Origin of the sequence: Celeribacter arenosi, from assembly GCF_039539485.1 — a bacterium.
Taxonomy (GTDB): domain Bacteria; phylum Pseudomonadota; class Alphaproteobacteria; order Rhodobacterales; family Rhodobacteraceae; genus Celeribacter; species Celeribacter arenosi.
Genome location: NZ_BAABDF010000006.1, coordinates 1 through 113,233, shown reverse-complemented (window position 1 = coordinate 113,233; position 113,233 = coordinate 1). Strand labels below are relative to the sequence as shown.

General features: G+C 60.1%; 108 protein-coding genes and 1 tRNA gene (1 of these 109 cut by a window edge). 60 read left to right on the top strand and 49 right to left on the bottom strand.

Features of this window, described 5'->3' with window-relative positions; all coding sequences use genetic code 11:
* Positions 1 to 950: the 5' portion of a histidine--tRNA ligase gene (gene hisS, locus ABD815_RS06420; RefSeq protein WP_344845201.1), read on the bottom strand. It extends 535 nt beyond the left edge of the window; 950 of the gene's 1,485 nt are visible here — the first part of the coding sequence; the start codon lies at positions 948 to 950; the stop codon falls past the left edge of the window.
* Between the two features lie 160 nt (positions 951 to 1,110).
* Here hisS and ABD815_RS06415 point away from each other — a divergent pair, with 160 nt between their 5' ends.
* Positions 1,111 to 1,323, top strand: coding sequence for a SlyX family protein (locus ABD815_RS06415; protein ID WP_344845198.1), 213 nt, complete (start codon positions 1,111 to 1,113; stop codon positions 1,321 to 1,323).
* 2 nt (positions 1,324 to 1,325) lie between these two features.
* On the opposite strand, the gene ABD815_RS06410 is transcribed toward ABD815_RS06415, so the two are convergent.
* Together ABD815_RS06410 and dnaE are read right to left on the bottom strand one after the other, a co-directional pair.
* Entirely contained in the window at positions 1,326 to 2,270 is a 945-nt protein-coding gene (locus ABD815_RS06410) for a hypothetical protein (RefSeq protein ID WP_344845194.1), read from the bottom strand.
* The gene (dnaE, locus tag ABD815_RS06405) at positions 2,270 to 5,794 is read right to left on the bottom strand and encodes a DNA polymerase III subunit alpha (RefSeq protein ID WP_344845191.1); all 3,525 of its coding nucleotides are present in this window, start codon (positions 5,792 to 5,794) and stop codon (positions 2,270 to 2,272) included. Before dnaE ends, ABD815_RS06410 begins: the two co-directional genes overlap by 1 nt.
* Positions 5,795 to 5,999: 205 nt before the next feature.
* Here dnaE and ABD815_RS06400 point away from each other — a divergent pair, with 205 nt between their 5' ends.
* The 8 genes from ABD815_RS06400 (at position 6,000) to ABD815_RS06365 (ending at position 17,421) form a co-directional block, all read left to right on the top strand.
* Positions 6,000 to 7,352 carry a xanthine dehydrogenase small subunit gene (locus tag ABD815_RS06400; protein ID WP_344845187.1) on the top strand — a complete coding sequence of 451 codons (1,353 nt, stop codon included), beginning with the start codon at positions 6,000 to 6,002 and terminating at the stop codon, positions 7,350 to 7,352.
* On the top strand, positions 7,349 to 9,736 hold the full coding sequence (gene xdhB, locus ABD815_RS06395) for a xanthine dehydrogenase molybdopterin binding subunit (protein ID WP_344845184.1): 2,388 nt from the start codon (positions 7,349 to 7,351) through the stop codon (positions 9,734 to 9,736). The genes ABD815_RS06400 and xdhB overlap by 4 nt, the downstream gene beginning before the upstream one ends.
* On the top strand, positions 9,733 to 10,644 hold the full coding sequence (gene xdhC / locus ABD815_RS06390; protein WP_344845181.1) for a xanthine dehydrogenase accessory protein XdhC: 912 nt from the start codon (positions 9,733 to 9,735) through the stop codon (positions 10,642 to 10,644). Before xdhB ends, xdhC begins: the two co-directional genes overlap by 4 nt.
* Positions 10,632 to 12,161, top strand: coding sequence for an ABC transporter ATP-binding protein (locus ABD815_RS06385; RefSeq protein ID WP_344845178.1), 1,530 nt, complete (start codon positions 10,632 to 10,634; stop codon positions 12,159 to 12,161). The genes xdhC and ABD815_RS06385 overlap by 13 nt, the downstream gene beginning before the upstream one ends.
* 114 nt (positions 12,162 to 12,275) lie before the next feature.
* The gene (locus tag ABD815_RS06380; protein ID WP_344845175.1) at positions 12,276 to 13,361 is read left to right on the top strand and encodes an ABC transporter permease; all 1,086 of its coding nucleotides are present in this window, start codon (positions 12,276 to 12,278) and stop codon (positions 13,359 to 13,361) included.
* Positions 13,361 to 14,290 (top strand): ABC transporter permease, encoded by a 930-nt coding sequence (locus ABD815_RS06375; protein ID WP_344845171.1) that lies wholly within the window; start codon positions 13,361 to 13,363, stop codon positions 14,288 to 14,290. The genes ABD815_RS06380 and ABD815_RS06375 overlap by 1 nt, the downstream gene beginning before the upstream one ends.
* 46 nt (positions 14,291 to 14,336) lie before the next feature.
* A complete protein-coding gene (locus ABD815_RS06370; protein WP_344845168.1) occupies positions 14,337 to 15,416 on the top strand; it encodes a BMP family ABC transporter substrate-binding protein in 1,080 nt (359 codons plus the stop codon).
* A 520-nt stretch (positions 15,417 to 15,936) separates the two neighbouring features.
* The gene (locus ABD815_RS06365) at positions 15,937 to 17,421 is read left to right on the top strand and encodes a reverse transcriptase domain-containing protein (RefSeq protein WP_344845165.1); all 1,485 of its coding nucleotides are present in this window, start codon (positions 15,937 to 15,939) and stop codon (positions 17,419 to 17,421) included.
* 226 nt (positions 17,422 to 17,647) lie between these two features.
* On the opposite strand, the gene ABD815_RS06360 is transcribed toward ABD815_RS06365, so the two are convergent.
* Positions 17,648 to 18,541: a LysR family transcriptional regulator gene (locus ABD815_RS06360; RefSeq protein ID WP_344845163.1), complete on the bottom strand. Its 894-nt coding sequence runs from the start codon at positions 18,539 to 18,541 to the stop codon at positions 17,648 to 17,650.
* 94 nt (positions 18,542 to 18,635) lie between these two features.
* On the opposite strand from ABD815_RS06360, the gene ABD815_RS06355 reads away from it, so the two are divergent.
* From ABD815_RS06355 to ABD815_RS06340, 4 genes are all read left to right on the top strand, one after another.
* Complete coding sequence (locus ABD815_RS06355; RefSeq protein ID WP_344845159.1) at positions 18,636 to 18,929, top strand: DUF2218 domain-containing protein; 294 nt, start codon at positions 18,636 to 18,638, stop codon at positions 18,927 to 18,929.
* 39 nt (positions 18,930 to 18,968) lie between these two features.
* The gene (locus ABD815_RS06350) at positions 18,969 to 19,439 is read left to right on the top strand and encodes an ester cyclase (protein ID WP_344845155.1); all 471 of its coding nucleotides are present in this window, start codon (positions 18,969 to 18,971) and stop codon (positions 19,437 to 19,439) included.
* Positions 19,440 to 19,540: 101 nt separating this feature from the next.
* On the top strand, positions 19,541 to 20,386 hold the full coding sequence (locus ABD815_RS06345; protein ID WP_344845151.1) for an SDR family oxidoreductase: 846 nt from the start codon (positions 19,541 to 19,543) through the stop codon (positions 20,384 to 20,386).
* Between the two features lie 89 nt (positions 20,387 to 20,475).
* Positions 20,476 to 21,081 carry a protein-methionine-sulfoxide reductase heme-binding subunit MsrQ gene (locus ABD815_RS06340; protein ID WP_344845148.1) on the top strand — a complete coding sequence of 202 codons (606 nt, stop codon included), beginning with the start codon at positions 20,476 to 20,478 and terminating at the stop codon, positions 21,079 to 21,081.
* 178 nt (positions 21,082 to 21,259) lie between these two features.
* On the opposite strand, the gene ABD815_RS06335 is transcribed toward ABD815_RS06340, so the two are convergent.
* Positions 21,260 to 22,954, bottom strand: coding sequence for a hypothetical protein (locus tag ABD815_RS06335; RefSeq protein ID WP_344845144.1), 1,695 nt, complete (start codon positions 22,952 to 22,954; stop codon positions 21,260 to 21,262).
* A gap of 339 nt (positions 22,955 to 23,293) precedes the next feature.
* Positions 23,294 to 23,689: an ACT domain-containing protein gene (locus tag ABD815_RS06330; protein ID WP_344845140.1), complete on the bottom strand. Its 396-nt coding sequence runs from the start codon at positions 23,687 to 23,689 to the stop codon at positions 23,294 to 23,296.
* A gap of 209 nt (positions 23,690 to 23,898) precedes the next feature.
* On the opposite strand from ABD815_RS06330, the gene ABD815_RS06325 reads away from it, so the two are divergent.
* Both ABD815_RS06325 and ABD815_RS06320 read left to right on the top strand, forming a co-directional pair.
* Positions 23,899 to 24,027 carry a hypothetical protein gene (locus ABD815_RS06325; RefSeq protein ID WP_344845137.1) on the top strand — a complete coding sequence of 43 codons (129 nt, stop codon included), beginning with the start codon at positions 23,899 to 23,901 and terminating at the stop codon, positions 24,025 to 24,027.
* Between the two features lie 106 nt (positions 24,028 to 24,133).
* On the top strand, positions 24,134 to 24,469 hold the full coding sequence (locus ABD815_RS06320) for a carboxymuconolactone decarboxylase family protein (RefSeq protein ID WP_344845135.1): 336 nt from the start codon (positions 24,134 to 24,136) through the stop codon (positions 24,467 to 24,469).
* A 60-nt stretch (positions 24,470 to 24,529) separates the two neighbouring features.
* On the opposite strand, the gene ABD815_RS06315 is transcribed toward ABD815_RS06320, so the two are convergent.
* A complete protein-coding gene (locus ABD815_RS06315; protein WP_344845134.1) occupies positions 24,530 to 25,024 on the bottom strand; it encodes a hypothetical protein in 495 nt (164 codons plus the stop codon).
* Positions 25,025 to 25,208: 184 nt separating this feature from the next.
* Here ABD815_RS06315 and panC point away from each other — a divergent pair, with 184 nt between their 5' ends.
* The 4 genes from panC (at position 25,209) to ABD815_RS06295 (ending at position 28,637) form a co-directional block, all read left to right on the top strand.
* Complete coding sequence (panC, locus tag ABD815_RS06310; protein ID WP_344845131.1) at positions 25,209 to 26,057, top strand: pantoate--beta-alanine ligase; 849 nt, start codon at positions 25,209 to 25,211, stop codon at positions 26,055 to 26,057.
* Between the two features lie 11 nt (positions 26,058 to 26,068).
* Positions 26,069 to 26,890 carry a 3-methyl-2-oxobutanoate hydroxymethyltransferase gene (gene panB / locus ABD815_RS06305; protein WP_344845127.1) on the top strand — a complete coding sequence of 274 codons (822 nt, stop codon included), beginning with the start codon at positions 26,069 to 26,071 and terminating at the stop codon, positions 26,888 to 26,890.
* A gap of 218 nt (positions 26,891 to 27,108) precedes the next feature.
* Positions 27,109 to 27,621, top strand: coding sequence for a hypothetical protein (locus tag ABD815_RS06300; RefSeq protein WP_344845125.1), 513 nt, complete (start codon positions 27,109 to 27,111; stop codon positions 27,619 to 27,621).
* Positions 27,622 to 27,722: 101 nt separating this feature from the next.
* The gene (locus ABD815_RS06295) at positions 27,723 to 28,637 is read left to right on the top strand and encodes a pirin family protein (protein WP_344845123.1); all 915 of its coding nucleotides are present in this window, start codon (positions 27,723 to 27,725) and stop codon (positions 28,635 to 28,637) included.
* A 93-nt stretch (positions 28,638 to 28,730) separates the two neighbouring features.
* Here ABD815_RS06295 and ABD815_RS06290 read toward each other — a convergent pair whose 3' ends face one another.
* Entirely contained in the window at positions 28,731 to 28,928 is a 198-nt protein-coding gene (locus ABD815_RS06290) for a CsbD family protein (RefSeq protein ID WP_344845120.1), read from the bottom strand.
* Positions 28,929 to 29,101: 173 nt separating this feature from the next.
* Here ABD815_RS06290 and ABD815_RS06285 point away from each other — a divergent pair, with 173 nt between their 5' ends.
* Positions 29,102 to 29,683, top strand: a complete 582-nt coding sequence (locus ABD815_RS06285) for a hypothetical protein (protein WP_344845117.1) — start codon at positions 29,102 to 29,104, stop codon at positions 29,681 to 29,683.
* 56 nt (positions 29,684 to 29,739) lie between these two features.
* Here ABD815_RS06285 and ABD815_RS06280 read toward each other — a convergent pair whose 3' ends face one another.
* The gene (locus ABD815_RS06280) at positions 29,740 to 30,726 is read right to left on the bottom strand and encodes a 2-hydroxyacid dehydrogenase (protein WP_344845115.1); all 987 of its coding nucleotides are present in this window, start codon (positions 30,724 to 30,726) and stop codon (positions 29,740 to 29,742) included.
* 171 nt (positions 30,727 to 30,897) lie between these two features.
* On the opposite strand from ABD815_RS06280, the gene ABD815_RS06275 reads away from it, so the two are divergent.
* Positions 30,898 to 31,518 (top strand): SH3 domain-containing protein, encoded by a 621-nt coding sequence (locus tag ABD815_RS06275; RefSeq protein ID WP_344845111.1) that lies wholly within the window; start codon positions 30,898 to 30,900, stop codon positions 31,516 to 31,518.
* Between the two features lie 26 nt (positions 31,519 to 31,544).
* Complete coding sequence (locus ABD815_RS06270; RefSeq protein ID WP_344845108.1) at positions 31,545 to 32,435, top strand: cation diffusion facilitator family transporter; 891 nt, start codon at positions 31,545 to 31,547, stop codon at positions 32,433 to 32,435.
* Here the strand turns inward: ABD815_RS06270 and ABD815_RS06265 are convergent.
* The 5 genes from ABD815_RS06265 to ABD815_RS06245 all read right to left on the bottom strand — a co-directional run bounded on the left by ABD815_RS06265 (position 32,432) and on the right by ABD815_RS06245 (position 38,165).
* Positions 32,432 to 34,453, bottom strand: coding sequence for a M3 family metallopeptidase (locus ABD815_RS06265; protein ID WP_344845105.1), 2,022 nt, complete (start codon positions 34,451 to 34,453; stop codon positions 32,432 to 32,434). The genes ABD815_RS06270 and ABD815_RS06265 overlap by 4 nt on opposite strands.
* 54 nt (positions 34,454 to 34,507) lie before the next feature.
* Entirely contained in the window at positions 34,508 to 35,548 is a 1,041-nt protein-coding gene (locus ABD815_RS06260) for a HesA/MoeB/ThiF family protein (protein WP_344845101.1), read from the bottom strand.
* Positions 35,545 to 36,012 (bottom strand): dUTP diphosphatase, encoded by a 468-nt coding sequence (gene dut / locus ABD815_RS06255; protein ID WP_344845099.1) that lies wholly within the window; start codon positions 36,010 to 36,012, stop codon positions 35,545 to 35,547. Before dut ends, ABD815_RS06260 begins: the two co-directional genes overlap by 4 nt.
* Positions 36,013 to 36,015: 3 nt before the next feature.
* Entirely contained in the window at positions 36,016 to 37,212 is a 1,197-nt protein-coding gene (coaBC, locus tag ABD815_RS06250; protein WP_344845097.1) for a bifunctional phosphopantothenoylcysteine decarboxylase/phosphopantothenate--cysteine ligase CoaBC, read from the bottom strand.
* A gap of 71 nt (positions 37,213 to 37,283) precedes the next feature.
* The gene (locus ABD815_RS06245; protein WP_344845094.1) at positions 37,284 to 38,165 is read right to left on the bottom strand and encodes an RNA polymerase factor sigma-32; all 882 of its coding nucleotides are present in this window, start codon (positions 38,163 to 38,165) and stop codon (positions 37,284 to 37,286) included.
* Positions 38,166 to 38,270: 105 nt separating this feature from the next.
* Between ABD815_RS06245 and cobU the strand changes: the two genes are divergently transcribed.
* The 4 genes from cobU to ABD815_RS06225 all read left to right on the top strand — a co-directional run bounded on the left by cobU (position 38,271) and on the right by ABD815_RS06225 (position 41,732).
* On the top strand, positions 38,271 to 38,804 hold the full coding sequence (gene cobU, locus ABD815_RS06240; protein ID WP_344845091.1) for a bifunctional adenosylcobinamide kinase/adenosylcobinamide-phosphate guanylyltransferase: 534 nt from the start codon (positions 38,271 to 38,273) through the stop codon (positions 38,802 to 38,804).
* The gene (locus tag ABD815_RS06235) at positions 38,801 to 39,379 is read left to right on the top strand and encodes a histidine phosphatase family protein (protein ID WP_344845088.1); all 579 of its coding nucleotides are present in this window, start codon (positions 38,801 to 38,803) and stop codon (positions 39,377 to 39,379) included. Before cobU ends, ABD815_RS06235 begins: the two co-directional genes overlap by 4 nt.
* An 81-nt stretch (positions 39,380 to 39,460) precedes the next feature.
* Complete coding sequence (locus tag ABD815_RS06230) at positions 39,461 to 40,147, top strand: glutathione S-transferase (protein WP_344845085.1); 687 nt, start codon at positions 39,461 to 39,463, stop codon at positions 40,145 to 40,147.
* 76 nt (positions 40,148 to 40,223) lie between these two features.
* Positions 40,224 to 41,732, top strand: a complete 1,509-nt coding sequence (locus tag ABD815_RS06225) for a YifB family Mg chelatase-like AAA ATPase (RefSeq protein ID WP_344845081.1) — start codon at positions 40,224 to 40,226, stop codon at positions 41,730 to 41,732.
* 6 nt (positions 41,733 to 41,738) lie between these two features.
* Here ABD815_RS06225 and gshB read toward each other — a convergent pair whose 3' ends face one another.
* The 3 genes from gshB to rsmI form a co-directional block, all read right to left on the bottom strand.
* A complete protein-coding gene (gene gshB / locus ABD815_RS06220) occupies positions 41,739 to 42,674 on the bottom strand; it encodes a glutathione synthase (RefSeq protein ID WP_344845818.1) in 936 nt (311 codons plus the stop codon).
* A 140-nt stretch (positions 42,675 to 42,814) separates the two neighbouring features.
* Positions 42,815 to 43,111, bottom strand: a complete 297-nt coding sequence (locus tag ABD815_RS06215) for a YraN family protein (RefSeq protein WP_344845078.1) — start codon at positions 43,109 to 43,111, stop codon at positions 42,815 to 42,817.
* Between the two features lie 84 nt (positions 43,112 to 43,195).
* Positions 43,196 to 44,056 (bottom strand): 16S rRNA (cytidine(1402)-2'-O)-methyltransferase, encoded by an 861-nt coding sequence (gene rsmI / locus ABD815_RS06210; protein WP_344845075.1) that lies wholly within the window; start codon positions 44,054 to 44,056, stop codon positions 43,196 to 43,198.
* A gap of 110 nt (positions 44,057 to 44,166) precedes the next feature.
* Between rsmI and ABD815_RS06205 the strand changes: the two genes are divergently transcribed.
* From ABD815_RS06205 to murJ, 3 genes are read left to right on the top strand one after another with little or no spacing between them, the layout of a single operon-like run.
* Positions 44,167 to 45,345, top strand: coding sequence for a penicillin-binding protein activator (locus ABD815_RS06205; protein ID WP_344845072.1), 1,179 nt, complete (start codon positions 44,167 to 44,169; stop codon positions 45,343 to 45,345).
* Positions 45,305 to 48,127, top strand: a complete 2,823-nt coding sequence (locus tag ABD815_RS06200; RefSeq protein WP_425549848.1) for a [protein-PII] uridylyltransferase — start codon at positions 45,305 to 45,307, stop codon at positions 48,125 to 48,127. The genes ABD815_RS06205 and ABD815_RS06200 overlap by 41 nt, the downstream gene beginning before the upstream one ends.
* On the top strand, positions 48,124 to 49,662 hold the full coding sequence (gene murJ, locus ABD815_RS06195; protein WP_344845069.1) for a murein biosynthesis integral membrane protein MurJ: 1,539 nt from the start codon (positions 48,124 to 48,126) through the stop codon (positions 49,660 to 49,662). Before ABD815_RS06200 ends, murJ begins: the two co-directional genes overlap by 4 nt.
* Before the next feature lie 11 nt (positions 49,663 to 49,673).
* Here murJ and ABD815_RS06190 read toward each other — a convergent pair whose 3' ends face one another.
* On the bottom strand, positions 49,674 to 50,357 hold the full coding sequence (locus ABD815_RS06190) for a rhomboid family intramembrane serine protease (protein WP_344845066.1): 684 nt from the start codon (positions 50,355 to 50,357) through the stop codon (positions 49,674 to 49,676).
* 78 nt (positions 50,358 to 50,435) lie between these two features.
* On the opposite strand from ABD815_RS06190, the gene trpS reads away from it, so the two are divergent.
* Positions 50,436 to 51,452 carry a tryptophan--tRNA ligase gene (gene trpS, locus ABD815_RS06185; RefSeq protein ID WP_344845062.1) on the top strand — a complete coding sequence of 339 codons (1,017 nt, stop codon included), beginning with the start codon at positions 50,436 to 50,438 and terminating at the stop codon, positions 51,450 to 51,452.
* A gap of 19 nt (positions 51,453 to 51,471) precedes the next feature.
* Here trpS and ABD815_RS06180 read toward each other — a convergent pair whose 3' ends face one another.
* Complete coding sequence (locus tag ABD815_RS06180) at positions 51,472 to 52,077, bottom strand: TetR/AcrR family transcriptional regulator (RefSeq protein ID WP_344845060.1); 606 nt, start codon at positions 52,075 to 52,077, stop codon at positions 51,472 to 51,474.
* A 118-nt stretch (positions 52,078 to 52,195) separates the two neighbouring features.
* Between ABD815_RS06180 and ABD815_RS06175 the strand changes: the two genes are divergently transcribed.
* Positions 52,196 to 52,483, top strand: a complete 288-nt coding sequence (locus ABD815_RS06175; protein WP_344845058.1) for a hypothetical protein — start codon at positions 52,196 to 52,198, stop codon at positions 52,481 to 52,483.
* A 9-nt stretch (positions 52,484 to 52,492) separates the two neighbouring features.
* Entirely contained in the window at positions 52,493 to 52,876 is a 384-nt protein-coding gene (locus ABD815_RS06170; protein WP_344845055.1) for an MAPEG family protein, read from the top strand.
* A gap of 13 nt (positions 52,877 to 52,889) precedes the next feature.
* Here the strand turns inward: ABD815_RS06170 and ABD815_RS06165 are convergent, their stop codons facing one another.
* Positions 52,890 to 53,456 carry a L,D-transpeptidase gene (locus tag ABD815_RS06165; RefSeq protein ID WP_344845052.1) on the bottom strand — a complete coding sequence of 189 codons (567 nt, stop codon included), beginning with the start codon at positions 53,454 to 53,456 and terminating at the stop codon, positions 52,890 to 52,892.
* Between the two features lie 212 nt (positions 53,457 to 53,668).
* On the opposite strand from ABD815_RS06165, the gene ABD815_RS06160 reads away from it, so the two are divergent.
* The 10 genes from ABD815_RS06160 (at position 53,669) to ABD815_RS06115 (ending at position 62,565) form a co-directional block, all read left to right on the top strand.
* Positions 53,669 to 54,157, top strand: a complete 489-nt coding sequence (locus tag ABD815_RS06160) for a VOC family protein (RefSeq protein ID WP_344845049.1) — start codon at positions 53,669 to 53,671, stop codon at positions 54,155 to 54,157.
* 264 nt (positions 54,158 to 54,421) lie between these two features.
* Positions 54,422 to 54,877, top strand: coding sequence for a universal stress protein (locus ABD815_RS06155; protein ID WP_344845045.1), 456 nt, complete (start codon positions 54,422 to 54,424; stop codon positions 54,875 to 54,877).
* A gap of 109 nt (positions 54,878 to 54,986) precedes the next feature.
* Positions 54,987 to 55,550: a NifU family protein gene (locus ABD815_RS06150; protein WP_344845042.1), complete on the top strand. Its 564-nt coding sequence runs from the start codon at positions 54,987 to 54,989 to the stop codon at positions 55,548 to 55,550.
* On the top strand, positions 55,551 to 55,982 hold the full coding sequence (locus tag ABD815_RS06145; protein ID WP_344845038.1) for a GNAT family N-acetyltransferase: 432 nt from the start codon (positions 55,551 to 55,553) through the stop codon (positions 55,980 to 55,982).
* A gap of 182 nt (positions 55,983 to 56,164) precedes the next feature.
* A complete protein-coding gene (locus ABD815_RS06140) occupies positions 56,165 to 57,154 on the top strand; it encodes a BMP family lipoprotein (protein ID WP_344845034.1) in 990 nt (329 codons plus the stop codon).
* 12 nt (positions 57,155 to 57,166) lie between these two features.
* Entirely contained in the window at positions 57,167 to 58,750 is a 1,584-nt protein-coding gene (locus ABD815_RS06135; RefSeq protein WP_344845030.1) for an ABC transporter ATP-binding protein, read from the top strand.
* Complete coding sequence (locus ABD815_RS06130; RefSeq protein WP_344845026.1) at positions 58,751 to 59,848, top strand: ABC transporter permease; 1,098 nt, start codon at positions 58,751 to 58,753, stop codon at positions 59,846 to 59,848.
* 3 nt (positions 59,849 to 59,851) lie between these two features.
* Positions 59,852 to 60,814, top strand: a complete 963-nt coding sequence (locus ABD815_RS06125; RefSeq protein WP_344845022.1) for an ABC transporter permease — start codon at positions 59,852 to 59,854, stop codon at positions 60,812 to 60,814.
* A gap of 105 nt (positions 60,815 to 60,919) precedes the next feature.
* Positions 60,920 to 61,828: a sulfite exporter TauE/SafE family protein gene (locus ABD815_RS06120; RefSeq protein WP_344845019.1), complete on the top strand. Its 909-nt coding sequence runs from the start codon at positions 60,920 to 60,922 to the stop codon at positions 61,826 to 61,828.
* Positions 61,825 to 62,565: a TIGR02186 family protein gene (locus tag ABD815_RS06115; protein WP_344845017.1), complete on the top strand. Its 741-nt coding sequence runs from the start codon at positions 61,825 to 61,827 to the stop codon at positions 62,563 to 62,565. Before ABD815_RS06120 ends, ABD815_RS06115 begins: the two co-directional genes overlap by 4 nt.
* On the opposite strand, the gene ABD815_RS06110 is transcribed toward ABD815_RS06115, so the two are convergent.
* From ABD815_RS06110 to ccrA, 5 genes are all read right to left on the bottom strand, one after another.
* Positions 62,562 to 64,091 carry an ATP-dependent DNA helicase gene (locus ABD815_RS06110; protein WP_344845014.1) on the bottom strand — a complete coding sequence of 510 codons (1,530 nt, stop codon included), beginning with the start codon at positions 64,089 to 64,091 and terminating at the stop codon, positions 62,562 to 62,564. The genes ABD815_RS06115 and ABD815_RS06110 overlap by 4 nt on opposite strands.
* Positions 64,092 to 64,133: 42 nt before the next feature.
* Positions 64,134 to 64,772, bottom strand: coding sequence for an acyl-homoserine-lactone synthase (locus ABD815_RS06105; protein WP_344845009.1), 639 nt, complete (start codon positions 64,770 to 64,772; stop codon positions 64,134 to 64,136).
* Positions 64,773 to 64,908: 136 nt separating this feature from the next.
* Positions 64,909 to 65,622 carry a helix-turn-helix transcriptional regulator gene (locus ABD815_RS06100; protein ID WP_344845006.1) on the bottom strand — a complete coding sequence of 238 codons (714 nt, stop codon included), beginning with the start codon at positions 65,620 to 65,622 and terminating at the stop codon, positions 64,909 to 64,911.
* On the bottom strand, positions 65,576 to 65,785 hold the full coding sequence (locus tag ABD815_RS06095; RefSeq protein WP_344845003.1) for a hypothetical protein: 210 nt from the start codon (positions 65,783 to 65,785) through the stop codon (positions 65,576 to 65,578). The genes ABD815_RS06100 and ABD815_RS06095 overlap by 47 nt, the downstream gene beginning before the upstream one ends.
* A 315-nt stretch (positions 65,786 to 66,100) precedes the next feature.
* A complete protein-coding gene (gene ccrA / locus ABD815_RS06090; RefSeq protein WP_344844999.1) occupies positions 66,101 to 67,381 on the bottom strand; it encodes a crotonyl-CoA carboxylase/reductase in 1,281 nt (426 codons plus the stop codon).
* Positions 67,382 to 67,737: 356 nt separating this feature from the next.
* On the opposite strand from ccrA, the gene ABD815_RS06085 reads away from it, so the two are divergent.
* The 3 genes from ABD815_RS06085 to ABD815_RS06075 all read left to right on the top strand — a co-directional run bounded on the left by ABD815_RS06085 (position 67,738) and on the right by ABD815_RS06075 (position 71,506).
* The gene (locus ABD815_RS06085; RefSeq protein WP_344844995.1) at positions 67,738 to 69,708 is read left to right on the top strand and encodes a protein meaA; all 1,971 of its coding nucleotides are present in this window, start codon (positions 67,738 to 67,740) and stop codon (positions 69,706 to 69,708) included.
* Between the two features lie 110 nt (positions 69,709 to 69,818).
* Entirely contained in the window at positions 69,819 to 70,523 is a 705-nt protein-coding gene (gene deoD / locus ABD815_RS06080; RefSeq protein ID WP_344844990.1) for a purine-nucleoside phosphorylase, read from the top strand.
* Complete coding sequence (locus tag ABD815_RS06075; protein WP_344844986.1) at positions 70,523 to 71,506, top strand: aldo/keto reductase; 984 nt, start codon at positions 70,523 to 70,525, stop codon at positions 71,504 to 71,506. The genes deoD and ABD815_RS06075 overlap by 1 nt, the downstream gene beginning before the upstream one ends.
* 7 nt (positions 71,507 to 71,513) lie before the next feature.
* Here the strand turns inward: ABD815_RS06075 and ABD815_RS06070 are convergent, their stop codons facing one another.
* From ABD815_RS06070 to ABD815_RS06015, 12 genes are all read right to left on the bottom strand, one after another.
* Positions 71,514 to 72,260 carry a hypothetical protein gene (locus ABD815_RS06070; protein WP_344844982.1) on the bottom strand — a complete coding sequence of 249 codons (747 nt, stop codon included), beginning with the start codon at positions 72,258 to 72,260 and terminating at the stop codon, positions 71,514 to 71,516.
* Complete coding sequence (gene creD / locus ABD815_RS06065; RefSeq protein WP_344844979.1) at positions 72,247 to 73,650, bottom strand: cell envelope integrity protein CreD; 1,404 nt, start codon at positions 73,648 to 73,650, stop codon at positions 72,247 to 72,249. Before creD ends, ABD815_RS06070 begins: the two co-directional genes overlap by 14 nt.
* 113 nt (positions 73,651 to 73,763) lie before the next feature.
* Positions 73,764 to 74,543, bottom strand: coding sequence for a succinate dehydrogenase iron-sulfur subunit (locus ABD815_RS06060; protein ID WP_344844975.1), 780 nt, complete (start codon positions 74,541 to 74,543; stop codon positions 73,764 to 73,766).
* A gap of 86 nt (positions 74,544 to 74,629) precedes the next feature.
* Positions 74,630 to 75,025, bottom strand: coding sequence for a hypothetical protein (locus tag ABD815_RS06055; protein ID WP_344844973.1), 396 nt, complete (start codon positions 75,023 to 75,025; stop codon positions 74,630 to 74,632).
* Positions 75,025 to 76,833, bottom strand: a complete 1,809-nt coding sequence (sdhA, locus tag ABD815_RS06050) for a succinate dehydrogenase flavoprotein subunit (RefSeq protein WP_344844970.1) — start codon at positions 76,831 to 76,833, stop codon at positions 75,025 to 75,027. The genes ABD815_RS06055 and sdhA overlap by 1 nt, the downstream gene beginning before the upstream one ends.
* Positions 76,834 to 76,845: 12 nt before the next feature.
* Positions 76,846 to 77,217, bottom strand: a complete 372-nt coding sequence (gene sdhD, locus ABD815_RS06045) for a succinate dehydrogenase, hydrophobic membrane anchor protein (RefSeq protein WP_344844968.1) — start codon at positions 77,215 to 77,217, stop codon at positions 76,846 to 76,848.
* Positions 77,218 to 77,229: 12 nt separating this feature from the next.
* Complete coding sequence (gene sdhC, locus ABD815_RS06040) at positions 77,230 to 77,619, bottom strand: succinate dehydrogenase, cytochrome b556 subunit (RefSeq protein ID WP_344844964.1); 390 nt, start codon at positions 77,617 to 77,619, stop codon at positions 77,230 to 77,232.
* A 195-nt stretch (positions 77,620 to 77,814) separates the two neighbouring features.
* On the bottom strand, positions 77,815 to 78,468 hold the full coding sequence (locus ABD815_RS06035) for a sulfotransferase family protein (RefSeq protein ID WP_344844961.1): 654 nt from the start codon (positions 78,466 to 78,468) through the stop codon (positions 77,815 to 77,817).
* An 86-nt stretch (positions 78,469 to 78,554) separates the two neighbouring features.
* Complete coding sequence (locus tag ABD815_RS06030) at positions 78,555 to 79,586, bottom strand: MaoC family dehydratase (protein ID WP_344844958.1); 1,032 nt, start codon at positions 79,584 to 79,586, stop codon at positions 78,555 to 78,557.
* A complete protein-coding gene (locus tag ABD815_RS06025) occupies positions 79,587 to 79,790 on the bottom strand; it encodes a DUF1737 domain-containing protein (protein WP_344844955.1) in 204 nt (67 codons plus the stop codon).
* Positions 79,791 to 79,799: 9 nt separating this feature from the next.
* A complete protein-coding gene (locus ABD815_RS06020) occupies positions 79,800 to 80,348 on the bottom strand; it encodes an NnrU family protein (protein WP_344844952.1) in 549 nt (182 codons plus the stop codon).
* Positions 80,349 to 80,351: 3 nt separating this feature from the next.
* Complete coding sequence (locus ABD815_RS06015) at positions 80,352 to 81,203, bottom strand: HpcH/HpaI aldolase/citrate lyase family protein (protein WP_344845814.1); 852 nt, start codon at positions 81,201 to 81,203, stop codon at positions 80,352 to 80,354.
* A gap of 252 nt (positions 81,204 to 81,455) precedes the next feature.
* Here ABD815_RS06015 and ABD815_RS06010 point away from each other — a divergent pair, with 252 nt between their 5' ends.
* Positions 81,456 to 81,764 (top strand): hypothetical protein, encoded by a 309-nt coding sequence (locus ABD815_RS06010; protein ID WP_344844948.1) that lies wholly within the window; start codon positions 81,456 to 81,458, stop codon positions 81,762 to 81,764.
* 101 nt (positions 81,765 to 81,865) lie between these two features.
* On the opposite strand, the gene ABD815_RS06005 is transcribed toward ABD815_RS06010, so the two are convergent.
* Positions 81,866 to 82,636, bottom strand: a complete 771-nt coding sequence (locus tag ABD815_RS06005) for a sulfite exporter TauE/SafE family protein (RefSeq protein WP_344844945.1) — start codon at positions 82,634 to 82,636, stop codon at positions 81,866 to 81,868.
* A gap of 156 nt (positions 82,637 to 82,792) precedes the next feature.
* Between ABD815_RS06005 and mdh the strand changes: the two genes are divergently transcribed.
* Positions 82,793 to 83,755 carry a malate dehydrogenase gene (gene mdh / locus ABD815_RS06000; protein WP_344844942.1) on the top strand — a complete coding sequence of 321 codons (963 nt, stop codon included), beginning with the start codon at positions 82,793 to 82,795 and terminating at the stop codon, positions 83,753 to 83,755.
* Between the two features lie 73 nt (positions 83,756 to 83,828).
* Here the strand turns inward: mdh and ABD815_RS05995 are convergent, their stop codons facing one another.
* Positions 83,829 to 84,503, bottom strand: coding sequence for an outer membrane beta-barrel protein (locus ABD815_RS05995; protein ID WP_344844940.1), 675 nt, complete (start codon positions 84,501 to 84,503; stop codon positions 83,829 to 83,831).
* 379 nt (positions 84,504 to 84,882) lie between these two features.
* On the opposite strand from ABD815_RS05995, the gene sucC reads away from it, so the two are divergent.
* The 8 genes from sucC (at position 84,883) to lpdA (ending at position 94,747) form a co-directional block, all read left to right on the top strand.
* Positions 84,883 to 86,076, top strand: a complete 1,194-nt coding sequence (gene sucC, locus ABD815_RS05990; protein ID WP_344844938.1) for an ADP-forming succinate--CoA ligase subunit beta — start codon at positions 84,883 to 84,885, stop codon at positions 86,074 to 86,076.
* Positions 86,077 to 86,081: 5 nt separating this feature from the next.
* Positions 86,082 to 86,969 carry a succinate--CoA ligase subunit alpha gene (gene sucD, locus ABD815_RS05985; protein ID WP_344844936.1) on the top strand — a complete coding sequence of 296 codons (888 nt, stop codon included), beginning with the start codon at positions 86,082 to 86,084 and terminating at the stop codon, positions 86,967 to 86,969.
* 2 nt (positions 86,970 to 86,971) lie between these two features.
* Entirely contained in the window at positions 86,972 to 87,802 is an 831-nt protein-coding gene (locus tag ABD815_RS05980; protein WP_344844933.1) for a hypothetical protein, read from the top strand.
* A 34-nt stretch (positions 87,803 to 87,836) separates the two neighbouring features.
* The gene (locus ABD815_RS05975; RefSeq protein ID WP_344844930.1) at positions 87,837 to 90,797 is read left to right on the top strand and encodes a 2-oxoglutarate dehydrogenase E1 component; all 2,961 of its coding nucleotides are present in this window, start codon (positions 87,837 to 87,839) and stop codon (positions 90,795 to 90,797) included.
* A gap of 4 nt (positions 90,798 to 90,801) precedes the next feature.
* Positions 90,802 to 92,298 carry a 2-oxoglutarate dehydrogenase complex dihydrolipoyllysine-residue succinyltransferase gene (gene odhB, locus ABD815_RS05970; protein WP_344844927.1) on the top strand — a complete coding sequence of 499 codons (1,497 nt, stop codon included), beginning with the start codon at positions 90,802 to 90,804 and terminating at the stop codon, positions 92,296 to 92,298.
* 97 nt (positions 92,299 to 92,395) lie between these two features.
* Entirely contained in the window at positions 92,396 to 92,863 is a 468-nt protein-coding gene (locus ABD815_RS05965) for a hypothetical protein (RefSeq protein WP_344844925.1), read from the top strand.
* A gap of 6 nt (positions 92,864 to 92,869) precedes the next feature.
* Positions 92,870 to 93,265 (top strand): MAPEG family protein, encoded by a 396-nt coding sequence (locus ABD815_RS05960; protein ID WP_344844922.1) that lies wholly within the window; start codon positions 92,870 to 92,872, stop codon positions 93,263 to 93,265.
* Positions 93,266 to 93,352: 87 nt separating this feature from the next.
* On the top strand, positions 93,353 to 94,747 hold the full coding sequence (gene lpdA / locus ABD815_RS05955) for a dihydrolipoyl dehydrogenase (RefSeq protein WP_344844919.1): 1,395 nt from the start codon (positions 93,353 to 93,355) through the stop codon (positions 94,745 to 94,747).
* Positions 94,748 to 94,836: 89 nt separating this feature from the next.
* Here the strand turns inward: lpdA and ABD815_RS05950 are convergent, their stop codons facing one another.
* Genes ABD815_RS05950 through ABD815_RS05940 form a run of 3 tightly spaced genes read right to left on the bottom strand, consistent with a single transcriptional unit; the run spans position 94,837 to position 96,709 of the window.
* Positions 94,837 to 95,313 (bottom strand): acyl-CoA thioesterase, encoded by a 477-nt coding sequence (locus ABD815_RS05950; protein WP_344844917.1) that lies wholly within the window; start codon positions 95,311 to 95,313, stop codon positions 94,837 to 94,839.
* Between the two features lie 9 nt (positions 95,314 to 95,322).
* Positions 95,323 to 95,976 (bottom strand): GntR family transcriptional regulator, encoded by a 654-nt coding sequence (locus ABD815_RS05945; RefSeq protein WP_344844914.1) that lies wholly within the window; start codon positions 95,974 to 95,976, stop codon positions 95,323 to 95,325.
* Between the two features lie 31 nt (positions 95,977 to 96,007).
* On the bottom strand, positions 96,008 to 96,709 hold the full coding sequence (locus tag ABD815_RS05940) for a M48 family metallopeptidase (RefSeq protein ID WP_344844911.1): 702 nt from the start codon (positions 96,707 to 96,709) through the stop codon (positions 96,008 to 96,010).
* A gap of 155 nt (positions 96,710 to 96,864) precedes the next feature.
* On the opposite strand from ABD815_RS05940, the gene ABD815_RS05935 reads away from it, so the two are divergent.
* Both ABD815_RS05935 and ABD815_RS05930 read left to right on the top strand, forming a co-directional pair.
* A complete protein-coding gene (locus ABD815_RS05935) occupies positions 96,865 to 97,176 on the top strand; it encodes a TIGR02300 family protein (RefSeq protein ID WP_344844908.1) in 312 nt (103 codons plus the stop codon).
* A 97-nt stretch (positions 97,177 to 97,273) separates the two neighbouring features.
* Positions 97,274 to 97,349: transfer RNA gene (locus ABD815_RS05930), tRNA-Ala, on the top strand.
* A 129-nt stretch (positions 97,350 to 97,478) separates the two neighbouring features.
* Here ABD815_RS05930 and ABD815_RS05925 read toward each other — a convergent pair.
* The 7 genes from ABD815_RS05925 to ABD815_RS05895 form a co-directional block, all read right to left on the bottom strand.
* Complete coding sequence (locus tag ABD815_RS05925) at positions 97,479 to 98,771, bottom strand: MATE family efflux transporter (RefSeq protein WP_344844905.1); 1,293 nt, start codon at positions 98,769 to 98,771, stop codon at positions 97,479 to 97,481.
* 2 nt (positions 98,772 to 98,773) lie between these two features.
* A complete protein-coding gene (locus ABD815_RS05920) occupies positions 98,774 to 99,649 on the bottom strand; it encodes a glycosyltransferase (protein WP_344844903.1) in 876 nt (291 codons plus the stop codon).
* 173 nt (positions 99,650 to 99,822) lie between these two features.
* Entirely contained in the window at positions 99,823 to 101,034 is a 1,212-nt protein-coding gene (locus ABD815_RS05915) for a glycosyltransferase (protein ID WP_344844901.1), read from the bottom strand.
* 110 nt (positions 101,035 to 101,144) lie between these two features.
* Complete coding sequence (locus tag ABD815_RS05910) at positions 101,145 to 102,632, bottom strand: glycoside hydrolase 5 family protein (protein ID WP_344844898.1); 1,488 nt, start codon at positions 102,630 to 102,632, stop codon at positions 101,145 to 101,147.
* A complete protein-coding gene (locus ABD815_RS05905) occupies positions 102,632 to 103,678 on the bottom strand; it encodes a hypothetical protein (RefSeq protein WP_344844896.1) in 1,047 nt (348 codons plus the stop codon). The genes ABD815_RS05910 and ABD815_RS05905 overlap by 1 nt, the downstream gene beginning before the upstream one ends.
* A 12-nt stretch (positions 103,679 to 103,690) precedes the next feature.
* A complete protein-coding gene (locus tag ABD815_RS05900) occupies positions 103,691 to 106,792 on the bottom strand; it encodes a hypothetical protein (RefSeq protein WP_344844893.1) in 3,102 nt (1,033 codons plus the stop codon).
* Positions 106,793 to 106,814: 22 nt separating this feature from the next.
* The gene (locus ABD815_RS05895) at positions 106,815 to 107,417 is read right to left on the bottom strand and encodes a response regulator (protein WP_344844890.1); all 603 of its coding nucleotides are present in this window, start codon (positions 107,415 to 107,417) and stop codon (positions 106,815 to 106,817) included.
* Between the two features lie 303 nt (positions 107,418 to 107,720).
* Between ABD815_RS05895 and ABD815_RS05890 the strand changes: the two genes are divergently transcribed.
* The 3 genes from ABD815_RS05890 to ABD815_RS05880 all read left to right on the top strand — a co-directional run bounded on the left by ABD815_RS05890 (position 107,721) and on the right by ABD815_RS05880 (position 112,787).
* On the top strand, positions 107,721 to 108,191 hold the full coding sequence (locus tag ABD815_RS05890; RefSeq protein ID WP_344844888.1) for a putative pterin-binding protein: 471 nt from the start codon (positions 107,721 to 107,723) through the stop codon (positions 108,189 to 108,191).
* Between the two features lie 44 nt (positions 108,192 to 108,235).
* Positions 108,236 to 110,761, top strand: a complete 2,526-nt coding sequence (locus tag ABD815_RS05885; protein WP_344844885.1) for a hybrid sensor histidine kinase/response regulator — start codon at positions 108,236 to 108,238, stop codon at positions 110,759 to 110,761.
* Positions 110,762 to 110,855: 94 nt separating this feature from the next.
* The gene (locus ABD815_RS05880; RefSeq protein ID WP_344844883.1) at positions 110,856 to 112,787 is read left to right on the top strand and encodes a methyl-accepting chemotaxis protein; all 1,932 of its coding nucleotides are present in this window, start codon (positions 110,856 to 110,858) and stop codon (positions 112,785 to 112,787) included.
* The last annotated feature ends 446 nt before the right edge of the window (positions 112,788 to 113,233 follow it).

Here is a 113,233-nt window from a genome sequence, read left to right as displayed (position 1 = left end):
TCCGCCTCATAGACAGGACCGGTGTAATAGCCGAGACCGCGCACAACGGCGGGGTCGATCACGATCCGGTCGGGGCCATAGCCCTGCGTTTCCAGCAGCGCGGCGATGTCGCGCAGCTCTTTGACGCCCTCGATACCCGCGGCCACATCACCCACGAGAGATGACAGCGTATCCAGCGTTGCGGCCGTATCGGCACCCTTGCCATTGACGAACCCGAGGATCAGATCGACCTGCTCAGAGGCGAGGCCGGCACCCTTGGTAAAGTCACCGCTTTCGTCTTTGCGCCCCTCGGTGAGAAGCGCGCGCACGCCCGCGTCGCCGAATTTGTCGTGTTTATCGATGGTGCGCAGGACGATCCCGCGCGTCGATGCGTTGTCGTCGGTGTCGGGCAGGCCCGCAGCCTCCAACACCCCGTCGAGCACTTTGCGGTTGTTCACGCGGATCACGTAGTCGCCACGTGGAATGCCGACTGCCTCGAGAGTGTCCGACAGCATCGCGCAAATCTCGGCATCGGCGGCAACCGAGGGCGCGCCGACCGTATCCGCATCACATTGATAGAACTGGCGGAACCGACCGGGGCCGGGTTTTTCATTGCGCCACACCGGACCCATCGCGTAGCGGCGATAGGGTGATGGCAAATCCTGACGATATTGCGCGGCAACGCGTGCGAGCGGCGCGGTCATGTCGTAGCGCAGCGCGACCCAGTCCTCGTCGTCTTCCTGCCATGCGAACACACCCTCGTTGGGACGGTCCACATCGGGGAGGAATTTGCCCAGCGCCTCGACGGTTTCGACCGCAGCGGTTTCAAGCGCCTCGAATCCATAGAGATGATACACTTCGGCGATCGCATCGAGCATCGCCTTGCGCGCGGCAACCTCGGCACCAAAATAATCGCGGAAACCTTTCGGGGTTTCGGCCTTGGGACGCGGAGTTTTTTTGACTTTCGCCATCGGGGCAGATCCTCGGATATCTTCGGATGGCGGCATAGCCGAAGGGGCGCGTGGGGGCAAGCACGGGGGCACAGACGCGCACGAATTACGGGCGATAAAATCCACGTCTCGACTCGCATTCGCAGGCGCGTTATCGAGACGCAAACCTTCGGAGGACGCCATGGATACCGACCCACGTTTGACAGCCATCGAAGAACAGGTTGCCCATCTGACCCGCGTTGTCGATGAACTTTCTGAAATCGTTGCACGTCAGGAAACCGCTCTCGAAATTGCGGGGCGCCGTTTGGGGATGTTGATGGAGGTTGAGGCCGCGCGTCAGGCAGACGGCGAAGGGGCGGTTGCCCTCGGCGATCAACGCCCGCCTCATTGGTAGGCCTAACGGATCTGTTTGCTCACCAACCGACCTTGGTCGAGCAACAATTCCAACCATCCCTCATTGCCGCCAAAGCGCGGATAGATCGACAAAAACGCGAGCCTTTTGTCGAGTGCGGCGAGTTTTGCATCACCGCAGGGCTGTTTGCGCGCCACGCCGCAGACGCTCGATTTGATCTCTTCATAGGCATTGTCCGCCGCTGACCAGCGCGTGCTTGCCATGGGTTTGCCGTAGCGGTGAACCTGATGGACCGCAGCGGAGCCGAAAACGACGAGCGCCGCCGTCACCTGACGCGGGCAGCCATCGGAGAAGCCGGTGATGAATTGCGTGCGCGGCCCCGTGGCGAGGGGGTTTGTGTCATAGAGTTTCCACACTGCGCGCCCGTCATGGGGAAAGCTGTCCACCTGTTTGCCGAGATCAGAGGTCTTGAAACCGCAGGCGAGACCGACCTCGCCAAAGGGCAAAACCTCACCCGGCTGGACGGTTGCTGTGGACGCGGCCCCCCCACCCCCGAGGCCAAACAAACCGCGACGGGGTTGGCGCGGGGTTTGAGGCGCGCTGTTGGTTTGGGGCGTATCCGTGGGCATCGCGGCCTCAACGACACCGCTTTCAGGCGACGCCGGCGTGACCGTTTTCGGGCCCGTCAGAAAGGCGAAAAGACCCGGCGTTTGGCCGGTGGTCGCGGTCTGGTCCGTGCCGGTGGACTCGACCACTTCGATATCGCTGCCGGCGAGTGCAGATGGTGGCGGTGTTGGTTTGAGAAAGGCGAAAAGGCCCTTTTTCTCGCCCTGCGCGTCCGATGTGCGCGCGGCGACTTCGAAATCCTGCGCGAGCGAGGTTGTGGGGTCCGCCTGTTCGTCCGCGGGGGCATATCCCGCCGGCGTGGCGGAATTCATCTGGCATGCGCCAAGAAATATCAGGACAGGCAAAACGGCAAACAAACGCATCAATAATCCTCAACCATTACAACACCGTCCAGGGATTTGATCGCGCCCTTCACCTCCGGCGTCACGACGAAAGGTTGAGGGATTTCGATCTCAACCTCGCCCGGCAACTCCGGTGACATCAGGCAAAACGCGATAGCGCCCCGTGGCGGCGCTTTGGCTTCACTGGTGATCCGTCGCAGCAACTCGCCGACCGACGAAATCGCACCAATGTCGTCGCAGAATACTTTCAAGCCCACGCCGCTCGCATCCGCGACCACCGTTTCCATCGCCTGAACGCCGCGAATGGTCGGGTCGAATTGGCCGTCATTGAACCGCCCCTCCAAGGTCGCGACGACTTTGTCTGTCGTCTCGAACACTTCACGGGCACGGATCAGGTCTTCTTCCTTGCGCGCGAACATCGCGATGCCGGACAGCTGTCCCGATGAATCGGAGATGTTCATGCGAAAATAGCGGTTGCCCTTGGACGACTTCATTTCGCGAAAACCCGAAACCATGACGCCGACCTGCACAACGGCCGCTCCGTCCTGCTCCGCCTTGGCCTGCGCTTCGGCCAAGGTAGCGATCTTTTTGCGTTTGAGCGCACCGGCATAATCGTCGAGCGGGTGACCGGAGAGGAAGAACCCGATCGCCTTTTGCTCTTCCATCAACCGCTCGGCAAAGCTCCAGTCATTGACGGGGGACAGGCGCGGTTCGGGCAGGTCCTCACCGGCGTCGCCAAAGAGCGACACCTGATTGGAGGCCTTTTGTTCGTGGATCGCCGCGGAGTAGCCGACCAGCGGATCGAGACTGTCAAAAACACGGCGGCGGTTGCGGTCGAGTTCGTCAAAAGCACCGGCCCGTGCGAGCATTTCGAGGGGTCGCTTTCCGACCCGTTTGAGGTCCACGCGGCGCGCCAGATCGTAGAGGTTCACGAAGGGTTTGCCCCCCGCCTCGTCGCGCGCCTGCACGATGAGCTGCATCGCCTCGACGCCAACGTTTTTGAGCGCGCCCAGCGCATAGACCAGTTTTTGATCGGTCACATCAAAGGTCGCGCGCGAACGGTTGACGCAAGGCGGCACGATTTCGATGTCGAGGCCACGACGGACCTCTTCGGCGTAAACCGACAGCTTGTCCGTCAGATGGATATCGCAGTTCATCACGCCGGCCATGAATTCGACAGGGTGGTTGGCTTTGAGCCAGCCTGTTTGGTAGCTCACCACCGCATAGGCGGCCGCGTGGGATTTGTTGAAGCCGTAGTTGGCGAATTTTTCGAGCAGATCGAAGACCTCGGAGGCCTTCTTTTTATCGACGCCATTGGCAGCCGCGCCTTTTTCGAATTTCGGTCGTTCGGCGTCCATCGCCTCCTTGATCTTTTTACCCATCGCGCGGCGCAGCAAATCCGCGCCCCCGAGCGTATAGCCCGCCATTTCCTGCGCGATCTGCATCACCTGCTCCTGATAGACGATGATGCCTTGGGTCTCTTCGAGGATGTGGTCGATGGTGGGGTGGACGGATTCCAATTCCTTGCGCCCGTGTTTCACGTCGCAATAAGTGGGGATGTTTTCCATCGGACCGGGACGGTAGAGCGCCACGAGCGCCACGATGTCTTCGATGCAGGTCGGCTTCATCTGGCGCAGCGCGCTCATCATACCCGAGCTCTCCACCTGAAACACCGCGACGGTTTTGGCGTCCGAGTAGAGTTTATATGTCGCTTCGTCTTCGAGCGGGATCGCGTTGATCTGGTTCTCGGCGCCCTCTGCGGGTTCATAGAGCGTTTTGCCCTGCGCATCGACGTGCAACGGGCGCCCCGATTTAAAGATCAGGTCCATCGCTGACTGGATCACGGTCAGGGTTTTCAGGCCCAGAAAGTCGAATTTGACCAGACCCGCCTGTTCGACCCATTTCATGTTGAACTGGGTGGCGGGGGTGTCCGAACGGGGGTCCTGATAGAGCGGGACGAGTTCGTCGAGCGGACGGTCACCAATCACCACACCGGCAGCGTGGGTGGAGGCGTTGCGCAGCAGCCCCTCAACCTGTTGGCCATAGGTCAGCAGGCGGTCGACCACCTCCTCAGCGCGCGCTTCTTCGCGCAGGCGGGGTTCGTCCTGAAGCGCCTGATGGATCGAAACCGGTTTGACGCCCTCGACGGGGATGAGTTTGGACAGGCGGTCGACTTGGCCATAGGGCATCTGCAACACGCGGCCCACATCGCGCACCGCCGCCTTGGACAGGAGCGCACCAAAGGTGATGATCTGGGCGACTTTATCGCGGCCGTATTTCTCCTGCACGTATTGGATCACCTCCTCGCGGCGATCCATGCAGAAGTCGATATCGAAGTCGGGCATCGATACCCGTTCGGGGTTCAGGAAGCGTTCGAACAGCAAGCTGTAGCGCAGCGGATCAAGGTCGGTGATGGTGAGCGCATAGGCCACGAGCGAACCCGCCCCCGACCCCCGCCCCGGACCGACGGGAATGTCGTGGTCTTTCGCCCATTTGATAAAGTCGGCAACGATCAGGAAGTAGCCGGGAAACCCCATGCCTTCGATGATGCCGAGCTCGAAATCGAGCCGCGCGGTATATTCCTCGACCGACACGGCATGGGGAATGACGGCGAGACGGTCCTTGAGCCCTGCGTGGGCCTGACGGCGCAGTTCGTCGACTTCGTCGTCGGCGAATTTGGGCAGGATCGGCGCACGTTTATAGGCTTTGAAGGCGCAGCGTTGCGCGATTTCGACCGTGTTTTCAATCGCTTCGGGAAGGTCGGCGAAAAGCGCGGCCATCTCAGAGGGCGATTTGAAATAATGCTGGGGCGTCAGGCGGCGGCGCGGTTCCTGTTGGTCAACATAGGCCCCGTCGGCGATGCAGATCAGGGCGTCATGCGCCTCATACATTTCCGATTTGGGGAAATAGACATCGTTGGTCGCCACCAGCGGCAGATCCAATTCATAGGCCCATTCGACAAAGGGGCGCTCGGTGATCCGCTCGGCATCTGTGACGCGCCCGTTTTCGCCCGGATGGCGTTGGAGTTCGACGTAGAGGCGGTCGCCGTAGATGGCGCTGAGCCGTTCGAGCAAGGCGCGCGCCTTGGGCATCTGCGTGTCGACCAAAAGGCGACCGATTGGCCCGTCCGGCCCGCCGGTGAGACAGATGAGGCCCTCGCTATGGGAGGCCAATTCATCAACCGTGACGTGGGGCAGCGTGCCGTCTTTGCGCAGATAGAGGCACGAATTGAGCTTCATCAGATTCTCGTAGCCGCGCTCGGTTTGCGCCAGCAGAACGATGGGGGCGGGTGGCTTTTCTTTTTCCCCCGGACCTGCGGGATCATAGGACAGGTCGACCTGACAGCCGACGATGGGCTGCACCCCTGCGCCGCTGGCGTATTCGGAGAATTCGAGCGCCGCGAAGAGGTTATTGGTGTCGGTCACGGCCACCGCAGGCATGCCCGCATCCGCTGTCATGCCGCTCAATTTCTTGAGCCGCACCGCCCCTTCGAGAAGGGAGTATTCCGTGTGAACGCGTAGATGGATGAAGGTTGGTGTGGTCATTTGCGACACCCTATCCGAGGGCGTCTGGCGGGGCCAAGACCAAAAAGCGCGCGTATTTTTTGACCAATCGACCAAAAACGCAGCATGATGGGGGCGAATCCCTTGCTATCTCAGGGTCGTGCGGGTTTGTTTTTTTCAATAGAGAGCCGCTTTCCGCCGCATCGGGCGCGCTTTCGCACCAAGAGAAAGCGGCAGGTTTGACCCCATGGAGATCACTTTCCGGCTAAACGGCGAAACCGTCCACACCGACGAAACGCCGACACGAACGCTTCTTGATTACCTCAGGGAGGTGCGCGGGCTAACCGGAACCAAGGAAGGCTGCAATGAGGGCGATTGCGGTGCATGCACCATCATGGTGGACGATGAAAACGGCAAACGGGCGCTGAATGCCTGCATCCTGTTTTTGCCCCAGCTGCACGGAAAATCGGTGACCACGGTCGAGGGCCTGTCGGAGGGAGAAACGCTCCACCCCGTGCAGAGCGCGATGATTGAGGAACACGGCAGCCAATGCGGGTTTTGCACGCCCGGCATCGTGATGTCGCTGGCTGCGGCCCATGCGCGTGGGGATACGGCGCATAAGGATGTTCTGGCGGGCAACCTGTGCCGTTGCACGGGCTATACCCCGATCCTGCGCGCGGCTGAAAAGGCCGCGACGGCAGAGGTTCCACCCGCGCTAGCCGCCCCTTTCGTGGCGCACCCCGGCCCTGCCTCGCCCGAATTTCGCCCGACAACGTCGGATGCGCTGGCCGCGCTCTACGCCGATCACCCCGATGCGACTTTGGTTGCGGGGGCGACCGATGTGGGGCTTTGGGTGACGAAACAGATGCGCGATCTGGACGAGGTGATTTTCCTCGGCGGCATCGATGATCTGCGCGGGATTCGCGAGACCGACGAGAGTTTCGAGATCGGCGCGATGACCCCGATTTCGGAGCTGATTGCGCCATTTGCGCCCTATTCGCCGTCGCTATCGGAGATGTATCGCCGCTTTGCCAGTGTGCAGGTGCGCGCGGCCGCCACGCTGGGCGGGAATATCGCCAACGGGTCGCCGATCGGGGATAGCCCCCCGCCCCTCATCGCCGCGGGTGCGCATGTCACCCTGCGCCATCGCGACACGCGCCGGACCTTGCCCTTGGAGGCGTTCTTTGTCGCCTATGGCAAACAGGATCGCGCGAAGGGCGAGTTCGTCGAATCCGTTTCTGTGCCCAAAGCGGGACTTGCTGATTTGCAGGTCTATAAACTCTCCAAACGGTTCGATCAGGACATTTCCGCCGTCTGCGGGGCGTTCAACATCACCGTCTCTGACGCGCAGGTCACCGCCGCCCGCATCGCCTTTGGTGGGATGGCGGCGACGCCTAAACGGGCGGGTGCGGTGGAGGCGGCTCTGATCGGGCAGCCGTGGACGCAGGCCACGATTGACGCCGCGATGCCTATGTTCAGTGAGGATTATCAACCGCTTAGCGATATGCGCGCCTCTGCCGACTACCGGATGGCGAGTGCGAAGAACATGTTGCAGCGCGCCTTTATCAACGCGCAGAGCGTTCTTGAGGTGGCACCATGAGTGTTGGATCCTCCCTGCCCCATGACGGCGCGCGTCTGCATGTGACGGGTCAGGCGCGCTATGTGGACGACATCCCGACGCCCGCAGGCACGCTCCACCTCGCCTTTGGCATTTCCACCGAGGCGCATGCGACGATCACCGCGATGGACCTCGATGCCGTCCGCGCCTCAGAGGGCGTGGTCGCGGTGCTGAGTGCGGATGATTTCGACCACATGCCCGATTGTTCGCCCTCTATCGGGGATGAACCGCTGCTCGCGCTGGGGCGTGTGCACTATGTGGGCCAGCCTGTGTTCCTCGTCATCGCCACCTCGCATCTGGCGGCGCGCAAGGCGGCGCGGTTGGGCAAAATCACCTATGACGCCCTGCCCGCGATCCTCACCTACGAGGCCGCTCTCGCCGCCGATAGCCGGTTCGAAGATGGTCCGCGCATTTACACCAAGGGCGACCCCGCCACCGCCATCGACGTGGCCCCCCATCGCATCGAGGGGTCCATCGACATGGGCGGTCAGGAGCATTTCTACCTCGAAGGTCAGGCGGCCCTCGCCCTGCCCCAGGAGGGCGGCGATATTGTCGTCCATTCCTCGACCCAGCACCCCTCTGAAATCCAGCATAAGGTCGCCCACGCGCTGCATATTCCGATGCACGCCGTGCGGGTTGAAACGCGCCGGATGGGCGGTGGTTTCGGGGGCAAGGAAAGTCAGGGCAATGCGCTCGCCATTGCCTGTGCGGTTGGCGCGCGGCGCACGGGGCGGGCGTGTAAAATGCGCTATGACCGCGACGACGACATGATGATCACCGGCAAGCGCCACGATTTCCGCATCAGCTATCGCTGCGGCTTTGATGACGAGGGGCGCATTGCGGGGCTCGAATTTGTGCAGATGACCCGCTGTGGCTGGGCGCAGGATTTGTCGATCCCTGTGGCCGACCGCGCGATGTTGCACGCCGACAATGCCTACCACCTCGAACACGTGCGCATCGAGAGCCATCGGTTGCGCACCAATACGCAATCGGCCACCGCCTATCGCGGCTTTGGCGGGCCGCAGGGGGTGCTCGGGATCGAGCGCGTGGTGGATCATATTGCCCATCACCTGAGCGCCGATCCGGTCGCGGTCCGGCAGGTGAATTACTACGCCGATATGCGCGATCCTGTTGCTCCTGCCGGTGTGGCCCATGACCATGTGACCAGCGTGGCGGGGGATCCCCTATCGCGCGGCGGGACCGAGCGGAGTGCGGCCCCGACATCTGCAAAACCGGCATCCGGGCAGACCACACCCTATGGCCAGACGATCGAGGATTTCATTCTCGGCGGCATGACCGAGCGTCTGATCGAGAGCGCGGATTACGCCGCGCGACGTGCGGCGGTGCGCGATTGGAACGCGAAAAACCCGATATTAAAGAAGGGCTTGGGCGTGTCGCCGGTCAAGTTCGGGATCTCCTTTACCCTCACCCATCTCAATCAGGCGGGGGCCCTCGTCCACGTCTATCAGGACGGGTCGATCCATCTCAACCACGGCGGCACGGAGATGGGACAGGGGTTGTTCCAAAAGGTCGCGCAGGTCGCGGCGGCCTCCTTCGGGGTGGGTTTGGCATCGGTCAAAATCACCGCGACGGACACCGGCAAGGTGCCCAATACATCCGCGACGGCGGCCTCTTCGGGGTCGGACCTGAACGGTATGGCGGTGAAGAATGCCTGCGACACGATCCGCGAGCGGATCGAGGATTTCCTGCGCGAGAATGAAGGCGCGAACGAGATCGTTTGGAAAGACGGCGAGGTGCGGTTTGCGGGCAAATCCATGGCCTTCGAAGCCGTCGCCAAACTGGCCTATGAAAACCGTGTGAGCCTGTCTGCGACGGGGTTTTACAAGACGCCGAAGATTTCATGGGACCGGATCAAAGGTCAGGGTCGCCCGTTTTTCTATTTCTCCCACGGCGTGGCGATTACCGAAGTGGTGTTGGACACTTTGACCGGTGAAAACCGCATTTTGCGGGCCGATGTGCTGCATGATGTGGGGGCCTCGCTCAACCCTGCCTTGGACATTGGCCAGATCGAAGGCGGCTATGTTCAAGGGGCGGGGTGGCTGACCACGGAAGAATTGTGGTGGGACGATGCGGGGCGGCTGCGCACGCATGCGCCCTCGACCTATAAAATCCCCTGCGCCTCGGATGCGCCGGAGGTGTTCAACGTCGATCTGTGGGACGGGCCGAACCGCGAGGACACGATCTATCGCTCCAAAGCGGTCGGGGAGCCGCCGTTCATGTTGGGGATTTCGGCGTTTCTGGCGCTCTCTGACGCGGTTTCGGCCTGTGGGCCTACCTACCCCGCTCTGGATGCGCCAGCGACGCCTGAGCGGCTTTTGGCGGCCATTGAGAGGGCGCGGGGATGAGTTTTGACCTGCACGCTTTGAGGGCTGCGATCCATGCGCATGGCGTTGTGGCGCGGGTTGTCGTGGCCGCCGTGGAAGGGTCGACACCGCGCGAGGTCGGGGCGGCGATGTTGGTCTGGGACGGCGGGCAGAGCGGCACCATCGGGGGCGGAACGTTGGAATTCGAGGCGGCGTCACGCGCCTTCTGCGCCCCGCGCCTGAGCCGTATCGCGCTCGGGCCAAGTTTGGGCCAATGCTGCGGCGGGGCGGTGACGATTTTGAGCGAAGTCTTTGACAGCGTTGAGGAAATAACGGGCGAGGTCTATGCGCGCGGGCCGGGCGAGATGCCCTTTGGCGTGAAAAAGGCGCTGGCCGAGGCGCGCGCGCAGGGCACGGTTGAACCGATGCTTTTGGGCGAGTGGATGATCGAACCTGTGGCGCCAGCACGGCGGCCTTTGTGGGTCTGGGGCGCGGGGCATGTCGGGCGCGCGATTGTGGGGACTTTGGCCCCCCTGCCCGATTTCGCGATTACGTGGGTGGATACGGGTGCAGAGCGTTTTCCCGATGCCCTGCCCGAGGGGGTCGATATCCTCTATGATGCGGCGCCCGAGACATTGATGCGCTATGCCCCTGAAAACGCAGAGCATTTGATCGTGACCTTTTCCCATACGCTCGATCTGGCGCTGTGCCACGGGGCGCTTTTGCGGGGATTTGCCTCGGCGGGGTTGATCGGGTCCAAGACGAAATGGGCGCGGTTTCGCAGCCGTTTGCGGGACTTGGGGCACTCGGACGCACAGATTTCGCGCATTTGCTGCCCGATTGGGCAACCAGAGCTCGGAAAACACCCGCAGGCCATTGCGGTTGGCGTGGCAGCGCGCCTAATCTCTCGGTCGGGGACAGAAGAAAACGTGAGGGGATGCACGGGGTGACGGCGCTGCTGACAGTCGACGGTTTGACGCGAGCCTATCCGGGCGTGATCGCGAATGATGCCGTTTCCTTTTCCATCAATCCGGGCGAAGTGCATGCTTTGCTTGGAGAAAATGGCGCGGGCAAGTCCACATTGGTCAAGATGATCTATGGTCTGGAAAAGCCTGACGCGGGGACCATGACGTTGCACGGGGCGCCCTATGCGCCCGCCAATCCGCAGGCCGCGCGGGCCGCCGGTGTGGCGATGGTTTTCCAGCATTTTTCGCTGTTTGATGCGCTGACGGTGGCGGAAAATGTCGCGCTCGGCATGGAAAACCCGCCGAAAATGCGCGATCTGGCGCGCTCGATCCGTGAGGTGTCGGAGACCTATGGTCTGCCGCTCGATCCGGGTCGTATTATCGGGGATTTGTCGGCGGGCGAACGCCAGCGGGTCGAGATTATCCGGTGTCTTTTGCAGGACCCGAAACTGTTGATCATGGATGAGCCGACATCGGTTCTCACCCCGCAGGAAGTCGCTATCCTGTTTGAAACATTGCATAAATTGCAGGCCGAGGGGACGTCGATCCTCTATATCTCGCATAAGCTCGAAGAGATCAGGACGCTGTGTCAGGGGGCCACGATCCTGCGGCTCGGCAAGGTCGTGGGGGAATGTGACCCCAAGGCGACGACGGCGCGCGATATGGCCGAGATGATGGTCGGCACGACCCTGCATACGCCCGCGCGCGAGGCGCAGGTGGCGGGCGATGTTTTGTTGAAAATCAATGATTTAAGCTATGCGCCGGCCAATCCCTTCGGGACGCGGTTGAAGAATGTGTCGCTGACGCTGAAGGCGGGTGAAATCCTCGGGATCGGGGGGGTTGCCGGTAACGGTCAGGACGAGCTTTTGGCGGTGCTGTCGGGCGAGGCGCGCAGCCCCAAGGGCAAGATCGAATTTTGTGGTGCGGAGGTCGGGCCTTTGGGTCCCACGGCGCGTCGCAAGGTAGGATTGATGGCCGCGCCCGAGGAACGTCTGGGCCATGCGGCGGCGCCGAATATGAGCCTGACGGAGAATGCCGCCGTGACGGCGATTGCACGCAAGTCATTGGCAAAGAACAACTTTATCAACTGGCCCAAGGCCGAAACCTACGCGCGTGAGGTCATCGCGGCCTTTGATGTGCGCACGCCCGGCACCCATGTTGCGGCCCGTGCGCTATCGGGTGGGAACCTGCAGAAATTCGTCATCGGGCGTGAGGTTTTGCAGGCCCCGACCGTGTTTGTGGTCAACCAGCCGACATGGGGTGTGGATGCCTCGGCGGCGGCGGCGATCCGGCAGGCATTGCTCGATCTGGCGGCCAAAGGCGCGGGGTTGATTGTGATTTCACAAGACCTCGACGAGTTGATGGAAATCTCGGATTATTTCGCCGCGCTCAACGAGGGCAATCTGAGCGCGCCGCGCCCTGCCAAGGGGCTGAGTGTGGACGAGATCGGCCTGATGATGGGTGGCGCGCATGACATGGAGGTGGCCCATGTTGATGTCTGAGTTTGACATATTTTACAAAGAATGTGGCGCGTCTTTGCAGGGTTTTACATCGCGCGAAAACGCCGTTTTACGTCTTTTACATGTTTTAAAACATCGCAGCGCCGAGGGGTTGGCATGATTTCCTTTGTCAAACGGCCCCAGCCGTCGCGGGGGTGGACGATCGCGACGCCGGTTCTGGCGGTTCTGGTCACCATGGTGCTCGGCGGGGTGTTGTTTGCGCTGATGGGCAAGGACCCGTTTGTCGCGATTCGCACGATTTTCTGGGACCCTCTGTTTAACGACCAGTTCGCGGCCTATTCGCGGCCTCAACTTTTGGTCAAGGCGGCGCCGCTGATTCTGATCGCCATCGGGCTGAGCCTCGGGTTCAAGGCGGGCATCTGGAACATCGGGGCGGAGGGGCAGTATCTGATGGGGGCGCTCGCGGGGGCCTCTGTGGGGCTGGCGCTTTATCCGTTGGATGCGTGGTGGATTTTTCCGTTGATGGTGATTGCGGGCGCGCTCGGCGGGTATCTATGGGCGCTCATTCCGGCGATTTTGAAGACGCGGTTCAACACCAATGAAATCCTCGTCTCGCTCATGTTGGTCTATGTGGCCGAGCAGATCATGGCCTCTGCGGCGCTATCGTGGCTGCGCAATCCCGAGGGCAACGGGTTTCCCGGATCGCGCAACCTCAGCCGGATCGATGCCATGTCGAACCCCGAACTGATTGCGGGCACGGGGGCGCATTGGGGTGTCGTCGCGGCCTTTGGTGCGGTGGTGGCGGCCTATGTTTTGCTCAACAAACACCTGCTGGGGTTTCAGATCCGGCTGACCGGCGAGAGCCCGCGGGCGGCCGCCTTTGCCGGTGTGAACCCCAAGCGGTTGGTGGTGTTCTGCCTGTGCACGGCGGGGGCATTGTCGGGGTTGGCGGGGCTGTTTGAAGTGACGGGGCCTGCGGGGCAGATTTCCATCGATTTCGGGTCGGGTTACGGGTTTACCGCGATCATCGTCGCCTTTCTGGGGCGGCTCAATCCGGTGGGGATTTTGCTGGCGGGGCTGTTATTGGCGCTGACGTTCATCGGCGGCGAGTTGGCGCAGTTCATGTTGGGCCTGCCCTCGGCGGCGATTCAGGTGTTTCAGGGCATGTTGCTGATGACGCTTCTGGCGATGGATATTTTGGTGAACTACCGCGTCGTGGTCAAAAAGCGGGAGGTCGCGTGATGGATTTCGGGTCGATCAACCCTGTGATTTTGCTGGCCTCTTTGATGGTGGCCTCGACGCCGATCCTGCTCGCGGCTCTGGGCGAGATGGTTGTGGAGCGCTCGGGTGTTTTGAACCTCGGGGTTGAGGGGATGATGATCACCGGCGCGGTCTGCGGGTTTATTGTGGCGGTGGAGACCGGCAGTCCGACGATGGGTTTCGTGGCCGCCGCGGTCGGTGGGGCGGCGTTGTCGATGCTGTTTGCGCTGCTCACGCAGGTGTTTCTGGCCACGCAGGTGCCGTCGGGATTGGCGCTGACGCTGGTCGGGGTGGGATTGGCCTCCCTGCTCGGGCAGAATTACGTCGGGATCAAGCCGCCTTCCGTGGCCGATATGCCGATCCCCGGGCTCGAGAGCATTCCGTTTTTCGGGCCGGTTTTGTTTCAGCACGATGCGACGGTTTATCTGAGCGTGATTGCGGTCGTGGGGATTTGGGCGTTTCTGAAATATTCCCGCGCCGGATTGATCCTGCGCGCGGTCGGGGAAAACCACACCGCGGCCCATGCTCTGGGCTACCGCGTGCGCATGGTGCGGGTCGCCGCGATCGGGTTTGGCGGCGCGATGGCGGGGCTCGGCGGGGCCTATATCAGCCTTGTGCGGGTGCCCCAGTGGACCGACGGGATCACCGCAGGCATCGGGTGGATCGCTCTGGCCATCGTGGTCTTTGCCAGCTGGAAAGCGTGGCGGGTGTTGATCGGGGCCTATCTGTTCGGCGGGATCACCGTGTTGCAGTTGAACCTGCAGGCAGCAGGCGCGAAAGTGCCGGTCGAGTTGTTGTCGATGTCGCCATTCCTCGCCACGATTGTGGTGTTGGTTGTCATTTCCGCGCGCAGGCACGGGGCGTCGAATGCGCCCGCGATGTTGGGCCGGATTTTCCATGCCTCGAATTGAGGCTGTCTCATCAAGCAAGTCATATAAAGAACAGGGAGTTCATGACATGAAACGTAGAACAATGCTGATGGCGGCGGTTGCCGCATCGACGCTGGCGCTTTCGGGTGCAGCGATTGCGCAGGATAAGACCAAGGTTGGTTTCATCTATGTCGGTCCCGTCGGGGATGGCGGTTGGACCTATGAGCACGATCAGGGTCGTTTGGCGGTCGAAGCCGAATTCGGCGATGCGGTCGAGACGATCTATCAGGAGAACGTGCCCGAGGGTGCGGACGCCGAGCGTGCGATCACGCAGATGGCGCTGTCGGGTGCGGACCTGATCTTTACCACTTCGTTTGGCTATATGGATCCGACGATCAACGTGGCGGCGAAGTTCCCCGATGTGAAATTCGAGCATGCGACGGGTTATAAGCAGGCCGACAACGTGGGTGTTTACTCCGCGCGTTTCTATGAGGGTCGCGCCGTTCAGGGCACCATCGCGGGTCGCATCACCAAGTCTAACAAGGTGGGCTACATCGGGTCCTTCCCGATCCCCGAAGTGATCCGTGGCATCAACGCGGCCTATATCCACGCCAAGAAGGTGAACCCCGATGTCGAGTTCTCCGTGGTTTGGGCCTACACGTGGTTTGATCCCGCCAAAGAGGCCGATGCGGCGCAGGCGCTGATCGATCAGGGCGCGGATGTGATCCTGCAGCACACCGACTCCACCGCGCCTCAGGCGGCGGCGCAGAAGGCGGGCAATGTCTACACCTTCGGTCAGGCCTCCGACATGGCGGAATATGCGCCGATGCCGCGCGTGTCCTCGATCATCGACCATTGGGGCCCCTACTACGTGGCGCGCACCAAGGCGGTGATGGATGGCACCTGGGAGAGCGACAACACTTGGGACGGTATTGGCGCGGGCATGGTCGGGATCGGCGAGATCACCGATGCGGTTCCTGCCGAGGTCAAGGCAGAGGCGCTGGCGTTGAAAGACGCGATTGCGTCGGGCGAATACATGCCCTTCACCGGTCCGCTCAACAAGCAGGACGGCTCTGTGTGGCTGGCCGAGGGCGAAACGGCGGACGATGGCACTTTGGCGGGGATGAATTTCTACGTCGAAGGTCTGACCGGCGACATCCCGCAGTAAGGCCTGCGTTTGATCGAGAGTTTAAAGGGCCCGCTTTGGCGGGCCTTTTTGTTTGGGGGGTTTTGGGGAGCGGGCGTTCGCTGCAGCTGACGCCAATGTCTGTTGGGGGGCTTAGCGATTTGAATGGAACCTGCCAACAAAGCGAAAACACGGCGATACACAGTTCCCGGACACAAATCCGCCAAACACTTATAATAGAGAGGTAAATTTTTTTTTGATGGCCTCTTGTATCGCTCACCTTCCGTACCCATGTAAACTTAATCGGCGCTATTAGGGCGTCGCAGTCGATCGTTTAAACTGTCAAGTCCTGTTTCCAGGTATGTGCAGATTGCGAGTTCCAACATTCGGGCTCCTTTATGGCAACTTGGTGCACAGGCGGCATATCGGATAATCCCGATTGCTACTTGTATAGTAATATAAGCGACCACGTCGAACGAAGGGCACCACGCAGAACAGTCGGGGCCGAAACTGAAAAGGGCAAGTGTCCTGCCCGATGTTTCGGTCCCTCTCGCTAAGGTAAATGGAACCAGAATTTTCAGCTAAAGACCTTAAGCACTACCCACATTTTGACCGCCGTCTGTCGGTTGAGGAAGCAAAAGAGATTGTCTCCGACCCTGACCGTGTAGCGTCAAACAAATTCTATCCTTTCTTTCTTTATCAAGAGACATGGCAGCCTTTCAGGGTTTCAGAAGAAGGGCGGCCTAAACCCAAATCGCGACCAATCCGGTATGCAGCTCGGCGAGACGCGTATATCCTCACCCACTATCGGAGAGTTTTGGCGGAGAAATATGAAGATCGCCTGACCGAGCTGGGTATTGAAAAATGCCCAATTGCCTACCGAAAAATCCCAAAATCGCGCGGCGGCGGCAAATGCAACATAGACTTTGCAAAAGATGCGTTCGACGAGATCGAGCGACAGGGTAATTGTGTTGCAATTGCTTTGGACATCAAAGGCTATTTCGAGAACTTGGATCACGCTCGCATTAAACAAGTTTGGTGCGATTTGCTGGGCGTTAAACGTTTACCTCCCGACCATTTCACGGTCTTCAAGAATGTGACGCGGTATCATGTTGTGGACCAGAAAGAAGTTTACCGTCGATTGGGATTCCTTGAAGAAATTGAGGTTAACGGTTATCCTCGGGAGCGGTTCACCACAACCTACAGCGACATGCCAACGCAGCTTTGCACCCCTGCTGAATTTCGAGCAAAAATCTGTGGTGGTGACCCTGCCTTACCGAGTTTGGTGAGGCCAAACTGCGATGAAAAAGGGAATTTACTTGACCACGGTGTTCCTCAGGGCGCTCCAATTTCTGACCTAATCGCGAACTTTTATTTGCTGGATTTCGACGTTTCGCTCAACGATTTCGCAAATGCGAGGGGCGGACGATATATGCGTTATTCCGACGATATTTTGCTCATAATCCCGGGTGGTGATGCCGAAGCAATTGAAGCACAAAAATTCGCCGTCAAAGAAATAAAAAAGTACGGGACGGCTATCGAGATAAAGGAAGCTAAGACATGCATCGTACGGTTTTTCCGAGCGCCCGACGCGTTGAGCTATGTTCACGTCAGAGGACCACAGGGAAAGAACGGCTTTGAGTACTTGGGCTTCCGTTTTGACGGCAAGCACGTCTATGTCCGAGACAGCACGATTTCACGGCTCTATCGCAAAGTGGCGCTCTCTGCGAAAGGAGTGGCGCGTGGTTTCGCCGACGCACATCCTGACAAGAACGCCACTGAAATTCTCGCGACCTTCAACTACTCGAATTTCAGCCAGCGTTTCAGTAGAGTTCACCCCGATGAACTTTCGCCGGACGATTACGGCACTTGGACTTTCTACAGCTATCTAAAGCGGGCGTCAGAGGTATTTGGAGAGCGAGGAACCCCAATTTTGCGGCAGGCCCGCAACTTCAATAAAATCATGAAGGACAGGATTGCGACAGCGATGGTACGGGCCGTTGTGCGACGCGACAAAACCAAAGGTGCAGAGAAGTCGGCCACGTAACAAATGGTTCGTTGCCGATCGATGTCTGCTCAGGTGAAGCTGCACCGCAGCATCGTGACGGCTTAGCCAATGTCCGCTAAGGACCGCTTGCCGCGCTTTGGTCGGGGGGCGTTTTGATCCGGGTCGGCTCAGGAAAAGAGGTTTTGGGGGTGGGCTTTTGCGGGTCGGGCGATTTTGGCCAGTGCGTCTATGCGGCGCGTGGGGGTGGCGCGGGTGGGGGGTTGGGTTACAGCATCAGATCCGAGCGATGCGCGATGAAGTGATCGATCAGCCGTCGGGTCAGGGCTTTTTGCGGGCCTATGTCGGGCCACACGGCGTAGATGCCCAATGTGGGCAGGCTCCAGTCCGGCAGAATTCGCACCAGTTGCCCTTGTGCGACCTCTTGTTCGATCACGCTGCGCGGCAGGTGCCAGATACCGAGGCCGGCGAGCACGGAGGCCTTGGCGGCATTTACGGTGTTCACCTCGATGCGGAAATTTGCGGGGGCAATGTTCACCGATTGGTCTTTGGTTTCCAGCGTCATCATGGACGGGATTTGCGTGACGGCGATGAAGTCATGGGCGTCGAGATCCTGCGGGGTCGCAATCGGCGCGCGCCGGGACAGGTAATCCGGTGAGGCGACCAGCAAGCGTTCGAAGTCGGCAATGCGGCGGCTTTTCAGGCTGCTGTTTCGCAATGTGCCCAGCCGGATCGCCAGATCAAACCCGTCCTTGACCAGATCGGTTGGCATGTCACTGCACTGCAGGGATATCGCGACCATCGGGTGCGCACTTGCAAAGCCCCACAGGGCCTGATGCAGTTTGCTTTGTTCACCGAAGGCCGGCATCGCGACATGGAGCGAGCCGACCGGTTCTTCGTTTCCGGCATGGATCGCGTCCAAGGCCTCTTCGCCCGCGGCCACCATGCGGCGGGCCGGATCGAGGGCAATCTGGCCTTCGGGGGTCAACGACATGGATCGCGTCGAGCGGAAGAACAGGGTCACGCCCTGCCGTTCTTCCAGTCGCGACAGGTGATGGCTGATGACGGATGTAGAGAGCTTCAAACGACGTCCTGCGGCGCTCAGGCTTCCGGTATCGGCAATCGCGACAAAGACGGCGAGGCTGCGGTAGTCGTCGATCATCTTTCTACTTTCTGTAAAAATGATTTCTCGATAATTGGGATAATCACAAAGGCCGGTTCTGTCTATTTCTGTTTTCAGCACAGAGGAGACAGCAATGTTCACAAGCACTGCAAAATTCACAACCCAGCGGGCCAGCGGTTACCTGCAACAGCTTTGCAAGCACTTCGCCCATAAGATCGAGGTGCAGTTTGACGCCACCTCCGGGTTGATCACCTTTCCCTTTGGCCAATGCGTTCTGGCCGCCGAGGACGGCGTTCTGGAGTTTACCGTGAGCGGCGAAACCCAGGCCGACCTCACCCAGACCCGTCGTGTTATCGCCAGCCACTTTGAACGGTTCGCATTCCGCGAGCACCCAAAGCTCGACTGGCAGCCCGTCGTTTCTGCCTAACCTTTTCTTCCCCCCACCACATCAAAACCGGAGACTACCATGAAACTCAAAACTCTCTTTGCGTCCGCCGCCCTTGCAACCATCGCCACAGGTGCAATCGCCGACGATACAGCCACAGTGACCACATTCTACGACCTGCTCAGCAATCCGGGGTCCGCAGAACACGTGGCTGCGTTTGAAGCCGCGACATCCGCGGACTGGACCAGCATGGGCGACTATTCGGGCACCAACAAAACCCGCGAGGCGTTTCTGGGCCAAATGGGTGGCTTTGCGCAGCTGATGCCGGACCTGAACTGGGCCATTCAGGACATCCATCAGGACGGCGACACCTTTGTTGTGCGCAGCCGTGCAACCGGCACACCTGTCGCGCCGTTCTTTGGTGTTGATGGTGAGGGGCGCAGCTTTGACATCATGACCATCGACATCCACGAGTTGGAAGACGGTGTGATCGTGCGCACCTATCACGTCGAAGACTGGGCAGGCGCGCTGCAACAGCTTTCGGGTAAATAAATTGACAGGTAGCGGCCCGGAGAAATCTGGGCCAACACCCTTTTGGGGGGTACCGTGGGGCACCCGTGACGCCCGCCCCCGTCCATTCGAGGAGTTCAACCATGACCATCGCAGTCACAGCCGTATCCGGTCACCTTGGCGGCGCAATCGTGCGCAATCTGGTCGCATCCGCGGGCGGTGAAACGATCATCGGCCTTGCCCGCACACCGGCGAATGCACAGGGTCTTGGCATCGAAATCCGCCCCGGCGATTACGGCCAACCTGAGCAGTTGCGCGCATCATTGAAGGGTGTCGATACCCTGTTGTTGGTGTCCGGCATGGACGCCCCCGACGCCCGCATTCAACAGCACCGCAATGTGATCGAGGCCGCCAAATCCGCAGGTGTGAAGAAGATTGTCTACACCAGCATCCAAGGGGTTGAAGAGGGCACAGCCTTTTCGCCCGTGGTGCAAAGCAACCGCCAGACCGAGGCCGATGTGCGCGACAGCGGGCTTGCCTATGCCATCGGGCGCAACGGCATCTATATCGAGCCGGACGTGGCGTATATCGACAGCTACAAGGCCAGAGGCGAGATCGCCAATAGCGCCGGTTCGGGCAAATGCGGCTACACCACCCGCGACGAACTGGCCCATGCCTACGCGCGCCTATTGACCGATGACCGTTTCAACGGCCAGACGTTTAACCTATGGGGCACGCCCATCAGTCAAACCGAGCTGACCGGTTATCTGAACGATGCCTTCGCCACGTCGCTGACCTATCGCGACATGACGCCACAAGAGTATGTCGCGGATCGCACGGCCGAGTTGGGCGATTTCATCGGGCCGATTATCGGCGGCATTTATGAGGGTATCCGTCTTGGCATTTTCGATGTGCAGAGCGACTTTGAAACGGTTGCGGGTCGGGCGCACCAAAGCTGGGCCGATTATTTCGGATCACTCAAGGGCTAAAGGAGCGGTCTGAGGGTGATCGCGACAGGTGTTTTAGGCGCAGCAAATTGGCTGCTCCGTTTTGCAAAATGGTAATGAAAGTAACTTCGATGTCCCAGATAAAATCGTTCTTCAACTCGCCCTATACCTTTTGGGGTCTTCTGAGTTTGCCCGCCATTCCAATGGTGATCGGCCTGACCTCCGGCGATCCTGAAGCGGTGCACGACCTGCTGCACCCGACCGGTGAATTCGCGGCAAGGTTCATGATCATCGCGATGATGATCACGCCGTTGATGATGCTGCTGAAGGGGTGGCGTGGGCCGCGCTGGTTGATGAAGCGGCGGCGGTATCTCGGGGTTGCGGCATTTGCCTATGCCTTGGCGCATACGGTTCTGTACCTTGTTGACGAAGGCGCGGTCGCGTTTACGGGCGGCGAGATTTCCAAGATTTATATCTGGTCGGGTTGGTTGGCTTTTCTGATCTTTGTGCCCTTGGCGGTTACATCGACGGACGGCTGGGTGCGCAAACTGGGGCCTCGTTGGAAAACGCTCCAGCGCTTCGTCTATGGTGCGGCGGTGCTGACGCTTTTGCACTGGGCCGCGCTGCATGAATGGGGCGGGATTGGTGCCGCGATGGTGCATTTCGTGCCGCTGATCGCGCTGGAGGCCTACCGGCTGAGCTATAACCTGCGCCGCCAGCGGGCGCGGTTGGCCTGATCGCCGCGCGTTGGACGATGGCGCGTCGGCGGGGATGAATGTCTACGTCGAAGGCGCGCTGAGCAAGGCACGCACACTGTGCGCGCCTAAAATGCGCCGTCGGTTGGCAGGTGTTTTCACCGCGGGCAGTTTCCAATCGGCGATTGCCAGATCGTCCCTTTAAAGTGCCCGCTTCGAACTAGGCGGCTTTTCTGCGTCGCGTGAACCAGCCCATGCCCATGAGACCGGCCAGCATGAAAGGCAGCGACCCCGGCAGCGGCACGGAAGAAATTTGTTGGATCGATGCCGACAAACGGACCGTTGACCGGCCGTCGCCCAAAGAAAAGATTGATGTTCCCCAAGAAAGATCCGGCGCGGTGGCATCCGAAAAGTCAAAGACGAAGCTATCAAGATCCCCGAACCCGAAGATGTCACCAACCAGAATGTCGAAAACGTCGCCGTCGGACGCGAAAAACCCGTCAAAGAAATCAATGTCGAAAATCGAACCGGCACCCAAATTAACGCCGCCTAGAACATCCAATTGGTCATATTCGGACCCGACCAATAACCCCCCAAGTTCAAAGGCCAGCGTGGATGTGCCGGTCAGGTTCAGATCACCCTCGACGGTCAGAATGCCTGGTGAGTTTCCCGGGCCGACCGATGCATTGGCAACATCCAGATCGCCGCGGATCGTTCCCGCACCGCCGACGGTTCCTCCGTTTATGGAAACGGTATCGTGCTCCAACACACCGTCAACGATAAGACTGCCCGCGGTTTGAGTGAATGTACCCGACCCCTCCATAAGAGAACCTGTCACTAGCGTCATTGCACCGGTGTTGGTCAGACTGCCATGGTTGGACAGAAAACCATTGCTGGTCAGCGTGCCGTCGTTGGTCAGCGTGTTATAGTTTTCCAGAATGAAGTTGTTGGTCAGCGTGCCGTCGTTGGTCAGCGTGCCGTCGTTGATCAGCGTGAAGCGGTTGTACAGAGTGGCGTTGTTGGTCAGCGTGCCAGAGTTGTACAGATCATCGTAGTTGGTCAGCGTGCCGTCGTTGGTCAGCACGCTGCGGTTGGTCAGCGTGACTTGGTTGTCCAGAATGCCATCGTTTAGCAGCCTGCCGTCGTTGGTCAGCGTGCCAGAGTTGGTCAGCGTGCCGCCGTTGGTCAGCGTGGCTTCGTTGGTCAGGGTCAGCGTGCCAGAGTTGGTCAGCGTACCGCCGTTGGACAGAAAAAAATTGTTGGTCAGCGTGCCAGAGTTGTTCAGCGTGTCATGGTTTCCCAGATAGTCTTCGTTGGTCAGCGTGCCAGAGTTGTTCACCGTGCCAGAGTTGCTCAGCGTGCCGTCGCTGGTCAGCATGCCAGAGTTGTTCAACGTGTCAGAGTTGTTCAGCGAGCCCTCGTTGGTCAGCGTGGCTTCGTTGGTCAGCGTGCCAGAGTTGGTCAGCGTGTCATGGTTTTCCAGATCCCCCTTGTTGGTCAGCGTGCCTTTGTTGGTCAGCGTGTCCAAGTTGTCGAAAATATGGTAGCTGGTCAGCGTGCCGTCGTTGGTCAGCGTGCCGCCGTTGTAAAGAATATAGTTGTTGGTCAGCGTGCCGCCGTTGGTCAGAGTGCCAGAGTTGGCCAGTTCGTCGAAGTTGTTCAGCGTGCCGTCGTTGGTCAGCGTGCCGTCATTGATCAGACGGCCGTCGTTGGTCAGCGTGTCATGGTTGTCCAGAGTGGCGCTGTTGATCAGCTTGCCTAATCTTTCAACCGAAGAAGGCCCATCAATTGTGGTCGGGGAACTGACAGTGAAGGTTTCGCTCGCCGCCACATTGATTGTCACAGCATGAGCTGATCCGGCAAATGCCCCAAGAGCCGCGGCCGCAGCCACAGTCGCGCTAAATAGATTCTTCATGAAATGCTTTCCCCCGGCCAGCACCGAGCACAAGAAACTAAGAAATACTTAGTTTGAGCGACCTTAGCACAAATAATTGATATACAAAATTCTCTTTTTCTGGGCGCAGTCACGGCAATTCACGAAATTCCCGACCCCCCTGAAAAGGGTATAATGGGCCCTCAAGACAGATTTCCGCGTCATACATTCTGGAACCCGAGCAAGGCGGATTAACATATTTCCAACCGGATCGATCAGCTTGCCGACATGGACGCCGTCGGTGTGAACGCCCGTTTCCAGTTAATCACTCCAAGCGCAAAGTCGGCTGGTGCGGGACAAAGCTGACGTTCCTCGGGGACCTCAGTTCTTTGACATTTCTTGTAAAGCGTTCATCGCATCGTGCTCACGCCCGTCTGGCACAAATAGATGATCGTGGAAGAAGCCAGAGACCGGATTTACACCCATGTCATGCTTCGCCAACTCAGAGGCAATGCGCGCCATGAAGCCAACTGCCTCAAGGGAAGAATGGATATTCAAGGTAATCATCCGACACGGAAATTCGTATGATAGTCCATAAGCCTCTGCTTCAGATTTTAATAAGATGTAGGTTGTTCCCTCAGCTTCTTCAAAAATCATACGCGCCTTGATCTCTAACCGGGGCTGATTTGAGGGGACGGTCGCAAAAACATACAGGCCCTCAACAAGGACGGCCGAAAGGGATTTGATCAGTTCCTGTAAATTCGTTTCACCAGTCATGTGTGGTCCACTTCATTCCTCGGCCTCAGACTATGAATATATGCGAGAGAGCGAGGGGGTCGAGGTGCAAAATCCGACACAATGGGAACCCACACTCTGGGCTCGCTCAGCGCGATCGCTATTTGCGGACAGGGTTTTATATCTGGTGTATAATTGTCGGATGTGGCGCCGCGTTTTCGTGTGCTGCAGGGACGAACAGGAGGCATGTCATGTCGGTCTGGTCACGGATCATGAAAGTTCTCGAAGGGCTCGCGGTGAAGCGTGGGGGGGCGTGTCCTTATGCGCCTTTGGCCCGCTTTCACGCGCGCGCAAAGCCTGCCCATCCGCCCTACCGTTAGGTCACCGGCAATTCCCCTGCGATGTTTGACGGGGATCAAAGTCGTGTGCGCTGTGCAGGTCTAACGATAGCGCCAACAGGAGTGATGCGAACAAGGAGACGGATCGATGGGCTGGAAAGAAAAGAATGCCGATATGCGCAGTGCGCTGCGTGCCCTCAATCAGGCAAACCCGAATATTCCCGCCGGTTTTGGCGCCATGTCGAAGGCGGCGTTGGAGGGGGATTTGCTGGATGCCAAGACAAAGGAATTCGTGGCGCTGGCGATTGCGGTCGGCGTGCGCTGTGAGCCCTGTGTGGGGTTCCACGTCGAGGCGTTGAAGCGCCATGGCGGGTCGCGCGAGGAATTGGCGGAGATGTTGGCGATGTGCGTCCAGATGGGCGGCGGGCCGGTGTTGATGTATGCCGCCAAGGCGCTCGAGGCGTGGGACGAATTGTCGGAGTGAGGTCTTGGAGGCGTGGCGCGGTCGAATACCACGCCACACCGTCCTCGGGAGGAAAGCGGTTTAGCTTTCGCGAACGATGGAGCAGATTTTGCCGCCATCCTTCTTTTTCTTGCAGTCCATGGTGTAACCGGAGTCGCGTTTTTCGCCCTTGAGCATGCCGATGATGGCCGCGAAGTAGATTTTGGCGGTTTCGGGAATTGTCGCGTCTTCGGGGACGAACCACGGGTCTACGGGTTCTTTTTCGGCTCTGGGTTCGCGCGGCAGGGATCCGTCATCGATGATGATCTGGGCCGAGGGCAGAGGTTCGTCGGTGATGACGATTTCGAATTCCTTGGCGGCCGATCCGTTTTTCGGCGCGGCGACTTTTGCCACGTCGAGAGTGGGGGCGTCGGTTTCGTTGCCATATGCGTCATAGGAGGCCGCGGCGGTCATTTGACCGTCCACAAATGTGGTCATATCGCCCTGAACAGTCGCAAATTGCGCCGAGACCACCGCGCCGAGCGCCAACATGATCACGAAACTGACAATACCGATGATTTTCCCTGTGCTTTCCATGGAACAATCCTGCCGCTTTTGTTTTCACCGTCGCCAAATTGGCAACGAAAAGGGGCGAAAATGCGGTGGAGACGCGAAACTTCTGGGGAAGGCGGGGCGGATTTTTCCGGTTTCGCCGCCGCTGGGAGGGGGATAATCTGGGCGCGCAGGGCCCTGTCAGAAGGCCGCGACAAGAGGATCGAAGATGCAGGTTTGCCGGACGAAATCGGACATACGCGCGGCTGTGGCAGGGTATCACGGGGCGGGCGAAAGCGTGGGTCTGGTGCCCACCATGGGATTTCTGCACGACGGGCACATGACGTTGGTGCGCGCGGCCAGGGAGGGCTGCGATCGCGTTGTGGTGACGATTTTCGTCAACCCGACGCAATTTGGCGAGGCGGCCGATCTGGACGCCTATCCGCGCGACGAGGCGCGTGATTTCGCGCTTTTGGAGGCGGCAGGTGTGGATGCGGTTTTCTGCCCCTCTGTGGAGGAGATGTATCACGCGGGCGCGCAGACCACGGTTGTGACCGAAGGTTTGGCGGGGATGTTGATGGGCGCTTTGCGGCCCGGGCATTACGCGGGCGTGTGCACGGTTGTGTCCAAGCTGTTCAACATCGTCGGCGCGGATCGGGCGTTTTTCGGGGAGAAAGATTACCAGCAGCTTCTCGTAATCAAGACCATGGTGCGCGATCTGGATATGCCCATCGAGATTACCGGTGTGCCGACGGTGCGCGAGGCCGACGGGTTGGCGATGTCGAGCCGCAATGTGCGCCTGAGCCCCGAGGATCGCGCGGCGGCGGTGATTTTGAACAAGGCGCTGGCCTATGGTGATTACGAGGCCTCCGACGGGCGCACCGGCGCGGAGTTGGAGGAGAGCATTCGTGCGTTTCTGGCCCGTGAGCCGCGCGCCGTCGTCGAGAGTGTCGATGTGCGCGATGCGGCGACATTGGCCGAGGTGACGGGGCCGATTGAAGCACCTGTCGTCATTCTACTCGCAGCGCGCTTTGGCGATGTGCTACTCATCGATCAACGTGTTGCAGACCCGACCTGAGGAGGCCGACAATGTCCACCCAAACCGAACAAATCCGCCGCACAACCGTGCCGCAAATCCGGGCCCGCAAAGGCGGCGAGCCGATTGTGTCTTTGACCTCCTATCACGCGCATACGGCCGCGATCGTGGACAAATACGCCGACTTCATTCTGGTGGGCGACAGTTTGGGCATGGTGATGCACGGGATGGAGAGCACGGTTGGCGTGCCTTTGGACCTGATGATCATGCACGGGCGCGCGGTTGTGCGCGGCACGAAATCGGCGCTGATCGTGGTCGATATGCCCTTTGGCACTTATGAGGAAAGCCCGAATATGGCGTTCCGCAATGCCGCCAAGATCATGAAGGAAACGCAATGTCAGGCGGTCAAGCTGGAAGGCGGGGCGCGCATGGAGGAGACGATCCGTTTCCTCGTCGAGCGCGGCATTCCGGTGATGGCCCATATCGGCCTCACGCCGCAGTCCACCAATGTGATGGGCGGGTTCAAGACCCAAGGGCGCGACCGCGACACATGGGACATGCATATCGCCGATGCGAAAGCCGTGACCAAGGCCGGTGCTTTTGCGGTGGTGGTCGAGGGGGTTGTGGAACCTCTGGCCGACGAGATCACCGAAGCGGTGGATATTCCCACCATCGGGATCGGCGCGTCCAAGAAGTGCGACGGGCAGATTTTGGTGTTGGAGGATATGCTGGGGCTGAACCCCTGGGTGCCGAAGTTCGTGAAGAAATACGGGGCATTGGGACCGGCAATCGAGCAGGCGGTGGCCGACTACGCAGCCGACGTTCAGGCGCGCGAATTCCCCGGACCGGAGAATGTTTACAACAACAAGAAGTAGGGGCGCGCCCTGCCCCTGTGACCCGTTGGAGCGCGCACCGTGGATGTTGGGTAATTATCCAGTTTTATCAATGTGTTGGGTGTGACCTGCGGCGCGGGGATATGTTGCTGATTTGCACAGCGGAATAATTAAATTTCGACGGGAATTGTAAACGCGCACTTTCGTCGTCTTATCCGCATCGCGCCGCCATACGCGCGCGCGATAAGGAGTGTTAAACCATGAAGAATGTTGTTTTCGCTACGGCTATGATTGCGAGCCTTGCTGCCTGTGCTCCCATGCCGAGAAGTAACCCGCTGAGCCGGGCGCAGGCCGATGGTCTCGCGATCGGAGCGATTGAAGTTGTCACCACAGGCGCCGCTTTTGAAAGCGCCCGCGCCGGGGACTATGCAAGCGCGCTCGATCCCGATCTGACCGCGGCTCTGGAACGTGAGTTTGCCGACCGTCGGGCCCCGAACGGGGCGAACCTGCTGGTCGATATTGCGCGTCTGAACGTGGCCGACAGTGGCCGCACCGCCTTTGGGTGGGACCAGTCCAAGCTGATCGGTCAGGCCCGTTTGACCACCGCCGATGGCGCTGTGATCGCGACCTATCCGGTTCAGGTGACGGCCGGTGAAGCCGCCAAGACCCGCACCGGTGCGTTGATTGACACCGCGATTGCGAGTTCGACGAACTACTACCAGGATCTGGTGGTGACATTTGCCGAAGATCTGCGCGAGCTGATCGAGCAATAAGGTCTATCTGCGCGCACATGCACATGAGGCGTGTGCGCGCGGCTCTTTACGCGATAGGGGCACAGGCCACATAGTTAACCAAACGCATCTAGGAGTTTGGTATGACATTCCGCCCTGTGAAATCAGAAACCCAAGGACAGGCCACGCTTGAGGGCGCGGGTGTCCATCTGTACCGCGCCTTTGGCTTTCACAAGCCGCGCGAGTTCGATCCGTTTCTGTTGTTTGACGATTTCCGCAACGATGATCCCGCAAAGTTCGAGGCCGGTTTTCCGTGGCATCCCCACCGCGGGATCGAGACGATTACCTATGTGCTCGACGGCGAGGTGGAGCATGGCGACAGCTTGGGCAATCGGGGTGTCTTGGGTGCGGGGTCGGTGCAATGGATGACCGCCGGGTCAGGGATCATGCATCAGGAAATGCCGCGCGGGAACGCCAAGGGGCAGATGCACGGGTTCCAGCTCTGGGCGAACCTGCCGTCGTCTTTGAAGATGACCGCGCCGCGCTATCAGGACATTGCGGGCAGCGACATCGAAGAGGTGATCGACGATGACGGCACGCGGGTGAAGATCGTGACGGGGTCGTTTTGGGGCAAACGCGGGCCGGTGGACGGGATCGCGGCCGATCCGCTCTATCTCGACGTGTCTGTGCCGCCCAACACCACCAAACGCCTGCCGGTGGACACCTATGCCAATACCTTTGCCTATATCTTTGCCGGAACGGGGAGTTTCCGCGACGCCTCTGCGCCCTATGGCGTGCGGGTCGAAAAGGAGGTCGAGGGCGAAGAGATCAACATCCGCGACATGTCGGGCGACCGCACCTTGGTGAACTTTGACACGGGCGATGAGGTCATCGTGCGCGCGGGGCCGGAGGGCATCCGGTTTCTGTTGATCTCCGGTCAGCCGTTGAAAGAACCGGTGGCATGGCACGGGCCGATCGTGATGAACACCCGCGAGGAGTTGATGCAGGCGATGCAGGAATTGCAGAACGGCACGTTCATTCGCGATCAGCGCGGGTAGAAACGCGGCGGGTAGAGACACGACAAAGGCGCGCCCGGGAGGGGAGCGCGCCTACGTCGGTTAATCAGGGAGAGGGAGGGGATCAGGGCATCCTCAGATGCGGTCGAGGAAGTCGTTTACTTCCGCGCGGGCCTGTTCTTTGCTCTTGCCGTAGCGTTCCTGAATCTTGCCTTCGAGTTGGTCACGATTGCCTTCGACCTGATCGAGATCGTCGTTGGTCAATTCGCCCCATTGCTCTTGGGCTTTGCCTTTGAGCTGTTTCCATTTGCCTTGAACTTGGTCCCAATTCATCGGGTCCTCCTTTCGTTGCGGTTCGAAGGAGTAACGCCGAAGGGGGTGGGTAAAGTTCCGTATTATCTTTTGAAGGGAAAATCGCGGTAGGCGGCGATGCGGGACGGAGTGGACGTTTAGATTGACTAATTTTTGTGGTATGCGAGATGAAATTCATTTGCAGGGATCGTACTGTGCAACATTTGGAATCGATGTGGAAAAGTTATAAATTCAAACTCGCACTTAGCATCTTTTGCATTGCAATCGCTCTATTTGATACCTTTTGGAAAACGCTTTCACCTATCGCTGCTGGAGCATTGGCACTAGCAATCGTTCCTTGGGTGCTTGGGATTATTGAGAGAATTAATGCACCAGGTGGTTTCGAGATTGTGTTTGCGAAAGTCGAGGGCCAGTTGGACGCAAGTCAAACTACTCCTGACGAGGAGGACATTAACGCATTCAAGTACTTCGAAGATAATGATCCGAACCTTGGCATCGCGATGCTTCGAGTTCAGATTGAGCGCCGTTTGCGAAAAATCGCTGAAGATGTGTCGCTAGCACCAGATGTAAGAGGGCGACCACGAACACTTCGATCGTTGTCCGAAGATCTTGCCAAGGCGGGGGCCATTCCGGATGAAGCCACGGTGCTTTTGCAAGATTTGATGCCAGTAATGAATGAAGCGGTGCACGGTGTAGATCTTCAATCAAATGCATCGGATTTCGCTCGCAGTTACGGCCCCAAAATCCTCGCTCTGTTGAAGACGGCTTCTAAATAGTTCGTGTAGCACTGGGCTCACAGCAACCCAACGTGGCCTGCAGGCACCGCAGTCTTTCACACCATCGAGGGGACGACCATGTCGGGCGGGCGGTGGCCGTCGGCGTAGGTGTGGATGTTGAGCAGGACTTTTTCACCCATTTCGATGCGCCCTTCGACCGTGGCCGAGCCCATGTGGGGCAGGAGGACGACGTTGGGCAATTCGCGCAGGCGCGGGTTGATCTGGTGGCCGTGTTCGAACACGTCGAGCCCTGCCCCCGCGATGTCGCCAGCGCGCAGGCCACGGGTGAGGGCGTTTTCGTCGATCACCTCGCCGCGTGATGTGTTCACGATCACCGCATCGGGTTTCATGAGTTTCAGGCGGCGCGCGTTGATGAGGTGGAAGGTCGAGGGGGTGTGCGGGCAGTTGATCGACAGGATGTCGACGCGACTGACCATCTGGTCGAGGCTTTCCCAATAGGTCGCGCCGGTCTCTGCCTCGATATCGGGGTGGAGGCGGCGGCGGTTGTGGTAGTGCACGGACATGCCAAAGGCGCGCGCGCGCCGTGCGACGGCCTGACCGATGCGGCCCATGCCGAGGATGCCGATCGCGTGCCCGCCGAGCCGTTTGCCCATGAACGCGGTCGGGGCCCAGCCGGTCCAGATCGCGCTTTGCATGGCGTGTTGGCCCTCAGGGATGCGCCGTGTGAGGGCGAGGATCAAGGCCATGACCATATCGGCGGTGTCTTCGGTGACAACGCCCGGGGTATTGGTGACGAGGATGCCGCGGTGTTGGGCGCTGGCCACGTCGATGTGGTCGACGCCTGCGCCGTAATTGGCGATGAGTTTGAGGCGGCCTTCGCCTGCGGCGAGCATGGCGCTATCGATTCGGTCCGTCACGCAGGGCACGAGGACGTCGGCGCGCAGCATGGCCTCCACGAGTTCCTCGCGGGTCATTTTCGCGTCAGAAGCGCTCAGTTCCACGTCAAACAGCTCTTTCAGGCGGGCCTCCACCGGGTCGGGCAGGTGGCGCGTGACGACGATTTTCAGGGGCGGTTTGGGCATGCTGGGTCCTCAGCGGCTTTCCTTTTCATGTCCATACTGGCAAAGTCCGTCCGGCGGGAGCAAGCCGTAAAGGGCGCAAATCGGGCGCGCGCGACATAGAGGCGCGCACCGGACCGCAGGACGGCCGCGAAACGGTCGCAGAACAGGCAAAAACGAGCGGGACCTTTGGTAATGATTGGCAGTTTTCGGGTGGTGATCTTTGGCTGTGTGGCGATGATCGCGATCCTTTTTTCGGGCGGTGGTTTTGGTGTCAGCCCTGCGGTGGCCCAAGAGGGCACCGGGAGTGCGGTGAGCCAGCCCCATGATGCAGACGAGAACGTGGGCGCCGACGAGGGCGACGAGGGCGACGAGCCCGAGAGGCCTGCGCGCGGATCGGTCACCAATCTGCCCCTGCCCCGCTTTGTCTCGCTCAAGGCCAATGAGGCGAACGTGCGCCGTGGACCATCACTAAGTCACCGGATTGATTGGGTTTTTACCCGCCGTGGCACGCCTTTGGAGGTGATCGCGGAATATGGTCACTGGCGGCGTGTGCGTGACAATGACGGGGCTGTCGGGTGGCTGCATTATTCGCTGATTTCGGGGGTGCGTATGGCGCTCGTCGAGGCGGAGACGGTTGATCTGCATGCCCGTCCTGATCCGACCAGCCCGCTCAACGCCCATGCCGAAAAGGGTGTGATCCTGCGCCTCTTGTCGTGCAAGGTCGACTGGTGCCGCGTGAGCGCGGACGGGTACAAAGGCTGGGTCACCAAGGTCGGTCTATGGGGCATCGGGGCCGACGAGGTTCTGGAATAACGCAGGCGGGTCTGCGAGGGTAAGACATGAGCGATGCGAGCGGACACCATAGTCTGAACATGCGGGCCGGATTGGCCTCGGTCAGTGTGGCGCTGATCCTCGTGGTGGCGAAAATCTGGGCCTTCGGGGCGACGGGGGCGTTGTCTGTGGCGGCGTCTCTGGCCGATAGCGGGCTCGATCTGATGATGGCGATTGGCGGGTTGATCGCGATCTATTACGCCGCGCGCCCCCCCGATGAGGACCACCGTTTCGGCCACACAAGCGCGGAGGATCTGGCCGCCCTCGGGCAGTCGGCCTTCATCCTCGTCTCCGCCGCGATCATCGCGGTGAGCGGGGTGCGCCGGTTGCTCGCGCCCGAGCCGGCGGTGATGGCCCAAGAGGGGCGCGGCGTGGTGGTGATGGTGTTTTCCATCGTCCTGACCATCGCATTAGTCCTTTGGCAACAACGGGTTGCGCGCACCACAGGGTCCAAAGTCGTGGCCGCCGACCGGTTGCATTATGTGGGCGATTTGATCCCCAACATCGGGGCGATCATTGCGCTCGGCGCGTCGGCGTTTTTCGGGGTGACCTCGATTGACGCGGTGGTTGCATTGGGCGCTGCGGCGTTGATCGCGGTGGGGGCATTGCGTCTGGGCAAACGGGCGTGGGACGCGTTGATGGACCGCTCCGCACCCGCCGAGGTGGTGGCCGAAATCGAGGCGATGACGGATCAGACCGAGGGCGTGCATGCCTTTCACGATCTCAAAACGCGCATGGCCGGATCAAAGCCGTTCATCCACATCCACATCGAACTGGATGGGGATCAGAGCCTGCGCGAAGCCCATGCGATCTCCGCGCAGTTGAAGTCCGATATCCTCGCCGCCTACCCCAACGCCGATGTGATTATTCACAAAGACGTCGCGGGCGAGGCGGATTAGGCGGGCAGCAATCCGCGCCCTTTGAGCAACGCCTCTACCCCCGGCATGCGGCCGCGGAATTCGGTGTAGAGGTCTTCGGGGTCGCGCGAGCCGCCGGTGGACAGGATCGCGGCCTCCAGCCGTTTGGCGGTGTCCGCATCGAAGGCACCGTTTTCATCGAAGGCCTCGAAGGCATCGGCGTCCATGACCTCCGACCACATGTAGGAATAATAGCCCGCCGAATAGCCGTCGCCGGAGAAGACATGCGCGAAATGCGGGGTCGCGTGGCGCATGGTGATGGCGTGGGGCATGCCGATCCGGTCGAGCGTTTCGGCCTGCGCCTGTATCGGGTCGGTGGGCGCGGGGCCGTCGTGGAAGTCGAGATCGACGAGCGCGGAGGCGACGTATTCCACGGTCGCGAACCCTTGGTCAAAGGTCTGGGCCGCGAGCAGCCGGTCGAGCATGTCACGCGGCATGGGTTCACCGGTCTCGGCGTGGGTGGCAAACTCTTCGAGGACCTGTGGCACGTCGAGCCAGTGCTCATAGAGCTGCGAGGGCAGTTCGACGAAATCGCGCGCCACGGAGGTGCCCGAAATCGACGGGTAGGTGACGTTGGAGAGCATCTGGTGCAGGGCATGGCCGAACTCGTGGAAGAGCGTCTTTGCATCATCACAGGACAGGAGTGCGGGCTGTCCTGCCGCCGGTTTGGCAAAATTGCACACGTTTACGACGATGGGCTGGATGTCCCCGTCGAGCTTTTGTTGCGACCGCATCGCCATGCACCACGCGCCGGATCGTTTGGAGCCGCGCGCGTAGTAATCACCGAGGAATGTGGCCACGGGTTCACCGTTTCGCGTCACGCTCCAGACCGACACATCGGCGTGGTAGGCGGGCAGATCGAGGCGCTCGAATTCGAGGCCGAAGAGGCGCGTGGCGCAGGTGAAGGCGGCCTCTATCATGCGGTCGAGTTGCAGATAGGGTTTGAGGGCGGCTTCGTCGAGGCCGTGTTCGGTGCGGCGGCGTTTCTCGGCGTAGTAGCGCCAATCCCATGGTTCGACGGGGGCGGAGAGGCCATCGGCCACTAGCATTTTTTCAATGATTTCCGCGTCTTGCTGCGCAGCATTTTTTGCGGGCTCCCAGACGGACATCAACAGGTCACGCACGGCGTCGGGGGTTTTGGCCATCTCGGTTTCGAGTTTATAGGCGGCGAAGCTGTCGTAGCCGAGGAGTTTGGCGCGCTCTTCGCGCAGGGCGAGGATTTCGGCGGCATTGGCGCGGTTGTCATGGTCGTTGCCGTTGGCGCCGCGCGCGGTCCATGCGCGAAACGCCTTTTCGCGCAGGTCGCGGCGGGTCGAAAATTGCAGGAACGGCACAATGAGCGAGCGCGAGAGCGTCAGGACCGGACCGTCCTGCCCTTTGTCTTCGCCTGCGGCGCGCGCAGCGGAGATGACGAAGTCGGGCAGACCGTCGAGGTCGGCCTCCGCGAGCGGCATGAACCACGCGCGCTCATCGGCGAGCAGGTTTTGGGAAAAGGCGGTGCCGAGCGTGGCCAGACGCGATTTGATCGCGGCCATGCGCGCCTCTGCGACCTCATCGAGCGCGGCACCGGCACGGATGAAGGAGCGGTGGGTGAGCATCAAAACGCGGGCCTGCTCGGGGGTCAGATCGAGGGTGTCGCGGGCATTCCACAGCGTTTCGATCCGCGCGAAGAGGGCGGAATTCGAGGTGATTTCAGAGGCATAGCCGGCAAGGCGCGGGGAGAATTCGCGTTGGAGTTCTTCGCGGGTATCGTTGCTGTCGGCGCCGGAGATGCCAAAGAAGACGCCGAGCACGCGCGAGAGAAGGTCGTCGGCGCGCTCATAGGCGTCGATGGTGTTCTCAAATGTCGGCGGCTCGGGGTTGTCGGTGATCGCCTTGACGGCGGCGCGGCCTGCGTCGAGGGCGGCCTCGAAGGCGGGTTTGAAATGGGCGTCCTCGATCAGCTCGAAGGGCGGCAGATCAAAGGGGGTGTTCCAGTCGGTGAGAAGCGGATTGGTCATCAGGGACTCCTTTTACGCGAATTTAGGGGCGCCGCGCGGCAGGTTAAAGGCGGATCACCCGCAAACGGGGCAATCGGCGCGCTTTTTGGTGCGAATGGTGCGGGTTTCGGTGTGCAGCGCATCATAGATGAGCAGGCGTCCCGACAGGCCCGTGCCCGCGCCGGTGATTTCCTTGACCGCTTCCATAGCGAGCATGGTGCCGAGGATGCCGGGCAGCGGGGCAGCGACGCCGGCCTCGGCGCAGGTCGGGACCATGTCGGGGGATGGGGAATTTGGGAACACACATTGATAGCAGGGCGCGTTTTCGCCAGAATTATATGTGCTGATTTGACCTTCCCATTGCGTGATCGCGGCGGCGAGGAGGGGTTTATGCTGCGCAGCGCAGAGCCGGTTCACGAGGTAGCGGGTGTCGAAATTATCGCAGCCATCAATGACCATGTCGTACTCGGCGATGAGCGCGCCGCAGGTTTCGTCAAAGCGGCGGTTGTAGGGGCGCAAGGTGACGTGGGGGTTGAGGGCGGCGACGGCTTCGGCGGCGGAGAAGACCTTTGGCATGCCGATGCGGGCGTCGGTGTGGATGACCTGACGTTGCAGGTTGGAGAGGTCCACGATGTCGTCGTCGATCACGCCCAGAGTGCCCACGCCGGAGGCGGCGAGATATTGGATGACGGGGGCGCCAAGACCCCCTGCCCCGATGATTAACACACTGGTTTCTTTGAGTTTTTTCTGACCCGGGCCGCCAATGTCGCGCAGCACGATGTGGCGCATGTAGCGGTCGAGTTCGCCCGCCGTGAAGGGGCCGTTTGATGCGGGGTCGGGTTGGGCGGGATCGGGTTGTGCGGTGGCGGGCGTGGCGCGCGCGCGCAGGCGGCGCAGGAGAAGGCGGTAGCTGGTGACGATGGCGGCAAATGCGCCAAGCAGGAGCCATTCGCCAAGGCGCCCGCCGAAGGGCTGCGCGCCCTCGGGCAGGATCGCCACGGCGAGCAGGACGGCGAGGTAGAGCACGCCGATCATCGCCCAACGCGCGCGCGCGGGGGCACCGGTATAGGCGCCCACGCCCCAAAGCGCGGCGGCGAGGGCGAGAAAGAGGATCATGTCCGGCCTGTGGAGCCGAAACCGCCAGCGCCGCGTTGCGTGTCACCGAGGTCGGTGGCGAGGGCGAAATCACCCTGTAGCACCGGGGCGAGGACCATTTGCGCGATGCGTTCGCCGTGGGTGATCGTAAAGGGCGCGTCGCCGTGGTTCACCACGATCACGCCCACGGGGCCGCGATAATCGGCGTCGATCGTGCCCGGTGAATTGACCAGCGTGATGCCGTGTTTGAGGGCGAGGCCGGATCGCGGGCGGATCTGGACCTCATAGCCGCGCGGGATTTCCATGGCAAAGCCGGTGGGGATGAGGGCGCGCGCACCGGGGGGCAGTGTGATGCCGTCGCGGTTCTCGGGCGGGAAGTTGGCGCGCACATCCGCGCCCGCGGCCTGTTCGGTGGCGTAATGTGGCAGAGCGATGTCGCGGTCCGCACCCTCAAGCCATTGTATTTTCAGCGCGATTTTCGACATGGCCTAGCCGTTCAGAGCGGCGGCGATGCGCGCGGCGAGGGTGCGGGCGACCTCTGATTTGGCCATGCGGGGCCAGTTTTCGAGGCCCTCGGCGGTGATCAGGGTGACGTCGTTTTCGGAGCCGCCCATGATGCCGGTTTCCGGCGAGACGTCATTGGCCACGATCCAGTCGCATCCTTTTCGCGCGCGTTTTGCGGTGGCATGCGCGATGACATCGTCGGTTTCGGCGGCAAAGCCCACGACCAATGCGGGGCGGTTCTTTTTCAGGGCGGAAACGCCGGCCAATATGTCTTCGTTTTCCGAAAATGTGATTTCAGGCAGCTTTCCGTTTGTTTTTTTGATCTTTGACCCGCTCGCCGAAGTGACGCGCCAATCGGCGACGGCGGCGGCGAAGATGGCGGCATCGGCAGGCAGGGCGCGATCCACGGCGGTTTTCATCTCTGCGGCGGTTTGCACGGCGATGACATCGACACCTTGGGGCGGGGGCACGTCTGCGGGGCCGGTCACGAAGCTGACGCGCGCGCCGAGATCGCGCAGGGCGGCGGCGATGGCGGTGCCTTGGGCGCCCGACGACCGGTTGGCGATGTAGCGCACGGGGTCGATGGGTTCATGGGTCGGGCCGGAGGTGACGAGGATATGTTTGCCTTTGAGCGGGCCGTCGCCCAGCGCCGCAGAGGTGGCGGCGATGATATCGGGGACCTCGGACATGCGCCCGTAGCCGAATTCGCCACAGGCCATCGGGCCCTCGTCGGGGCCCACAAAGAGCACGCCGTCGGATTTGAGCGTGGCGACATTGCGCTGCGTAGCGGGGTGTTCCCACATTTTGACATTCATCGCGGGGGCGACGAGGACGCGTTTGTCGGTGGCCATCAGCAGCGTGGAGGCCAGATCATTGGCCAGCCCGTTTGCCATTTTGCCCAGGAGGTCAGCGGTGGCGGGGGCGACGACGACGAGGTCTGCGAGGCGGCTGAGTTCGATATGGCCCATCTCGGCCTCGTCGGTGAGGTCAAAGAGGTCGCGGTAGCATTTCTCGGCGCTGAGCGCAGAGACGGAGAGCGGGGTGACGAATTCCTCGGCGGCTTTGGTCAGCACGGGCACGACGCGCGCGCCCTCATCGCGCAGGCGGCGGATCAGATCGAGCGATTTGAACGCCGCGATGCCGCCACCGATGACGAGGAGTATGGTCTTGTCGACGAGCATATATGCGCCCCCTTGAACGTGATGAACAAGGTGTAAGCGGGCGTCCGCGTGATCGCAAGCGCGGCCGTCCCTCAGACCAGCATCGACGAGAGCGCTTCGCCATGCTGTTCGAGCGTGCGGCGCATTTTGACGTAGGCGGCGGCTTCGAGTTGGCGCACGCGTTCCTTGGACAGGCGCAGCTCTTCGCCGAGGCTTTCGAGGGTGCGGGGATCGTCGGCCAGTTTGCGTTGGCGCAGGATGAAGCGTTCGCGTTCCGACAATTCGTCCATCGCCTCGCTGATCCAGCGGCGCAGTTGGGCCTGATCGTGGTCCTCGGAGACGCGTTCGGCGGTGGTTTCGCCCTCATCGGCCAGCGTGTCGATCCATTCGCGCCCTTCTTCGTCGCCCGATTGCTGGGCGTTGAGCGAGAAATCGGAGCCCGACAGGCGTCCGTCCATCATCTCCACATCGCGCAGGGGAACGCCGATTTCCATGGCGATCCGTTGCAGCAATTGCGCGCGGTCGAGGTTTTCGCCCCGATTGGCGGCTTCGCGTTCAAAGCGGGCCTGCACGCGGCGCATGTTGAAGAACAGCGATTTTTGCGAAGAGGTCGAGCCGGTGCGCACCAGCGACCAGTTGCGCATCACATAGTCCTGCACGGAGGCTTTGATCCACCAGACCGCGTAGGTCGAAAAGCGCACGCCGCGGTCGGGGTCGAATTTGTCAGCCGCCTTCATCAGGCCGAGACCCGCCTCCTGAATGAGGTCGTTCATCGGGGCGCCGTAGCGTTTGAATTTTGCAGCCTGCGAGATCGCCAGCCGCATGTAGGCGGTGATCAATCGGTGCAGGGCGGCTTCGTCGCGGTTGTCACGCCATGCGATGGCGAGATTGCGTTCTGTGTCGGCGTCCAGCATCTCTGCCTTCATCGCGCGACGCGGAAGGGCGTTGTCGTGAGCCATTGTGTCGAGTGCCATGTCATCCTCCAAAATTGGTGCCGCGGGTTCTTCGACCGTTTGCGGGTGTTGGCTACTCCTGTTACGCAACATTAACGCATCGAGATGACACACGGTTTCACGAACATGTGCGAAAGATTCACACTTCTTCTGGGCGGGGCTTCTTCGGGGAAGTCTTCGGCGGCGGAAAAGATATGCGTTTCCAGTGGTTTGGACAGGATTTATCTGGCCTCGGCGCAGCTATACGACGAAGAGATGCGCACAAAGGCTGCGCAACACCGCACAGATCGGGGCCCGGATTGGCGCACAATCGAGGAGCCTCTTAACGCCTCAGAGGTGATTTTTTCGGCAAGTGACGGTGAAATCCTGCTCTTTGACTGTGCGACGATGTGGCTGACGAACCATCTTTTGGCCGAAAACGACCTGATCGCCGAGTCGGCGCGTCTGATGGAGGCGCTGCGTGAGACGCGCGCGCGGGTGGTGGTGGTGTCCAACGAAGTGGGTCTGGGGATTGTGCCCGAGAACGCCTTGGCGCGCCGGTTTCGCATCGAACAGGGGGCGCTGAACGCGCAACTGGCGGGCGCGGCGGATTGCGTGGTGGGCGTGATGGCGGGGCTGCCGTTTGTGTTGAAGGGCGCGATGCCAGAGGCGCTCGGGTGAGCGGGGTCAGTCGCCTGTGGTTGGTGCGCCATGGTCCCACCCATGCCAAGGGCTTTGTCGGGTGGACCGATTTGCCCGCCGACCTGTCGGATGTGGCGACGATTGCGCGGCTCGAGGCGGCTTTGCCCGATGTGCCGGTGATCTCCTCTGACCTGACACGCGCGGTGAAAACGGCGGATGCGATTCAGGCCACGCGGGCCCGCCTGCCCCATGATCCGCGCCTGCGCGAGACGCATTTCGGGGCGTGGGAGGGGCTGACATGGGCCGAGGTCGAGGCGCGGGACCCGCATCTGACGCGCGGGGTGTTCGAAACACCCGGGGAGAGTGCACCGCCCGGCGGGGAGAGTTGGAATGCCTTCGGCGCGCGGGTCAGCGAGGCGGTTGCGGGCCATGGCGATGTGATCGTGGTGGCGCATATGGGGGTGATCCTGTCGCTGTTGCAAAAGGCGCTGAACTGTCCTGCCGCGGAGGTTTTGGGCCACGAGATCGCGCCGCTGTCGCTGAGTGTGATTGCCCGCCACGGCGATTGGGCGCAGGGGGCGTGGGAGGCCGAGCGGATCAATCACTTTCCTTGATCGGCCCCATTGCCAGATAGCGTTTTGGCGATGGCGACCCCTCGTTTAGGGTTTTGCGAAAGCCCCATCAGGAGACGCAAAATGACCTACGATCTATACATCGGCGACCAGACATTTTCGAGTTGGTCGCTGCGCGGGTGGTTGCTGTTCCACAAGTTCGACGTGCCTGTGCGCACGCATCTGGTGGGACTCTTTAACGGGAAGATGGCGCAGGAGATGGAACCGCTTGCGCCGGCGCGGTTGGTGCCGACGATGCGCACGCCCGCCGGTGAGGTGGTCGGTGAAAGCATCGCCATGCTCGAAACGCTGGCCGAGGAGAACCCCGATGCGGGCCATTGGCCGCGTGATGCGGCGGCGCGGATCTATGCGCGTTGGTTAGTGGCGGAGATGCACAGTGGGTTTGGGGCGTTGCGCTCTGCCTGTCCGATGCAATTGCTGCATGTCTATGACGGGTTCGAGGTCTCCGATGCGGTGAAGGGTGATCTGGCGCGCATCGAGGAGTTGTTTGCGCGCGCCTTTGAGCGGTTTGGGGGATCGGGGCCGTGGTTGTTCGGGGATTATTCGGCAGCGGATGCGTTTTATGCGCCGGTTGCGGCGCGCATTGTGGGATATGACCTGCCTGTGTCGGATCGGCTGGCCGCCTTTGCGATGGCGCATCTGGAGGATGAGGCGTTTCGCACATGGCGTCGCGAGGGGGCGAAAAAGTCCTATGATCCTGTGCCTTACGCGATGGATATCGCGACCAAGCCTTGGCCTGTGGCGCTGTGAGGGCGCGCGCTTCTTAACCCTTCGCTAACCATAACCGCGCTACAGCGGTTAAGAATGGTTAAGCTCGGAGGGCCAGGTGGTCGCACGCACTTTTACCGTCGCCTTTGAAGGCGTCGAAGCCCGTCGCGTGGAGGTCCAATGCGCCGTTTCGCCGGGATTGCCGTCATTCGCCATCGTCGGGCTGCCCGATAAGGCAGTGAGCGAGGCGCGCGAAAGGGTGCGGGCCGCATTGGGAGCGATGCAGATCGCCCTGCCCTCCAAAAAGATCGTCATCAACCTGTCGCCTGCGGACCTGCCCAAGGTGGGATCGCATTTCGATTTGCCCATCGCGTTGGCGGTTTTGGCGGCGATCGGGGTTTTGCCCGAGGATCGCATAGAGGCCTGTCTGTCGCTGGGGGAACTGGCGCTGGATGGATCGCTGGTCGGGGTCAACGGGGCGCTGCCTGCGGCGTTGAAGGCGGCGGAGCTCGATTGCGTGCTGGCCTGCCCGGACGCTTGCGGGGCGGAGGCCGCGTGGGTCGGGGCGACGCCGGTTTTCGCGGCCCGCACGCTGACGCAGCTACTGCGCCATTTCACCGGAGATCGACCGCTGCATGCCGCCGAGCCCGGTGAGGTAAGCGATGAGGTTTTCGGGCGTGATCTGCGCGATGTGAAGGGGCAGGAAAAGGCCAAACGCGCGCTCGAGATTGCGGCGGCGGGGCGTCATCACCTGTTGATGGTGGGCACGCCGGGGTCGGGGAAATCCATGTTGGCGGCGCGTTTGCCGACGATCCTGCCGCCTCTGGGCGCGCAGGAGGCGTTGGAGACATCCGTGATCCATTCGCTCGCCGGTCTGATCGAGGACGGCGGCATTTCCCGTGTGCGCCCGTTTCGCGAACCCCATCACACGGCGTCCATGGCGGCGATTGTGGGCGGTGGGCGCGGGGCGCAACCCGGTGAGATATCGCTGGCGCATAATGGTGTGCTGTTTCTGGATGAATTGCCGGAATTTCCGCGTGCGGTTCTCGAAACCTTGCGCCAGCCGGTTGAATCGGGGGCGGTGATGGTGGCGCGCGCCAATGCCCATATCAGCTACCCTGCGCGGTTCATGTTGGTGGCGGCGGCGAACCCGTGCAAATGCGGGTATATGCCCGATCCTGCGCGGGCCTGTTCCAAGGCGCCGGTGTGCGGGGGCGATTATTTGGGGCGGGTGTCGGGACCGTTGATGGACCGGTTTGATCTGCGCCTCGATGTGCCGCCGGTTGCCTTTGGTGATCTCGAATTGCCGGGCAGTGGCGAGAGTTCGGCCACGGTGGCAGCCCGCGTGCGTGCGGCGCGCGATATTCAGGCGGCGCGTTATGCGGGTAGCGATGCGCGCAGCAATGCCGATGCGGAGGGCGCGACCTTGGATGCCACGGCCACGCCGGATGCCGAGGGGCGCGACATGCTCACGCGGGCGGCAGAAAGGCTCGGGCTTTCGGCGCGCGGGTATCACCGCGTTTTGCGCGTGGCGCGTACGATTGCGGATTTGGCGGGCGAGGCGGATGTGCGCCGCCCCCATGTCGCGGAGGCTTTGAGTTACCGATCGCTCGGCGCGCAGATGTGAACGCGCCTAGCCGACGCGGCCCTCGATCGCGACCCAGATCGCCTCGGCGGCATTGGTGCCGTCAAAGCGTTCGAGTTCCTGAATGCCGGTCGGTGAGGTCAGGTTGATTTCGGTGAGGTAGTCGCCGATCACGTCGATCCCCACAAAGACCTGACCCTTTTCGCGCAGGAGCGGGCCGATGGCGTCGCAGATTTCGCGGTCGCGGTCCGTGAGGCCGATTTTTTCGGGGCGTCCGCCGACGTGCATGTTGGAGCGGGTTTCCCCCGCCTGTGGCACGCGGTTGATCGCGCCGACGGGGTCGCCGTCCACGAGGATGATGCGTTTGTCGCCCTTGGACACGGCGGGCAGGAATTTCTGCACGATCAGGGGTTCGCGCGAGAAGCCGGTGAAGAGTTCGTGCAGCGAGGACAGGTTGCGGTCGTTTTCATCGAGGCGGAACACGCCCGCGCCGCCATTGCCGTAGAGCGGTTTGAGGATGATGTCGCCGTGCTTTTCCTTGAACGATTTGATCGTGGCGAGGTCGCGCGCGATGGCGGTGGGCGGCGTGAGGTCGGGAAAGCGCAGCACGAGCAGTTTTTCGGGGTAGTTGCGCACCCAGAACGGGTCGTTGACGACCAGCGTTTCGGGGTGGATCAGGTCGAGGATATGGGTGGTTGTGATGTAGCCCATGTCGAACGGCGGATCCTGGCGCAGCCAGACGACGTCGTAGTCCGACAGGTCGACTTCCTGCATGTCGCCGGCGGTGAAATGGTTGCCCTCTTCGCGGCGCACCGTGACGGGCCAGCCGCGCGCGGTGACGCGGCCTTCCTGAAAGGCGAGGTGGTCGGGCGTGTAGTAAAACAGGCTATGCCCGCGTGCCTGCGCCTCTTCCATGATGCGGAATGTGCTATCGGCATTGATGTTGACGGGGGCGAGCGGGTCCATCTGGACCGCGATTTTCAGGGAACGTGGCAGGGAACGGGGGCTGGTCAAATCTGGGCTCCTCAGGGCTTTCCCCTTAGATGGACCATGCGCGGGTGGCGTTCAATGGTCTTGTCGGAACGCGCGGGCGCATGTGGCTGTGCGCGCCCGCACCGATGGGGTCAGGAGTAGGCTGTGACGTTCTCGTAGAGGGTGATTGCGCCACTGGCGTCCACGAAGCCGGCATCGATGCGGAAATCGGTGAGCGCGCCACCCATATATTCCTCTGCCGCGCGCGCGATGCGGGCGAGTTGGGCGGGGCGCAGGAGGTCTGTGGCCTGCGCAAGGGTGCGCGATGTTTTGACCTCCACGAAGATGGTGAGGTCACCGTGGCGCGCGATCAGGTCGACTTCCCCTGCCCGTCCGCGCCAGTTGGTTTCCACCACCTCGCCGCCCTTTTCGGTGTAGTGGCGCGCCACGACACCCTCGGCGGCGTGACCGGCGTGGTAGTTGTGCGTGCCGCGTCTGGCGCGCGCGCTCGGGGCCGGATCGGTGGGCAGGGGTCAGTCCTTTGCGGTGCGGGCGAGCGCCAGTTGATAGACGTCGCGTTTCTTCAATCCGTATTTTGCCGCGACCTCTGCGGCGGCGTCTTTGACGCTCGACGATTTGAGGGCGGCGTCGAGGGCGGCCTCCACGTCCTCTTCCTGTGGCGCGGCGGCTTCGGCGTATCCGACGAGCATCACCACCTCGCCTTTGAGCGTCACGTCGGCGAGATCGTCGGCCAATGAGGCGAGCGTGCCACGGCGCACTTCCTCGAATCGTTTGGTGAGTTCGCGGCAGATCACCGCGGGGCGGTCTGGTCCGAAAGTGTCGGCGAGTTCGGTTAAGGTGCGGTTGACGCGTTTGGGGCTTTCGTAAAAGGCCAGAGTGGCGCGCAGGGGCGAGAGTTCGTCAAACATGCGCCGGCGCGCGCCTGCGGTGGAGGGCGGGAAGCCCGCAAACAGGAAGCGGTCGGTGGGCAGGCCCGAAATCGACAGCGCGGCGATCACCGCCGAGGGACCGGGGGCCGATGTTACGGGAATATCGGCGGCAATCGCGTCCCGTCCGAGCACAAATCCCGGGTCGGCCACCAGCGGTGTTCCCGCCTCCGAGGCATAGGCGAGCGATTTGCCCTGCGCCATCAGGCCGAGCAGGCGCGGGCGCGCGGAGGCACCGTTGTGATCGTGGTAGGCGATGATGTGGCGACCGGCGAGAGGGATGCCGTGGATCTCCATCAAATGGCGCAAAGAGCGCGTGTCCTCGGCGGCCAAGACATCGGCAGAGGCCAGAATGTCGAGCGCGCGCAGGGTGATATCGCGCGCGTTGCCGATCGGCGTTGCGACGAAATAAAGTCCGGCGGGAAGCTGCTTGATTTCGAAATTCACATGACATTCCGTTCTTTGCGGCGTTTACACATCGGGAGGGCTCCCGTAGATTGCCCCTCAATTCGCACACCCCGTCATGGGGTTCCTGTTGCCTGAAGTGAGGTTTACCCATGTTCGCTGTTCTGCGTGTCGCCCGCAAGTCGCTCTCGAAACTTGTACTGGCGCTGTCCTTTGTTGCGCTTGCCGCCTGTGACCAGATTGCCGTGCCCAGTGCCGGTGGTCCGAAAATCAACACCAACGCGCCGGTTCCGGTCGCCCTGTTGGTGCCCTACGAATCTGCGCAAGGCGGGGATGCGGCGGTGGCCAAATCGCTCGAAAACGCGGCGCGACTGGCGATTGCGGACCTCGACGGGGTTCAAATCGACCTGCGCGTCTATGCGACGGGCGGTCAGGCAGAGCGGGCCAATGCGGCCGCGACACGTGCAGTCAACGAAGGCGCGAAAATCATTCTCGGGCCGCTATATGGCGGGTCTGCCAAGCTCGCCGGGATTGCGGCGGCGACCAAGGGCGTGAACGTTCTGTCCTTCTCCAACAACCCCGCGATTGCCGGCGGGAACGTGTTTATCCTCGGCCCGACCTTTGACAATACGGCCAGCCGTCTGGTGTCCTACGCGGCCTCCAAAGGCAAACGCAACGTGATGATCGTTAGCGGCCAGAGTGCCGCCGAAGCCGCCGGTGCCGCCGCCATCAAGGGCGCGATTGCGCGCAGCGGGGCCAATCTGGTCGCCGAGCAGAGTGTCGAGTTGAGCCAGCAGGGCGTGGTCAATGCGATCCGTCCGATTGCGAACACGGCGAAGTCGACCGGCGCGGATGCGATTTTCTTTACCTCCGGCAATGATGGCGCGATGCCTCTGTTTGCGCAGATGTTGCCCGAGAACGGGATCAAATCGCCGAACCCGCAGTTCATCGGGTTGCAGCGGTTGAACGTGCCCTCCTCGGCGCTCAGCGTGCCCGGTCTGCAGGGGTCGTGGTTTGCACTGCCCGACCAGAAACTGGCCACCACATTTGCGAACCGCTACAGCGCCGCCTATGGCGCACAACCCCATGCGCTGGCCGGTCTCGCCTATGACGGGATCGCGGCAATCGGGGCTTTGGTGCAAAGCGGTTCGTCCGATGCGCTCACCGCTCAGGCGTTGACGCGCAATTCCGGCTTCGTGGGTGTGAACGGCGTGTTCCGTTTGCGCAGCGACGGCACCAACCAGCGTGGCCTGTCCGTCGCCACGATCCAGAACAATCAGGTAATTGAGATTGACCCCGCACCCCGCGCCTTCGGTGGCGCCGGTTTCTAAGGAACCGACGCTCCGCACCTTCGTCCCGCCCCCTCCGGGGGAATTGATCTGCGACGAAAAAGTCATTTTTGACATTGATGCGGTCGAGGCCGCGTTAAAGGACGCATGGGCGTCGGCGGAATCGCCGGCCGATGTGCGCGCCGCCACGATTGGCGTGGTCGATGCCGCCAACCAGAACGGGCGCGCGGTGATTGCCGCAGCCATCAGCGAGGCGCCACGCAATGCGCGCCCTGCGGTGCATGCCTATGCGTGGCTGACCGATTGCATCGTCACCACCGTGCTCTACACGGCGATGGTCAAATTGCACCCCAACCCCAACCCCACGCAGGGCGAGCGCATCGCGGTGCTGGCCGTGGGCGGGTATGGTCGCGCGGAGATGTCGCCCTATTCGGACGTCGATCTGTTGTTTTTGGCCCCCCATAAGGTCACCGGATGGATCGAAAGTGTGGTCGAGAGCATGCTCTACATGTTCTGGGATCTGCATTTGAAGGTCGGACATTCGACGCGCACGGTGCGCGATTGTCTGCGGTTGGGCAAAGAGGACTTCACCATTCGCACGGCGATGTTGGAGACGCGGTTTCTGGCCGGAAACGAAGATCTGGCCCATGATCTGCATGTCAAATTGCGCTCGGAGTTGTTTCGCAACACAGCGCGCGAGTTCATCGAGGCGAAGTTGGAAGAGCGCGCCGAGCGCCACCGCAAGCAGGGCGGCCAGCGCTATGTCGTGGAGCCCAATGTCAAAGAGGGCAAAGGCGGATTGCGCGATTTGCAGTCGCTGTTCTGGATCGCGAAATACGTCCATGGCGTTCGCAAGGCGCATGATCTGGTCAAGGCCGGATTGTATACCGCCGATGAATACCGCCAGTTCTCGGAGGCCGAGACGTTTCTGCACGCGACGCGTAATGCGCTACATCTGACGACCGAGCGGGCGATGGATCAATTGACCTTTGATCTGCAGGTCGAGGTCGCAGAGCGGCTCGGGTACGTCGACCATTCGGGGCGGCGCGCGGTCGAACATTTCATGCAGGACTATTTCCGCCACGCCACGCGGGTGGGCGAGTTGACGCGGATTTTCCTGACCGCGCTGGAAGATGCCCACGTCAAACAGACGCCCAAACTGCAACGTTTCCTGAGCCGCCGCGTGAAGGTGGCCAAGGGTTTCAGCGTCGAAAACGGGCGTCTGCGGGCCGAGGATCCGAAGGCGTTTCTGGCCGACAAGCTCAATCTGTTGCGGGTCTTTGCGGAGGCCTTGCGCACCGGCTATCTGCTCCACCCCGATATGATGCGTCTGATTGCCGCCAACCTCGACGTGATCGATCAGGACATGCGCGAGACGCCTGAGGCACAGCAGACGTTTCTCGACCTGATGCTCAAACACGGCAACCCCGAACGGGCGCTGCGGCGGATGAATGAATTGGGGGTTCTGGGCGCGTTTATTCCCGAATTCCAGCACATCGTCGCGATGATGCAGTTCAACATGTATCACAGCTACACGGTCGACGAGCACACGATCCAATGCATCTCCGTGCTCAGCCAGATCGAGCGGGGCGAGTTGCATGAGGAGTTGCCTGTCGCGTCGGGCATTCTCAAAACCGGAGTGAACCGCAAGGTGTTGTTCGTGGCGCTGTTGCTGCACGATATCGGCAAAGGGCGCGACGAGGATCATTCGGTGATCGGGGCACGGATCGCGCGCAAGGTGGCGCCGCGTCTGGGGCTGAAACCATCGGAATGCGACACGGTCGAATGGCTGGTGCGCTATCATTTGTTGATGTCGGATATGGCGCAGAAACGCGATATTTCCGACCCGCGCACGGTGCGTGATTTTGCCAAGGCGGTGAAGACGCGCGAGCGGTTGGATTTGTTGACGGTTCTGACGGTCTGCGACATTCGCGGCGTGGGACCGAATGTGTGGAACAACTGGAAAGCGCAACTGTTGCGCGGGCTGCACCATCAGACGTCCTTTGCGCTCGAACACGGGCTCGAAGAGGTCAACCGCGAGTTCCGCGAAGGCGAGGCTAAGCGGGCGCTGCGCGAGGCCTTGGGCGATTGGACCACGGCGGAAAAGCGCGCCGAAACCCAACGCCATTACGGGCCGTACTGGCAGGGGTTGCCGACCTCTGCGCATGTGATCTTCGCAGGGCTTTTGCAGGGGATCAGCAACGATGAAATCCGCATCGACCTGCATCCAGACGAGGACCGCGATGCGACGCGGGCCTGTTTCGCGCTGGCCGACCATCCGGGTATTTTCTCGCGTCTTGCCGGGGCACTCGCGCTGGTGGGGGCCAACGTCGTCGATGCGCGCACCTATACGTCCAAAGACGGCTATGCGACGGCGATTTTCTGGGTTCAGGACGCCGATGGCAATCCCTATGAGCAGTCCCGCCTGCCCCGTCTGCGCCAGATGATCGGCAAGACGTTGAAGGGCGAAGTTGTGGCGCGCGATGCGCTCAAATCGCGCGACAAGATCAAGAAGCGCGAGAGCAAATTCAACGTGCCCACGTCGATCACATTCGACAATGAGGGCTCCGAGATTTTCACCATCATCGAGGTGGATACGCGCGACCGTCCCGGATTGTTGTTCGATCTGACGCGGGAGTTGGCCTCTAACAGCATTTCCATCGCATCGGCGCAGATCGCCACCTATGGCGCGCAGGTCGTGGACAGTTTTTACGTGAAGGACATGTTCGGGATGAAAATCCACGCCGAACCCAAGCAGCGTGCGCTCGAGAAAAAGCTGCGCACGGCGATTGAATCCGGCGCATTGCGGGCGCTTAAGGGATGAACCCGATCCGCCTGTTGCGCGGCTTTGTGACGGTGGGGGGATGGACCCTCATGAGCCGCATTTTGGGGTTTGTGCGCGACGCCTTGATCGCCGCCTTTCTGGGGGCAGGACCGGCGGCGGAGGCCTTTGTGGTCGCCTTTTCGCTGCCCAATATGTTCCGCCGGTTTTTCGCGGAAGGCACGTTGAACGTCGCCTTTGTGCCGCTGTTTTCCAAAAAGGTCGAGGCGGGCGAGGATGCGCGCGCCTTTGCCGAGGATACGCTATCGGCGCTGGCCGCCATGCTGTTGGTTTTGACCGTGGCGGCGATGATTTTCATGCCCGCGCTGGTCACTGTGATGGCGGCCGGTTTCATCGGTGATGCGCGGTTCGATTTGGCCGTGGATTATGGGCGCGTGACCTTTCCCTATGTGCTGTTCATCTCGCTCGGGGCGCTGTTTTCGGGTGTTTTGAACGCCACGGGGCGGTTTGCGGCGGCGGCGGCGGCGCCTGTTTTGCTCAACGTGATCCTGTCGGGGGCGATGATTGTTGCCGCGCGGATGGGCGCGGATGTGGGGCGGGCGTTGATTTGGGCCGTGCCTGTGGCCGGTGTTGCGCAGTTGAGCGTCGTCTGGGTCGCGGCAGCCAAGGCGGGGTTTTCCCTGCGCCCGCGCCTGCCGCGCATGACGCCGGAAATGAAGCGGCTGTTGATTTTGGCGGGGCCTGCGGCGCTGGCCGGTGGGGTGGTGCAGATCAATCTGTTGGTCGGTCGTCAGGTCGCCAGTTTTTCGCAGGAAGGCGCGTTGCAGTATCTCAACCTCGCCGACCGGCTCTATCAATTGCCGCTCGGCGTGGTGGCGATTGCGATCGGGATCGTATTGCTGCCCGATCTGGCGCGCCGGTTGCAGGCGGGCGATAGTGCGGGCGCGCGCGATGCCTATAGCCGTGCATTCGAATTCGCGCTGTTGCTGACGGTGCCTGCGGCGGTGGCGTTGATCGTGATCCCCGAGCCGTTGATTTCGTTCCTGTTCCAACGCGGGATGTTCACGCCGGAAGATGCGCAAAAGACGGCATGGGCGGTGGCGATCTACGGGCTCGGACTGCCCGCGTTCGTTCTGCAAAAGGTGCTCCAGCCGCTCTATTTCGCGCGCGAGGATACCCGCACGCCGTTCCGTTTGGCGGTGGTGGCGATGGTGATCAATGCGGTGGCCGCGGTCGGCCTGTCCTTTGTGATCGGCTTTTATGCGGCGGCGGTGGCGACGAGCCTCGCGGCGTGGACCATGGTTGCGCTGTTGTGGCGGGGCAAAAAGAGCATGGGCGAAGGCGCGCATCTGGACGCGCGCGCGATCCGGCGGGCACCGCGTGTGCTGGCCGCCTCTGTGGCGATGGGTGTCGTGCTCTACGCGTTGGAGTATCTGTTGGGGCCGGTGTTTGATCTGTCACGCGGGCTCGGCACGCTGATGCTGGTGGCGGGCGGGATCGTGGCCTATTTCACCCTCGCGCAGATGTTTGGCGCGATGCGGTTTGGCGAATTGAAACGGTCGATGCGGCGCGGGTAGACGCGGCGCCTTTATCGTTGCCGGATGCGTTGGAACAGGCGCGGAATGGCACCGGGCACCATGGCGGCAGCGAGCACAAACCCCGCCGCGAAGCCTGCAATATCGGCCACGAGGTCGGGCGGCAGGCCGTTGAAGATCGCGAAGATCAGGCGGATGGCGACCAGAAATCCGATCAGGCGGAAAGCGGTAAAGGCGTTTTTGCCCATCGCGCCGAGGCCGACCCAGAGCAGGAATGTATAGGCGCCCAGAAACCCGAAGGCCGCCGGATAGCCCCCCACCAGCGGTCGGCTGCTATCAAGGATCAGCCCGTAGGCGAGCGATCCGGCCAGTGTCGAAACCACGAAGAGCGCGATGACGGCGATATTGCCGAAACGTTCGCCGACCATTTTGCCAAATGCCAGAACGAAGACCGCGACCATCAGGGCGTGGACCATCGAGGCGTGCACGAAGGCGTAGGTGAAAAAGCGTTGGGCGTGTTCGAAGGGCCAGTAGTTTTTGAGCATCATTTCTTCGAAAATCACGTCAAAGAAGGTGTAGGTTTCCATCGCGTGGATGCGCCATCCGACCGCATTCGGGCCGCCGATGATGCCATAGGAGCCGACCTGAAACAGCAATTCGATGCCTGTGATGACGATCACCAGCGCCCAGACGGCGGGTGGCAGGGCGTTAAAGGGGCTTTCGGGTAGGTCGGACATTGGTGCGCGTTCCTTGACGGAGGTTTCGCACCTAGGTATGCGACAGGCGCGACGAAATCCAGCAGGACGGAGACTTTCATGGCCGATACGGCGTTTACCCCCCGTGTGTTTTCCGGCATCAAGCCGTCTGGCGGTCTGACGCTTGGCAATTATCTCGGGGCGATCAAACGCTTTGTGGATATGCAGGGCGGGGATTTCGAGACGATTTATTGCGTGGTCGACATGCATGCGGTCACCGTCTGGCAGGATCCCGCAGATCTACGGGTGGCGACGCGCGAGGTGGCTGCGGGCTATCTGGCCGCCGGTGTTGATCCTGAAAAGTCGGTTCTGTTCAACCAGTCGCGGGTGACGGGACATGCCGAGCTCGGGTGGTTGTTTTCCTGTGTGGCGCGTGTCGGGTGGATGAACCGGATGACGCAGTTCAAGGACAAGGCGGGCAAGAATGCCGAGGCCGTGTCATTGGGTCTCTATGCCTATCCGGCGCTGATGGCGGCGGACATCCTGCTCTATCATGCGACCCATGTGCCGGTCGGTGAGGACCAGAAACAGCACGTCGAATTGACCCGCGATATCGCGGCCAAGTTCAACCACGACTATAAAGTCGATTTCTTCCCCCAGACCAATCCGGTCATCGAGGGGCCTGCGATGCGGGTGATGAACCTGCGCGACGGGACCAAGAAGATGTCGAAATCCGGCGAGAGCGACATGGAGCGGATCAATATGCTCGATGATGCCGATGCGATTGCCAAGAAATTCAAGAAGGCGCGCACCGATCCCGCGCCCCTGCCCGAGACGGTGGAGGGGTTGGCCGATCGCCCCGAGGCGCGCAATCTGGTCAACATCTATGCCGCGCTGGCCGATATCACCAATGAGGCGGTGATCGAGGAATATGCGGGGGCGGGATGGGGTCGCTTTAAACCGGCGCTGGCGGAGTTGGCGGTCGAAAACCTCGCGCCGATTTCGAGCGAGATGAAGCGTTTGATGGATGACCCTGCAGAGATCGACCGGATCATGGCGCGCGGGGCCGAGCGGGCGCGCGAAATCTCCGATCCGATTTTGGCGAAGGCCTACGATATCATGGGGTTCGTGCGCTAGGACGCGCGAGGGGCGCGGTTCAGGCCGCGGCCCCTGCATCGCCCGCACAGGCGGCGAGGGCCATGTCGCGGGCTGCGACGCGCACGTTGTCGGCCAGATCGCTATCGGGCAGCGTGCGCGCGAGGATCATCCCGCCCACACAGAGCGCCGCGATGGCCATGGCGCGGTCGCGCGCGGCGGGGGTTGTGCCGCCCAGATTGGCCTCAAACAGCCAGACCATTTCCGACAAAAGCTTTGAATAGGCGGCGCGCACTTCGGGCGAGCTGCGCGCGACATCCGAGGAGAGCGCGATCAGGGGGCATTGCGCCTCCAGCTCTCCCAGATGCGCCGCGGAGAGATAGCCCGCGATCATCCGTTCGGCCATGATTTGGTGGCAGGCATGGGGGTCGACGCCCGCCCGTGCGCGCCACTCGGCACCCTGCCCCATGAGAAAGCTGTCGACGGCGGCGGCAAACAGAGCCTCTTTGGAGGTGAAATGGGCATAGAACCCGCCGCGCGTGAGGCCGGCGCGTTCCATCACCATGTCGATGGTGACCCGATCATAGCCGTGGGTGTTGAACAGTTGGCGCGCTGCCTCGACGATGCGGGCGCGGGTCTTTTGTTTGTGGTCCTTCGGGTAGGGCATGGAAACCTCTTTGTCGGCAAATGCGAAGAGCCTAACCCATGTTCGCAATATGTTCTTGAACATATTCTGGCTTCGGTGATTCTAGGGGTATGGACACCCATCATCGAAAGGAAATCACATGTCGAAATTTGTTCTGATCTTTCGCGGCGGCGCGCCGTCGTCCCAGGAGGAAGGCGAGAAAATGATGGTCGATTGGACCGCATGGCTCGGCGGGATGGGCGACGCCGTTCTGGATGCGGGTGAAGCAGTTGGCACGTCGCAGTTCATTGGCGCCAAGAGCGATCCGGTGTCGGGCTACATGAAAATCGACGCCGCGGATATGGACGCGGCCATGGCCCATGCGCAGAAATGTCCGATCCTCACCCTCGGCGGGAGCATCGAAATCGCCCCTGCCCTCGAAATGTGAGGCGGCACTATGACCCCGACCGATATTCCCGTCACCCTGACCTTCATTGCAATCTGCGCCGCGCTTTTGGTGCCATTTACCGCGTGGATCGGCACCTATCGCGGGGCGCATAACATCCTGCGCGGTGACGGGGGCGATCCGGTTTTGTTCAAACGCATCCGCGCGCATGGCAATTTCATCGAAACCGCGCCGCTCATCGCGCTGGCGATCTTTGCGGCGGAGACGATGGGGCTTAGCGCGGGGTGGCTATGGGCGGCGGTGGCGTCCTTTGCCATCGGGCGGGTGATGCATTGGGTGATCTACGACAACAAGGCGCGCGGCGGCGCGATGTTTCTGGTCACCGCGCCGGGGCTGTTGCTCGGCGTTTGGGTTTTGCTGCGTCTGTGGACGTGAGGCGGCGGGGCGCTCAGATCACGCGGACCTGAGTGCCCACGGGCACGCGTGAATAGAGGTCGGCGATCATTTCGTTATAGAGCCCGATACAGCCATCCGAGGACAGGCGGCCGATCTTGCGCGTGTCGTGGGTGCCGTGGATCCGGTAGTATTGCCACGACAGGTAGAGCGCGTGGGTGCCGAGCGGGTTTTTCGGACCTGCGGGCACGACGCGGGGCAGCGAGGGGTCGCGTTCGCGCATTGACGGCGTCGGGGTCCATGTCGGGCCTTCGACCTTTTTGATGACTTCTGTGTAGCCCCGTTTGGTGAGTTCTTCGGAGATCGGCACGGAGGTCGGGTAGAGTTTGTAGTCGCCATCGACGCTCCAGAAATGCAGCGCGCGGGAAACGGTGTCAGCGACGATTGCGCCTTTGCCGATCTGGTCGAAATGGTCCTGCCACGCGACGGTGCGAAAGCTGGAAATGTTGCGCCGTGTGGTTGTGGTGACAGGGCGGTCCGCCTCCTGCGCCCGTGCGGCAGTAGCCACGAAGGGGGCGGCGAGTGTCAGGGCGAGAAAGCGGCGTTTGGTGAGGTGGGTCATCGGGTTGTCGGAGCTTTCGTTGGGGTGGGCGACTGCTGTGAGGGGCGTTTTTGGACAACTTCGGTCATCGGGCGACAAATTCACAACTCACAATGTGGTGTGCGGGGGGATCTGGCGCGGGTCGAGTGTGCGCAAAATGAGGGACACTGCGCATAAATGGAATATTGTGTGCGCAGGATAACGGATTATCTTCGGATCAAAGGAGATTTCCCATGCCCCCGATCCATCCCGAAACGACCGTTGGTCACATCCATCTCAAAGTCAGCGACCTTGAACGCTCCATCGCCTTTTACCGCGATGTGCTCGGGTTCGAGTTGCAGCTGCGCTACGGCAAGCAGGCCGCGTTTTTGAGCGCGGGCGGCTATCATCACCACATTGGCCTCAATACCTGGGAAAGCGAGGGCGCCGCGCCCGGACCGCGCCGCCAACCCGGCCTGTATCACGTCGCCTTTCTTTATCCGTCGCGTCATGCGCTCGCCGTGGCGATCCAGCGTTGTATGGATGCGGGCGTGGTTTTTGAGGGGGCGGCGGATCATGCGTTGTCCGAAGCGATCTATCTGAGCGATCCGGACGGCAATGGTATCGAGCTCTATCGTGATCGCCCGCGCGAGGAATGGCCACGCGATGAAAACGGCACCTATGCGATCGTCAACGAGCCTCTCGATCTCGACGGGATCATGGCAACGCTCGACACGCCGTGAGTGTCATACGCCCGATTCAAAAGGCGCATACCCTGTGACCACGAAGCGCCGGACACCAGCGTCCGTCCCCGAGCTGTTACGTCCCAAAACCGGCAGGCTTCGCAGGATCGTTTTCCCCGAGCGTTCCGATCACGAACCTCTCCCCCGGCCCGCTCTGGCCGGGGGTTTTTCGCAGCGGGGACTGAACGCTTGCCACATCGGGGCTCCTTCGCCATCATCGCCGCGAAATCATGCAGCCAAAACAACGATGGGCCGGACCCCGACATGCGCAAGTTTCTCGTTATTCTCGACGACAGCCGCGAGTGCCTCAACGCGATGCGGTTCGCCGCGATGCGGGCGGCCTCGACGGGGGGCGGTGTGACGATTCTTTCGGTGATTCCCCCCGATGAGTTCAATCATTGGATCGGGGTGGCCGATCTGATGCGCGAAGAAACCCGCGACCGGATTATCGCGCATTTCGAAGTTTTCGCGAAATGGATGCGCGACCGCCAGAACATCGATCCCGAGTTGGTGATCCGTGAAGGCGAGGTGGTGCAGGAGATTTTTTCGCAGGTTAAAGAAGACCCTGCGATTGGTGTTCTGGTTCTGGGCGCGGGCACCGAAAAGACCGGTCCGGGGCCATTGGTGGCCGCGATGACGAAACAGGCGGGTTTTCTGCCCATTCCGATAACCATCGTGCCCGGCGACATGAGCAAAGAGCGACTCGAAGCGGTGACCTGAGGCGGTAAGGCGCAAACGTGGCGACAATCACGGGTTTAGAATCATTCCAAATCTTGACTTTCGCCCCCGAAGAGCGCATATCCGACCTGAATGATAAGGAATTGGGCCCATGTTCATCCAAACGGAATCCACCCCGAACCCAGCGACGTTGAAATTCCTCCCCGGCCAGACTGTTCTGGACGCAGGGACTGCGGATTTCACCAGCGAAGAAGCCGCGCAATCATCGCCGCTTGCCGCGCGCGTATTTGCGGTGGGCAATGTGACGGGCGTGTTTTTTGGCCATGACTTCGTGACAGTGACGAAGGATGAGGCGACCGATTGGGATCACGTCAAACCGGCGATCCTCGGCGCGATCATGGAGCATTTCCAATCGGGTGCGCCGGTGATGGCGGGCGAGGCGACTGTTTCCGCAGGCCATGCCGAACACGATGGTCCCGACAGCGATATCGTCAACCAGATCAAGGAATTGCTCGACACGCGCGTGCGTCCTGCCGTTGCCCAAGACGGCGGTGATATCACGTTCCACGGGTTTGAGCGCGGTGTGGTTTACCTGCATATGCAGGGTGCCTGTGCGGGCTGTCCGTCGTCGACGCTGACGCTCAAGATGGGTATCGAGAACCTGTTGCGCCACTATATTCCCGAAGTTCTCGAAGTGCGCCCCGTCGCGGCCTGAATGTCCTCGCCGGACTTTGAAGCGCTCGCGCGGGTTCACGCGCAGACCTTTGACACCCCCCCTCCCTGGAGTGCCCGCGATTTTGCGGAAATGTTAGCCAGCGAGCGTGTGTTTCTCGTCGCGCCCGCGCCAATGGCCTTTGCGCTCGGGCGTGTGGTTGTCGATGAGGCGGAATTGCTGACGCTGGCCGTGGCCCCCGACGCGCAGGGGCGCGGGTTCGGGCGGGCGGCGTTTTTGGCCTATGAGTCAGAGGCGATGGCGCGCGGGGCGACCCGCTCGTTTCTGGATGTCGCGCAAACCAATACCCGCGCGCTCGCCCTCTATCGCTCTGCCGGATACGACGAATCTGGTCGGCGTCGGGCCTACTACAGGACGCGTGATGGCAGCGGCGTGGACGCGATCATCATGACAAAGCTACTAAAACAGGCGTGACCCTACGTCGCGGGCAGTGAAGACGCCCGTTCAAAGGGCGGCATGCGACCAAATGGTAAAAATCCTGTTGACCCTCCCGCGGTGAAGCGCCCTAATCCCATGGTGACGGGCAGCAAAGTGCCTGCTCTTCGGGCAAGTGCCTAATGCTTGCCCCAATACAAAGTACCTAACGGGAGAATACCATGACCCTGATGAAATCATTTCTTGGCGCAGCAGCAGCTGTCGCGCTGACCTCCGGTGCGGCGCTTGCCGATCCGGCAATCATTTTCGACCTTGGCGGCAAGTTCGATAAATCCTTCAACGAAGCCGCTTATAACGGCGCCGAGCGTTGGGCAGCCGAAACGGGCGGCAGCTACCGCGACGTCGAACTGCAGTCCGACGCACAGCGCGAGCAGGCTCTGCGTGCTTTCGCCGAAAAAGGGTTCAACCCGATCGTAATGGCCGGCTTCTCCTTCGGCTCCGCTCTGGAAACCGTTGCGGCAGATTACCCTGACACGAAATTCGCGATCATCGACATGGTCACCCCTGCGCCGAACGTGCGTTCGGTTGTGTTCAACGAGCACGAAGGGTCGTTCCTCGCCGGTGTGATGGCTGCAATGGCATCCGAGGGTGACACGGTTTCCTTCGTTGGCGGCATGGACATCCCGCTGATCTCCAAATTCGCATGTGGTTACGCGCAGGGCGTGAAATCCGTGAAGCCTGACGCCAACGTGATCGTCAACATGACCGGCACCACGCCTGCCGCATGGAACGATCCGGTTAAGGGTGGCGAATTGACCAAGGCGCAGATCGGCCAAGGTTCCGAAGTCGTCTACGCCGCAGCTGGCGGTACCGGTCTGGGCGTTCTCCAGACTGCAAAAGACGAAGGCATCCTCGCCATCGGTGTGGATAGCAACCAGAACTACCTCCAGCCGGGTTCCATGCTGACCTCCATGGTCAAGCGCGTTGATAACGCTGTTTATGAGGCCTTCACCGCCGGTGAAGATCTCGAAGCCGGTATCTTCGTGATGGGTCTGGCCAATGATGGCGTTGGCGTTGCGATGGACGAGTACAACGCGGACCTCGTGACACCTGAAATGTTGGCTGCTGTCGAAGACGCAAAAGCCAAAATCATCTCCGGTGAGATCGTGGTTCACGACTACATGTCCGACGAATCCTGCCCGGCGTACTAAGGGTCGCCTCGTATGAGCGCTCAATCGGAAAAGGGGCGGCAGGCAACTGCCGCCCCCACCGCTTCGCCCGCCCCGGCTATCGAGCTTCGGGGGATTTCAAAGGCTTTTGGGCCGGTTCAGGCCAACAAGGACATTTCGATTACCGTCCAGAAGGGCACGATCCACGGCATCATCGGCGAAAACGGCGCGGGGAAATCCACGCTGATGTCGATCCTGTACGGGTTCTACAAAGCCGACGCGGGCGAGGTCATTATCAACGGCCAGAAGGTCGAGATTACCGACAGTCAGGCAGCGATTGCGGCCGGAATCGGTATGGTGTTCCAGCACTTCAAACTGGTTGAGAATTTTACCGTCCTCGAGAATGTGATTCTGGGGGCCGAAGAGGGTCCGATGCTTCGTCCGTCGATCGCGAAAGCGCGCGGGCTGTTGAAGCAACTCTCTGATGAATATGAACTTTCTGTCGATCCCGATGCGCTGATCGAAGACCTGTCCGTGGGCCACCAGCAGCGGGTCGAGATCCTCAAGGCGCTCTATCGCCAGGCGGATATCCTCATTCTGGACGAGCCGACGGGGGTTCTCACCCCTGCCGAGGCGGACCATTTGTTCCGCATCCTGCAAGGGCTGAAGGAGCAGGGAAAGACGATCATTCTGATCACCCACAAGCTGCGCGAAATCATGGAAGTCACCGATACGGTGTCGGTGATGCGGCGCGGCGAAATGACGGCCACGGTCAAGACATCGGGCACCTCGCCCGAGCAGCTCGCCGAGATGATGGTGGGGCGCAAGGTGTTGTTGGAAGTGACCAAGTCACCGGCAAACCCGGGCAAGCCCGTGTTGGAGGTCGAGGACCTGCGGGTGCGCGACGAATTGGGCGTGGAGCGCGTCAAAGGGATCAACCTGAATGTCCGTGCGGGCGAAATTCTGGGCATTGCGGGGGTGTCGGGTAACGGGCAATCCGAATTGCTCGAAGTGCTCGGCGGCTATCGCAAGGCGAGTGGCATCGTGCGCATGAACGGCGAGGAAATCGACCTCACCGGCAAGCATTCGGATGGCCAGTCGCGGCGCAAGCGGGGGATCGCCAATGTGCCAGAGGACCGTCACGACGAGGGTTTGATTCTGGAATTCCAGGCCTGGGAAAACATGATTTTCGGCTATCACAACGCGCCGGAATATCAAAAGAACCGGTTCTTGATGGATAACGCCGCGATCAAGGCGGCGACGCAGGCCAAGATGGACCGTTTCGACGTCCGCCCGCCCAATCCGAAGCTGGAGGCGAAGTCCTTTTCGGGTGGCAACCAGCAGAAGCTGGTTCTGGCGCGCGAGATCGAGCGTAACCCTGATCTCTTGCTCGTCGGGCAGCCGACACGGGGCGTGGATATCGGGGCGATCGAGTTTATCCACCAGCAAATCGTCGCCCTGCGCGATCAGGGCAAAGCGATCCTGCTCGTGTCTGTGGAGCTCGACGAGATCATGTCGCTGTCGGACCGCATCGTTGTGATGTTCGACGGGCGGATCATGGGGGAGAAGAACCCCGGTGAAACGAACGAGGGCGAATTGGGTCTGATGATGGCGGGTATCACCGAGGGGGACCAGTAAATGCAGAAAATGCCGAAGTGGGCGGATGCCGTCCTGATTCCCCTGTTCTCGATTTTGCTGGCCTTCTTTTTTTCCGGTCTGGTGATCTGGGGCATTGGGAAGAACCCGTTCGAAGCGATCAAAGTGATGGTCGATGGTGCCTTCGGGAGCACCAATGGTCTGGGCTATACGCTCTATTACACCACCAATTTCATCTTTACCGGCCTGTCGTTTGCGGTCGCATCGCACACGCGCCTGTTCAACATCGGTGGCGAAGGTCAGGCGATGTTGGGGGGCCTCGGCGTGGCCTTGGTCTGTCTGGCTGTGCAATGGCCGCATTGGACGCTGGCCCTGCCCGCCGCGATGGCTATGGGTGCACTTTTCGGAGCCGCTTGGGCGTTTATTCCTGCCTATTTGCAGGCCAAGCGCGGTAGCCACATCGTGATTACCACGATCATGTTCAACTTTATTGCCGCCGCATTGCTCGGCTATTTGTTGACCAAGGTTCTGAAAGTTCCCGGTGCGATGGCTGCGGAAACGGCCAAGTTTCCCGTCGGGGCGCATCTGCCGACCTTCCATGAAATGCTGGCCCCCTTCGGGATCGATTTCAACAAGAACGCGCCTGCGAACGTGTCCTTCCTCGTGGCGCTATTTGCGGCCTTTGTGTTCTGGATTTTGATGTGGAAAACGCGGCTCGGCTATCAGATCCGTGCCTTTGGCAACTCGGAAACCGCGGCAAAATACGCGGGCATCAACCCGTCGCGGATCGTGATTATCGCCATGCTGATTTCGGGTGGTTTGGCCGGTCTGATGGCGATCAACAACGTGATGGGTGAGGCCGAGCGGCTGATCGACAACGCGGTTGAGGGTGCGGGATTTATCGGCATCGCCGTGGCGCTCATGGGGCGCAACCATCCGGTGGGGATCGTGCTCGCCGCGCTGCTGTTCGGGTTCCTCTATCAGGGCGGGGCGGAGCTAAGTTTCTGGGAATCGATCCCGCGCGAATTGGTCGTGGTCATTCAGGCTTTGGTGATCATGTTCACCGGCGCGCTCGACAATATGGTGCGTATCCCGCTCGAAAAAATGTTCCTGTTCTTCAGCCGCAAGAAGGAGGTGTGAGCGATGGATTATGCAACGATCCTCCAAATTCTCGACTCGACCGTGCGATTGGCCACGCCTTTGTTGCTGACCTGTCTTGCGGGTCTGTTCTCCGAGCGCGCGGGCGTTGTGGACATCGGGCTGGAGGGCAAACTTTTGGCCGCCGCCTTTATGTCGGGCGCGGCGGCTGCCGTCACGGGGTCGATCTGGCTCGGGCTGTTGGCCGGTATCGCCGCGTCGATGGCGTTTTCGATGCTGCACGGTCTGGCGTCCATCACCTTTAAGGGCGACCAGCTCATCTCCGGTGTGGCGCTCAACTTTCTCGCTGCCGGTCTGACGGTGGTGATCGGGCAGAGTTGGTTCCAACTCGGCGGGCGCACGCCGCCGCTGACCGGTAACGGCCGGTTCGAGGCGTGGAACCTGCCGTTCGCGGAGAAACTGGCCGATGTGCCCTTTATCGGGCCGCTCTATTACGAGCTGATTTCGGGACATACTGCGCTGACCTATATCGCGATTGCCTGTGTGCCGCTGTCTTGGTGGGTGCTGTATCGCACACGTTTTGGGCTCCGTCTGCGGGCCGTGGGTGAAAACCCCAGTGCGGTGGATACGGCCGGTGTGTCGGTTGTGCGGATGCGCTACGCGTCGCTGATCATTGCCGGTGTGCTTTGTGGCATGGCGGGGACATATCTCGCCTCCCTCGCGGCAGGTTTCGTCAAAGACATGAGCGCGGGTCGCGGCTACATCGCGCTGGCGGCGTTGATCTTTGCGAAGTGGCGGCCATGGTATGCGTTGTCGGCGACATTGCTGTTCGGGTTTCTGGAGGCCATCGGCAACCGCTACCAATCGATTTCGCTCGGCGACTTTGTCATTCCGGTGCAGTTCATGCAGGCCCTGCCCTACATTCTGACCGTGATCATCCTCGCCGGGTTCGTGGGCAAAGCGATCCCGCCGCGCGCGGGTGGGCAACCCTACGTCAAAGAGAGATAGCAAGGCGGGCCTTCGGGCCCGTTTTTCTTTCGCAACCGCAGCAGCGCATTTGACCCGCGCGGGTTTTCGTTGCAACCATGAGTGCACCGCAGCGAAAGTCATAGAATGCAGATCTTTCTCCCCATTGCCGAGGTGTCGGTGAACGCCTACCTGCTTCTCGGCATCGGGAGTGTGGTCGGTATCCTGTCGGGCATGTTCGGCGTGGGTGGCGGGTTTCTGATCACGCCGCTTTTGTTCTTTGTCGGCATCCCGCCCGCTGTGGCGGTTGCCACCTCCTCCAACCAGATCGTCGCCTCCTCCGTGTCGGGTGTATTGGCGCATTGGAAACGCAAGACTGTCGATTTGAAGATGGGGCTCGTGCTGTTGGCGGGGGGCCTCGTGGGGTCGTTCGCGGGGATGCAGATTTTCAATATATTGCGTGATCTGGGTCAGGTCGATTTGCTCGTAACGCTTTGTTATGTCGTGTTTCTCGGGATTATCGGGTTTCTGATGCTGGTTGAGAGTATCCGTGCGATCCGGCGGGCGAAAAATCGTCCGGCGGGGCGTCCGGAGCGCAAAAAGCACACGTGGGTGCATGCCCTGCCGATCAAGACCAAGTTCCGCACATCGGGCCTCTATATCTCCGTCATTCCGCCATTGGGCGTGGGGTTTCTGGTGGGGATGTTGGCCGCGATCATGGGCGTTGGCGGCGGGTTCATCATGGTGCCTGCGATGATCTATATCCTCGGCATGCCGACCAAGGTTGTGATAGGTACATCGCTCTTCCAGATCATTTTCGTCACCGCCTTCACCACGCTTTTGCATGCGACCACCAACCATACGGTCGATATTCTGCTCGCCTTTATCCTGCTGGTGGGTGGAGTGGTCGGAGCGCAGATCGGGTCCCAGATCGGGCTGCGCCTCAAGGCGGAGCAGTTACGCATCCTGCTGGCCCTGTTGGTTCTGGCGGTCTGTCTGAAACTCGGCCTCGATCTGTTTCTGGAGCCCGCTGAACTATTCTCGGTGGAAGCATGATGCGCCTTTTGGCCTTCCTCCTGCTTTTGCTGCCCCTGCCGGTGGCGGGTGAAGATATTGTGGCCGCCCTGAGCCAGAGCCGGATTTCGATCACCGCGAATTTCGATGGCTCGGAGATCCTCGTATTCGGGGCGATCAAACGCGACGCGCCGGTGTCCGGTGACGCGCCATTGGATGTGATCATCACGGTTGCCGGCCCCGAACAGGTCGAGGTGCTGCGCCGCAAGGACCGTCGTTTGGGGATTTGGGTCAATGTCGAGGCGCGGGTCATCGGTCACACGCCGACCTTTTATACCGTCGCCGCCACGCGCCCGCTGGGTGATGTTTTGCCGAACCTGACCGACACCCTGTGGAAAATCAGCGCGGAAAAACGCATTCTGCCTGCGATGCGCGGGCTTGCCGCGCGGGAGGCATTGTTGCGCATCCGGCGCGCCGAGGGCGTTTACGCGACCGATGGGACGGCGGTCGACCTGATCGAGGATACGCTGTTTCGCAGCTCCATTGCCCTGCCCGCCAATCTGGTCGAAGGCGCCTATACGACGCGGATTTTTCTGGTGCGCGACGGGCGGGTGATCGACAGTTACGGGACCTCTATCAATGTGCAAAAGGTCGGGATCGAACGGTGGCTGTATCGCCTCGCCTATGACCACGCGTTCATCTATGGCCTGCTGGCGCTGTTCATTGCGGTGGTTTTCGGATGGGGGGCCTCCGAGGCGTTCCGCCTGCTCCGGCGTTAAAGGAGGCGGTCGGCGGTCGTGACCGGTGCGGGGGCGATGGCCTGTAGGTCATCGGTGCGAAGTGGTTCGCTCGGCTTGGCCAAACGGGCCCGCGTCACCCAGAGGAGTTGGCTCTCGGCGCGCGTGATCGCCACATAGGCCAGACGTTTCCAGAGCGGTATGCCCGCCTCGATCCGCCCGACGCGCGCGGCGGCGAAGAGGTCGGGGGCAAAGACCTGAACCCTCTCCCATTGCGACCCTTGCGCTTTGTGAATGGTGACTGCAGCGCCGTGCAGGAACGACGCCCCCATGCGCGCGGCATAGGGGATGAACGGTTCTTCTTCGTCGGGCATTTCGATTTTGATGATCGACGCGGCGCGGATGTTGGGGTCTTCGGAACCGTGGACGTGCAGACGCGAAAATCCCGGTTTGGTCCCCGGGCCGAGGTAGGTGACCTGCGCACCCTTGATCAATCCGCGCGCCTCTAGGTCGAGGCGTTTTTTGCGGTGTTTGAGCGGCAGTTCGATGCCATCGCAGATCAGCGGCTCTCCGGGTAACAGGGCGTCCTCGGGGGCACCGTAGACTGCGCGAAAGGCATGGATGAGGCGGATACGAGTCGCGTTGCGCCACACCAGAACGGGCGAGCGGGCCATCAGGTCGCTTTCGACGCGGCTGGCGTAGACAACACGTTCGTCGCGCTTTGCAGCGTCTTCGACCATCCGCTCGAAGGTCTCGAAACCCAAGGATGGATCGCTGAGCGCATGGGCGAGGTCGAGGATCGGGCTGTCCTGTTCCTGACGGTGGACGCGGTGAAGGACGTGCACACGTTTCTGGTCGAGCTTTTCAAAGACCATGGTGCCTGCCTGCCCGACGGGGGGCAGCTGTGCGGGATCGCCAAAGAGGATCAGCGTCGGAAAGATTTCCTGCAGGTCCTCCAGTTGGCGGTCATCGAGCATCGAGGATTCATCCACGAACCCGATGTCGAGCGGGTCGTCGCGCCGTTTCCATCCGGTGATGAAGTCGGACCCCTTCAGACCCGCGGCCGCCAGAGCGCCGGGAATAGATTTGTTGTTTTGGAAGAACGCATAGGCGCGGTCGAGCGCGATGTCGGGGAGATCTTCGACCTGTGGGCGTTCACCTTGGCCTGCGAGCCACTCGGCAATTTTTTCGTATTTCGGATCATAGACCGGCGTGTAGAGAATCCGGTGGATCGTGGTCGCCGGAACGCCACGGTTGCGCAGCACGCTGGCCGCTTTGTTCGTGGGGGCGAGAATGGCGAGAGTGCGGCGATCTTTGCGCCGGCGCCCTTCCCAGTCCCCGGAAATGAGATCAACGCCCGCCTCGTCCAGCGCGTGATAGAGCCGCGCCAGCAACAGTGTTTTACCCGACCCAGCCTTACCGATCACAGCGCGGACATGGGATTTCCCGTCCGCACGCGGCGTGAGGACGCCATCATCAAGGTTGATGCCGACCTTCGATAGGGCCTCTGAGACTGCGTCATAAGCCTCGGCCTGATCGTCGGAAAATATGATGGAAGGGAGCGCCATGCCGGCGACCATAATGGGCCGCCGGACATGGCGCCAGCCGGATCATGCGATTGCGCGCTCGTCCTCGAAATAGGGAACAGCGAAGGCATCGCGGAACCACATTTTCGATGTCTCGCGATCAAAACCTGCCTTTTCCAGCGTGGGTTCGAACATATCCTCGTCCATGGTCCAAAGACCGACGCCGATGGCCGAAGCCCCCTCACCAACGCGACCGATGACGTCAGGTTTGAGACCCATGAGGGAATAGATGCGCTCCATGCGCGGATCGAACACGCCGACAAAGTGTTCGAGGTGGAATTCATCCATGATTTCGCCTGCGGCAACGGTCAGTGCGGCCGTCACGCGACGGTCCGCGCCCGGGGCGAGGCAGAAACGGGTGCATTCCCAAATCAGCGGGCTCTCGATCCGCACCCCGTCGGAAATATGTGAGAAATGGTCGTTGACCATTGTCTGGCCCACGGTCGGGAGGAAACGCATTGAACCACCATGACTGCCGTCCGCGTTTTGCCAGATTACATAGAGGGGATTGATTACGTCGTATTCGTCTTTCTCTTCACCCGCCTCGTTCACCCGCACGTCCCATCCCAGGCGGGTTTTGAATTGTTCGGCGCGGTCGCGAAACATCGTGTCGCGAAGGCGCGGAAAAAGGTGAAGGTCGTTTGCGTAAATGTAGTGCAGCATTGTGGTAGCTCCTATCTCCGTCATCCAAGGTCACGCTAACGGGGATATGTTAACCATAGCCTTCCCGCAGCGTGCGCTGAGATTATCGGATAGTTCTACCTAAGCGCGATGCATCTTTTTTAAGCGCAACGCGTAGTTACACGATGATAATGCCCATCGAGAGGGCCCGCGCGACGGCGTGTGTTGTGTTCAATGCACCAAGTTTATGCCGCCCAGCCTCTATATAGACCCTTAATGTGTGCTCTGAGATGCCCATTTGGGCTGCTGCCTGTGCACGTGATAACCCTTTGGCAAGATAAGTAATTGCCGATAATTCGCGCGGAGATAGCGCAGGGAGGGGCATGGATTTATTGTCTTTTTCGAATTCCAGTGCCCGTTTATTGAACTCATGCGCAATGATGACGAGATCGCGCCCGTGTTCACGGATAAATCCTTCCCATTCGTCGTCCGCGCTCGAATCATTCAGGGTGAATAGGGCAAATTGCCCGCTCGGACCGCGAATCGGTATTGTGTACCCTTGGTTCCCCACCCCGAAATCGATTGCTTCCATAAAGAAAGCGCGGGCGGGTTTTGCGGACCAGTCGAGTTGCTTCCAATTCACGGGAGTAAATCGTTGGAAGCACCCGAAGATGACGGGGTCCATCCTTAGGTAGTCTTTTTCGAGATAGCGATCGACCCATTCGGAGGAATATGTGCCGGCGCCGAAACGTTCTCCTACGCTGTTGACCCAATGGTAGACGACATGAGCGATGCCGAGAATATCGCGCAGTTCTTCGGTCGCACCCTGAAAGCCTTCAAGGTCCTCAACGTGCTGGATATCCTCCAGAAACGTTTCCAAATTCGCCGTCATGCACCCCCGCACGGTCCGTCTTTACGTCCTGACCCCCGTTGGTGATTTCGGTCGCGACGATAAGGCAGGCGTCCGCAAGGTGGTCTGCGGTCGCTTCCATACCGTTCTGCTTTGCGAAAACGCGTAGGTCAGCGAGAACATCAAGTATCCAATCGTGCCGCATGTAAACCCTCTTCGGTGCTTAGTTTCTGATCTGAAACAACCCTAGAAGGAGTTTTTGCATTGTGAAATTCGCCTATATGCACTCCCCCAAAATAGCGAGGTGGGAATTCGTAAGGTGCTGATTTCTATAAATACGCTCAAAAATCAGTGCGTTAGAGTTTCCGAATAGGTGATTCTCTCGCGTCTGGGAGCGGGCGAAACTCAGGCGTGCAACTATAAGTTGTAGAAGGGCAACACAACCAAGAAACCCGCCGCGACATATGCCACAGCGGGTTATTTGGTTTCAAATGCAGAGACTTCTGCGGCGTTAGGGTGCCTAGGCGCCCCCCTCCAACACATCATCCAGCGTGCGAAGACCCGGTTTCGGGGACTGGACGAGCACTGCCATATTGCCCGGCTTGTGCTGATTGCGCAGCATTTTGATATGCGCATCAGGGATCTGGTCCCACCCCAGGACTTCGGACATGCATGGATCGATGCGGCGTTCGATCATCAGCCGGTTGGCGGATGCCGCCTGTTTGAGGTGGGCAAAGTGCGAACCCTGCAGGCGCTTCTGGTGCATCCACATGTAGCGGACGTCGAAGGTGCAGTTGAAGCCGGAGGTGCCTGCGCAGATCACGACCATGCCGCCCTTTTTGCACACGAGCGTGGAGACGGGGAACGTCGCCTCGCCGGGATGTTCGAACACGATATCGACGTTGTTGCCTTTGCCAGTGATCTCCCAGATCGCCGCGCCGAATTTGCGCGCCTCTTTGAACCACTCTTTATACTCAGGCGTGTTCACTGTGGGGAGTTGTCCCCAGCAGTTGAAATCCTTGCGGTTGATGACGCCTTTAGCACCGAGGCCCATCACGAAGTCACGTTTGTCCTCGTCGGAAATCACCCCGATTGCATTGGCACCCGCTGCATTGGCGAGCTGGATCGCAAAGGAACCAAGGCCGCCGGAAGCGCCCCAGACCAGAACGTTCTGACCGGGTTTGAGTTCATGGGGGTGGTGGCCAAACAGCATCCGGTACGCGGTCGCAAGTGTCAGCGTGTAGCAGGCGCTCTCTTCCCATGTCAGGTGTTTTGGACGCGGCAAGAGTTGCTGTGCCTGCACGTTGGTGAACTGCGCGAAGGAACCATCGGGGGTTTCGTAGCCCCAGATCCGCTGCGACGGGGAGAACATCGGGTCGCCACCGTTACAGTGTTCGTCGTCGCCATCGTCCTGATTACAATGGATCACGACCTCGTCGCCGACTTTCCAGTTTTTCACAGCCGATCCGACCGCCCAGACGATGCCCGAGGCATCCGATCCGGCGATGTGGTAATCCGCGCCGTGGCTGTCGAAGGGGGAAATCGGCACGCCGAGGCCAGCCCAGATGCCATTATAGTTCACACCCGCAGCCATCACGAGGACGAGCACTTCGTGGCTATCCAGTTTTGGCGTGTCCACGACTTCGACCTGAAAGCTTTTGTCGGGTTCGCCGTGACGTTCGCGGCGGATCGCCCAAGCATACATCTTGGACGGCACGTAGCCCATCGGCGGGATTTCCCCGATTTCGTAGAGCTCTTTTTCTTCTGCCGTGTAGGCCGGTTGGTTTGTATCGAGCGCCATAGTGCCCTCCTGACATCGTGTTTGTGGGTTGGGGTGCCCGTGGGCCGGGACACCCCGTCCTGCGCCGCAATGCAGAATCGCGGCCTCTCTGAGCATGGTGATACGAGCGAGCACGCAACTTTGCAATCCAGTTTTGCATGTTTTTGTAATTTTATAACCGAGCGAGTGCAGAAATTTGAGGGGAACATGGCGAAAATCGCGCCTATACCGGCGTGATATCCGACCCTCGCTGTGCGGATTTCGAAGTATACGTGGGGTTTTCTCAAATTGCCGCAGTGCGGAGAATTGACAACGGCACAAAATTCCGCTCATAAACCCCCAAGAGAAATAATATTACTTTGCCAATCGAGGCCGCCATGACCGAATCCCAGTCCAGAGACAAGCCTTGGCTCTTTCGCACCTATGCTGGCCATTCGACGGCTTCGGCCTCGAACGCGCTGTATCGCAACAACCTGTCAAAGGGTCAGACCGGCCTTTCGGTCGCCTTCGATCTGCCCACGCAGACAGGCTATGACAGCGATCACGAGTTGGCGAAGGGTGAAGTTGGCAAAGTCGGCGTACCGGTGGCGCATCTGGGCGACATGCGCGCACTCTTTAACGACATCCCGCTCGAACAGATGAACACCTCGATGACGATCAATGCGACCGCGCCATGGCTTCTCGCGCTCTATATTGCGGTGGCCGAAGAGCAAGGTGCGGATGTGTCCCAACTTCAGGGCACTGTGCAGAACGACATCATCAAAGAATACCTCAGCCGCGGCACTTACGTGTGCCCGCCGCGCCCGTCTTTGCGCATGATTACAGACGTGGCCGCCTACACGCGTGAGCACCTGCCCAAATGGAACCCGATGAATGTGTGTTCCTACCACCTGCAGGAAGCGGGCGCGACGCCGGAGCAGGAGTTGGCCTTTGCCCTCGCCACGGCCATCGCCGTGCTCGACGACCTCAAGGAAAAAGTGCCCGCCGAGGCCTTTCCAACGATGGTCGGCCGTATCTCTTTCTTTGTGAATGCAGGCATCCGGTTTGTCACCGAGCTGTGCAAGATGCGCGCCTTTGTCGAGCTGTGGGACGAGATCACGCGCGAACGCTATGGTGTCGAGGACCCGAAATTCCGCCGCTTCCGCTATGGCGTGCAGGTGAATTCGCTGGGGCTCACCGAGCAGCAGCCCGAGAACAACGTCTACCGCATCCTCATCGAGATGCTCGCCGTGACCCTGTCCAAAAACGCCCGCGCCCGCGCCGTGCAGCTACCCGCGTGGAACGAGGCGCTCGGCCTGCCACGGCCCTTTGATCAGCAATGGTCGCTACGCATGCAACAGATCCTCGCCTATGAAACCGACCTCCTGGAATATGATGACCTGTTCGACAACAACCCCGCCGTGGAGCGCAAAGTCGCGGCACTAAAGGAAGGCGCGCGGGCAGAGCTTGCCACGCTCGACGGGATGGGCGGCGCCATCGAGGCGATCGAATATATGAAGTCGCGACTGGTCGAGGCCAACGCAGAGCGGATCACCAAGATCGAAGGCGGCGAAACGACAGTTGTCGGGGTGAACCGGTGGACCGTGGGCGAACCCTCGCCCCTGACCGCCGGTGACGGATCGATCATGGAAGCTGATCCAGAGGCTGAGGCTGATCAGGTGGCACGTCTAACTGCGTGGCGCGAGGCGCGCGATGATGGCGCGGTCAAAGCCGCGCTCGCCGACCTGCGCCAAGCGGCCATCGACGGCACAAACATCATGCCTGCCTCCGTGGCCGCGGCAAAGGCCGGCGCCACCACCGGCGAATGGGGCGACGTTGTGCGCGCGGTTTTCGGGCAGTATCGCGGCCCGACCGGCGTGTCGGCAAACCCGTCGAACCGCACCGAGGGTCTCGATGACATACGTGGCGAGGTTTCGCGTGTCGCGATGGCACTGGGGCGCCAACCCAAATTTCTCGTCGGCAAGCCTGGCCTCGACGGGCACTCCAATGGCGCCGAACAAATCGCTGCACGCGCCCGCGATGTGGGCTTTGACATCAGCTACGAAGGTATCCGCCTCACCCCGCGCGAGATTGTTGATGCGGCGTTGCGTGACGCGGCTGATGTTGTGGGACTGTCGATCTTGTCTGGGTCCCACCTGCCCCTCATCTCGGAACTGATGGAACGCCTCTTTGCTGCCGGTTTGGGACAGGTTCCTGTGGTCGTCGGCGGGATTATTCCCGAAGCGGACGCCGAGGCGCTGCGCAAGATCGGGGTGTCCAAGGTCTACACCCCCAAAGACTTTGAGTTGAACCGGATCATGTTCGACATTGTGACGCTGGTTGATCCTGCGCGCGAAGCGGCGGAATAGACGGGACGCTGCGGCACCGGCGCACCAATAGCGTCGGTCGATTTAGATGGGTTTAATCTGGCGGCGCGACATGTCTAAATGGGCACAACGCGGCAACAAGGAGACCCGTCATGCCTACGCCCCATATTTCCGCCAAACCCGGTGACATTGCCGAAACCGTTTTGCTGCCGGGCGATCCCTATCGCGCAAAGTGGGCCGCGGAGACGTTTCTCGAGAAACCGAAACTGATCAACGAAGTGCGCGGCATGCTCGGCTTTACCGGCGAGTACAAAGGCAACCGCGTCACGATCCACGGGTCGGGCATGGGGATGCCGTCCCTGTCGATTTATGCCAACGAATTGATCACCGAGTATGGCGCGCAGACTTTGATCCGGATCGGGTCCTGCGGCGCGATGCAGACCTCTATCGACGTACGCGACGTGATCATCGCGATGACGGCGACCACGCTGTCCACACCATCGCGCGGGATCATGAAAGAACTCAACTATGCGCCCTGCGCCGACTACGGGCTGCTTGAAAAAGCGGTCGCGGCGGCCCGTGCCAAAGGGACACCGACGCATGTGGGCGGGATTTATTCATCGGACGTGTTCTACGACGAGCGCCCCGATTTGACCGAACAGATGACGCGCCACGGTATTATGGGCGTCGAGATGGAAGCGGCTGAGCTCTATACGCTGGCGGCGCGCCATGGGCGTCGCGCGCTGGCGGTGCTGACGGTTTCCGATCATCTGCTCACCCATGAATCGCTCCCCTCGCAGGAACGCGAACGCAGCTTTGGTGACATGGTGGAAATTGCTCTCGAGGCCGCGTTCTAATGACCCTTCCCCAGCGCCGTATCGGCACGCGTTCTGTCGGAGCCATCGGGTTTGGCGCCATGTCTTTGGCCGGTGCGTTTGGCGCTGCGGATGACAACGTGTCGATGGAGACCCTGCAGGCCGCGGTCGATGCGGGTATCGATTTCTGGGATACGGCCAATATATACGGCATGGGACGTTCGGAAACTGTGGTCGGGCGGTTCCTGAAACAGAGCAACGCGGACATATTTCTGGCGACCAAGGTCGGGATCATTCCCGGCCCGCCGCGCCGTTTTGGCAATTCCGAGGACTACATCCGCTCCGAATTGGAGATGTCTCTGACCCGCCTGAACCGGGACCGCGTCGAACTCTACTATATCCACCGACGCGATCCGCAGACCCCCGTCGTGGAGGTCGCGGAGACGATGGGCAAGTTGATCGACGAGGGATTGATCGGTGGGTGGGGGCTATCAGAAGTTGCGCCTTTCACCATCCGACAGGCCCATGCGGTCACGCCCCTCACCGCTGTGCAGAACGAATATTCGCTCTGGTCGCGCCAACCGGAACTCGGGGTCGTCCGTACCTGCGCGCAGCTGGGCATCACCTTCGTGCCCTTCTCGCCGGTCGGGCGCGGGGCATTGTCGGATGTGGACCTCGATCCGCCGAATTTTGCGGACAGCGATTTTCGCAAAGCGAACCCGCGCTTCACCGAGCCGAACTGGTCCGCCAACATGGCGCAGATTCGCGCGTTTCGCACTCTGGCCGCCGCGCGGGGGGTGCCGACATCGGCGCTCGCGCTCGCGTGGGTTTTGGCGCAGGGCGACCATTTGATCCCGATTCCGGGAACCCGCACAGCCAAGCACCTGAGCGATCTGGTGACCGCTGCGTCCATTGACCTGTCGCCCGCAGATATCGCGGATATTGATGCGGTGTTGCCTGCAGGCTGGGCCTATGGTGACCGATACTCGCCGACGCAGGTGTTCGGCGTGGAATCCTATAGCTAGGGCGCGCTCAGGACGGGGGGCGATAGCCGATCCGGCTTTCGGCTTCCTGATCGAGTTGTGACCAGATGAAGGACCGGTCCTCGTCGCTCAGTTCTGCGTAGTCTTTGGCAACGTAGGGCTTACCCTTCTGTCCGCGACGGGTATCGACCGCCGTGAAATCCCCGTCCTTTGCGAGGTCGAAGCCGGCGCGGACCGCCTCGACAAATCCTTCTTGGTTATCGCGCACATCTTCGTAGCGTACGAGGAGCGTGTTTGCGTATCTTTTGGGAAAGCTTAGAAAACCACGGTTTTTCGCGTTGCGCAGTTTCAGAACATTGGCGAACCGCTCACCCGTCATCGGGTCGCGTTCGATCATCAACTCGCTACCCCACCGAGGATCATCCTTCGGGATGCCGAAATTCACATCGTCGATGATGCATTGCCATTCCAGCCGCAGGAATTCGGAAATCGGGCGCCATCGCATGGAACGGTGCGTGTGCCACGGCTTTGCGTGAAGCGAGCGGACCCAAGTTTCCGGATCGCGAAAGACGACTACCGCCAAGAGATCTTCGGGCGCGGTATAGGCGCTCGGGAACCCGTGCTTCCAGCCGTGGCGATGGCCATGGCGTTCAATGCGCTGTGTGGCTGGGGCGAAAGGCCACAGAAAATTCTGGTGCAGGAGTTTATGGACGAAATTCGTGCCCGAGTTTCGCTCCCCAAACACGAAATAACTCGTGGGCCGCACCGAAGACGCGCGTAGATCAATCGGTTGCATTCGCGGCGGTCCCATCGGGCGTCGGAGGCGTCGGCACGGCGGCGTCATTGTTCCCGCCGTTTGACACGTCATACCATTCTTCGTTTCGCGTCAGTAGCATCGCCGCGGCAAGTGCGCCGAAGGCCAGCGTCGACCCCGCAAGAAGCGCGTAATCCACCGAGTCCAGAATAAAGTAGAGGACCGCGTAGAGGACAATCAACACCCCGCCCAGAACCCATGTGCGCGATTTCAACTTCAATCCGACCCACCCGTAGAGTGTCAGCAATCCGATGGTCGCCCCACTGGAGAGAACATAGGCGGCGAGGAAGCCGATGTGTTCGGCGTAGGCGACCATGAGGAGCACGAAAGTCAACTGGGCAAGGCCGATGAGGATGTATTGCACCGGATGCGCCGGCTTTTTCGTTCGCTTTTCAACCAGCAGCACGGTCAGAAATGTGAGCGCAATGAAGAGGATCGAATAGGCCGCGCTGCGGTAGGCTTTTTGGTAGAAATTGTTCGGCTCGAAGGTTTCGAACCCGAAAGCAAGCGATTGGTTCATCATCGCCCTACTGGAGAACCGCGAAATCTGTGGCAAAGCCCGCGCGAGATGCGGGATCGTCCAGGCGGCTGAAAACCCGTCGTCCGTTATCTGCGAGCTATCGGGCAAATAGGCGCCTTGGAAACTCGGGTGTGCCCAATCGGACGTAATCTCGACCCGCGTGGTGCGCCCCGACGGCGTGGCCATGAAGGAGCGCGCGCCATTGACACCAAGCGTGAGTGCGAATTCCTGCTTTCCTCTCGGGTCGCCAACCATTGCCCCTATGCCCGATTCATTTCCGCGAGAACGGGGTTCAAGATCGTAGGAGGCACCATCGATTTCCAACGCGGCCTCGCCACGCAAAGCCGCGTTATTGGAGATGGAGATGTCCACCGAGGCCAGGTCCCAATGTATCTCCTCGCCTGAGAGCAGGCTCGCCTCGACGTCATCTACGTCAAAGTTGAACTTGGCCGAAAGCACGCCCTGATAGACGGGTACGTTGAATATCCCGCGGTGCCTGACCTCTGTCTCGAAGGAGGCGGAGAGATCGTAGCGATCGGGCAGCACCCACACGCTTTCGCGCATTTCGACCACGGTTTCCGTCACGGTTGCGCTCGCCTGATCGGAGCCGTCGCCCTTTGGCGCACCCCCCGGCTGGCTGGTCGTGCGTTCGACCGTCGCCGTGACCGGAATAACGAGGAACGGGCCGGTCACGACCTGTGGACCACCCCATTCCTGTCCAAGCTTTTCGATGGTGTCGCGCGCGTGGTTCTGGCGCGCGCCAACGACGAAGCTCACGAGGAGCATCGGAATGGACATAAGCAACACCAATAGTGCCACGATCAAAAATCTGGTTCCGGTCGATCTGAGCATGTCTGGCCTTTTTGTCGGTGTCGGTTTGCTGAGCCTAACAGGGCTTCAAACCAGTTCCTAGATACGCAAAAGCCGCCCCGAAGGGCGGCCAATCCGTTGCGCGGCGTGCATTTTTAGATGCGGCGTTCGAGCATGAGTTTTTTGATTTGCGCGATTGCTTCCGCGGGGTTCAAACCTTTGGGGCAGGTTTTGGCGCAGTTCATGATGGTGTGGCAGCGATAGAGTTTGAACGGATCTTCAAGCTCGTCGAGACGCTCGCCCGTGGCCTCATCGCGGCTGTCGATGATCCAACGATAGGCATGCAACAGGGCGGCTGGGCCGAGGTATTTGTCGCCATTCCACCAGTAAGACGGACAGGAGGTCGAACAGGATGCGCACATCACGCACTCATAGAGACCATCGAGTTTCTTGCGGTCCTCGATCGACTGCTTCCATTCCTTGGCGGGACGGTTTGTTTTGGTTTCCAGCCACGGCATGATCGACGCGTGTTGTGCGTAGAAATGCGTGAGGTCGGGGATGAGGTCTTTGATCACCTGCATGTGGGGCAGTGGATAAATCCGCACGTCGCCTTTGATCTCGTCGAGACCGTAAATACAGGCGAGCGTGTTGATCCCGTCGATGTTCATCGCGCAGGACCCACAAATCCCCTCGCGGCAGGACCGGCGGAAAGTCAGGGTCGGGTCGATTTCGTTTTTGATCTTGATGAGAGCATCAAGAACCATCGGGCCGCATTTATCCATGTCGATGAAGTAGGTATCGACGCTCGGGTTCTTTTCGTCATCGGGGTTGAACCGATAGATCTGGAATTTGCGGACGTTGGTCGCGCCTTCCGGCTTTGGCCATGTTTTGCCCTGAACGATTTTCGAGTTCTTCGGGAGTGCGAACTGGACCATCTCTTACCCTCCTAAACCCCTAAGGGCGCATTTGGTGACGCCTGCGGCCTTGCCTGCGGTGTCAAATTTCGTGTCTTTGGGAGCCATCACCGGTCCCCTTTAATGCAATAACCCGAGCCGCCGACCATGACGGCGGTACCGCAGCTGCGATAGGTATCGGTGGAGTTTGTCACCCCGCCGGACAGTTCGGGAACGTAGTCCTGAGCCGTCAATTCACCCGACCCTGTTGCGCTCGATTGCAGGCCTGCGCGTGCGATACAGGCGTTGGCTGCCGCGATCTGTTCGCTGGCGACGCCGGAAGTGGGCATGACGGTAAAGCTCTGCTGGCGCCCCTCGGCGCGATAATCGAGTTGGTATTGCCCGCTGATGCCCGCCGCACGCACGCATTTCTCGACCGTGACGCGGGCAGCACTGTTCTGCCCGACACAGCCTGTCAGAGCGACAAGGCCACTGAGAGAAAGCGCAATCGTAATGGCGCGCATTAGAAAGTCCTCGCTTTGGGGGCGATTTTCTTCAGCGAGATACCGCCCTCTTTCTCGGTCGTCAGGGGGGCTACAATCACGTCGCGGTAGGTCAACGTCACCTTGTTGCCCTCGACACGAGAGATGGTGTGTTTGCGCCAAACCTTGTCGTCGCGGGTCGGATAGTCTTCGTGAGCATGTGCACCACGGCTTTCCTTGCGTGCTTCCGCGCCCACGATCGTGGCGAGAGCGTTTGGCATCAGGTTCGCAAGCTCCAGCGTTTCCATCAGATCGGAGTTCCAGACCAGAGAGCGGTCGGTAACCTGGATATCCTGGAATTTGCCGGCAACAGCGACCATTTTATCGACGCCCTCTTTGAGGGTTTTGTCGGTGCGGAACACGGCAGCGTCGTCCTGCATCGTGCGCTGCATTTCGAGACGCAGATCGGAGGTCGGTGTATGGCCGCTGGCGTGGCGGATCGCGTCGAAACGGTCGAATGCCTTTTGAACAGAGGCGGTGTTCACCGGCTCGTTGGGGGCCTCCGCATCGACCACGTGACCCGCACGGATGGCGGCGGCACGCCCGAAGACCACGAGGTCGATCAGCGAGTTGGAGCCCAGACGGTTCGCACCATGCACGGATGCGCAACCCGCCTCGCCCACAGCCATCAGGCCCGGAACGACGGCGTTGTGATCTTTTGGCGTCGGGTTCAGGACCTCACCGTAGTAGTTGGTCGGAATGCCGCCCATGTTGTAGTGCACGGTCGGCAGAACGGGGATCGGCTCCTTGGTGACATCGACGCCCGCGAAGATCTTCGCGCTCTCGGAGATGCCGGGAAGCCGCTCGGCCAGTGCCTCGGCAGGCAGGTGGCTGAGATTGAGGTGGATGTGATCGCCGTGTTCACCGACACCGCGTCCTTCGCGGATTTCCATGGTCATGGAGCGGGAGACATAGTCACGCGGCGCGAGGTCTTTGTAGGTCGGCGCGTAGCGTTCCATAAAGCGTTCGCCTTCGGAGTTGGTCAGATAACCACCCTCCCCGCGCGCGCCTTCGGTGATCAGACAGCCGGAGCCGTAGATGCCGGTCGGGTGGAATTGGACGAACTCCATGTCCTGCAGCGCGAGACCCGCACGCGCCACCATGCCACCGCCATCGCCGGTGCAAGTATGAGCAGAGGTTGCCGAGAAGTAGGCGCGGCCATAACCACCGGTCGCCAGCACAACCATCTTCGCATTGAAGACATGGAAGGTGCCGTCATCGAGTTTCCAGCACACTACACCAGTACAACGACCGTCATCGGACATGATGAGGTCCATGGCGAAGTATTCGATGTAGAATTCCGCGTTGTTTTTCAGGCTCTGACCATAGAGCGTGTGCAGAATGGCGTGGCCGGTGCGGTCTGCGGCAGCACAGGTTCGCTGCACTGGCGGGCCTTCACCAAACTCCGTGGTGTGGCCACCAAAGGGGCGCTGGTAGATTTTGCCCTCTTCGGTGCGCGAGAACGGCACGCCGTAATGTTCGAGTTCGTAGACCGCTTTGGGCGCTTCACGCGCGAGATATTCCATCGCATCGGTATCGCCGAGCCAGTCGGACCCTTTGACGGTGTCGTACATGTGCCACTGCCAGTTGTCAGGGCCCATGTTTGACAGGGATGCCGCGATGCCACCCTGTGCGGCGACCGTGTGTGAACGGGTCGGGAAAACCTTGGTCACGCATGCGGTGCGCAAACCCTGTTCGGCCATTCCGAGTGTTGCGCGCAAACCTGCGCCACCGGCGCCCACCACCACGACATCATAGTCGTGGGTTTCGTATTCGTATGCTGCCGTCATGTTCTTATGTCCTTACAGCGCGAGTTTAACCAAGGCGAAGAGGCCGGCGGCCATCAGCGCGTAGCACAGGAAATTCATGCCCAGCACGAGGAACACCCGAACCAATCCCTTGGAGTAGTCTTCCACCATCATCTGCCATCCGCGCATCATGTGCACAAAGCCGACGACCAATGTCAGGCCTGCGACAATCGCAGGGAAGGGACGGCTATAGTAGGCCACCACTTCTGCATGGGTGCCGCCCAGCGCGCAGCCAAAGGTGAAAACGAAAAGCGGGATCAGGATCAGCAGCCCCACCGAGGAAACCAGCATGAACCAATGATGTTCGACACCGGTTTTGGAGGCCCCGAGGCCAACGGCCCGTTTGCGATCGGTTAGATAACGCATACCATCCCCTCCTTACACAACGAGCACGGTCACGATTGTCAGCACAGTCGCACCGACAAACATGGCCCAGCCCATCATTTCGGACCGCTTGAGATCGAGCCACACACCCGCATCCCAGATCAGGTGACGCAACCCGCCACCGAGATGGTACCAAAGGGCCCAAACCGATCCGAGCATGACCAGATCACCGAACCAAGAGCGGATCAGCCAGTCGATAAATTCGAATTTTTCCGGAGAGGTCGCGGCGGCGAGGAGCCACCAGACCACGAGGATAGCCGCAACGATCAAGGCATTACCTGTGATGCGAACCATCATTGAAGAAATGGAAGTGAGCTGGAAGCGATAATACTTCCCGAACATGAACGGGGAAAGCGGGCGATTGCCGCGGTTCACATCAGCCATAGTGACGTCCTTTCACGAGCGATGCGGGTGTCATTGAGGAAGGTATGGAACTTTTGCACCGCGAAGTCACGCCCTGTGAGCGCTAACAGTTATCGAAAACATCCGCATTCCCGCTATGTGTGATCACAAAAATAGTCGTGTGATCACAAATTTGTGGTCACTTAACTCATTGTTTATGCTAGTCGTGCGTGGAGACTAAGGAGTCCTGCCCAGCGCCCGCTTCACCCAATTCTTCAAACGGCGCCGCAGACGAACGAAAAATGGCTGGTGTGCGAGCTTTTGCGTGCGTCCCGCATTTTCGCGGGGAAAGCCGGGCAGGAAATCCGGCCCCAGAAAATTGACCAGCTCATACCAGCCATCTCCCTTGGACAGATCCAGTTCGAGAAAATCTTCCGGTCGATCCGCAAAATATGTACGGATCTTTTCGTTCTGTTCGAGATAGATTTTCCGGTAGGTGTCTTCGTTTCCGACGAATGTCTCCACGCCATACATCCATGTACGCAGCGGATTATTGGCCTCTTCAAAGAACCGGTCATAACTGGCGAGCCAGTCCTCGACCGGTCGGTAAGTTAGGATGAATTTTGACCCCGGAAATTCGCGATCGAACTCCTCAAAGAGGAATGCACAGGGCGAATCCTGTATCGCATCCAGATCGCGAAGAATGTCGATGGTCGTCTTTGCAACAACCTCGCGCGCATCCTCACTGTGGGGATCAAGGGCCGCGTTTACTTCGCGCCACGACTGCCCGACGCTATAGCCCAACCGCATGAGTGCTGAACTAAGGGAAGTCGTCCCAGTTTTCTGAAAACCCACGCAACAGATTTTCTGTGCCGTTGTGCGCTTGGCCATAGTATCTCTCCGTCGGTCAGGTCCAAGTTTAGCAACGACCTACAGAGGGTCAATGGCAGCATCGCAACCGGGCGACGAAAACCTCCCTAGACCGGCATAAGCGCCCAATAATCCAGATCGAGCAACACATCGGGATGGTATTTCCCGTCTTCGCCTTTGAGTGCAAACTCCGGCGCGCCGTCTTTATACGCGACAAGGCGCAATCGCACGGCCCCGACCCCGGGTGCATCCGTCTCTGCCAGGTCGAGAACCTCGGACCAAGCGCGCACCGTGTCACCGGAGAAGCATGGGTTCGCATGCGCGCCGCCGTTCAACCCGACGATCATCTGCGCATTTGCCAGACCATTGAACGACAAAGCGCGGGCCATCGAAATGACGTGCCCGCCATAGATCAACCGTTTGCCGTCTTCACGGTTCGTCGCGTCGAAGTGGACCTTGGCCGTATTTTGCCACAGGCGCGTGGCGAGCATGTGTTCGGACTCTTCGATCGTCACACCATCAACATGGTCGATCTTTTCACCGACCTTATAGTCCGACCACCGATGCGCCTCTCCGGCCAGATCGAAATCGTAGCGGGCAAAGTCGATGCCTTCAGGCAGGACCAATTCATCGGCCGGGACCACGGTGCGCAAATCAGGGATCACCGTTTCGGGCACGGGGGCGTCGAGATCGCGTTTGCGCACCATAACCCAGCGCACATATTCCAAAACCGGCTCATCGAACTGGTTACGGCCGGTCGTGCGCACATAGACCACGCCGGACTTGCCGTTGGAGTTCTGCTTGACCCCGATCACCTCTGACTCTGATCGCAGTGTGTCACCGGGATAGACGGGCTTTAGCCACCGCCCTTCGGCGTAGCCGAGGTTGGCCACCGCGTTCAGCGACACATCGGGCACCGTTTTTCCGAACACCGTATGAAACGCGATCAGATCATCCATCGGCGATTTGTCGAAACCACAGGATGCGGCGAAATCGTCCGAGGAATAGAGAGCATGGCGGGCGGGATAAAGCGCATGATAAAGCGCCCTCTCGCCACCGGAAATCGTCCGCGGCACAGCGTGTTTGATCACCTGACCAACAGCGTAATCCTCGAAAAACCGTCCCGCGTTCGTCTTCATTTAGAGCTCTCCCAATTTCACATCTGCGCTGTAGTCGCCTTCGGCCTGTTTCACGACCGCCTGCGCACAGCGCATCCGCCCCGTGGCGTGGTCGTAGGCGTAAGAGGGGGAACCATAGAGCTCCCACCCTTTGTTCAATGCCGCCGTCACTTTATGACAAAAGGCAGACGTATCCTCATCGGTCAGAAGCCTATAGGCCTGCATGCTGTGTCCTCACATCGGGAATGGATAAACGCCGATCCACCAATGCAGACCCGCGATGACAATAAAGACGGCAAGCGAGATCAACGCCAGACGCATATCGCCTTTTGGCGATCCCCCGTCGTAGGGCACGTAGGAATGCACCTGTCTGTTGATCAATACCATCTCGGTTGCGGCCCAGATGATCATGGCCCCGAAAAGAACAAAGCTCGCCGCATCCGCGTTGGTCAACAGGTGCGCGACACCCCAGACGATGACCCCTGTCAGCATCGGGTGGCGCATCTTCGCGCGCAGGCGGCTCTTCGAATTACCCAGGCCCAGAAGAACAACGGCTATGACCATCAGGAGATTATTGAGGTGAACGGTCCAACCCGGCAGCGCATAGAGATCGTAGGTCTCTGCCCCGCGATACCCGACCACCATAAACACCAAAGACAAGGCCAGCGCGAGTGCGACAGGGCCCTTTGCCTTGTCGCCCATACGGGCCCGCGCATCTGGTGCCAAGCGTTTGAACAAATGTGCGCCGCTCCACAGCAGAACACCGAGAATGAGAAGGATCATGGCTTACTCCATTGCTAGGATCGCATCGTGCTTGGCGAGCGTAGCACGCGCCGTCACGATATGGAGATTCTCCACAATTTTACCATCGACAACCGCAACGCCTTCGCCTGCGGCCTGTGCTGCCTCAAACGCGGTGATTTGTCTCTGCGCGAGGTCAATTTCAGCTTCGGTGGGGGCAAATACTTCGTTCGCGATATCCAACTGCGCGGGATGGATCAGGGTTTTGCCATCCATCCCGAAATCACGCCCCTGCTCGCATTCGGCGCGCAAACCGTCGTCATCCTTGAAGGCATTATAGACGCCATCCAGCACAACCACCCCATGCGCCTTGGCCGCAATCACGCAGAGACCAAGTCCGGTCAGCAGCGGCTGTCGATCCGCGCGAAACCGGGTGTTGAGGTCCTTGGCGAGGTCATTTGTGCCCATCACGAAGCCCGTCAGGCGCGGGTGTGCGGCAATCTCGGCAGCGTTGAGCATGCCGAGCGGCGTTTCCATCATCGCCCAGAGCGGCACATCGGGGATGGCCTGTGCAAGTTCTTCGACCATCGCGCCGGAGTCCACCTTTGGCAGCAGGATCCCGTCAATGTCCGCGCCGACGAACGCGGCCACGTCATCGCGGCCCCATTCGGTATCGAACCCGTTCACTCGGACGATCTTGGCGCGATTGCCGTAGCCGCCGGATTTGATGGTCTGTGCGAGCAAGGTGCGGGCGGCGACCTTGGCCTCGGGGGCAACGGCGTCTTCGAGGTCAAACAGGATTGCATCACATGCCAGCCCCTTGGCCTTTTCCAGAGCGCGTTCCTTTGAGCCGGGGATATAGAGAGCCGAACGGTACGGGCGTGTGGATGACATGATTCTGATTACCTCCGCAATATTGTTGCGCAAAGAGCCACAGAAGCGCACCTTTCCGCAACCCCAAAATTTCCGCACTGCAGAAATTTGCGGCGCCGCGACACGCAACGCGCGCCCCTGTTAACCTTATCTAAGACCTTCAGGCGCAGTCTGATCCCATCGCCGGAAAGCGGGAGGTGCAAGTGCATGACCAACAATGCACGCGCTCCGGTTCACCCAGTCGGGGCTACCCCGACGCTTTAAAAGGAAAGAAAGATGGGACGTTTCGTAAACTCCGCCTTTCCGGGTGCCGTCGCTCTGGTCATCGCCGGGGCTGCATCCGCACAGGCCAATTGCGCCAACCGTGATCAGGTCATCGACCGCCTGATGTCGAAGTTCGGTGAAAGCCGCCAGTCAATCGGGCTCGCCCCCAACAACGGTGTGTTTGAGGTCTTTGCCTCCCCCGAAACCGGCACGTGGACGATTGTGGTGACGCAGCCGAACGGAATGTCGTGCCTCATCGCATCGGGGCAGGCATTCGAAACGCTCGCGGAACTCGGCGTGACCAAAGGTGAAGACGCTTAAATCCGGCGACCTGCGCGGTTGACCCTGTGCAGTGCGGCCACCCGTAGATCAAACTCGGTCTGCGGCTGACGCCGACACGGCACACGGGGGTCGGACCATGACTAAGTCAGCGCGTCAAAGATGAGTTTCAGCCCTGTGATCGTCAGGAAAATATAGGCCAGCGCAAAGAACAGTTTGTCCGACATCTTGTGATGCAGCCATGCCCCGATGAGGACCCCCGCGATCGCGGCGGGCACGAGGGTCAAGTCGGCCTTGAACGTATCCGCGCTGAAAATACCGACGATGAAATAGGGAATGAACTTGAGCAGGTTCACCGCCCAGAAAACCAGAACACTCGTCGCCTGGTAGGTGGTTTTGTCCATTTTCTGGCTCAGCAGATAGACGGCAGCGGGCGGTCCGCCCGCGTGACTGATGAACGATGTGAACCCCGTCGCCATACCCCAAAACAGACCACCGGCGGTGCCGATGCGGTTTTTGGGCTGGGGAATCCATCCCCGTGCTTTCGCCCCCTGATAGGCCACAAATCCAACCGCGACGATGCCGATCAGGAACCGGAAGACATCGGGCGATGCGATGCCGTAGAGCAATCCGCCCAGCGCAATCCCGGGCAGTGCGCCCACGATCAATGTGCGCGCGACTTTCCAGTCCCATTTTCGCCAGAACACGCGGATTGCCGTGACATCCATCACCATGAGCAGCGGCAACATCAGACCAACCGCCTGCCCCGGTTCGAGAATCAGCGCCAGAAATGGTGTCGCTGCAAAGGCCGCGGCAGAGCCAAAACCGCCCTTTGACATGCCCGCAAAGATCACCGCCGGCACCGCGAACAGAAAGAAATTGAAGTCGAGCGTCATGGCATCCCCGCTATGCATCACGATCAATTCCTAATCGAATAAGGGGTGGTTATCGCTAACGCCACCCCAATCCTCTCCTAACACCTGTGTTTGCAAGCGCAGCGGACTTGCACGAATGCCGCCAAAGGGCTACCCATCGCGCGATCCAAATCCAATTGACCGGAGACACTCATCATGGCCAGACCCAAGATTGCCCTTATCGGCGCAGGTCAAATCGGCGGCACGCTCGCCCACCTCGCAGCCATCAAAGAACTCGGCGACGTGGTCCTGTTCGACATTTCAGACGGCACGCCGCAGGGCAAAGCGCTCGATATCGCTGAGTCCGGTCCTTCCGAAGGTTTCGACGCGAACCTCAAAGGCACCACAGATTACGCGGATATCGCGGGCGCAGACGTATGTATCGTCACCGCAGGCGTTCCTCGCAAACCCGGCATGTCGCGCGACGACCTTCTCGGCATCAACCTCAAGGTTATGAAATCCGTCGGCGAAGGCATCAAAGAACACGCACCTGACGCGTTCGTCATCTGCATCACCAACCCGCTCGACGCGATGGTCTGGGCGCTGCAGCAGTACTCCGGCCTGCCCACAGAAAAAGTTGTCGGCATGGCAGGCGTTCTCGACAGCGCGCGTTTCCGCCACTTCCTGTCGGTCGAATTCGGCGTATCGATGAGAGACGTCACCGCATTCGTACTCGGCGGCCACGGCGACACCATGGTTCCCTCCGCACGCTACTCCACCGTGGGCGGCATCCCCCTCCCCGATCTGGTGGAAATGGGCTGGACCACGCAAGAAAAACTCGACGCGATCATTCAGCGCACCCGTGACGGTGGCGCAGAAATCGTTGGCCTGTTGAAAACCGGTTCCGCTTTCTACGCTCCTGCGACCTCCGCGATCGAGATGGCCGAAGCCTACCTCAAAGACCAGAAACGCCTCCTGCCCTGCGCGGCTTATTGCGATGGCGAGCTTGGCCTTAACGGAATGTATGTTGGCGTCCCGACCATCATTGGCGCAGGCGGCATCGAAAAAGTCGTCGACATCAAACTCTCCAAAGACGAGCAAGTGATGTTCGACAAATCCGTTGAAGCGGTCAAAGGTCTCGTTGAAGCCTGCAAAGGCATCGACGGCAACCTCGCCTAGGCGATACAGACTTCGAAACGACAAAGGCCGGATCCCAGTGATCCGGCCTTTTGTTTTGCGTCGCGGGTGTAAGTCAGAACTTGAACGCAACACCTAGGTTGATCGCGTTCGTCACGATGTCCGTGCGTAGCGATCCGCCGCCTTCGAGGTCTGCGTTGAGTTGCGAATAGGTGCCTTTGTATTCGCCAAAGACATCCCAGCGCTCATTCATCTCGAAACTCGCGCCCGCAATCCATGCGACCGAGGGACCCGCGACCTGATATTCAAAGGTCTTGGGCGCCGTAGGCGTTGTCTGCACCTCGACATGCGGAATGATCAAACCGGCACTTAGCCCCGCATAGGGTGTCAGTTTATCACCCCACGCAGCGGGCCACCGCCACACCCCACCAAAGGTCAGGTTGTTGAGGCCATCGGTGAATTCCAGAACCTCGAAACCGCTTTTGTCAAAGGTCTCCTGATCGGCGTAAACCTTGGTGTGGTTGAAATCCGCCGTGAGGCCAAACCGTTCACTGAGCCACCACGTCCCGCGCACCCCGTAATAGGGCGGCATCGCGAAGGGTTTCGAATCCCATCCGGCGGTAAAGTCGAAATCCCCAGCGCCCGCGGGATCGCTGCCTGTCACATTGCTGTGCGGCGCGCTCTGATAGCCGGAGTAGACCGAAATGCTGTAATCCTGCGCCGCGAGCGAACCCGCACAGAAAACGGCAAGTGCGCCAACGACATAGGGGGCCAGGGGAATAAGGGGCATGATGAGGGACTTTTGCTCTGAGGGTTTCCATCATTATATCACCCCTTCAGCCCCGCAAACAACCGCCCGCGACGAGTGGACGCTGTTGACCAAGGCGGACGGGAAACGGCGCAAGGAGCCCGATTGCCGCCGGTGGCGTTTTCCACAGAGGCGAAGGTGGTGACTGGATCGGGTGCCGCATCCACGCTGCCCGGACGCCCCGCATCGGGTGCGATTCGACCGGACCATCGAAAGTTGGATTTGTGATCACACTTTTTCTGCCTGTGATCACAAAATGGAGAAACTCGGGCCATTTAACGCTAACAGCGGAAAAAACCGTTTATTCACATGGTGTGACTATGCGATGAGCCATGCAAACGAACCACGATAGGACAGGTCCATGAACATCCACGAGTATCAGGCAAAAAGCCTCCTCAAGGAATACGGCGCGCCGGTTTCCGACGGCCGGGTCGTGCTCAATGCACATGACGCGAAAACCGCTGCGGGCGAATTGCCCGGACCCCTGTGGGTCGTTAAAGCACAAATTCACGCCGGTGGCCGCGGCAAGGGCAAATTCAAAGAGCCCAACGCAGGCGACAAGGGCGGCGTGCGTCTGGCGAAGTCTGTCGAAGAGGCAGCACAAGAAGCCAACGCGATGCTCGGCCATACACTCGTGACCCATCAGACCGGTCCGGCAGGCAAACAGGTCAACCGCATCTACATCGAAGACGGCTCGGGCATTGAGCGCGAACTCTACCTCGCCCTGCTCGTGGATCGCCAAACCTCGCGCGTTTCTTTCGTGGCCTCCACCGAAGGCGGCATGGACATCGAAGAAGTCGCGGCCAACACACCCGAGAAAATCCAGACATTCACGGTCGATCCGGCTGTTGGATACCAGGGCTTCCACGGACGCCGCATCGCGTTTGCTCTCGGCCTCGAAGGCAAACAGGTCAAACAATGCGCTCAGCTGATGGGCAATCTGTACCGCATGTTCATCGAAAAAGACATGGAGATGCTGGAGATCAACCCTCTGATCGTCACCGAAACCGGCGATCTGAAATGTCTCGACTGCAAAGCCGGCTTTGACGGCAACGCGCTCTACCGCCACCCCGACATCGTCGGCATGCGTGACGAGACAGAAGAAGACCCCAAAGAACTCGCCGCCTCCCAGCACGACCTGAACTACATCGCGCTCGACGGTGAAATCGGCTGCATGGTGAACGGTGCCGGTCTGGCCATGGCGACCATGGACATCATCAAACTCTACGGCGCAGAGCCTGCCAACTTCCTCGACGTAGGCGGCGGCGCGACCAAAGAGAAAGTCACCGAAGCTTTCAAAATCATCACCTCGGACCCGAACGTCAAAGGAATCCTCGTGAACATCTTCGGCGGCATCATGCGCTGTGACGTGATCGCTGAGGGTGTGATTGCCGCTGTGAAAGAAGTCGGCCTGAAAGTGCCGCTCGTTGTGCGCCTCGAAGGGACCAACGTGGAGCTCGGCAAAGAGATCATCAACAACTCCGGTCTCGACGTGATCGCCGCCGACAACCTCAAAGACGGCGCGCAGAAAATCGTTAAAGCAGTGAAGGGCTAAGTCAGATGGCAATCCTCGTAGACGAAAACACCAAGGTCATCTGTCAGGGCTTCACCGGCTCGCAGGGTACCTTCCACTCGGAGCAGGCCATTGCATATGGCACCAAAATGGTCGGCGGCGTGACGCCGGGCAAAGGTGGCATGACCCATCTCGACCTGCCGGTCTTCAACTCCGTGCACGAAGCGGTCGCGAAAACCGAAGCCAACGCGTCCGTGATCTATGTTCCCCCGCCCTTCGCAGCCGACTCGATCCTCGAAGCGATCGACGCGGAAGTACCGTTGATCATCTGCATCACCGAAGGCATCCCTGTGCTCGACATGATGGGCGTGAAAAAGGCGCTGGAAACCTCCAAGTCGCGCCTCATCGGCCCGAACTGCCCGGGTGTCATCACGCCTGATGCGTGCAAAATCGGCATCATGCCCGGCCACATCCACCGTCGCGGTTCCGTCGGCGTTGTGTCCCGCTCCGGTACGCTGACCTATGAAGCGGTGAAACAGACCTCTGATCTGGGCCTCGGCCAATCCACCGCAGTGGGCATCGGCGGCGACCCGATCAAAGGCACAGAGCACATCGACGTGCTCGACATGTTCCTCGACGATCCCGAAACCCATTCGATCATCATGATCGGTGAGATCGGTGGCTCCGCGGAAGAAGAAGCTGCCGAATTCCTCGCCGAGCAGCGCAAAAAAGGCCGCTGGAAACCGACCGCTGGTTTCATCGCCGGTCGCACGGCCCCTCCCGGCCGCCGCATGGGCCACGCAGGCGCGATTGTCGCTGGCGGCAAAGGCGATGCGGAATCCAAGATCGAAGCGATGAAATCCGCAGGTATCGTGGTTGCCGACAGCCCCGCAACGCTGGGCGAAGCCGTGCAAGAAGCGATCGGAAAAGGCTAACCATGCTGCGCAACCTCCTTTTCGGGTCCAAGCCGAGCGCCGGAGATATTCCGGTGCCCCCGGAGGTATGCGCAACACGGAAACAACTGAGCGCCGGGGTCGATGCCCTCGGCGCTCTCATCAATAAGCAGGGTTGGGGGCCACTCGGCCTCGCCGAAATCCTCGAATCCGCCGGTTTCGCCATAGCTACCGATGCCGAACGTCTGGCACATATCCGTGGAATGATCGAAAGCGGCGCGGTTGATGCCTATCGCCACTTGGACCGGGGCGTGGTTTTCGCCGCCGTCGATGCCTGCGACAAAGAAAGCGTTGCGCGCGCCAGAGATCTTGGTGACGAACTGCGTGACCGGCTCACCCGCGCCACGCTGGGTCGTCGGTTAAACCAGCAGCCCGAAGAAAATCCGCCCGTTCTCTGGCATCATCCCAGCGGCATTTTCGTCTTCCATTGCGGCGAAAGATTCCCCGGGGGCGCCAGTGCGGGAGCTTACGCGGACGAGGACATCTGGCTTGTGGCCCTGCCCGAGGACGAAGATTCTGGCCTCTACGATGACGTTCAGGAGCTGTTGTCGCAGAACAAAATAACGACCAAATTCCAGCCGCGCGCCAAATTCACTCACAACACTACCACGCGATTGTCCGCGGTGACCCGTGGGATACGCGGGCGCCACATCCGCACCGGATCTTACTCGTTTTCAAGCCGCGACCAGTACAACACGGAATTTGTGGCCGGGATTTATCTTGCTGACTATCGTCGCGATGAGGCGGGTAAAAACGCCACCCGATCTGTCCCCTATCTTTACGCGGACGTAAAACGCGCCAATCTATGCCTCTAACCATTGTAACCAAAGGTCCGAAAGGATCAGACCCATGAATGATCAAAGCCCTAACGACATCTTTCACGCCTCCTCTTTCATGCAGGGGCACAATGCGGAGTACCTCGAACAGGTCTACGCGCAATTCGCGAAGGATCCTGCGTCTGTGGACGCAAGTTGGGTCGCGTTTTTTGAATCGCTTGGCGACAACGCCGGTGACGTGCAGGCCGAGGCAGCGGGCCCTTCATGGGCGCGCGCTGATTGGCCTCCGGTTCCAAATGACGATCTGACCAGCGCATTGGACGGGCAATGGGCCGAACCCGTCGCCGCCGAGAAAAAGATCAAAGAGAAAGCCGCCGAAAAAGGCGTCGAGATTTCCGAGGACGCCGTCAAACGCGCTGTTCTGGATTCCGTGCGCGCGTTGATGATTATCCGCGCCTACCGGATCCGTGGCCATCTCGTGGCCGATCTCGATCCGCTGGGCATGCGCGACGAGACCCCGCACCCCGAACTGGACCCGAAATCCTACGGTTTCACCGAAGCCGACATGGACCGCCCGATCTTCCTCGATCAGGTGTTGGGCCTTCAGCACGCCTCGATGCGTCAGATACTCGACATCGTGAAGCGGACCTATTGCGGCACTTTTGCGCTGCAGTACATGCATATTTCCGACCCCGAACAGGCCGGTTGGCTCAAAGAGCGGATCGAAGGTTTCGGCAAGGAAATCGCCTTTACCCGTGAGGGCCGCAAAGCGATCCTGAACAAGTTGGTCGAGGCCGAGGGTTTCGAGAAATTCCTCCACGTCAAATACATGGGCACCAAACGCTTTGGTCTGGACGGGGGTGAAGCGCTTATCCCTGCGATGGAACAGATCATCAAACGCGGCGGCAACCTCGGCGTGAAAGAGGTCATCATCGGCATGCCGCACCGCGGTCGTTTGTCGGTGCTCGCCAACGTGATGAGCAAACCCTACCGCGCGATCTTCAACGAATTCCAGGGCGGTTCGTTCAAACCCGAGGACGTGGATGGCTCCGGCGATGTGAAATATCACCTCGGAGCTTCTTCGGATCGCGAATTCGACGGCAATACCGTTCACCTGTCTCTGACGGCCAACCCGTCGCACCTTGAGGCGGTGAACCCCGTTGTCTTGGGCAAAGTGCGCGCCAAGACCGACCAGAACAACGACCACGAACGCACCAGCGTGATCCCGATCCTGTTGCACGGCGACGCGGCCTTTGCCGGTCAGGGTGTTGTGGCAGAATGCTTTGGCCTGTCGGGGCTGCGCGGTCACCGCACCGGCGGCACGATCCATATCGTGGTCAACAACCAGATCGGATTCACCACCGCGCCGCATTTCTCGCGCTCCTCGCCCTACCCGACCGACAACGCATTGGTCGTCGAGGCGCCAATCTTCCACGTCAACGGTGACGATCCGGAGGCTGTGGTGCACGCTGCGAAAGTGGCCACCGAGTTCCGTCAGAAATTCCACAAAGACGTGGTGATCGACATCTTCTGCTACCGCAGGTTTGGTCACAACGAAGGCGACGAGCCGATGTTTACCAATCCGCAGATGTACAACCGGATCAAAAAGCACAAAACCACGCTGCAGCTTTATACCGAGCGCCTCGTCAAGGACGGCCTCATCCCCGAGGGTGAGATCGAAGATATGAAGGCTGCGTTTCAGGCGCACCTCAATGACGAATTCGAGGTCGGCAAAACCTACAAACCCAACAAAGCCGACTGGCTCGACGGGCGGTGGTCCCACCTCAATTCCGAGGGCGGCGAATATCAGCGTGGGCAAACCTCGATTTCCGAGAAAACCCTCGCCGAGGTGGGCCGGTCCCTGACCAGCTATCCTGAAGAATTCAACATCCACAAAACCGTTGCCCGTCAACTCGACGCGAAGGCGCAGATGTTTGAAAGCGGCACCGGTTTTGACTGGGCCACGGCCGAGGCAATCGCCTTTGGATCGCTGCTCACCGAAGGGTACCCTGTGCGTCTTGCCGGTCAGGATTCGACACGCGGCACCTTTTCGCAACGCCACTCGGCGCTGATCGATCAGAAATCCGAGGACCGCTACTACCCGCTCAACCACATCCGTGAGGGGCAGGCGAATTACGAAGTCATCGACTCGATGCTGTCGGAATATGCCGTGCTCGGGTTCGAATACGGCTACTCGCTCGCCGAACCCAACGCATTGACCCTGTGGGAAGCCCAGTTCGGCGACTTCGCCAACGGCGCGCAGATCATGTTCGACCAATTCATCTCGTCGGGCGAACGCAAATGGCTGCGTATGTCGGGTCTGGTGATGCTTTTGCCGCACGGCTTTGAAGGTCAGGGGCCGGAGCACTCTTCCGCGCGTCTCGAACGCTTCCTGCAAATGTGCGCCGAAGACAACTGGATCGTTGCGAACTGTTCCACTCCGGCGAACTATTTCCACATTCTGCGTCGCCAGTTGCACCGCTCCTACCGCAAACCGCTCGTCCTGATGACGCCGAAGTCCCTTCTGCGCCACAAGCTTGCGATTTCGACGGCCAAGGATTTCACCGAAGGCTCGTCGTTCCACCGCGTTCTGTGGGATGATGCCGACGCGAATTCGCCCACCGGCCTGTCGCCAACAACGCTCAAGGCAGACGACAAGATCAAGCGCGTCGTCATGTGTTCGGGCAAGGTTTACTACGACTTGCTCGAGGCCCGCGACGCTGCAGGCATCGATGACACCTACATTATGCGCCTCGAACAGTTCTATCCTTTCCCCGCGCTCTCACTGGTCAAGGAACTGGAACGCTTCAAAAAGGCCGAAGTCATCTGGTGTCAGGAAGAGCCGAAAAACCAAGGTGCGTGGACCTTCGTGGAGCCCAATATCGAATGGGTTCTCACACGGATCGGGTCCAAACACTCCCGTCCGGTCTATGTGGGTCGCAACGCCTCCGCGTCACCTGCGACCGGCCTCGCATCCCAACACAAAGCACAACAGAAAGCGCTCGTGAATTCAGCGCTCAATATCGAAGGGTAATTCCATGTCTGTCGAAGTCCGCGTTCCGACCCTTGGCGAATCCGTCACCGAAGCCACCGTTGCCACATGGTTCAAAAAGCCCGGCGATGCCGTGGCGGTTGATGAAATGCTCTGCGAGTTGGAAACCGATAAGGTGACCGTCGAAGTGCCCGCCCCTGCCGCAGGCACATTGGGTGAAATCATTGCACAGGAAGGCGACACCGTTGGTGTCGACGCCCTGCTCGCAACCCTCAATGAAGGCGAAGGCGCTGCTCCTGCCCCCAAGAAGGCAGAACCAAAGGCGGATGCTCCCGCCGCATCGAGTGGGGAAAGTGTCGACGTGATGGTCCCGACCTTGGGCGAATCCGTGACCGAAGCCACGGTTGCGACATGGTTCAAAAAAGAGGGCGATACGGTCGCTCAGGACGAAATGCTCTGCGAATTGGAAACCGATAAGGTCTCCGTCGAAGTGCCCTCGCCCGCAGCTGGCACGTTGGTCTCCATCGTTGCCAAAGAGGGTGCCACGGTCGACGCCACGGCCAAACTTGCCGTCATCGCCTCCGGAGCAGGTGCTGCTGCGGCGGCTCCCGCGGCTGAGGCAGCTCCCGCCGCTGCTGCCGCGACAAGTGGTGGCAAGGACATCGAAAATGCGCCTTCCGCCAACAAACTGATGGCTGAAAAAGGCGTCGACGCCGCCTCTGTGACCGGCACGGGCAAAGACGGCCGCATCATGAAAGAGGACGTGCTCAGAACTATGAACGCTCCCGCCGCGCAACCCGCCGCCGCTGCTGCGCCACGCGCTCCTTCTTCTGACAGTGACGCCTCCCGCGAAGAGCGCGTCAAAATGACAAAGCTGCGCCAGACCATCGCGCGCCGCCTCAAAGAGAGCCAGAACACCGCTGCCATGCTCACCACCTATAACGAGGTCGACATGACCGAGGTGATGGGACTGCGCAACGAATACAAAGACCTGTTCCTGAAGAAACACGGCGTCAAACTGGGCTTTATGTCCTTCTTCACCAAAGCCTGCGTGCATGCCCTGCGCGAAGTGCCCGAAGTGAACGCCGAAATCGACGGCACTGATGTGGTCTACAAAAACTTTGTCCACATGGGCATCGCCGCAGGCACGCCACAGGGCCTCGTCGTTCCCGTCATTCGTGACGCCGACTCCATGTCCTTCGCCGACATCGAAAAAGCCATCGCCGAGAAAGGCGCGCGCGCGCGTGACGGCAAATTGTCGATGGCCGAGATGCAGGGCGGCACCTTCACCATCTCTAACGGTGGTGTCTACGGCTCGCTGATGTCCTCCCCGATCCTGAACCCCCCGCAGTCCGGTATCCTCGGCATGCACAAAATTCAGGACCGTCCGATGGCCATCAACGGTCAGGTCGTCATCCGTCCGATGATGTATCTCGCCCTGTCCTATGATCACCGGATTGTGGACGGCAAAGGCGCTGTGACCTTCCTCGTACGCGTCAAAGAAGCGCTTGAGGATCCGCGCCGGTTGTTGATGGATCTGTAACAAACTCACTCGTGCGTCCATCGGCCGGTGGGCGCACGAGATATCCATCAGCTGAACCCTCGGCCTTAGTCCTTTCACGAACAAGGGAACCATACGTATGATCGCCGCCTTCAAACGCATCGCAACACCTGTCGCTTTGGCGGCGACCCTCACCGCCTGTGTCGCATCCGAGCCCCTGCCGCCCATTGCCGCAGGCAGCGACGTCGTGATTCTCAGCCGAGACATGGTGCTGCGAGGTGTTCGTGGCAGCTCAACCATTGCACCGGCCTTGGCGAAACGGACCTATGACTTCACCTGCGCTCCTGCATCAGTTGCGGCCAGCACGCGGGCCAAGCATTCGTTGAGCTATCTCGTGCAAAAGGAAGGCCGCGTGGGCGACCAAATCATCGGCATGCGCAGTTCTGAGGCGGGCGAAGCGAAACGCGTGAACCCAACGATTCAGTCGACCTACGGCTGCCGGATTACGCGTACGAACACCGCGATCACTACCCGCGACCCTGCGCAGGTGGTCAATTACGTGACCGCGAATAACCTTCTACCGGAGCTTTTCGCGAAAAGCCGTTAAACACGCATGACACCGATCCTCATCCCCCTCGCCCTCGCCGGCCTCATGCACATCGTGCAGTTCGCCGTCGCGTCCTACATGGCGAATGTGGATCTGGGGCCCGGCTACACGACCTCTCCGCGCGATCGCGCTCCGAGCCGCGAGATGCGGGTAACGACCGCGCGGATGCTTCGCGCCTATGACAACCACGTGCAGATGTTCCCGTTTTTCGCCGCGGCTGTCCTGCTCATCCAGATCACCGCGCAATCGAGTGTGGTGACTATCGTGGCGGCATGGACCTACCTGTTCGCGCGCGCGCTCTATGTTCCGGCCTATGCTTTTGGCTGGAAGCCGTGGCGCAGTTACCTATGGATTGTCGCAATGACCTGTTGCGCGATCCTTTTCATCGCGGCGCTGGTATGACACGGCCCCGTGCGATAATTTGCCCGACAAGAGTCCGACAGGAGTCCGAGAGGACTCCGACTGGCCAAAATCACCAAGGAGACCCCCATGGCAGCCTATGACGTCATCATCATCGGAGCCGGCCCCGGCGGCTACGTCTGCGCAATCCGTTGTGCACAACTCGGCCTGAAAACAGCCGTCGTCGAAGGGCGCGACACCCTCGGCGGGACCTGCCTCAACGTGGGTTGTATCCCTTCCAAGGCACTTTTGCATGCATCCCATTCGCTGCATGAGGCAGAGCACAACTTTGCCAAAATGGGCCTCAAAGGCAAATCGCCCTCCGTCGACTGGAAACAGATGAAGGCCTACAAGGACGACGTCATCGGCCAGAATACCGGCGGCATCGAATTCCTGTTCAAGAAGAACAAGATCGATTGGCTCAAAGGCTGGGGGTCTGTTCCCGCTGCGGGCAAAGTAAAGGTCGGCGACGAAGTCCATGACGCCAAGCACATCGTTATCGCATCCGGATCTGTCCCGACCTCCATTCCGGGCGTCGAAGTCGACAACGACGGAGGCGTTGTGGTCGACAGCACGGGTGGTCTCGAATTGCCCAAAGTGCCTAAAAAAATGGTCGTCATCGGCGCGGGCGTCATCGGGCTGGAGCTCGGCTCGGTCTACAAACGCCTCGGCTCCGAGGTGACGGTGATCGAGTATCTCGACGTGATCACCCCGACCATGGATGCGGAAGTGCAGAGGCAGTTCCAACGCATTCTGCAAAAGCAGGGTCTCGAATTCGTTCTCGGCGCCGCGGTGCAAAAAGTTGACGCGTCCAAAACCAAGGCGAAAGTCACCTACAAGCTGCGCAAAGACGACAGCGAAGTCACCATCGACGCCGATGTCGTGTTGGTCGCTACGGGTCGCAAACCCTACACCGACGGTCTCGGCCTCGCCGAAGTCGGTGTGGAACTGACACCGCGCGGTCAAATCAAAACCGACGCGCATTGGGCCACAACGGCCAAGGGAATTTACGCCATCGGCGACGCCATCGAGGGTCCGATGCTCGCTCACAAAGCCGAAGACGAAGGCATGGCGCTCGCCGAGGTGCTCGCGGGCAAACATGGCCACGTCAACTACGGCGTCATCCCATCCGTGATCTACACGACGCCCGAAGTGGCCTCGGTCGGCAAAACAGAAGCCGAGCTCAAAGAAGAGGGCCGCGCGATCAAGGTTGGCAAGTTCTCCTTCATGGGCAACGGACGCGCCAAGGCCGTGTTCCAAGGCGAAGGCTTCGTCAAGATGATCGTGGATAAGGAAACCGACCGCATCCTCGGCTGCCACATCATTGGACCGGGTGCGGGCGATCTGATCCACGAGATTTGCGTGGGCATGGAATTTGGGGCCTCCGCACAGGACATCGCGCTGACCTGCCACGCCCACCCGACCTTCTCAGAGGCGGTGCGTGAGGCGGCTCTGGCCTGCGGTGATGGCCCGATCCACGCCTGAGCACATTCAGAACGACAAAGGGCGGCCAAACGGTCGCCCTTTTGATTCCACGGTTCCATCAATCCAACGCGTCGGCACTCGGGCCCTGACTAGCGCCCCGAAATCGCGGCCAATTTGGCGGCCGTCTCCTTTCGCAATTCCTTGCGCAGCTCGGCGGCTTTCCAGCGCCGTTTATCGATTTCTGTTACACACTCGAACCGTGGAACCTCGGTCGCCTGTCCGTGATCATCCACGGCGACCATCGTGAAGTAGCACGAGTTGGTGTGGCGAATTTTCTGGCGGCGAATATCCTCCGCCTCGACCCGAATTCCGATCTCCATCGACGAGCGGCCAACATAGTTAACCGTCGCTTTGAAATGGACCAACTCGCCGACGTGGATCGGTTCCTTGAACACAACCTGATCCACCGACAGGGTCACGGCATATTCGCCGGAGTAGCGCGACGCACAGGAGAAGGCGACGAGGTCGAGCAGTTTCAGCAACGCGCCGCCGTGCACTTTTCCCGAAAAATTCGCCATGTCGGGCGTCATCAACTCGGTCATTTCGAGGATTCTGTTACCGGCCATTCGCGCCTCCTATACCGTCAACATTTTCAGGCCCTGCGTCACATCCGATCGAACGGCCAGACGCAAACCGGGTTCGTCCCCTGCCCTGAGGGCCGCCACGATCAACCGATGGTTATGGGGCACCTCGGTGCGATTGAGACGCGCGTAGAGCGCCCGCATGGTAGGTCCGAGCTGCAACCACACCGTCTCCGTCAGCGCGAGCATCGCAGGCGCCTGAGCGCGCAAATAGAGCGTGCGATGGAAGTCGAGGTTTGCGCGGATGTAGCCGACGTCATCATGCTTGGCGACCGTCTCGGCAATGGTGCCGTTTATCGACTGCAACCGGTCGATGAGCGCCATATGCGCACGGGGCAAGGCGCGGGTCGCAAGCTCGGGCTCGATCAATGCCCTGATCGACGCGAGTTCCTCGATCCGCTCGCTCGAAAGCTCCGGCGTCGCGACCCGTCCCGAGGATGAAAGGTTCAGCCCCCCATCGGCCACCAGCCGCCGCACAGCCTCACGCGCAGGCGTCATCGACACGTCAAAGCTGCGCGCAATGCCCCGCAGGGTCATCGCCTCTCCCGGAGGGTATTCGCCATGCATGATGCGCGTGCGCAGGGTCCGGTAAATCCGGTCGTGTGCCGCGGTGGGGCTATCGGGGTGGCGTGGCGAAGGTGCGATCATGGGCGAACTGTGATCACAAATAACACCGCCGTCAATCCAAGCTCTCAAAGCGCCATGCGTGAAGCGTCTCGCCATGCCGGCGCAGCCAGGCCCGATGGAGCACATAGTCGGGGCACACGCGTTTGACATGGGCCCAATACCGCGCCGAATGGTTCATCTCCAAAAGATGCGCCACCTCATGGGCCGCGACATAGTCCAACACCACCTCTGGCGCCATCACGAGGCGCCACGAATACATCAACCGCCCCTCCGAGGTGCAGGACCCCCACCGCGATCTGGTATCGCGAAGGGTGATCGCCGTAGCCTTGACGCCCAGCGCATCGGCGTAGCGGTCTGATGCCTCTGCCAATCGACTGCGCGCTTGGGTCTTGAGAAAGGCCGAAACGCGAGGACCGGCTTTCGCCGCGTCGCCCGGCACCATGAGGCGCTCCCCCTCCAATCGCGGAGAACGGCCAGAAGCACCGGCCACGATTTCAACCTCGCGCCCCAGAAACGGCATGTGAGCGCCATGGGTGACCTGTTTTAGCGGCGCACGGGTTTCGAGATGGCCGCGAATCCACGATTCCTTTTCGACGAGGAACCCCATTGCATCGCGATCGGATGCGAACTTCGGCACCGTCAGGGTCACACGCCCGTCCAGCCGCGAAACCCGCAGGGACATCCGCTTGGCGCGGTTGGACCGTTTCAGCGTCACTGTCACGTCCGGATCACCGATGAGCGTTCGGGTGGCCATATTTCTCCCTTTGTCATTTTCCTATCGCGCCTGAACGCCCGCGAGAAGGTCCGTTCACGCAGATATGTGTCGAAAATCCTTTGACACCGGCAATGGGATGTGGCATCGCCCCACGAACCTCCACACATGGAAACAGAAGACGAAAGGGATTTCACATGCCCAAAGAGGAATGGGGCGTCAAGCGCGTCTGTCCGACCACCGGCAAGCGGTTCTACGACCTCGGCAAAGATCCGATCGTCTCCCCCTATACCGGCGAGACGCTCACGTTTGATTTGAACAACAAATCCCGCGTTGCGATTGTCGAGAAAAAGGCAGCGGTTGTCGACGAAGACGTCAGCGACGAGGATGATCTCCTGGTTGATGACGACGAGGATATCGATATCGATGACGAGCTGCTTGAAGACGACGAGGACGACAATGTCTCCCTCGACGAAATCGCCGATGTGGCGGCTGACGACGACGATTGATCACCGCCTTTTTTCGCTTGCAACGATTTGCGAGACAAAATAGGAAGCGCGGGCAGGACGAAATGTCCACCGCGCGGCCGATCCAATCGGCCAATCCGGGGCCTTAGCTCAGTTGGGAGAGCGCTTGCATGGCATGCAAGAGGTCAGGGGTTCGACCCCCCTAGGCTCCACCAAATCCCCCATTTTAAATACACTGACACATCGCCCGTTCGCGGCAATGTGCTTTTGGTTTGCTGTCATCGAATGGAGAGGGCCGAGCCCGGTTCGCACCCGCGCTGTAACACTGCGCGCGTCGGACCGGATTACACCTGTGCGCGATACTTGCGGGCGCTGCGCATCGACACGACCGCGATCAACAGTGCCGTGACCAATTGGACCGCCAGCTTGATCTGCACAACCCCGAGCACAGTGGCCGGCGCGAGGATGACAAGCGCGCCCATCTGCATGACAGCCGCCCCCAGGATCAACGTGATCCCGAGCCGCATATCGAGAGCCGCCAGAAACGTGGCCGCCAGATAGCTGAATGTGAAAGCGACCGCCGCGATCACGGCGTAACTCAGCGCGTTCGCCGCCCCGAAATAGGCATCCCCGACGAGCACACCCAGAATCAGCGTTGGCTTGAACAGCGCGACGACAATCAGGGGGATACTCACCGCACCAAAGAGCAAGGCGACGGGACGCACGGCGCCCACGAGGTTTTCGTTGCGACGGGCCGCGAGAACAACGCCGGGCAACAGGACCGAAGCCAGAGCGAAACAGGCAAAGAACTGGATGCGTTGGACCAGCGACAGCGCAGCGATAAACCCGACTTCGCTCGCAGGCAAAAGCGAGCGCGCCACAAAGATTTCTCCGTCGAGCGCCAGAACCTGTGCGAGCTGCAAGAGCGCGAATGGCGCGGCGGCAATCAGGACAGTCGTTGTAATCGGCCGGATCGGCAGACCTTTGAGTGCGCGCTTTGGCAGCATGTCCATGAGAACCACCCAGCCCGCGATGATCGACACAGAAATTGCGGCAACCACACCGGTGATCCCGAACCCGAGTGACCACGCGAGCAGCGCGCCTACGAGTCGGATGATCATTTCAACATTGGAGGAGATGACAATGCGTTTGGCATCCATTTGTCCCAATGCAAAGCCACGCAACAGGCTAAGAGACGCGCCAAAGGGCAGCGCGAGAATCAGCACTGCCAACAGGTGGAGATCGGGCAGCCCAAACGCGGGCGCGCCTTGCCAGAGCAGCCCAAATCCCGCGAATGGTATCACGCTGACGACCCCGACCGCCAACAGGCGTTGGTTCACCCGGGACAGGCGGCGGGCCATGGGGGAGATTTCCGCGTCCGGCAGATTCGCCACCACTTTGCTTACAGCCGTTTGAACAGCACCGAGTAACCCGAGAAGCGAAAGCTTGATGGTCAGAAGGAGAGCGAGCAGCCCGAAAAGTTCCGGCCCCATGAGGCGGCTGAAAATCATGTTAAAGGCAAGGTTGCCGACATTCACGAAGTTCGACGAGATAAAGATCAGGACAGCGGGCGCCATAAGCACGGCCAGAACCCGCGCCAGCAATGGCGTCGACACTGAAGGGACTGCGTGGCTCATGTTCAGGCTGCTTCTGCGAAAGGCACAAAACGGGCTGCAGGCGCGGTAGTGGCGACAGGTGCAGCAACAGGCAGGCCCAGACGGGTTTCCGCGATGAGGCGCAGCATGCGAAGTCCGCTCTTCAGGATCGCACTGCCCGAAACTTTGGAACCGGCAACCTCGGTCCATTCCGCGAGCGGCTGCTCGTAGAACGCGCGGCTGCGGTCCTCGAGACGCGCCGACAAGCGTGCGAACAGTTCGACATCAAACAGCCAACCCGCCGTGAACGGCGTTTCCAGCGCCGCACGAAGGTGGCGGCTGTTGCGCAGCATTTTCGCACCGCACTGCGTGTCGCCAATCGGCAGGCGCACGGCCTGACGCGCGAGGGTCGCGCAGACGCGGGACACGGCGCGCCGCGTCATGGTGCGTTCGATCCGGTGACCGAGTAGGGCACGACGCGCGCCGTAGACCACTTGCGTGGTAGGAAACTTCGCCATGACGCGGGAAAAGTCGTCGATTGCATCCAGAGGCGTCGCCAGATCTGCATCCCAGTAGCCGACGCATTCCGCACCCAGATCGCACGCCGCGATCAACCCCTGACGAACAGCCTCGGCTTTGCCACCGTTCTGCGCAAGGTCGAGCACCAAGGCACGGCCTGCCGCCTGTTCGCACAGCGTGACGAGACAGTCGAGCGTGGCGTCAGTGCTGCCATCATTGACAAAAAGAAAGGTCACATCCGGCGTCGCCGAAAGGTAGTCGATGAAGGATGCGCTATCGAGACGCTTGGCCTCGTTGTAGCAAGGCACCACGATAACACTACCGGTTAGCTTGCCCTGAATAGCCGACAAAAAAGCGGGCAAATGCGTGGCTTGGGCAGAGGCAAAATTTTCGATTTTCATAACGGCCGCTTTCGACTGATTAACGTTAACGGCCGTATTTCATGCCATAGTTAATTTGTCTCAGGCTCGAAAGTTTATGTTTCCAATCAAAAGGATATGAGGTTTCCAATCGGGTAGGCCCGGTTGACCAAAAGAAAAACGGCTACCCTTTCGGATAGCCGTTCCTGTGCAAATTATGCGATCGCTTGCGACCCGCTTCGCCGTCGTTTCAAACGGGATCGCAACAGCGCCACATGAAAAGCGGCGACCTCTGAAATGGGCATATCCATCGATGCCTTTCGGTTGGCATCCGCGAGGGTCTGCGCCGCCTCGTCATTGCCCAAAACGCTGCCCATTGCGCGCGCCATATCCGCCGCATCGCCGACGCCGTAATTCGCACCATTCAAGCCTTCGTCGCGGCTCACATCCACAAAGTCACCGATATTCGGGAACACCGGCACGGCGCCGTAGCTGGCCGTTTGATGCAGCACACCGGAGCTTCCGGTGGTCGTCGAGTAGTCAAAGACGCTCGCACGCGCGTCACCGAAGAACGTTGGAACATCGTCCTCTGCGACATAGCCATGAAACCGGACACCGGCATCGTCTTTGCGCAACGCAGCAACGCTTTTCACATAGCCGGGCGTGTTGGGATGATCCGTGCCGCCGATGACGAGTTCATAGTCCGAAAACTCCGGATCTTTGCGAAGCAGATCAAACGCCGAGAGCAGAGTTTCAAGCCGCTTGTAGGTTCCGAATTTCCCCATCGTGACGATGCGTTTGGCCCGCGTGCCCAATCGCGAAACCTCACGGGTTTCGGTGTCGAAAGTTCCATGCCCCACGAGATGCACAGACGCGCGCGGGTAGCTGGCCGTCAGTTGATCGGCATAGCCACGCAGGGTCACGGTTACGTAGTCGGCCTGCATCATCGCGCGCGTAATCACCGCACCCCCTGCCCGCACAATCGCCTGACGAAACCGCTGGCCCTTCATCTGTGTGTTTTCGAGGTCAATGCCCGCGATGATGTTATGCGCGATGATGCCGCTCGGCACCCCCGCCAGACGCGCCAGAGCGGGCGCACATAGACCCAGTGCAGCGGGTATTTCACGGTCGCCAAAGCTCGCCGTCTGGAGGTTCCACACGGCACCATCGACATCCGCCTTTTTCAGGGCGCGAATGATCGCGGGACCGGATGTCAGGCTGTTGAAATCCCACACACGCTCGACGCGCAGCTTCGGACCCAAGTCCAACTCATCAGCCGGCGCGCAAAGACGATCGGCGATGACGACGACTTCGCTGACCTCGGGATTGGCAACCAGCGCCTTGGCCAAATGAAAACCGTATTCATTCAGACTCTGCACTCCCGGCGGGAAGGCAGAAACCAAAGCTATGCGCATCTGCGTGGACATCGAAAACTCCGTTCAACAATTTACAACTTGGCCTATGTCTATTGCAAAATAGTCGACCCTGCGTCTCCGCAACGGGATGGAATGGTAGTTCAAAAGAGAGGAGACCTATCCTATCGGATAGGAAATGCGGCCGAGCGAAATACATCCGCCGCCGGTTTCTCTGTCCCGTCAGCCATAATCATCCCGAACCGCGCCTGTAGGCGGCGCACCCACGGTGATGAGCCGACCACGCCGGGATCAACCGTTGGGAAGTCATAGAGCGTCCACACCATCACCCCGTCAGCACCGGCCAAGGCCGACAGGCGCGCGTGCAAACGATTGGCCTGCGCGGTCTGTGATGACGGAAACCCGAGGAGAGCCGTGTAGTCGGTTTCCCCGATTTCGGTGACGACGACCGGCGCGTCGCCTGCCAGCAGTTGAACCTCGGCCAAACGGTCGCCCGCGCCATCAATCGGCGCATAGTCATGATAGGTAATGACATCGAAATCCAACAGGTAGTCCTTGGCCGCCTCTGCCGATGCCCACCCGACCGTCAACGGCATGTCGGGGGCGAGACTGCGCGACACTGCCACCATGGATTTGATCCACGCAAGGACCGTCTCCTCGCCGTGATAGGTGAAATCGAGGTCGGGTTCGTTCTTCACATCCACGAAAGCAACCGCTGGCGCAGCCGCAAGGGTCGGCATGACCCGTTCGAGAAACAGCGCGTCATCGGTCCATCCGCTCAGGTTGTAGTCACCTTTGAGATCAAAAAGCGTCGGAACAACGCGCAGGCCCTTCTGCTCGGCGAGGGCCAACATATCCGAGAGGTTTTCGAGGGCTGTTTCGTAATCATCCCTGATGAACGTCTCGCGGGTCAAAAAGATGCGCACACTATCGGCATCGAGATCGCGCAGCAGGTCAAAATCCTCGGCAATGGTTTGCAGATCGAAGGTGGGCCAGAAATCGCGCCAAGGCGTCGCGCTCGGGTAGTAATTGACCCCCTTCATCGTCCCGCGCCATGGGGCGGGCTCGGTGACAACCGGCTCCACCGCGCGCCGCTCATAGGAAAACACGCGCCACCCGTTCGCTTCGTTCAGGAGCGTGAAGATACCGCGATCATGCGTGATTTCATATGTTGGGTCCGCGGTGTCGCCAGTCATGAAACGTGCGACGACCATCTCGACTTCGGCCTGAAACACCGATCCGTCGAGATGGAAAAACACCGGTCGCGCGTGTTGGGACAGAACGACCATACGCCCGCCATGCGCCAACGCATCGTCGATGGATTGTTCGGCGCGCTCCAGTGCAACGCCGGCAAAGCGGCGCTCCAAAACCTTTGTTTCCCCGCTCTGCTGGGCAATTGCATGCGCCTTCCACGCTTCGGTGAGCGATGTCCCGATCAGCCGGGCATCGACGGGCGAAAAGGGCCGCGCAAGCGGGACCTCAGGTTCGTCCCACGTCACCCGCGTAAGCGCAGGCGGGATCGGCGCGAGCGCATCACCGATGTAGCGATAGGTGACAGTCCGTTTTTGAGCCGCGCTATAGGCACCCGCCGCGAACCACAACACCAACCCCAACAGGGCGACAAATGCGCTGATAATCAAAGCAAACCGCATCACTCCGCCCTCCGGATCACATCGGGCGCTAGGCCGGTTTGGACCGATGTTGTGGCGAGGCCGAGAGCGCTTTCGACACTGACGGCAAAGGGACCGTCACCCGGTGCGATGGGTAGGATCGCATCCGCAAACCCGTCCTGAACCCATGCGGTCGATGCCGCGCGCGCGCCGGATGCGGAGACCACCGAAAAATCGACGATAGCTCCATCGCTGAGCATATGGCCCGCGCTTGTCGTCATCGGCCCCACACGCATGGCAACCGCGTCGAGGTCGGCCAGTGGCCAGGCGCGCACCGGCGCCTTGATCGCCGCCCGCAGAGGGTCCAATTCGACCGGCTCCGAAGCCGACTCCTGATCGGCCAGCGACGCAGTCAATGCGCCACCGCTCCCGACATCACGCACCAGCCAGTGCGCCTCGGCAATGGCCTCCTGAACGGTTGCGGGAATAACACTCGTTGTTCCGTCTTCGTGACGCAGAATGAAACCGGCCCCCACCCCGTCCTCGATAGGGTTGGCGAACCGGTCGGCCATTGGGCGTGTTGCGAGGCGCGAGAAGGTTTCGGGCACGAGCGAAGCGGTGGCTTCCAATTCCGGACTCAGGCTTTCGATACTGGCCACCACGCGAAACAGGGCCCGTGGGCTTTGACGTTCGCCCACGCTCGCCCCGCCCGAAAATGTCCCCGCGTTCGGATCGGGCAGAAACTGCACATCGGCGATTCCATAGTGGGTGACCTCGTCAGACATTGCGCGCGGCCCCAATGCAAAAGACGCCGCGATCCCGTCGGAGACCAAGTTCCCGAACCGGTCCATGACCAAAGCGACGGCATGCCCGATGTCTTTGCCGGCCACCATTGATTTGGGACCGATGAATGTGAGGACCGATTGCGGCGGTTCGGCCGGCTTTTCGCCCTCGGTACTAACCCCGCCCCACGATGCACGCGCCTGCCCGACCGCGTCGGCGGGCAGAATGCCGAATGCATCCGAATAGGTTTCCTGCGCCACGCCAGGTTGGGCCAGTAGAAAGAGAAGCGCATATAGGGTTCGCATCATCATGGCCCTTCAAAAAAGCGGATCATAGGTCATCGAGGAGACGTGCAGGCGCACAGCGCTGTAGCCGTCAATATCCACAGGGATCGTGCCTGTTGCCGCCGTTGGAAGCCCGGTGTCGCGCATCGGAGCGCTGCCGTTCACGACCATACCGTCCTCGCGGATATCGGAGATGACGTTGATCTCGGAGCGCGCGGGGAGAACCATATGAAACGGCGAACTCTGGCCGGGGTAGATATTGGTGTCGACAAAACCGGCCTCGGTCCAAACCGGTTGCCCGTCATCATCATAGAGGAGCGCTATGACACACACGATGGTTGCCGAATGGGTGCCCGTATTCACGGCGAGACCTTCGATCACGGGTTGTCCCGCCTCCTGCGTGATGCGCAAACCATTGAGCGCGACCCCGCGATACAGATCACGGCCCGTGACCAGCGAGCGCGCTTCAAACGTGGCGGTCGTCGGCGGGTTTGGGAACTCGGGCGGGATGAAGTCCGTGGGATCGAAAACGCCCCGCTCCTCTGCATCGGTTAGCGACAGCACACCTTCGAAGTCGACGCGCAGACCCGCCGTTTCGGCGGGTAGCAATCTTTGCGCCATCACCTGCCCTGCGGCGCGGCGCGCGAGTTGGCTGTCCTGCGCCCATAGCTCCGCGAAAAGGCTCGACATGGCAGGGTCTGCATCGCTGTTGGTGAGTGCGCCGATGACGCTGTAGCGCCCGTCCCGTTCGACCAGTCGCAGCCCGTGCACGGATATCCGCGGGCGGTCCAAGCGGTCGCGATGCAGATCGGTTTCTGCGCGGGGCTGGCGGCGACCGACGACATTCCACGCCACCTCGCCCTGCCGTTGCAGCCGCGCGGGTGTTTGAACGGGGCGCAATCCCAAAGGCGTCACAAACCAGCGCCCGTCGCGTTCAACCGTGCGCACCTGTAGCGTCTCGTGGCGCACATCAATCGCGGTCAGCCAGTCCAGATCAACCTGCCAATCCGCGAGATGGCCCGACGAGGACACCTCCGTAATACGGATGTCGGAAAGCTTGCCATAGGATGCAATCAGCCCCCCCTCCCAACGCCAGTTGAACATAACGTCGTCGAGCGGCGGACGCGCGACAGGATCCAGGCGATCATAGGCCGACCCGAAACGTCGGAAATCGAGGTCGTCGAAATAGGCGGCGATGGTTTCTTCCGCACTCAGCGGTAATTGCCTTTTGCGGGCCAGATCCCAGCCGACAAATCCCACCAGACCCACCGTTGCAGCCAATGCCCCCAACACAACCCACCTGATCAGGCGAGGATGGCGAAACCCCGCCGCAGGATCGACAACCGGCCTGACGTCCATCGGCAAAGCCCCGAAATTTCGTCGCAGGGCCGCGGTGAAAAACACCATCGCGGCCAACGTCAGCATCAGAGGCGGCAAAATACCCCACATCAACATATGGACGCGCGGTATGTCACGGCGCGGGGTGATCACGGGCAGCGGGGTAACATCGGGCTTTTCCCAAACAGTGATCCCGTTGGAGAGTTTGTTCAGTCGGACCCACCCGTTGAAGTGCAACAGGGGATCGTAGAATTCGTCATTCGAGAACACGTATTTGAGGTTGTATTGATCGGCATTGACCACGAACTGTTTGAGAGACCCCAGACCCGGCACGCCGAGATATTTGGCATTTTCCAGACGCTCGACAGAGAACCGCGTCAAATCGGGAAGCCGTCGTGCGCTGTGATAATTGCCATCGACCGAAAGCGCCGTGGTCTGCGCCGAGATATAGGCGAACTGATCCCCGAAGCCGAGCGTCAGGTATCGCCAATGGTCGTGTTCGTCATTCTCAAGAAACTGCACGATGGGCGCGGGATCGATGAGGCGCGGCTGGGTCGGCTGCATGGTGGGCAAAATTGCGGCAAAGACCGACACCGCGACCATGGCCACGAAGTATCCCGCCACCACGACGCGGTAGAACCCCAACCCCAAGGACGCGCGCATGGCCGCGCCCGAACGGCCATGGAGAAACCCGTCGATCAGGAGCCCCACGAAGGGCAGGATCAGGATCGACCCCCAAAATGTGAACCGATCGAGGGTCAGAATATCAAAGGCACCGCCAAGGATCGCGCGCGGAACGGGTGTCGTCCCGCCGGTACCGAGCACAAAACAGATGAGGACTGATGCCCCGAGCGGCCAGAGACGCGTGCTCACGGTTTTCCATGCCACATAGGGCAGCACCAAGAGGGCCGTGCCCCACGGCAGCAGGAAGAAAATGAACCCCAGATCTTTGCGCTCGATAAAGCTTTCACGGCTGCCGTGCGGGATCGGGACCTGCGTGATCGGGTCGTTGATCGACCATGACCAATAAGGAAACACCGTGATCAGAATCGCGGCCAGCATCAGAACGGCCAGAACAACACCGCGCCCCAGTGGTGCGAGGAAAACCGTTGACCACCGCTTCCATCCGGCGGGCTTTTTGCGCACGGCCACCACCCGCAACGCATGCAGGCCGAGCGGAAACACGAACAACACGCCGCCGAAAATCGTCGTCACATGATGCGCGGCCGTTGTCGCCGCCGCAAAGACAACCGCCCCGCCAAGGTCGAGGAATTTACCCAATACGATCCAGCGGAAAACATAGGGCATGCCATTGAGAAACACGGCCAGCGAAAAGATCGTCGGCAACTGACCGAACAAATGGATCGTCTCGGAAATCGACGACGCGAGGACTAGCCCGATCGCCGCATAGCCCGCAGCACGCGCATGCACCCAAAGCAACGAGAAACGGTAGATTCCCACCGTCAGGAGCAATAGCCCCACCACCTGAACCACCACGAACGCAGCCCTGAGCGGCATGACATACATCAGCGCGCCCATCGCCATATGGGTTCCGGGTGGATAGGAGGTCGTGGCGAACCCCGTATACCAACGCGGCTCCCACGGATCGAACCAGCTACGGTGGTAACTGTCACCAAAGAACATGTGGATAAAGGCGTCGTAGGTATTGCCATGGGTGAACGGCAAAAGCCCGCCATGATACAAAACGACACCTGCCAGAGCGACCAGCAACAGACGAAGGCCTGTGCTGTCGTCGGTCCTCTCGACACCCGCCGTGAATGGGCGGTGCACGAACATTGGCGTGGGGTGTTTTAGCCGGTTAGACAAGCTTCCGGTCGCGCGCGATCATTGCCGCCTGCGTCCGGTTTTTGGCACCGAGTTTGCGGCAGAGCGTTTTGACATGAAGTTTGATGGTGACTTCCTGAAGTTCGAGGTCACGGGCGATTTCCTTGTTCGACTTCCCCTCGGACAAACCGCGCAACACTTCTGTTTCGCGCTCGGTCAGGTTGCCGACCGTTTTTTCCTCGGCCTGCTGCATGAATTCGTATGGCAGAAAGACCTCGCCCACGGCCATGAACCGGATCGCGCTGACCATAGAGCGCGCGCCGAGCGTTTTTGGCACAAATCCTGCGGCGCCGGATGCAATGGCGTCCTTTGCAATGGAGGGGTTGGCAGAGCCGGACAGAATGGCCACGGGTTTGTCTTCGTTGACTTCCTTCATGCGCCGAAGACCGTTCAAACCGTCCATGCCGGGCATGTTGTAATCAAGCAGGACCAGATCATAGGCCCCATTTTCACGAACCGCAGCCACCGCTGCATCAAGGTTCTCAACTGTCTTTATCTCGGACATCCCCTCGGATTCGAGAAAGATCGCGATGGTATCGCGGACCAGGTCATGGTCGTCGGCAATCAATATACGCATAGGGCTCGTCTCAACACTGTGTTGGCTAGTTTTGTGTCCAGCTTTGTTAACATTTACACTACCTTGCATCCGAGATGCTCCTTAAGCTTATCGCGCTACCCCATAGATGCCAACGTATGCTTTTGCGCGCCCTGCGTCCTGCGGCCAACGGTATAGCGCTGCCCAATAAGGGTGATCCGACCTATCCTTTGGTATAGCCACATATCCTTCGTGGGCCGCGACACCCGCCGACGGGTATGCCATTGTGACCCATAAGAAGCATGCCTCACGCAGGATGCAGATTTTTTTGACGAGGAACCAATCATGTTGAACATTGCTAAAACCGTTGCCGCCGCCGCCCTGACTTTGATGCCAATGGGCGCTTTCGCGGAGGATGTACTCCTGTCCGTGACCGTTAAAGGGGAAACCCTGACGTTTGAGCGCACGGCGCTGGAAGCAATGCCGGTGGCAGAGTTCACAACCACAACCATCTGGACCGAAGGCGAACAGACGTTCACCGGCGTCACGCTGCATGACCTGTTGAGCGAACTCGACGTTCAGGATGGTGTCATCAAAGCGACCGCCATTAACGACTACGCCATTGAAATCCCCTACGCTGACATCACCGAAGATGCGCCGATCATCGCATACCTGCGCAACGGCGAAGAGATGTCGGTGCGTGACAAAGGTCCGCTGTGGGTTGTCTACCCCTACGACACCGCGCCGGAATTTCGCAATGAAGTCGCCTACTCGCGCAGCATCTGGCAACTCGACCGCATCGACATCCAAGAGTAAGAAACCTTTAACCCCTAATTCGTGAGTGTGAGCTTTTGGAGAGTTTGAGGCGACTTATCGGACGGCGTTCGACATTTGTCAGCGCGGTTGTGATCCTCTTGGTTGTCGCGATCGGCGGTCAGACGATTTGGCGTTTGACCGCGCGAACGTGGACCGAAATCGAAAAGCTGGCCATTGCGAACGCGGATAGTTCGCAGTGGTCACTCGCACAACTCGAAGTCGAATATCTGGCTCTCGAAAACGCGACACTCGCATATATGGCGGGGCGCACGTCCGATCTGGGCAACATACGTCGCCGGTTCGATGTCTTTTTCTCGCGCATCGACACGTTGAGTTATTCCCAGCATTTCGCGGGTGTCCGCAGCTCGGACATGATCGGCGACTATATCGCGCAAAACCGCGCCTTTCTGGATACCTATGTTCCCGTCATAGACGGCTCCGACGAAACCCTTGCCACAGCATTGCCGGGGATGTTCGAAGATATGCAAGAACTGCATCAGGGCTTGCGCGCCACCTCTCTGGAAGGGGTTCGGGTTCTCGCAATTGAGTCCCAAGATCAACGCACCGCCGTTGAAGGCGCGCTGCGCTATCTTGGAACCATCGCCATTGTGCTCGTGGGGGTGCTTTTTGCCGGCGTTGCGTTGCTGTCCCTCATTGTGCGCAACTCGCAACGCAAAACCGAAGAAATCGAACAAACCCAAAGCCGGCTTCAGGCCATCATTTCGACCTCTATCGACGCCGTTCTGGTTGTCGGGAAAAGCGGGCGTGTCATAGACTACAACGGGGCTGCGGAACGCATTTTCGGATACAGTCGCTCTGAAGCGATTGGTGTCGACATTGCCGAACTGATTATCCCCGACCATCTGCGTGAACTGCATGAAGCGGGGATGCATCGATACCTGAGCACAGGCCAGAAACGGGTCGTGGGCAAGGGTCTCGTGCGTTTGGAGGCCAAACACAAGGACGGCACGCTCTTCCCTGTTGAGCTGTCCATCAATGCCGCAACATCGCGCGAGAGCGGCGGCGAATTCTTTGTCTCCTACATCCGCGACATCTCGCAACGCGCCGCCGAGGAAAGTGAATTGATCGAAGCACGCGACCGCGCGGTTGCGGGTGAACACGCCAAGGCAAAACTTCTCGCCGTCATGAGCCATGAAATGCGCACACCGCTCAACGGTGTGCTGGGCACCCTTCAACTCCTTGCGGACACCGACCTCAACGAGCGCCAGAAACGGTTTGTCGAGGTTATGGATACCTCGGGCAAAACATTGCTCGAACACGTCAACAACGTGCTGGACATCTCGCGCGTCGATGCGGGAAAGGCCGAACTTTCCACGCGCGCCTTTGATCCGTTGCAAGTGACGAAGGACATCGTGCGCTCGCTGGAAAACGCGGCGCAAAAGCGGGGCAATAAGCTCAAAGTCACAGCACTGGCCGAAATCGGCACGGTGACCGGCGATGAGGCCCGTCTGCGTCAAATTCTGTTCAACCTTCTGGGCAATGCGATCAAGTTTACCGAAAACGGGCGCGTCAGTGTGGAAGTGGATCGCGATCCGGAAACCAAAAATGTCGAATTCCGCGTGATCGACACCGGCATCGGTATCAGCCCAGAAAACACCGACCGCATATTCGATGACTTCATTACGCTTGATACGTCCTACAACCGCGAAGTCGAGGGAACCGGTCTTGGTCTCGGGATCGTGCGCCGTCTCGTCCGGCTCATGGGGGGCGAAATCGGCGTGGTCAGCGAACCCGGGGATGGGTCGGTTTTCTGGTTCAACCTCCCGCTTAGCGAAGCCGCAGACCTCACCCAGTCTGACTGCGACAGCGCCTCGACCTCGACCCTGCACTCGGGCCAGAAAGCACGCGAGATTCTCGTCGTCGAAGACAACGAAATCAACCGGATGATCGTGCGCGAAATGCTTTTGCAAAGCGGGTCGAACGTGGTCGAGGCCAATGATGGCGAAGAAGGCGTGCAGAAGGCGGCACAGGGTCAATTTGATCTGATCTTTATGGATATCAGCATGCCGAAACTGGATGGCATCGCCGCGACCCGAATGATCCGCAATGGCGATGGTCCGAATGCGCACACACCGATTGTCGCGCTTACCGCCCATGCGCTCGCCGACGACATCCAGAAATTCCGCGACGCCGGCATGAACGACGTGCTTACCAAGCCGCTCTCACGCGAAAAACTGACCAAGGTTCTGGAAAAAACCGACGGCTACGCGCCGCAAGAGGACAAATCCAACTCGGTGGTGCGTGAACTCATCGAAACGATGGGAGCAGAAGGGGCGCATAAACTGCGTGTCCGCGCGTGTTCAGAGGTCAAATCAGGGCTGGAGCAGCTCCAACAGGACGTCGGCGCAAATGTGGAATTGTCTCGCATCAAAGACCTCGCCCATAAACTGGCGGGCACTGCGGGCATCGTCGGGTTCATGGACACGCGCAAAGCCTTGGGCGCTCTGGAGACCGCCACAGGAAACGGGAATCGGTCGCAATTGGCGTCTCTTGCAAAGATCGCCACACTGGCCTTCGATCGCGAAACCGCAGACATCTCCGGAGCTTAAAACCTGCCGCTAGGTGATGTGGTATGTGGACACTGTTCCTTAAGGGTCTTCCCCGATTGTAGCGACCAACGCTAACGATATCTGGTACCCTGCAATGCCCGGCCAATTCATACATCGCCTGTCCACTCGACTTTATACTTTGGTCGCCATTGCGCTGCTTCTCGCAGCTGCAATGGCGCAATACCTCATCGCTTCGGGCGCGCGCCAAGCCCATGACATGCGCGAAAACCAACTGTCGGAAACCGTGGACCTCGCGCTGGGTGTTCTTGCGGGATTCGAAGCAAAGACGCACATGGGCCTGATGTCTCCCGAGGCGGCGCAGTCGCAGGCGATCCAGGCCATCAATTCGATGCGTTTCGGCGAGAACGGCTACTTCTTCATTCTCGACATGGATCTCAATATCGTATCGCACGCAACGCTGCCATCATGGAACAATACCAATAAGGCGGATTACACCGACGCGAACGGGCTGCCGATTTTCCAAGAAATGCGTGATATTGCACAGGCCGATGGTCGCGGCTCTCTGCTCTATTCCTTTGCGAATGCTGATCACGGCGAACCAGAAGCGAAAATGGGCTATGTGGCTGCCTTTAACGAATGGAACTGGCTGATCGGTACCGGTGCGTATCTTTCCGACATTGAGGCGGAGTCACAGCAAACGCGCATGGGGGGACTGACGGCACTTCTCGTCTTCTTGGCGGTCCTGTCTCCGATCTGCTTTATCATCACGCGTAGCGTTACCCGCCCGGTTGGCACCCTTCGCAAACATATGCGCGAAATGGCGGACGGCGACACGGAGAGTGAAGTTCCCTATCTCGAATCGGCCTCAGAAATCGGGGATATGGCCCGCGAGTTGGAGAGGTTCCGCCACAAACTCCTTGAACGTGAGGCCCTGGAAAAAGCACAAGTCCAAAAAGAAGCCGAACTCGCTCAGGCCCGCGAAGACGCCGCCCGCAAGGAAACCGAAGCGCTAGAGCGTGAAGCACTCCAAGTAGCCGAACAAAACGCTCTTGCCGAAATAGCCGAGGCCACGAAACGCGCCGAGCAGCTGAAACTGGAACAAGAACGTGCCGCACGCGCCAGCGAGCAGGAACACGTCGTCCAATCGCTCGCCAAAGGGTTGGGTGCCCTATCACAAGGCGACCTTACGGTGCGGCTGAACTCTGCTTTCCCGAACGATTACGAGAAGCTGCGCGGCGATTTCAACAATGCGGTGGACACCATTTCGCAACTGGTCGGAATCATCGCCGAGGGCGTCGGGACGATCCACAGCGAAACCGACACACTCAGCTCGGCAGCAAACGAACTCGGTCGTCGCACCGAAACACAGGCAGCGTCTCTGGAGGAAACCGCGGCGGCGCTCACCGAACTCTCAGCCACAGTCGAGAACTCGGCATCCAATGCGAAACTCGCATCGGACACTGTATCGCAAGCAAAGGAACGCACCCGCGAAAGCCGCGAGATCATGGACAATACAGTGACAGCCATTAACGACATCGCCGACAGCTCTGCGCGCATTTCCAAAATCACCGGGGTCATCGAAGACATTGCGTTCCAGACCAACCTCCTCGCTCTTAACGCAGGGGTCGAGGCGGCACGTGCCGGCGAAACCGGTCGCGGCTTTGCGGTCGTTGCATCCGAAGTGCGCGCGCTCGCACAACGCAGCTCGGAAGCTGCGCGCGAAATCGCAACCTTGATCCAGACATCCGGTGCTCAGGTCGAAGGCGGCGTTCAGCTCGTGAACCGGTCAGGTGTCTCGATCGGAGAGATCGACGGCATGATCAACAAACTTGCCGAACTCATGCAGTCGATAGCGATCTCTGCGGATGAGCAATCTTCCGGCCTTGCGGAAATCAACTCTGCTGTGGGCCAACTCGATCAGGTGACCCAGCAAAACGCTGCCATGTTCGAAGAAACAACCGCGGCCCTGCATGCGCTCAAAATGCAGACCGACGCGCTCGCCCGAAACGGTAGCAAGCTCAAAACCAAACAGACAGATTCTCTCTCTGTTGCCTTGGCATCCTGACCTAAAAAGGGGCTGTCGCCACACGGATTGGCGCCAGCCCGTTCTCTGACAATTTGTTCCCGAACGTGATGCCCAACAAATGTTAGCGCGCGCATCGCGCATTCCGGCGAGTGGGGCACGCGCCCATAACAAAGCCTGCGCGCATCAAACCATTGTAAATCCATCCAATTCGCAGATTGTAAACTTTCTTTTCAACATTACGGCGAGAGAAAGTGAAATAATTTACAAAAAAATTGCGCTCCCCCAATGTCTTATCGGCACATTGACTGAAAACGGGTTAGACCGTCGAAGTGAGGAGGAGTCCGGTGGAATGCTGGACTTTGGTATTCAAACCAATGGAGGCCCCATGAGCGAATCAATCAAAAATATGACCCCCCCCAGTGAGGCGTTCACGTCGCGTGCGCATATTGACCGTTCGGGGTATGATGCGATGTATGCGCGCTCGG

Excerpts from the sequence above, each read along its gene's own strand:
- ABD815_RS06415 (WP_344845198.1), top strand. The coding sequence starts at position 1,111 with ATGGATACCGACCCACGTTTGACAGCCATCGAAGAACAGGTTGCCCAT.
- ABD815_RS06410 (WP_344845194.1), bottom strand. The coding sequence starts at position 2,270 with ATGCGTTTGTTTGCCGTTTTGCCTGTCCTGATATTTCTTGGCGCATGC.
- dnaE (WP_344845191.1), bottom strand. The coding sequence starts at position 5,794 with ATGACCACACCAACCTTCATCCATCTACGCGTTCACACGGAATACTCC.
- ABD815_RS06400 (WP_344845187.1), top strand. The coding sequence starts at position 6,000 with ATGGAGATCACTTTCCGGCTAAACGGCGAAACCGTCCACACCGACGAA.
- xdhB (WP_344845184.1), top strand. The coding sequence starts at position 7,349 with ATGAGTGTTGGATCCTCCCTGCCCCATGACGGCGCGCGTCTGCATGTG.
- xdhC (WP_344845181.1), top strand. The coding sequence starts at position 9,733 with ATGAGTTTTGACCTGCACGCTTTGAGGGCTGCGATCCATGCGCATGGC.
- ABD815_RS06385 (WP_344845178.1), top strand. The coding sequence starts at position 10,632 with ATGCACGGGGTGACGGCGCTGCTGACAGTCGACGGTTTGACGCGAGCC.
- ABD815_RS06380 (WP_344845175.1), top strand. The coding sequence starts at position 12,276 with ATGATTTCCTTTGTCAAACGGCCCCAGCCGTCGCGGGGGTGGACGATC.
- ABD815_RS06375 (WP_344845171.1), top strand. The coding sequence starts at position 13,361 with ATGGATTTCGGGTCGATCAACCCTGTGATTTTGCTGGCCTCTTTGATG.
- ABD815_RS06370 (WP_344845168.1), top strand. The coding sequence starts at position 14,337 with ATGAAACGTAGAACAATGCTGATGGCGGCGGTTGCCGCATCGACGCTG.
- ABD815_RS06365 (WP_344845165.1), top strand. The coding sequence starts at position 15,937 with ATGGAACCAGAATTTTCAGCTAAAGACCTTAAGCACTACCCACATTTT.
- ABD815_RS06360 (WP_344845163.1), bottom strand. The coding sequence starts at position 18,541 with ATGATCGACGACTACCGCAGCCTCGCCGTCTTTGTCGCGATTGCCGAT.
- ABD815_RS06355 (WP_344845159.1), top strand. The coding sequence starts at position 18,636 with ATGTTCACAAGCACTGCAAAATTCACAACCCAGCGGGCCAGCGGTTAC.
- ABD815_RS06350 (WP_344845155.1), top strand. The coding sequence starts at position 18,969 with ATGAAACTCAAAACTCTCTTTGCGTCCGCCGCCCTTGCAACCATCGCC.
- ABD815_RS06345 (WP_344845151.1), top strand. The coding sequence starts at position 19,541 with ATGACCATCGCAGTCACAGCCGTATCCGGTCACCTTGGCGGCGCAATC.
- ABD815_RS06340 (WP_344845148.1), top strand. The coding sequence starts at position 20,476 with ATGTCCCAGATAAAATCGTTCTTCAACTCGCCCTATACCTTTTGGGGT.
- ABD815_RS06335 (WP_344845144.1), bottom strand. The coding sequence starts at position 22,954 with ATGAAGAATCTATTTAGCGCGACTGTGGCTGCGGCCGCGGCTCTTGGG.
- ABD815_RS06330 (WP_344845140.1), bottom strand. The coding sequence starts at position 23,689 with ATGACTGGTGAAACGAATTTACAGGAACTGATCAAATCCCTTTCGGCC.
- ABD815_RS06325 (WP_344845137.1), top strand. The coding sequence starts at position 23,899 with ATGTCGGTCTGGTCACGGATCATGAAAGTTCTCGAAGGGCTCGCGGTG.
- ABD815_RS06320 (WP_344845135.1), top strand. The coding sequence starts at position 24,134 with ATGGGCTGGAAAGAAAAGAATGCCGATATGCGCAGTGCGCTGCGTGCC.
- ABD815_RS06315 (WP_344845134.1), bottom strand. The coding sequence starts at position 25,024 with ATGGAAAGCACAGGGAAAATCATCGGTATTGTCAGTTTCGTGATCATG.
- panC (WP_344845131.1), top strand. The coding sequence starts at position 25,209 with ATGCAGGTTTGCCGGACGAAATCGGACATACGCGCGGCTGTGGCAGGG.
- panB (WP_344845127.1), top strand. The coding sequence starts at position 26,069 with ATGTCCACCCAAACCGAACAAATCCGCCGCACAACCGTGCCGCAAATC.
- ABD815_RS06300 (WP_344845125.1), top strand. The coding sequence starts at position 27,109 with ATGAAGAATGTTGTTTTCGCTACGGCTATGATTGCGAGCCTTGCTGCC.
- ABD815_RS06295 (WP_344845123.1), top strand. The coding sequence starts at position 27,723 with ATGACATTCCGCCCTGTGAAATCAGAAACCCAAGGACAGGCCACGCTT.
- ABD815_RS06290 (WP_344845120.1), bottom strand. The coding sequence starts at position 28,928 with ATGAATTGGGACCAAGTTCAAGGCAAATGGAAACAGCTCAAAGGCAAA.
- ABD815_RS06280 (WP_344845115.1), bottom strand. The coding sequence starts at position 30,726 with ATGCCCAAACCGCCCCTGAAAATCGTCGTCACGCGCCACCTGCCCGAC.
- ABD815_RS06275 (WP_344845111.1), top strand. The coding sequence starts at position 30,898 with ATGATTGGCAGTTTTCGGGTGGTGATCTTTGGCTGTGTGGCGATGATC.
- ABD815_RS06270 (WP_344845108.1), top strand. The coding sequence starts at position 31,545 with ATGAGCGATGCGAGCGGACACCATAGTCTGAACATGCGGGCCGGATTG.
- ABD815_RS06265 (WP_344845105.1), bottom strand. The coding sequence starts at position 34,453 with ATGACCAATCCGCTTCTCACCGACTGGAACACCCCCTTTGATCTGCCG.
- ABD815_RS06260 (WP_344845101.1), bottom strand. The coding sequence starts at position 35,548 with ATGATCCTCTTTCTCGCCCTCGCCGCCGCGCTTTGGGGCGTGGGCGCC.
- dut (WP_344845099.1), bottom strand. The coding sequence starts at position 36,012 with ATGTCGAAAATCGCGCTGAAAATACAATGGCTTGAGGGTGCGGACCGC.
- coaBC (WP_344845097.1), bottom strand. The coding sequence starts at position 37,212 with ATGCTCGTCGACAAGACCATACTCCTCGTCATCGGTGGCGGCATCGCG.
- ABD815_RS06245 (WP_344845094.1), bottom strand. The coding sequence starts at position 38,165 with ATGGCACTCGACACAATGGCTCACGACAACGCCCTTCCGCGTCGCGCG.
- cobU (WP_344845091.1), top strand. The coding sequence starts at position 38,271 with ATGTGCGAAAGATTCACACTTCTTCTGGGCGGGGCTTCTTCGGGGAAG.
- ABD815_RS06230 (WP_344845085.1), top strand. The coding sequence starts at position 39,461 with ATGACCTACGATCTATACATCGGCGACCAGACATTTTCGAGTTGGTCG.
- ABD815_RS06205 (WP_344845072.1), top strand. The coding sequence starts at position 44,167 with ATGTTCGCTGTTCTGCGTGTCGCCCGCAAGTCGCTCTCGAAACTTGTA.
- murJ (WP_344845069.1), top strand. The coding sequence starts at position 48,124 with ATGAACCCGATCCGCCTGTTGCGCGGCTTTGTGACGGTGGGGGGATGG.
- ABD815_RS06190 (WP_344845066.1), bottom strand. The coding sequence starts at position 50,357 with ATGTCCGACCTACCCGAAAGCCCCTTTAACGCCCTGCCACCCGCCGTC.
- trpS (WP_344845062.1), top strand. The coding sequence starts at position 50,436 with ATGGCCGATACGGCGTTTACCCCCCGTGTGTTTTCCGGCATCAAGCCG.
- ABD815_RS06180 (WP_344845060.1), bottom strand. The coding sequence starts at position 52,077 with ATGCCCTACCCGAAGGACCACAAACAAAAGACCCGCGCCCGCATCGTC.
- ABD815_RS06175 (WP_344845058.1), top strand. The coding sequence starts at position 52,196 with ATGTCGAAATTTGTTCTGATCTTTCGCGGCGGCGCGCCGTCGTCCCAG.
- ABD815_RS06170 (WP_344845055.1), top strand. The coding sequence starts at position 52,493 with ATGACCCCGACCGATATTCCCGTCACCCTGACCTTCATTGCAATCTGC.
- ABD815_RS06165 (WP_344845052.1), bottom strand. The coding sequence starts at position 53,456 with ATGACCCACCTCACCAAACGCCGCTTTCTCGCCCTGACACTCGCCGCC.
- ABD815_RS06160 (WP_344845049.1), top strand. The coding sequence starts at position 53,669 with ATGCCCCCGATCCATCCCGAAACGACCGTTGGTCACATCCATCTCAAA.
- ABD815_RS06155 (WP_344845045.1), top strand. The coding sequence starts at position 54,422 with ATGCGCAAGTTTCTCGTTATTCTCGACGACAGCCGCGAGTGCCTCAAC.
- ABD815_RS06150 (WP_344845042.1), top strand. The coding sequence starts at position 54,987 with ATGTTCATCCAAACGGAATCCACCCCGAACCCAGCGACGTTGAAATTC.
- ABD815_RS06145 (WP_344845038.1), top strand. The coding sequence starts at position 55,551 with ATGTCCTCGCCGGACTTTGAAGCGCTCGCGCGGGTTCACGCGCAGACC.
- ABD815_RS06140 (WP_344845034.1), top strand. The coding sequence starts at position 56,165 with ATGACCCTGATGAAATCATTTCTTGGCGCAGCAGCAGCTGTCGCGCTG.
- ABD815_RS06135 (WP_344845030.1), top strand. The coding sequence starts at position 57,167 with ATGAGCGCTCAATCGGAAAAGGGGCGGCAGGCAACTGCCGCCCCCACC.
- ABD815_RS06130 (WP_344845026.1), top strand. The coding sequence starts at position 58,751 with ATGCAGAAAATGCCGAAGTGGGCGGATGCCGTCCTGATTCCCCTGTTC.
- ABD815_RS06125 (WP_344845022.1), top strand. The coding sequence starts at position 59,852 with ATGGATTATGCAACGATCCTCCAAATTCTCGACTCGACCGTGCGATTG.
- ABD815_RS06120 (WP_344845019.1), top strand. The coding sequence starts at position 60,920 with ATGCAGATCTTTCTCCCCATTGCCGAGGTGTCGGTGAACGCCTACCTG.
- ABD815_RS06115 (WP_344845017.1), top strand. The coding sequence starts at position 61,825 with ATGATGCGCCTTTTGGCCTTCCTCCTGCTTTTGCTGCCCCTGCCGGTG.
- ABD815_RS06110 (WP_344845014.1), bottom strand. The coding sequence starts at position 64,091 with ATGGCGCTCCCTTCCATCATATTTTCCGACGATCAGGCCGAGGCTTAT.
- ABD815_RS06105 (WP_344845009.1), bottom strand. The coding sequence starts at position 64,772 with ATGCTGCACTACATTTACGCAAACGACCTTCACCTTTTTCCGCGCCTT.
- ABD815_RS06100 (WP_344845006.1), bottom strand. The coding sequence starts at position 65,622 with ATGACGGCGAATTTGGAAACGTTTCTGGAGGATATCCAGCACGTTGAG.
- ABD815_RS06095 (WP_344845003.1), bottom strand. The coding sequence starts at position 65,785 with ATGCGGCACGATTGGATACTTGATGTTCTCGCTGACCTACGCGTTTTC.
- ccrA (WP_344844999.1), bottom strand. The coding sequence starts at position 67,381 with ATGGCGCTCGATACAAACCAACCGGCCTACACGGCAGAAGAAAAAGAG.
- ABD815_RS06085 (WP_344844995.1), top strand. The coding sequence starts at position 67,738 with ATGACCGAATCCCAGTCCAGAGACAAGCCTTGGCTCTTTCGCACCTAT.
- deoD (WP_344844990.1), top strand. The coding sequence starts at position 69,819 with ATGCCTACGCCCCATATTTCCGCCAAACCCGGTGACATTGCCGAAACC.
- ABD815_RS06075 (WP_344844986.1), top strand. The coding sequence starts at position 70,523 with ATGACCCTTCCCCAGCGCCGTATCGGCACGCGTTCTGTCGGAGCCATC.
- ABD815_RS06070 (WP_344844982.1), bottom strand. The coding sequence starts at position 72,260 with ATGCAACCGATTGATCTACGCGCGTCTTCGGTGCGGCCCACGAGTTAT.
- creD (WP_344844979.1), bottom strand. The coding sequence starts at position 73,650 with ATGCTCAGATCGACCGGAACCAGATTTTTGATCGTGGCACTATTGGTG.
- ABD815_RS06060 (WP_344844975.1), bottom strand. The coding sequence starts at position 74,543 with ATGGTCCAGTTCGCACTCCCGAAGAACTCGAAAATCGTTCAGGGCAAA.
- ABD815_RS06055 (WP_344844973.1), bottom strand. The coding sequence starts at position 75,025 with ATGCGCGCCATTACGATTGCGCTTTCTCTCAGTGGCCTTGTCGCTCTG.
- sdhA (WP_344844970.1), bottom strand. The coding sequence starts at position 76,833 with ATGACGGCAGCATACGAATACGAAACCCACGACTATGATGTCGTGGTG.
- sdhD (WP_344844968.1), bottom strand. The coding sequence starts at position 77,217 with ATGCGTTATCTAACCGATCGCAAACGGGCCGTTGGCCTCGGGGCCTCC.
- sdhC (WP_344844964.1), bottom strand. The coding sequence starts at position 77,619 with ATGGCTGATGTGAACCGCGGCAATCGCCCGCTTTCCCCGTTCATGTTC.
- ABD815_RS06035 (WP_344844961.1), bottom strand. The coding sequence starts at position 78,468 with ATGGCCAAGCGCACAACGGCACAGAAAATCTGTTGCGTGGGTTTTCAG.
- ABD815_RS06030 (WP_344844958.1), bottom strand. The coding sequence starts at position 79,586 with ATGAAGACGAACGCGGGACGGTTTTTCGAGGATTACGCTGTTGGTCAG.
- ABD815_RS06025 (WP_344844955.1), bottom strand. The coding sequence starts at position 79,790 with ATGCAGGCCTATAGGCTTCTGACCGATGAGGATACGTCTGCCTTTTGT.
- ABD815_RS06020 (WP_344844952.1), bottom strand. The coding sequence starts at position 80,348 with ATGATCCTTCTCATTCTCGGTGTTCTGCTGTGGAGCGGCGCACATTTG.
- ABD815_RS06010 (WP_344844948.1), top strand. The coding sequence starts at position 81,456 with ATGGGACGTTTCGTAAACTCCGCCTTTCCGGGTGCCGTCGCTCTGGTC.
- ABD815_RS06005 (WP_344844945.1), bottom strand. The coding sequence starts at position 82,636 with ATGCATAGCGGGGATGCCATGACGCTCGACTTCAATTTCTTTCTGTTC.
- mdh (WP_344844942.1), top strand. The coding sequence starts at position 82,793 with ATGGCCAGACCCAAGATTGCCCTTATCGGCGCAGGTCAAATCGGCGGC.
- ABD815_RS05995 (WP_344844940.1), bottom strand. The coding sequence starts at position 84,503 with ATGCCCCTTATTCCCCTGGCCCCCTATGTCGTTGGCGCACTTGCCGTT.
- sucC (WP_344844938.1), top strand. The coding sequence starts at position 84,883 with ATGAACATCCACGAGTATCAGGCAAAAAGCCTCCTCAAGGAATACGGC.
- sucD (WP_344844936.1), top strand. The coding sequence starts at position 86,082 with ATGGCAATCCTCGTAGACGAAAACACCAAGGTCATCTGTCAGGGCTTC.
- ABD815_RS05980 (WP_344844933.1), top strand. The coding sequence starts at position 86,972 with ATGCTGCGCAACCTCCTTTTCGGGTCCAAGCCGAGCGCCGGAGATATT.
- ABD815_RS05975 (WP_344844930.1), top strand. The coding sequence starts at position 87,837 with ATGAATGATCAAAGCCCTAACGACATCTTTCACGCCTCCTCTTTCATG.
- odhB (WP_344844927.1), top strand. The coding sequence starts at position 90,802 with ATGTCTGTCGAAGTCCGCGTTCCGACCCTTGGCGAATCCGTCACCGAA.
- ABD815_RS05965 (WP_344844925.1), top strand. The coding sequence starts at position 92,396 with ATGATCGCCGCCTTCAAACGCATCGCAACACCTGTCGCTTTGGCGGCG.
- ABD815_RS05960 (WP_344844922.1), top strand. The coding sequence starts at position 92,870 with ATGACACCGATCCTCATCCCCCTCGCCCTCGCCGGCCTCATGCACATC.
- lpdA (WP_344844919.1), top strand. The coding sequence starts at position 93,353 with ATGGCAGCCTATGACGTCATCATCATCGGAGCCGGCCCCGGCGGCTAC.
- ABD815_RS05950 (WP_344844917.1), bottom strand. The coding sequence starts at position 95,313 with ATGGCCGGTAACAGAATCCTCGAAATGACCGAGTTGATGACGCCCGAC.
- ABD815_RS05945 (WP_344844914.1), bottom strand. The coding sequence starts at position 95,976 with ATGATCGCACCTTCGCCACGCCACCCCGATAGCCCCACCGCGGCACAC.
- ABD815_RS05940 (WP_344844911.1), bottom strand. The coding sequence starts at position 96,709 with ATGGCCACCCGAACGCTCATCGGTGATCCGGACGTGACAGTGACGCTG.
- ABD815_RS05935 (WP_344844908.1), top strand. The coding sequence starts at position 96,865 with ATGCCCAAAGAGGAATGGGGCGTCAAGCGCGTCTGTCCGACCACCGGC.
- ABD815_RS05925 (WP_344844905.1), bottom strand. The coding sequence starts at position 98,771 with ATGAGCCACGCAGTCCCTTCAGTGTCGACGCCATTGCTGGCGCGGGTT.
- ABD815_RS05920 (WP_344844903.1), bottom strand. The coding sequence starts at position 99,649 with ATGAAAATCGAAAATTTTGCCTCTGCCCAAGCCACGCATTTGCCCGCT.
- ABD815_RS05915 (WP_344844901.1), bottom strand. The coding sequence starts at position 101,034 with ATGTCCACGCAGATGCGCATAGCTTTGGTTTCTGCCTTCCCGCCGGGA.
- ABD815_RS05910 (WP_344844898.1), bottom strand. The coding sequence starts at position 102,632 with ATGCGGTTTGCTTTGATTATCAGCGCATTTGTCGCCCTGTTGGGGTTG.
- ABD815_RS05905 (WP_344844896.1), bottom strand. The coding sequence starts at position 103,678 with ATGCGAACCCTATATGCGCTTCTCTTTCTACTGGCCCAACCTGGCGTG.
- ABD815_RS05900 (WP_344844893.1), bottom strand. The coding sequence starts at position 106,792 with ATGTTCGTGCACCGCCCATTCACGGCGGGTGTCGAGAGGACCGACGAC.
- ABD815_RS05895 (WP_344844890.1), bottom strand. The coding sequence starts at position 107,417 with ATGCGTATATTGATTGCCGACGACCATGACCTGGTCCGCGATACCATC.
- ABD815_RS05890 (WP_344844888.1), top strand. The coding sequence starts at position 107,721 with ATGTTGAACATTGCTAAAACCGTTGCCGCCGCCGCCCTGACTTTGATG.
- ABD815_RS05880 (WP_344844883.1), top strand. The coding sequence starts at position 110,856 with ATGCCCGGCCAATTCATACATCGCCTGTCCACTCGACTTTATACTTTG.